Source organism: Pseudomonas sp. PHC1, from assembly GCF_046487845.1.
Taxonomy (GTDB): domain Bacteria; phylum Pseudomonadota; class Gammaproteobacteria; order Pseudomonadales; family Pseudomonadaceae; genus Aquipseudomonas; species Aquipseudomonas sputi.
This window is the reverse complement of sequence record NZ_JBJXHJ010000002.1, coordinates 228697-339153: the sequence shown is the minus strand read 5'-3', so window position 1 is coordinate 339153 and position 110457 is coordinate 228697. Positions and strand designations below refer to the sequence as shown.

Sequence of the window (110457 nt, the reverse complement as noted above, 5' to 3'; positions counted from 1 at the left end):
TCTTCACATTGCCGAACGTCGTCTGCGGACGGTGACGCAGGCCATCGGCGAACGCGCAGATGATGCATTCCTTGAAGCCCTCGCCCCGAGGATGCGCATGCCCCACCGCTTCGCGCTGCACCATGGTGAACGCCGCGTAGTCCATGCCCGGCACGTCCATCTCGACGCCTGCGGTCACCAGCGCCACGGTCGGACGCAGATGCTTCGGCACCCCCGGCGTGGTGTGCAGGGCGATCGACAGCCAGACCTGCTCGATATCGTCGTCACTCAATCCGTATGGCTTGAGAAACGCCGCGGCTGCGTTGGCGCCATCGACTTCGAAGCGCTCGTCGTCGCTGCGGTGCCCTTCGACCAGACCCAGGTTGTGGAACATTGCGCCGACGTACAACAGCTCCGGATCGTAGGCCAGTTGCCGGCGCTCACCGCTCAAGGCGCCGAACAGAAACACCCGGCGCGAGTGGTGGTAGAGCAGGTCGGATTCGATGTCGCGGATGTATTCGGTGGTGGCCCGGGCGAGATTGCTGGACGGGCGAACGGTCACCACTCACTGGAACGACGCTGAGGCACTGGCGCAATTGTGCCCGTCGAGCCGGGTCGAGGCTGATCGGTTGTACGTCGAGGATGGCCAGCTCTATACCTCGGCGGGGGTGACGGCGGGGATCGATCTGTCGCTGTACCTGCTGGCGCGTGATCATGGCGCCGAGGTTGCGCTGAGCGTGGCCAAGCGGCTGGTGGTGTTCACTCAGCGCTCCGGCGGGCAGTCGCAGTTCAGCCCGTTCCTCACGCCCCACATCGAGCCGACGTCGGCAGTGGCGATGGTGCAGCTGTATGTGCTGGCCAATCTCACCGGTGACCTGACCATTGCCGACCTGGCGAAGGCGGCGAACATGAGTGCGCGGAATTTCTCTCGGGTGTTTGCCCGGGAGGCGAAAGTCACCCCGGCGGAATTCGTCGAACGGGCGCGGGTGGATGCGGCGCGGGTGATGCTCGAAAGCACCGCGGCGCCGCTGAAGACCGTGGCGTATCAATGCGGGTTTCGCGATGCGCAACACATGCGCAGTGTGTTCAACCGGCGGATGGGGGTGACGCCGCAGCAGTTTCGGCTGAATTTTGCGGCGATGGTTTGAGTGGCGCTTATTGCGCCGCCCGCGCCGGCAGCAGCTTCAAGGTACTGCGCGTATTCGCCGTCACCTCTTCCTCGCTGAAGTGCGCCTGCACATACATCCCGTCCACATACGCCTCTGACTGATCGTCATAGTGGCTGTCGAACGGCACGCCGCTCTGGCCGACCGGGTTGATGGTCAGGCTGTGAGCGGGATCTGCGAAGTCCACCAGCCGCCGAGTCGACGGACCGTAAGTCACCGGCCATGGCGCCGGGCCGATCTTCGCCGAGAGGTTGTTCGGCACTTCATGGGAGCCCGGCGCGGCGAACGGACCGACGTTGAAAATACGATCCAGCGGTTTCTGCTGCCCCAGCGGATGGCCATGAGTCAGGGTGTGAGCCTTGCCCCATTGCCAGCCGGAAGCGTCGTCGCCGAGGGTCGATTTGAGGTGCGCCATGCTGGCCTGCCAGGCGATGCGCACAGTGTCAGTGCGAGTCTCCTTGTCCGGCGTGCTGCGGTTGTCCCACCACGGCGAATCGGCATTTGCCGCCAGCCGGGGCAGGGCCGCATCGATCACTCGGGTCGACAGCAAGGTGTCGAAGAAATCATTGCCCAGCTCATCGCGCATGGCCGCGTCGGCGAGGTTGAACAGGAACTGGTTGAACACCGTCGCACTGACTGAATCCAGCGGATAGTCGCCTTGCCACTGGGCCAGTTGTTCGATCAGCTTCAGCTCGGCGGGATTGCCCGCCACCTCGCGCAGCACCGGCAGCAACGGCGCCAGCAGACGCGGGCCGTAACCGGTGGTGGTGCCCAGTTGCAGCTTCTGGTTGGCCTCGTTGTCCCACTTCACGTTCTTGTCGGCGAGCTGGCGGTTGAGCTGCTGACCACGGTCGGCGAGGTTGTAGTAACCGGGAATCTCCATGCCGGTCGCTGACACCGGCTGGAAGTTGGCCGAGACGATATAGCCCCGCGCCGGGTTCTCTTGCTGCGGGTTGGCGCTGAACGGGAAGTAACCGTCCTTGTCCGCCTGGTTGCCGCTGCCGTCGAAAATGAAGCCAGGCTTCACCCCGGCCGGACGCTTGGGCAGCAGCGCCGAGGCCCACCAGGCGATATCGCCCTTGGCGTTGGCGTAGACGATGTTCAGTCCCGGCGCCTGCACCTTGGCCGCTGCGGCGCGAGCCTTGGCCAGGGTGTCGGCGCGGTTGAGCTGGTAGAAGCCTTCGAGGATCGGATTCGGTGTTTCGAGGAACGCCCACCACATCGCAATCGGGGTTTTCCCGGCGGCGCTGCCGAGGGCGTCGTTGACGATCGGGCCGTGGGGCGACTGGCGCAGGGTGATGGTCACCGGGGCCTGGCCTTTCACCGCGATCTGCTGCTCGGTCTTGACCAGGTCGGTCCAATGGCCGCGATACCAGACCTGATCCGGGTTGTCCGGATTGACCTTCTCGGCGATCAGATCGAGGTCATCGTTCTGGAACATGGTCAGGCTCCAGCCGAAATCCAGGTTGTGGCCGAGAAAGGCAAACGGCACCAGCGCCTGATGATGACCGTAGAGCTCGAAGCCCGGGGCCGACAGCTGCGCCTCGTACCACACCGACGGCACCGAAAAGCGAATATGCGGATCGCCTGCCAGTAAAGGCTTGGTGCTCTTGCTGCGGCTGCCGGCGATCACCCAGGCGTTGCTGCCTTCGAACTGCGGCAGCCCGTTGTCGATCAGCGCCTGTTCGCTGACGCGGGCGAGGGTGTTCAGGTCTTTCCAGTCTTCGGCGGCGAGGGCCGGTGCGGTGCCGGGGTGGCCCTTGGCGAGCACGCCCTTGGGCTGCCAGTCGAGATCGAAGACGTTGAGGTAGTCGGCGCCCAGTTGATCGCGCACGTAGGTCAGCAGCGGTTCGGTGCGAAACGCGGCGGCGAAGCTGTACGCCATGTAGCCGGCAACGCTGATGCTGTCTTCAGCGGTGAACGGCCGCTTGGGGATGCCCAGCACGTCGAACTCGACAGGGGCGGCGTGCGCGTCCTGATATTGATTGATGCCATCCAGATAGGCTTGCAGGGCCTTCCACGCCGGCGACTGCCTGTCGAGGCCGGCCACGTAACTGGCGGCACGCTCGCGGATGCGCAGGCTGCGGAACAACTTGTCGGTGTCGAGCAGTTTCGGCCCGAGCACCTCGGCCAGTTCGCCCCGGGCCAGACGGCGCATGGCTTCCATCTGAAAGAGGCGATCCTGGGCGTGCACATAACCGAGGGCGCGGTAGAGGTCGGTTTCGTTTTCAGCACGGATGTGCGGCACGCCGCGTTCGTCGTAACGCACGGTCACCGAGCCTTGCAGGTTGCGCAACTCCACCTGGCCCTGACGCGTCGGTTGCTTGCTGTAGACATACCAGCCGCCGGCGGCGAGCAGGGCAACGATGAGCAAGGCAAGAACGGTGAAAACGCGTTTCATGGTGACTCCTTGTGCATTCGGGATTGCCGCCCGTGCGGGTTGCAAACAATTAGCACACGCCTCATGTGCTGCGCATCGCCGTCCTTGAAATGTCCGGAATGCCTTACTTCGTCTGCACCGGCCACGGGCAGTAGCAACCGACTGCCAGCGTGTGCGTCGCATTGACCGGGCGATCATCGCTCAACGCCTGCAGGATCGGTTCGATAAAACTGTTGCTGGAGTTGCAGGTCAGGCCTTCGCTGTACGGGCCGAAGTACGCCAGTCTGCCGCTGCGATCCCAGATTGCCACGGCGGGGCTGGCGGGAATCTGTTCGGCGCCGGGCAGCACCGCGATGGTTTTCAGATTGCGGAGTGTGGTGGGCAACTGGCCGTGGCTGCCGGCCTTCTGCACGGCGAAGAACTCCACGCCCTGGGGGCCGAACTGTTCGACCATTTCGGTCAGGTGCTGTTGATTGCCGACATTGCACGGGCAGGCCGGGTCCCAGAAATGCACCAGACGGATATTGCCGGGGCCGGCGAGGTCGTCGGGCAGGCGCAACGGGTCGCCGGAAAACACCGCGGTGTGTTCGCTGAACGCCCGCAGGTAGCGGCCCTGAAACCAGTCGTACGCGGCCCACAGCACGCCGGCGCACACGATGGCGAGCAGGCTGGCAAACAGTGCGGTGCGGTAGGGCGAGCGCATGGATTTGAGTCCTCAAGAGCGCGCTAGCTTGCCATGCTTGCCGCGACAGATGAATATCGCAGGCCGATAAAGTCCGTTTACCGCGCTGGAATTGCCCATGTCTGTTGCCTTCGATCCCGATCATCTGCGTGCGAGCCTCAAGCCTCTGGCCGAGTGGCAGCCGTTGTCCGAGGAGGCGAAGGCGTATCAGCGGTTCTACCAGACCGACTTCCCGGAGCGTGATGTCTGGCGGGGCATGGGCCGGTTCGACATCGATGGTTATCAACTGGTCAGTCATTGCTGGTGGCCGGCGGAGACGGCCAAGGCCACGCTGTTTCTGGTGCACGGTTTTTATGACCACACCGGCCTCTACCGGCACGTGATCGAGTGGGCGCTGGATCAGGGGTTTGCGGTGATTGCCTGCGATCTGCCGGGGCATGGTCTGTCCAGTGGCGAGCGGGCGAGTATCCGTGATTTCTCCGAGTATCAGGATGCGTTGCAAGGCCTGTTCGCCGAGGCGCGCTCGATGGCGCTGCCGCAGCCGTGGCACTTGTGCGGGCAAAGCACCGGCGGGGCGATCATTGTCGATCACGTGCTCAATCATGGCGAAAACAGCCCGGCCCAGGGGCAGTTGATTCTGCTGGCGCCGTTGGTGCGTCCGCGTGCCTGGGGCTGGTCGCAGTTCAGCTATTACCTGCTCAGGCCGTTTGTCAGGGGTATCGCCCGGCGTTTCAGCGAGAACTCCAACGACCCGGATTTCCTGTCGTTCCTGCAGGCCGATCCGTTGCAGCCAAAGCGCTTGCCGACCGCGTGGGTCGGGGCGTTGTCGCGCTGGATCAACCGGGTGGAATACGCGAAGAAAAGTCCGCGCCGGCCACTGATCGTCCAGGGCCAGGCCGACATGACCGTGGACTGGCAGCACAACCTGCAAGTGATGAAGTGGAAATTCGACCGGCCGCAGATTCTGTTGCTGGCCGAGGCGCGGCATCACCTGGCCAACGAGACGGCGGAAATGCGCGAGGAGTATTTCGAGTTCTTGAGCAAGCGGATCAAGGGCCGCAACCCCTAGATCACTGGTTGAGGTTCGAGGTGCTCTGGCCGACGGCCAGCCCGGCGCGGATCGCTGCCAGCGCGGCCTGATAGTAGGCTTTGCCTTCGGTGGATTCAGCAAAGGTCGCGAACTCTTCCAGTTCCTCATCCGACAAGTCGCGATAGACATACAGCAGCGTGTTGTTCAGGTCGGCGCCGATCTGATCCATCAGGCGCTGGCGTTGACCGTTCAACATGCCTTGGGCCTGACCGCCGCCGAGCAGGCCGGGAATCATCGAACTCAGGCTGTCCGCCGCCACGCCGGCAATCGCCAGACTGACTTCGGCGCCGGCTTCACGGGCGGGCAGGGCCTGGGCGAGGTGGCCGATGATCAGCAGGCGAGTGTCGCTGGCCGGCATCTTTGGCAGGCCCTTGGCGTTTTTCGCCAGTTGATCGCGGCGGGTCGCCAGCAGTTCGGCGGCGACGATCTTCTTGCCCAATGGTGACTGAAAGAACGACAGGGCCGGTTTCGGATCGGCGAGGTTCTTGCGCAATTGGGCTTCGGCGCGTCGATCCACGGCCTGAGGGGCGAAGCGCTGGTTGCTGTTGTTCACCAGCGCCTGAAACACCGCCGGCGGCAGGCTGTTCTGGTAACGCTGCTGCGCGGCACTCAGGGCGTCATTGAAATGCGCGCGTTGTTCTGGCCAGCCGGCGGCCTTGTACAACTGGTCGTGGCCGTCCGCCCAGGCGGGCAAAACGCAGAACATCAACAATGAAAAAAGCAAACGGCGCATAAGGACTCCTGTCGGCAGCCGACTATTCTCCGTGCGGTGCCAGTACTTGTCGAGAATTCGTATCCAGCCGCCGCGTGGCTCTGTCGGATTTCTTGCCGCAGGCATACTATGCGCGCCATGCAAATATCCTCTGATCACCCGCTGCTGTTACGTATCGTCGACGACCTGGCCGAGCACGGCTGGTCGCAGCAGAACATTTTCCTGCCTGCGGATTTGACCCGCGCACTGGCGGCCGAGTGCCGCAAACGTGACGCCGAAGGTGAACTGGCGCCGGCGGCGGTTGGACGTGGTCCCTTTTCGGAGATCCGTGAGGGCATTCGTGGCGACCATATCCAATGGATCGACCCCGGTCAGGCGCAGGCCAGCGACCGCTACCTGAACCTGATGGACAGCCTGCGCGAAGCGCTCAACCGCGGATTGTTCCTGGGGCTGGAAGACTTTGAGTGCCATTTCGCCCTGTACCCGCCGGGTGCGTTCTACCGCAAGCATGTCGACCGTTTTCGCGACGATGACCGGCGTATGGTCTCGGCGGTGATCTACCTCAATGACGGCTGGCTGCCGGAAGATGGCGGGCAACTGCGCATGTACCTGGAGAACGATCGCGTTCATGACGTCCAGCCTACGGGCGGTTGTCTGGTGGTGTTCCTCTCCGGCGAAGTCCCCCATGAAGTGTTGCCGGCCAATCGCGAGCGGCTGTCGCTGACAGGCTGGTTCCGCCGCCGCGGCAACGAGCCGTTCTGAGATGCACAGGATTTTGGTCAGTCGCTACCTGTTGGGCCATCGCGTGCGTTACGACGGTGGAGCCAGCGGGCCGTTCGATCTGCTGGAGCAGTGGATCAGCGAAGGCCGGGTAGTGCCGCTGTGTCCGGAAGTCGCCGGTGGTTTGCCGACGCCACGCGCGGCAGCGGAGATTCCGGGCGGGCAGGGCAGCGAGGTGCTGGACGGGCGCGCCTCGGTGATCACCACCGAGGGCGAAGATGTCAGCGCGCAGTTTCTCGACGGAGCACGGCAGGCGCTGGCGCTGGTGAAAAAGCACGGGATTCGGGTGGCGGTGCTCAAGGCCAGCAGTCCTTCCTGCGGGAATCTGTTGACCTATGACGGCACGTTCAGTGGGGTGAAGGTGAGTGGCGAGGGCGTTACCGCCGCATTGCTCAAGCGCCATGGGGTGCAGGTCTTCAGCGAACTCGAACTGCCGCAGGCTGCACAGGCCCTCAACGTGCTCGACTAGTCACGCTCACTTCAGTTTTCCGTCGCCTGCACACTCAACCACTTCTTCGACAACGCCTCCAGCCGCCCGTCGGCTCTGATCCGCTGCAAGGCATTCTCCAGGCTCGCGCGAAACGCCGGGTTACCCTTCTGAAACGGTATCGCCAGATCAACCGGCGGGCCGACCTTCGGTTTTTCTTCTGTCAGCGTCTGCACCAGCACCATGGGCCGAGGTTGCTCGTCCTTTTTCGCCAGCAATTGCGTATTGACCTGCGTGTAAGGCTCGCTGAAATCGAAACGATCCTTGAGTTCCGGGGTCAGTGCTATGTGGTTGAGCGCGACGTCGTACTTGCCGCTTTCGACGCCCTGGAGCAGATCGGCTTCGTCGGTGACGATGAAGTCGGCCCGCACATCCAGTTCGTTGGCCAGCAGCTGCCCAAGCTCGACCTCGAACCCGGTGAGCGTGTCGCCGTCCTTGAAATTGAAGGGCGGTGTATTAGCCTCAAGGGCAATGCGCAGCTCGCCACGGTCGTAGACGTCATCAATCAGTTCGGCGTGAGCCAGAGGGCTCAGAAGGGGAAGCAGGCAGATCAGGCCAGGCAGAAAACGCATGGTCACTCCTTTGAAATCGATATCGGCCTGTTTTCCAGGCTCGCTTTGCTATGGTTGTCGAGTGCCTTCGACAACGAATGGTCATGAAGTTGTCATGACCGTGCGGATTTTACGGAAAAACTGGAGAAGAAAATGAAAAGCTTTATGTCACGTGCAGCGTTGGCCGGTGTGCTGATGGGGGTTTCGGTACTGGCCAGTGCGGCCACACCGGCACCGAAGGGCGCCGAAGTGTTCATCGTTTCTCCCGAGGACGGAGCCACGGTTGCGCAGACCTTCACGGTCAAGTTCGGTGTAAAGGACATCGCGCTGGCACCTGCCGGTGACGTCACCAAAAACACCGGTCATCACCATCTGCTGATCGATGCCAAGGAAATCGTGCCGGCCGGTTCCGTCGTGCCGACCGACGCCAACCACATGCACTTCGGCAAGGCGCAGACCCAGGCCGACATCAAGCTCGCACCGGGCAAGCACACCCTGCAACTGGAGCTGGGCGACAGCGGCCACATGGCGTTCGATCCGCCGATCGTGTCGAAGAAGATCACCGTCAACGTAGAATGACGTTTTCGCGTGCATAAAAAAGGGAGCCCCGAGGGGCTCCCTTTTTTGTCGCTCAACGCTTGATCAGAACAACACGCGGCTACGGATGGTACCGTTGACGTGTTGCAGCTTCTCTTGCGCCAGCTCCGAGTACTCGGCGTCGACGTCGATCACCACGTAGCCGACTTTCTCGTTGGTCTGCAGGAACTGACCGGAGATGTTGATGCCGTTTTCGGCGAAGACCTTGTTGATCTCGCTCATCACACCCGGAATGTTCTCGTGGATGTGCAGCAGGCGGTGCTTGCCAGGATGAGCCGGCAGGGCCACTTCCGGGAAGTTCACGGACGATACCGAAGTACCGTTGTCGCTGTACTTGACCAGTTTCTCAGCCACTTCCAGACCGATGTTGGCCTGCGCTTCGGCGGTAGAACCGCCGATGTGCGGGGTCAGGATCACGTTGTCCAGGCCACGCAGCGGGCTTTCGAACTCTTCGTCGTTGGAGCGCGGCTCGACCGGGAACACGTCGATGGCGGCGCCGATCAGGTGCTTGTCCTTGATCGCAGCGGCCAAGTGATCCAGCTCGACCACGGTACCGCGTGCCGCGTTGATCAGAATGCCGCCTTTCTTGATGGCGCGGATTTCCTTCTCGCCGATCATCCACTGGGTCGCAGCGGTTTCCGGTACGTGCAGGGTGACGATATCGGACATACCCAGCAACTCGTGTAGGTTGCCGACCTGGGTCGCGTTGCCCAGTGGCAGCTTGGTCACGGTGTCGTAGAAGAACACCTGCATGCCCAGACCTTCCGCCAGGACCGACAGCTGAGTACCGATCGAGCCGTAGCCGACGATGCCCAGTTTCTTGCCACGGATCTCAAAGGAGTTGGCTGCGGACTTGATCCAGCCGCCACGGTGGCAGGAAGCGTTTTTCTCAGGGATGCCGCGCAGCAGCAGGATCGCTTCGGCCAGCACCAGCTCGGCCACGGAGCGGGTGTTGGAGTACGGCGCGTTGAACACGGCGATGCCGCGCTCGCGGGCCGCGTCCAGGTCAACCTGGTTGGTGCCGATGCAGAAACAGCCGACGGCGACCAGTTTCTTCGCGTGATCGAAGATCTCTTCGGTCAGTTGGGTGCGCGAACGAATGCCGATGAAGTGAGCGTCAGCGATCTTTTCCTTGAGCTGGGCTTCCGGCAGGGAGCCTGTCAGGTATTCGATGCTGGTGTAGCCCGCCGCCTTGAGGACGTCGACAGCCGATTGGTGGACGCCTTCGAGAAGAAGGAACTTGATCTTGCTCTTATCGAGAGAAGTCTTGCTCATCTGCGTAAACCTGTATCCCGGAGAAAAATGGCAGGGAGGGGAGCAGCCTGGAGCTGACCCGCACGGCAAGAAAGCCGTCACCGCAGAACCGGCCTTGGGCGCTGGCCTGCGGGGTCGGTATGCTAGCATAGCCACCCCGCTAAACACTCATTCCTGCGACGTGAAGCGTTCTCAGGATGACCATGAATTGTTCGAGAGTTCCGTCGATGACCAATCCTGCCCTGATTGATGAACTGAAGACCCTGGTCGAGCCTGGCAAAGTTCTGACCGATGCCGACTCCCTGAACGCTTATGGCAAGGATTGGACCAAGCACTTCGCCCCGGCGCCCAGCGCCATTGTGTTTCCCAAGACCATCGAGCAGGTGCAGGCCGTCGTCCGCTGGGCCAACGAACACAACGTGGCGCTGGTGCCGTCGGGCGGGCGCACCGGTCTTTCCGCCGCGGCCGTGGCCGCCAATGGCGAAGTGGTCGTGTCGTTCGACTACATGAACCGGATTCTCGACATCAACCTCACCGACCGCACCGCCGTCTGTCAGCCGGGCGTGGTCACCGCGCAATTGCAGAACGCGGCCGAAGAACATGATCTGTACTACCCGGTGGATTTCGCCTCTGCAGGTTCCAGCCAGATTGGCGGCAATATCGGCACCAATGCCGGCGGGATCAAGGTCATTCGCTACGGCATGACCCGCAATTGGGTGGCGGGCATGAAAGTCGTGACCGGCAAGGGCGATGTGCTGGAACTGAACAAGGATCTGATCAAGAACGCCACCGGTTATGACCTGCGGCAGCTGTTCATCGGCGCCGAAGGTACCCTCGGTTTTGTGGTCGAGGCCACCATGCGCCTGGATCGCGCGCCGAAGAACCTGACCGCAATGGTCCTTGGCACCGCCGATTTCGATTCGATCATGCCGGTGCTGCATGCCTTCCAGGGTCGCCTCGACCTGACCGCGTTCGAATTTTTCTCCGACAAGGCGCTGGCCAAGGTCATGGGCCGTGGCGATGTCCCCGCGCCGTTCGAAACCGACTGCCCGTTCTATGCCTTGCTGGAATTCGAGGCGACCACCGAAGAAGTGGCCAACACCGCCCTGGAAACCTTCGAGCATTGCGTGGAGCAGGGTTGGGTGCTGGACGGTGTGATGAGCCAGAGCGAAACCCAATTGCAGAACCTGTGGAAGCTGCGTGAGTACATCTCCGAAACCATCTCCCACTGGACACCGTACAAGAACGACATCTCGGTGACCGTCTCCAAAGTCCCGGCGTTCCTGCAGGAAATCGACGCGATCGTCGGCGAACACTATCCTGACTTCGAAATCGTCTGGTTCGGCCACATCGGCGACGGCAACCTGCACCTGAACATTCTCAAGCCGGACAACCTGAGCAAGGACGAGTTTTTCGCCAAGTGCGCCACCGTCAACAAGTGGGTGTTCGAAACCGTCGAGAAGTACAACGGTTCGATTTCCGCCGAACACGGGGTGGGCATGACCAAGCGCGACTACTTGACCTACAGCCGCTCGCCGGTGGAAATCGAGTACATGAAAGCAGTCAAGGCGGTGTTCGACCCGAACGGCATCATGAACCCGGGCAAGATCTTCTCGGTTTGATTGGCAATCCCTGATGAATCAATGAAGGCAGGAGTCGGTAATGAGCTATCAGCACCAGTATGTCGACGGTACGCGGATTCATTTTCCGCTGGGGAAGGTGGTGTGCATCGGCCGTAACTACGCCGAACACGCCAAGGAACTGGACAACCCGGTGCCTACCGAGCCGTTGCTGTTCATCAAACCGGGCAGTTGCGTGGTGCCGCTGGAAGGCGGTTTCAGTATTCCGACCGAGCGTGGGTCCGTGCATTACGAAGCGGAAATCGCCGTGTTGATCGGCAAACCGCTGTCAACCAGACCAAGCCGTGAAGAAGTGCTGGACGCGATCTCCGGTTTCGCCCCGGCGCTGGACCTGACCCTGCGTGACAAGCAGGCCGAGCTCAAGTCCAAGGGCCTGCCGTGGGAAATCGCCAAGTCGTTCGACGGCGCGGCGGTGATCGCGCCGTTTGTGGTTGGCAGCACTTTCGCTGACCTGACCGACATCGGCATTCGCCTGACCATCAATGGTGAGGTGCGCCAGGACGGCAACAGCAGCGCGATGCTCAACCCGATCGTGCCGATGATCCAGCACATGGCCGGCTGCTTCTCGCTGCAGGCCGGTGACGTGATCCTGACCGGCACGCCGGTGGGCGTCGGCCCGCTGAACGTTGGCGATGAGATCGTGCTGGAACTGCCGGGCGCCAGTCGCTTCACCAGCAGCGTTCGCTGACTGCAACTCTGAAATACCTTTGTGGGAGCCAGCCTGCTGGCGATGACGGACCGTCAGTTGATGTTTCATTCGACTGATACACCGCCATCGCCAGCAGGCTGGCTCCCACATTTGTTTTTGTGTGGCAGCTCGCAAACACAAAGGCATTCCGGCCATTTACCGTTTTTTTCACATTTTGTCCGGATAATTCCGGTCATTCTGGCGTCTGAGCCGGCCTCTTTGTGCTATTACCCGTAGCCTGAATTTTCGGAATGCGTCCTTTGATGTCCTCTCAAACTCAGCTCAAACCCGCTCGTCGTTCACGCTTCGCCCTGCGCTGGTATTCCTGGCTTTTGTTGGCTGCCGCCGCTGCGTACGGGCTGGCGTTTGCCATGCATTGGGATGACCGGGGCGTGCTGTGGCTGCTCGAGCGTTTCGAAAGTCAGGCCGAGAAGCAGGAAAGCGTCTGGCTCCCGGACTACCGTGTGGTCATCGACGCCAAACCGCTGCCAGGCATGGAAAAGGACGAAGCTTCGGACCTGTCCTATAACCCGCAGACCAAAACCCTGTTTTCGGTGATGGGCAAGAATCCGTTTCTGGTCGAGCTGACCCTGCAGGGTGACGTGCTGCGCAAGATGCCGCTGGTGGGCTGGAGCAACCCGGAAGGCCTGACGGTGATGGAAAACGGCTTGATGGCGATTGTCGATGAACGCGAGCACCTGCTTTCCATCGTCAAGGTCGATGCCGAGACCCGCGAGCTGAAGCGCGACGATTTCCCGAAATACGACCTGGGCCCGTCGAAAGACCAGAACAAGGCCTTCGAAGCCATCACCTGGGACGCCCGTAACCAGCAACTGCTGTTGGGTGAAGAGCGTCCGCCTGCGCTGTTCACCTGGAAAAGCGACGGCAGCCAGGCACTAAAAGGGGACAAGCAGAAACTCGACAGCGATGAACTCGACATTCGCAACCTGTCGGCCCTGGCGATCGACCCGCGCACCGGCCACACCCTGGTGCTGTCTGCCGATTCGCACCTGTTGCTGGAGCTGGACAAGAAGGGCGAACAAGTCAGTTTCATGACCCTGCTCGGCGGTTTCAACGGTTTGAAGAAAACCATTCCCCGCGCCGAAGGCGTGACCATGGATGACTCGGGCACGCTGTACATGGTCAGCGAGCCGAACCTGTTCTACCGCTTTGAAAAGCAGAAGTAATCTCTCCTGCAGGGATTGCAGATCTGTGGAGTTGTGGCCTGAGGCAAGTGGCCATTAAGCTTCAGTTCAGACAGGCGTGATATTTCATCCGCCTGTTTTGACTCCGAGCCTGCCTGAATGCGTCGACTTGCCCGCCCCAAGCCTCTGTTCATCATCCTGTCGATGATTGCCCTGATCGCATTGATTGCGATCGGCCAATACATGCGTCTGTTCGAGCGAGCCTGGTTCAACCTGCATACGCTCTGGCAGCCGATGAGCAGCGAGGCCATCGGGCTTGATCGGTATCGGGTCGACATTGAAGCGAAGGTCATTGACGGGTTGAACGACGATGTCTCGGCGCTGACTTACGATCCGGTGCGCAAGAGCCTGTTCACGGTGACCAACAAGAATGCCGAACTGATCGAGCTGTCGCTGGATGGCACGATCCTGCGCCGTGTCGCCTTGATCGGTTTTGGCGATCCGGAAGCGGTGGAGTTCATCAGTGCCAACACCTACGTGATCACCGACGAGCGCCAGCAACGGCTGATCAAGATCCATCTGGAGCACGACACCACGTTCCTTGATGCAGCGGACGCCGAGCAAATGACCCTCGGGGTGCACATGAGCGGCAACAAGGGGTTTGAAGGCCTGGCTTACGACTCGGTGGGCAAGCGCCTGTTCGTGGCCAAGGAGCGGGATCCGATGCTGATCTATGAAGTGCACGGTTTCCCGCACTTCAATCCGGAAAAATCCTACGCGGTACACGTGATCAACAATCCCAAGCGCGATGCCGGGATGTTCGTGCGCGATCTGTCGAGCCTGCAATACGACGAGCGCAGCGGCCATTTGCTGGCGCTGTCCGACGAGTCACGGCTGATACTGGAATTGGATGTGGACGGGCGCCCGCTGAGTACCCTGTCGTTGAGCGGTGGTCGGCAGGGCCTGAAGAAAACCGTGCCGCAGGCCGAAGGTATCGCGATGGATGACGAAGGGACGTTGTATCTGGTGAGCGAGCCGAATCTGTTTTATGTCTTCAGCAAGCCTGCGCAGAACTGATTCGCACCACAAAAACATTGTGGGAGCTGGCAAGCCAGCTCCCACAAGTTTTTTATCGACCCACAAAATGTGGGCAGACTGGCTTACTCAGCCTTGAGGGTCTTCACGCCTTCGCTGGTACCCAGCAACAGCAGATCCGCCGGACGCGCCGCGAACAGGCCGTTGGTGACCACGCCGACGATCGCATTGATCTGCGCTTCCAGCTCCACCGGGTTGGTGATCTGCAGGTTGTGCACGTCGAGGATGATGTTGCCGTTGTCAGTCAGCACGCCTTCGCGGTAGACCGGGTCGCCGCCCAGTTTTACCAGCTGGCGAGCGACGTGGCTGCGGGCCATCGGGATCACTTCCACCGGCAGCGGGAAGGCGCCCAGCACCGGCACCAGTTTGCTGGCGTCGGCGATGCAGATGAAAGTCTGGGCCACGGCCGCGACGATCTTCTCGCGGGTCAGGGCTGCGCCGCCGCCCTTGATCAGGTTCAGGTGTTCGTCGCTTTCATCGGCGCCGTCGACGTAGAACTCCAGGTTGCTCACGGTGTTCAGCTCGTACACCGGAATCCCGTGGCCCTTGAGGCGCGCGGCGGTGGCTTCGGAGCTCGCGACCGCGCCATCGAACGCGCCCTTGTGCTGGGCCAGGGCGTCGATGAAGCAGTTGGCGGTGGAGCCGGTGCCGACGCCGACGATGCTCTTGTCGTCGAGTTTCGGAAGGATGAAGTCGACGGCGGCCTGGGCCACGGCCTGTTTGAGTTGATCCTGGGTCATGCGGGCTCCGGAAGCGGGCAAGGTGAGAACGGAAAGGCCGGCATTATAGCCGCAAGCGCGGCTAAAACCTCTGGATTCGTGTGGTCGTGCGGGCAAAAGCCGGGTTAGACTCCTCGGTCCCGCTCAACCGCTCAGTGATGCTTTCCGATGCTCGAACAGTACGTCAAAAAGATCCTCACCTCGCGCGTTTATGACGTTGCCGTAGAAACCCCGCTGCAGAACGCTCGCCAGCTCTCCGAGCGGCTGGGCAATGACATTTGGCTCAAGCGCGAAGACTTGCAGCCAGTGTTCTCGTTCAAGATTCGCGGCGCCTACAACAAGCTGACGCAACTGAGCGATGAAGAGCGCGCACGCGGCGTGGTCACCGCGTCGGCGGGCAACCACGCGCAGGGCCTGGCCCTGGCGGCCAAAGTGCTGGGCGTGAAAGCGACCATCGTGATGCCCAAGACCACCCCGGAGATCAAGGTCGAAGGCGTGCGCTCGCGTGGCGGCAAAGTGGTGCTGCACGGCGATTCCTTCCCGGAAGCCCTGGCCTACTCGCTGAAACTGGTCGATGAAAAAGGCTACGTCTACATCCACCCGTACGACGATCCGCACACCATTGCCGGGCAGGGCACCGTGGCGATGGAAATCCTGCGCCAGCACCCGCAGCCGCTGGACGCGATCTTCGTTCCGGTGGGCGGCGGCGGTCTGATCGCCGGCATCGCGGCATACGTGAAATACCTGCGCCCGGACATCAAGGTCATCGGCGTCGAGCCCGACGACTCCAACTGTTTGCAAGCGGCGATGGCGGCAGGCGAACGCGTAGTGCTGCCGACCGTGGGCATCTTCGCCGACGGCGTGGCGGTGGCACAGATCGGCCAGCACACCTTCGACATCTGCAAGGATTACGTCGATGAAGTGATCACCGTCAGCACCGACGAAATCTGCGCGGCGATCAAGGACATCTACGACGACACCCGTTCGATCACCGAACCGGCCGGCGCCCTCGGCGTGGCCGGGATCAAGAAGTACGTCGAGCAGCGCGGCGTCAGCGGCCAGACTTTCGTGGCCATCGACTCCGGGGCCAACGTCAACTTCGACCGCTTGCGCCACGTCGCCGAGCGCGCCGAACTGGGTGAAGGCCGCGAAGCGATCATCGCCGTGACCATCCCGGAGAAGGCCGGCAGCTTCAAGGCCTTCTGCGAGGCCATCGGCAAGCGCCAGATCACCGAATTCAACTACCGCTATAACAATGGCAGCGAAGCGCACATCTTCGTCGGCGTGCAGACCCACCCGGACAACGATCCGCGCAGTGCACTGCTGGCGAGCCTGACCGAGCAGGGTTTCCCAGTGCTCGATCTGACCGACAACGAACTGGCCAAACTGCACATCCGCCACATGGTGGGCGGTCGCGCCGCGCACGTGGTCGATGAAGTGGTGCTGCGCTTCGAGTTCCCGGAGCGTCCGGGCGCGCTGTTCAACTTTCTCAACAAGCTTGGCGGTCGCTGGAACATCTCGATGTTCCACTACCGCAACCACGGTGCAGCGGACGGCCGCGTGGTGGCGGGCCTGCAAGTGCCCCACGACGAACGTCATCTGGTGCCCGCAGCCCTTGAGGAAATCGGCTACCCGTACTGGGACGAAAGCGACAACCCGGCCTATCAGCTGTTTCTTGGCTGAACGGCTACGCTGATGGGTATGGCCCAAGGAACGAGAAATACATGGAAACCCTGACCACCCTGAAAGTCCTTCACGTCGCGGCGACCGTGGTGATACTGGCGAGCGGGCTGGGGCTCGCCGCTGTTTCCTGGCGTAATCGCAGCGAGGGGCCGGCCAGCACGATGCAGCGACCCTGGTTGTTCGTCTGGTGTCTGATGCTGATCGGCGTGCTCAGCATGCCTTTCACCGGCTGGTGGCTGGTGCACCTGATTGGCTGGCCGTTGGGGCAATTCTGGATTCTGGGGTCCAGCGTGATCTATGCCGTTGCCACATTCAGTGCGGTCTGGCTGCTTGTTCGGCTTAATCGACTATGGACCAGCGGGGTCGGCAACCGGACATTCAATCTGGCGCTGGCGATTGTCAGCGGGGTCGGATTTCTCGCCATTGCGGCGTTGATGGGGGCCAAGCCGGTTTAAGGTTTGAAGTCGTGTCAACCCAATCGCTGGCAAGCCAGCGCCCACATTTGATCTGAGGCGTTCACAAATCTCCTGTGGGAGCTGCGGTGCGACGATTCGACTTGCCTGCGATGGCGATATCAGCCGCGCAGGCTTATGACGGGCCAGCCGCGCTTCTCGGCTTCGGCCCGCAGGTTCGGGTCCGGGTCGACCGCTACCGGATTCGCCACCTGCTCCAGCAGCGGCAGGTCATTCATCGAGTCGCTGTAGAAGTAGCTGTCTTCCAGCGAATGCCCGGTTTCTTCCAGCCAGCGGTTCAGGCGCGTCACCTTGCCTTCACGGAAGCACGGCACGTCGGTGCTGCGCCCGGTGTAGCGACCGTCCCGCATCTCGCACTCGGTGGCGATCAGGGTTTCAACGCCCAGGCGCACGGCAATCGGCGCGGTGACGAAGCGGTTGGTGGCAGTGATGATCACCAGTTTGTCGCCGGCATCGCGGTGCTTTTTCAGCAGTTCAAGCGCCTTCGGCAGGACGATCGGCTCGATGCAGTCGCGCATGTAATCGCTGTGCCATTGCTCAAGCACGACCATCTCGGTGCGGCCGAGGATCTCCAGGCAGAAGTTCAGGTAAGCGGCGTTATCCAGTTTGCCGGCCAGGTAATCCTGATAGAACTCGTCGTTGCGCGCCTTGTAGGCGATCGGATCGAGGAAGCCGCGTTCGCACAGATAATCGCCCCAGGCGTGATCGCTGTCGCCGCCCAGAAGGGTGTTGTCCAAATCGAATAAAGCCAGGCGCATTGCAGTTACCCGCTGAAAAGTCAGTAAAAAGGCCACAAGAATACGGTCTTTTCACAAGAGTGCACATAAGCTCGGAACCTTCGTTGCCGCCTTCACAACCTTTGTGGAACAATGCGGCGACATGCGTTTGCGAGGTTGTTGCCGTGATCGACCCCGATGGTTTCCGCCCCAATGTCGGGATCATTCTGACGAATGACGCCGGCCAGGTGCTATGGGCTCGCCGTATCAATCAGGATGCCTGGCAGTTTCCACAAGGGGGAATCAACCCCGAGGAGACGCCTGAAGACGCCTTGTACCGCGAGCTGAACGAAGAAGTGGGCCTGGAACGCGAAGATGTTGAAATTCTCGCCTGTACCCGGGGCTGGTTGCGCTATCGTTTGCCGCAACGTCTGGTGCGAACCCACAGCCAACCGCTGTGCATCGGCCAGAAACAGAAATGGTTTCTCCTGCGCCTGATCTCCAGTGAGCAGCGGGTGCGGATGGATTTGACCGGTAAACCGGAGTTCGATGGCTGGCGCTGGGTCAGTTATTGGTATCCGTTGGGCCAGGTGGTGACATTCAAGCGCGAAGTGTATCGCCGCGCTCTCAAAGAGCTTGCACCGCGCCTTTTAGCGCGCGACTGACGACGGAGTTCGACCCCGAGCCATGCTCAATACGCTGCGCAAGATCGTCCAGGAAGTTAACTCCGCCAAGGATCTCAAGGCGGCGTTGGGGATTATTGTGTTGCGCGTCAAAGAGGCCATGGGCAGCCAGGTCTGCTCGGTCTACCTGCTTGATCCAGAGACCAACCGCTTCGTGCTGATGGCCACCGAGGGCTTGAACAAGCGCTCGATCGGCAAGGTCAGCATGGCACCCAATGAAGGTCTGGTTGGCCTGGTCGGCACGCGTGAAGAACCCCTGAACCTTGAAAACGCCGCGGATCACCCGCGCTACCGCTACTTCGCCGAGACCGGCGAGGAGCGCTACGCCTCGTTCCTCGGGGCGCCGATCATTCACCACCGCCGCGTCGTCGGCGTGTTGGTCATTCAGCAGAAAGAACGCCGCCAGTTCGATGAGGGTGAAGAAGCCTTCCTCGTGACCATGAGCGCGCAGCTCGCCGGGGTCATCGCCCACGCCGAGGCCACAGGGTCGATCCGTGGCCTGGGCCGTCAGGGCAAGGGCATCCAGGAGGCCAAGTTCGTCGGCGTGCCGGGTTCGCCGGGCGCAGCGGTCGGTACCGCGGTGGTCATGCTGCCGCCGGCGGATCTGGACGTGGTGCCGGACAAGACCATCACCGACATCGATGCGGAACTGGCGCTGTTCAAGACCGCCATCGAAGGCGTGCGCGCCGACATGCGTGCGTTGTCGGCCAAACTGGCGACCCAGTTGCGTCCGGAAGAGCGCGCGCTGTTCGACGTCTACCTGATGATGCTCGACGATGCCGCGCTGGGCAGCGAAATCACCAAAGTGATCAAGACCGGTCAATGGGCCCAGGGCGCGCTGCGCCAGGTCGTGACCGATCACGTCAATCGTTTCGACTTGATGGACGACGAGTACCTGCGTGAGCGGGCCTCTGACGTCAAGGACCTGGGCCGCCGCCTGCTCGCCTACCTGCAGGAAGAGCGTCAGCAGAACCTGGTCTACCCGGAAAAAACCATTCTGGTCAGCGAAGAACTGACGCCGGCGATGCTCGGCGAGGTGCCGGAAGGCACGCTGGTCGGTCTGGTCTCGGTGCTCGGTTCGGGCAACTCCCACGTCGCGATCCTGGCCCGGGCCATGGGCATCCCGACGGTGATGGGCCTGGTCGACCTGCCGTACGCCAAGGTCGACAACATCGAGATGATCGTCGATGGCACCAAGGGCGAGGTCTACACCAACCCCAGCGAAGTGCTGCGCAAACAGTTCACCGAGGTGGTGGAGGAAGAGAAACAACTGGCGTTGGGGCTCGATACCCTGCGCGACCTGCCGTGCGTGACCCTCGATGGCCACCGCATGCCGCTGTGGGTCAACACCGGCCTGCTGGCGGACGTTGCGCGGGCGCAGCAGCGTGGCGCCGAAGGCGTCGGTCTGTACCGCACCGAAGTGCCGTTCATGATCAACCAGCGCTTCCCGAGCGAGAAAGAACAACTGGCGATCTACCGCGAGCAGCTCGCCGCGTTCCACCCGCAACCGGTGACGATGCGCAGCCTCGACATCGGCGGTGACAAGTCGCTGTCTTACTTCCCGATCAAGGAAGACAACCCGTTCCTCGGCTGGCGCGGGATCCGCGTCACCCTCGACCACCCGGAAATCTTCCTGGTGCAGACCCGCGCGATGCTCAAGGCCAGCGAAGGCCTGAACAACCTGCGGATCCTGCTGCCGATGATCTCCGGCATCCACGAGCTCGAAGAGGCGCTGCACCTGATCCACCGGGCCTGGGGTGAAGTGCGCGACGAAGGCACCGACGTGCCGATGCCGCCGGTGGGCGTGATGATCGAAATTCCTGCGGCGGTTTACCAGACCAAAGAGCTGGCGCGGATGGTGGACTTCCTGTCGGTCGGCTCCAACGATCTGACCCAGTACCTGCTGGCGGTGGACCGCAACAACCCACGGGTGGCCGACCTCTACGACTACCTGCACCCGGCGGTGCTGCAAGCCTTGCAGACCGTGGTGCGTGACGCCCATGCCGAAGGCAAGCCGGTGAGCATCTGCGGCGAGATGGCCGGTGACCCGGCGGCCGCGGTGCTGTTGATGGCGATGGGTTTCGACAGCCTGTCGATGAACGCCACCAACCTGCCGAAGGTGAAATGGATGCTGCGCCAGATCAACCTGAGCAAGGCCAGGGATCTGCTGGCTGAACTGATGACCATCGACAACCCGCAGGTGATCCACAGCTCGCTGCAACTGGCGCTGAAGAGCCTCGGACTGGCGAAGATGGTCAATCCGGCGGCGGTCAAGCCCCTCTAGCTCGAATAGCGCCCATCGCGAGCAAGCTCGCTCCCACATTGGAATGCATTGCCTTGTGGGGGCAGCCTGCTCGCGATGGCGTCAGTTCAGGCGCCGCTAAATCAGAATCTCCACTTCCCCCAGATGCCCGCCATACGGCCCGAAACTACGCTCCACCATCCGCCGCGTCCCATCCGCTTGCACGATCAGCGCCGTGCTCGCCCGCGTCCCGTAGCTCTGGCTGGCAATGAACACACTCGACAGCAACGACTCGGTCGCCAGCCCCACGCCGGTATCCGGCAGTTCGGCAAACGGCGCCGTTTGCGCATCGCTCAATAAGGCCAACAATCGCTCGGGCTGCGGATCATCCAGCACCGCACTCAAGGCCGCCCTGGCCTTGAGCAGTTTCGGCCACGGCGTATCCAGCCCGGCGTTGGACAGGCCATAGACGCCGGGCTGCAACATCACAGGCTCCATAGACCGCGCATTGAAGTGCCACAGTTCGTTGGCATTGCCCAGCAGCAGGTTGAAGCCGGCATATTCCGGCGAACGGGCGACCACGTCGGACAAATAGTCATCGATCGACAGGTTTCCGGTGAGAAAACTTGCGACCAGCTCACCCCGAGAGCGTCGCGCCGGCGGCTGATGCGGATCGCGGATGTTGGTCAGCGCCGCAAAACGACCGTTGGCGCCCAGGCCGAGCCAGGTGCCCCCAGCCTCAAGATCGCGACCGGCGTGAACCTGCGGCGACTCGGGCCACTGCGCCAGCGGCAGGCTGGGCCGGGCGTAGAATTCGTCACGGTTGGCCGCGACGATCAGCGGCTGGGCATGCCCCGGCCGCCAGGCGAAAACGATCAGGCACATAAGGTGGTCCTTGTGTGTTTTTGCCCACTCTACGCAGACATCGTCCGTGCATCCATCGCCAGTTCCGCCTGAGGCCCTGCATCCGTTACCATGCCGCTCCGGTTTTGGGACGCGCCTTGGGAGGCAGCCATGGAATTTCTGCTCTATCTGGCGCTTGGCGCCTGTGCGGGCGTATTGGCCGGGCTGTTCGGGGTGGGCGGCGGGATCATCATCGTCCCGGTGCTGGTGTTCAGTTTCACCTTGCAGGGCTTCGATCCGTCGATCCTGACCCATCTGGCGGTCGGCACGTCCCTGGCGACGATCATCTTCACCTCGGTCAACGCCGTGCGTGAGCATCACCGGCGCGGTGCGGTGCGCTGGCCGATCTTCCGCTGGATGACCGTGGGCATCCTGCTCGGCGCCGGTTTCGGTGCGCTGACGGCCGAAGCGATCTCCGGCCCGAACCTGCAAAAGATCATCGGTGTCTTCGCCCTGGTGATTGCGGCGCAGCTGGCGCTGGACGTCAAACCCAAGGCCAGCCGAACGGTGCCGGGTAAACTCGGTCTGACCGTGGCCGGCAGTGTCATCGGCTGGGCATCGGCGATTTTCGGGATTGGCGGCGGCTCGCTGACCGTGCCGTTCCTGACCTGGCGCAGCGTGCCGATGCAGCAGGCGGTGGCGACCTCATCGGCCTGCGGCCTGCCGATTGCCGTGGCCAGTGCCATAAGTTTCATGATTCTGGGCTGGCATGATCCGTTGCTGCCGGCCCATAGTCTCGGTTTTGTGTATTTGCCGGCACTGCTCGGTATTGCCCTGACCAGCATGGTGTTCGCCCGTGTCGGCGCGCGGCTGGCACACAGGTTGTCGCCAAAGTTGCTGAAACGGCTGTTCGCGGCTTTGCTGTTTTGCGTGGGCCTGAGCTTTCTGTTCTGAGCCGTTTGTTTTGGCCGGTCGCAATCCTGGCTTAATCCTGAGGTGACAGCGTCGCCCGGGAATTTTTGAAGATTTGAATGCTAACGAGGAGTCGCAATGCTGCCTTACCCGCAGATCGATCCGGTGGCCCTGGCCATCGGTCCGCTGAAAATCCACTGGTACGGCCTGATGTACCTGGTCGGTATCGGCGGCGCGTGGCTGCTGGCATCGCGCCGGCTCAACCGTTTCGACCCGACCTGGACCAAGGAAAAACTCTCCGACCTGGTGTTCTGGCTGTCGATGGGGGTGATTGTCGGCGGGCGTCTGGGCTATGTGCTGTTCTATGACCTGAGCGCTTACCTGGCCAACCCGACGCTGATTTTCGAAGTGTGGAAGGGTGGCATGTCGTTCCACGGCGGGTTCATCGGCGTAATGCTGGCCGCGTTGTGGTTCGGCAAGCGTAACGGCAAGTCGTTCTTCCAGCTGATGGACTTCGTCGCGCCAATGGTGCCGATCGGTCTGGGCGCCGGGCGTATCGGCAACTTCATCAACGCCGAGCTGTGGGGCAAGGCCACCGACGTGCCGTGGGCCATGGTGTTCCCGCCGTTCAGCGACCCGGCGCAACTGCCGCGTCACCCGTCGCAGCTGTATCAGTTCGCGCTCGAAGGCGTCGCGCTGTTCCTGATCCTCTGGCTGTTCTCGCGCAAGCCGCGGCCGACCATGGCGGTCTCGGGCATGTTCGCGCTGTTCTACGGCATCTTCCGTTTCATCGTCGAATTCGTCCGCGTGCCGGACGCGCAACTGGGCTACCTGGCCTGGAACTGGCTGACCATGGGTCAGGTTCTCTGCGTACCGATGATCATCGGCGGGCTGTTCCTGATCTGGCTGGCCTACCACCGCGCCCCGGCGGCGCCGGTTGCCCCGACAGCTTAAATATTCGAACCCCGGCGACGTCTGCCGGGGCTCAAGGACACAGGTAACTCATGAAGCAATATCTCGATCTGGTGTCGCACGTCATCACCAACGGCACCAAACAGGCCAACCGTACCGGCGTGAACACCATCAGCTTTCCGGGCGCCATGCTGCGCTTCGATCTGCAGGAAGGTTTCCCGGCGATCACCACCCGCAAGATGGCCTTCAAGTCGGCCATCGGCGAGATGTGCGGCTTTCTGCGGGGCGTGAACAGCGCCGCCGAATTCCGTGCGCTGGGCTGCAAGGTCTGGGATCAGAACGCCAACGAAAACGCCCAGTGGCTGGCCAACCCGTTCCGCCAGGGCGAAGACGACCTCGGCGAGATCTACGGCGTGCAATGGCGCAAATGGCCGGCGTACAAGCAGATCCCGCTGAGCAACACCGCGGCCATCGAACAGACCTTGAGCAATGGCTACAAACAGATTGCCCAGGGCGAAGAAGGCGGTCAGGCCTACGTGGTGCTGTACAAAGCCATCGATCAGGTGCGCCAGTGCGTCGACACGATCATCAAGGACCCGGGCAGCCGCCGCATCCTGTTCCACGGCTGGAACTGCGCCCAGCTCGATGAAATGGCCTTGCCGCCGTGCCATCTGCTGTACCAGTTCCACCCGAACGTCGAAACCAAAGAGATTTCTCTGACCCTCTACATCCGCTCCAACGACCTGGGTCTGGGCACGCCGTTCAACCTCACCGAAGGCGCTGCGCTGCTGAGCCTGATCGGTCGCCTGACCGGCTACACGCCGCGCTGGTTCACCTATTTCATCGGTGACGCCCACGTCTATGAAAACCACCTGGACATGCTCAACGAACAGCTCAAGCGTGAGCCGTTCGCCATGCCGAAGCTGAAGATTTCGGATCGCGTGCCGGAGTTTGCCAAGACGGGTGTTTATCAGCCGGAATGGCTGGAGCTTGTAGAGCCAAGCGACTTCTCGCTGGAAGGCTACGAGCACCATGCGCCGATGACCGCGCCGATGGCGGTCTGAAGCACGAGTGACAAACAACTGAGGGAGCCAAATGGCTCCCTCAGTTGTTTCTGGCGTTCTTAATGACCGTGGCTGCGGCCCACATGCGAATGCTCAACCTCCGCCGCCACAACCCCGCCGCTCACCTCCAGCCGCTGCAGGATCCCGCACTGATCCGCTTCCGGCCCTTCGCCACAGCGCTGGCGCAGGTCGAGCAGTTGCGTCTGCAATGCCAGTAACCCATCGATTCGCGCCTTGACGTGCTGGATGTGCTCGTCGATCAGCGCATTCACGCTTTCGCACTGATCCTGCGGGCTGTCGCGCAAGGCGAGCAGGCTGCGGATTTCTTCGAGGGTCATGTCGAGGGTGCGGCAGTTGCGGATGAAGGTCAGGCGCTCGGCGTGGGCCTGGGTGTAGACGCGGTAGTTGCCGTCGCTGCGGGCCGGTTCCGGCAGCAGGTTTTCGCGCTCGTAGTAGCGGATGGTTTCCACGGCGCAATCGGTCTGTTTTGCCAGTTCTCCGATCTTCATGACGGCCATCTCCAAAAAGGGTGCTTGACCCTATAGTGGCTACAGGGTCTTTACTTGGCAACAGGCACCTTCATGGACGCGACCAATGAGCGATTCCCTGCACACCCACCCTCACACCCACAAGCCCGGCGACGGGCACGATCACAGTCACAAACTGCAGCCTGTGCATAAACATGCCCACGGCGGCGATTCCTGCTGCGGGTCGAAAGTCGCAGCACCGACACCCGTTCATGCGCACGAAGAGTCCTGCTGCGCGTCGAAAGTCGCCGCACCTTCGCTTGTTCAACTGAGCGAGGCAAAAAGCGCCGACGCCCGACTGAGCAGTTTCCGCATCGAGGCGATGGACTGCCCGACCGAACAGACGCTGATCCAGAACAAGCTCGGCAAACTGGCCGGGATCCAGCAGCTGGAATTCAACCTGATCAACCGCGTGCTCGGCGTGACCCACAATCTGCCGGACACCGCGCCGATCATCGACGCGATCAAATCCCTCGGCATGCAGGCCGAGCCACTGGAGGCGGGCGTTGAAACGCCAACGCCAGCGCCGGTGAAAAAACACTGGTGGCCGCTGGCACTGTCCGGCGTCGGTGCGCTGGCCGCTGAAGTGATCCACTTCACCAGCGCCGCCCCGACCTGGGTGGTGGCGATCATCGCGCTGATCTCAATCCTCAGCGGCGGCCTCAGCACCTACAAGAAGGGCTGGATCGCCCTGAAGAACCGCAACCTCAACATCAACGCGCTGATGAGCATCGCCGTGACCGGTGCGGTGTTGATCGGCCAGTGGCCGGAAGCGGCGATGGTGATGTTCCTGTTCACCGTGGCCGAGCTGATCGAGGCCCGTTCGCTGGATCGCGCGCGCAACGCCATCAGCGGTCTGATGCAGATGACGCCGGAGCAAGCCACAGTGTTGCAGGTGGACGGCAACTGGGTCGAACTGGATGTCAAAAGCATCGATCTCGGCGCCCGCGTGCGGGTAAAACCCGGCGAGCGTATTGCGCTGGACGGTGAAGTCGTGAGTGGCAGTTCGACCATCGATCAGGCGCCCATTACCGGCGAAAGCCTGCCGGTGGAAAAAACCGTCGGTGACAAAGTCTTCGCGGGCACCATCAACCAGGCCGGTTCGCTGGAATACGCCGTGACAGCCGCAGCCAACAACTCCACTCTGGCGCGGATCATCCACGCCGTGGAGCAGGCGCAAGGCGCGCGGGCGCCGACCCAGCGTTTCGTCGATCAATTCTCGAAAATCTACACGCCGGCGGTTTTCGTTCTGGCCTTGGCTGTGGCGATTATCCCGCCGCTGTTCATGGGCGCCGCGTGGTTCGACTGGATCTATCGCGCGCTGGTGCTGCTGGTCGTCGCGTGCCCGTGTGCATTGGTGATTTCCACGCCGGTGACCATCGTCAGCGGCCTCGCGGCTGCGGCGCGCAAAGGCATTCTGGTCAAGGGCGGCGTGTACCTGGAGGGCGGTTTCAAGCTCGACTATCTGGCCCTCGACAAGACCGGCACCCTCACCCACGGCAAACCGGTGCAGACCGATTTCCTGTCCCTCGACCCGACTGCCGACGCCACGGCTCCGGCGATTGCCGCTGCGCTGGCCGGTCGCTCCGATCACCCGGTGTCGCTGGCCATCGCCCATGCGGCTGTGGATAAAGGTTCTGCGGCTCTGCCTGTGGATAACTTCGAAGCGCTGGCCGGTCGTGGCGTAAAAGGCGAGGTCAACGGTCAGGTCTACCATTTGGGTAACCATCGTCTGGTGGAAGAGCTGGGCCTGTGCTCGCCGCAACTGGAAGAAAAACTGTTCGCGCTGGAGAAACAGGGCAAGTCCGTGGTGCTGCTGCTCGACCGTTCCGGCCCGCTGGCGCTGTTCGCCGTGGCGGATACAGTCAAGGAAACCAGCCGCGAGGCGATCCGCCAACTGCACGAACTGGGCGTGAAAACCCTGATGCTCACCGGCGACAACGTCCACACCGCGCAGGCGATTGCGGCGCAGGTCGGGATCGATCAGGCCAAGGGCGACCTGTTGCCGACTGACAAACTGCAAGCCATTGAGGACCTCTACGCCCAGGGGCATCGGGTCGGCATGGTCGGCGACGGCATCAACGACGCGCCCGCACTGGCGCGGGCGGAGATCGGTTTTGCGATGGCGGCGGCAGGCACCGATACGGCGATTGAAACCGCCGATGTCGCCCTGATGGACGATGATCTGCGCAAGATTCCGGCGTTCATCAGCCTGTCGCGCCATACCGCCGCTATCCTCAAACAGAACATCGCGCTGGCGCTGGTGATCAAAGCGATCTTTCTTGGGGTAACCTTCGCCGGGCTCGCCACCATGTGGATGGCCGTGTTTGCCGACATGGGTGTGAGCCTGCTGGTGGTGTTCAACGGTTTGCGCCTGCTGCGCAAATAGAGGAAGAGGGACGTTTGTGCTGAGTGCCGAGCTGAAAGCGTTTTACATGGTGGCCCGCCTGGGCAGCATCACGCTGGCGGCGAAAAAGCTCGGCCTCAGCCAACCGACCGTGACCACTCAGATCCGCAATCTGGAAAGCCAGTATTCGGTGGAGCTGTTCTACCGGGGCGGCCGACGCCTGAGTGTCAGCGACGAGGGCGCGCGGCTGTTGCCGATGGTCAAGGCGTTGCTGCAGCAGGAGGCCGATATCGAGTTCTTCCTGCGCAACAGTGGTCAGGTGCAGGGCACGTTGCGCATCGCCGCCACCGCGCCGTATTACATCCTCGATCTGGTGAAGACCTTCCGCGAGCGCCTTCCGCAGGTGGAAGTGTCGGTGGAAATCGGCAACTCCCAGCAAGTGCTCGAAGCGCTGGAGGATTACCGGGTGGATGTCGCGGCGTCGTCGCAGTTGCTCGACGATGCGCGGTTGATCCGCCGGGTACTCGGCAGTGATCCGCTGGTGCTGGCGGTGCATCGCAATCATCCGCTGGCGGCGCACGACCATGTGGCGCTGAGCGCGCTGGCCGGGCATACCCTGCTGATGCGCGAATCCGGCTCGACGACCCGGCGGCTCACCGAAGAATTGCTCGCCAGCGCCGGGGTCAGTTTCGGCCCGTTGCTGGAGATCGGCAGCCGCGAGTCGATCCGCGAAGCGGTGCTGCGCAACATCGGCATCAGCATCATCGCCCGCCAGGAAGTGCCGCACGACCCGCAGTTGCGGGTACTGACCCTGGAAAATGCACCGCAGATTCCCGAATACCTCTACTGCCTCAAGGAACGCAAGAACGCCCGCTTGCCGGCGGCGTTTCTCGGACTGGCGCAGGAAATGTCCCCGGCCTGATCAACCAAAATCCCTGAATACCACTATCGGTCGTTTTTGCCTCACTGCCATATGACCGACGCATTACAACTCTAGGATTCGTCTCATCTGCTTGATGAGGCCTTTCCATGAACCCTGCAATCGCAACTGCCCTGACCAACCCCGGCGCACCGATGAAAGTGCGCGGCGTGCAGAAGCGCTTCGGCGCTTTCACGGCGCTGGATAATGTCTCCCTCGATGTCGACGCCGGTGAGCTGGTGTGCCTGCTTGGCCCGTCGGGCTGTGGCAAGACCACGTTGTTGCGTTGCATCGCCGGCCTGGAGAAACAGGACAGCGGCGAGTTGTACCTCGGCGAGCGCGACGTTTCCCACTTGGCGCCGCAGGCCCGGGACTATGGCATCCTGTTTCAGTCCTACGCGCTGTTTCCCAATCTGACCGTCGAAGCGAACATTGCCTACGGCCTCGCCGGTAGCGGTCGCGATGAAGTGCGCCGTCGGGTCGGTCAGATGCTGGAACTGGTCGGCCTCACCGGCAGTGAGAAAAAGTACCCGGGCCAGTTGTCCGGCGGCCAGCAACAACGGGTGGCGCTTGCCAGGGCTCTGGCACCGGCGCCGTCGCTGCTGTTGCTCGACGAACCGATGTCCGCCCTCGACGCCCGGGTCCGCGAGCATCTGTGCACCGAGCTGCGTCAGTTGCAACGCAACCTCGGCATCACCACCCTGATGGTCACCCACAATCAGGACGAAGCGATGCTGATGGCCGACCGCATCGCCGTGATGAACAACGGCAAGGTCGAGCAGTACGCCACCCCGCAGGACATCTACAACCGCCCGGCCACGCCGTTCGTGGCCGAGTTTGTCGGCCAGGGCAACTGGCTGCCGTTCCAGCGCAGCAGCGACAGCCACGCCAAGGTTGGCGGGATGAACCTGCGCCTGGCCGACGGCAGCGTCCACAGCCCGTCGGGCCGGCTGTTCTGCCGCCCGGAAGCGATCAACGTCAATCCGCTGGTGCACGAGGAAAACCTGTTCCCGGCCAAGGTCCGCGAGATCACTTTCCTCGGCAACCGCTGCCGCATGAGTTTCGAACTCGATCAATTGCCCGGTCACGCCTTGCTCGCTGAACTGGCGCCGGAAGCCATGCCGCGCCTCGGCGCCCAGCAGATCATGGTCGCCTTGCCGCCGCGCAGCCTGCAGGTGTTTGCCTGATGAACAGCAACCTCGCACTGCCGCTACCGCACAAGCAGGCGCGGCAGGTGTCCGGGGCCGAGGTCGGCGACCGGATCTTCGTCCTCGGCGGCAAACTCCTGCTGCTGGTGCTGCTCGGTGTGGCGGTATTGTTGCCATTGCTGGCGATCTTCTGGCGTGGCTTCAGCAGCGAAGCCGGGCAGGGCGGTGGCTGGCTCGCCGCGAAGGAACTGGTGACCAGCGACAATTTCCACTGGCTGCTCGGCAACAGCCTGAAAGTTTCCCTCAGCGTCGCGGCCATTGTCGTACCGCTGGCCTACCTGTTTGCCTACGCCTTGCAGCGCACATTGATTCCGGCGAAAGGCATCTGGCGCGGGATTTCGCTGCTGCCGCTGATGGCGCCGTCGATGTTGCCGGGGATTGCGCTGGTTTATCTGTTCGGCAATCAGGGCCTGTTGCGCGGGCTGCTGTCGGACAACATCTACGGTTTCTGGGGGATTGTTCTGGGTGAGGTGATCTACACCTTCCCACACGCCTTGATGATTTTGCTGTCGGCCCTGTCGCTGGCGGACGCGCGATTGTTCGACGCTGCGTCGAGCATGGGCGCCAGTCCAGCAAAGGCCTTTCGCAGCATCACTTGGCCGGCGACCCGTCAGGCCGTGTTCGCCGCGTTCTGCCTGGTGTTCACCCTGACCATCACCGATTTCGGTGTGCCGGTGGTGGTCGGCGGCGACTATCAAGTGCTGGCGCTGGAAGCCTACAAAGCCGTGGTCGGCCAGCAGCAATTCGGTCGCGGCGCGTTGATCGGCATGGTTCTGCTGCTGCCGGCGCTGTTCAGCTTCGGGGTCGATGCCTGGTTGCGTCGGCGTCACGGCGACGCCATGAGCGGCCGCGCCCAGGTGTTCAAGCCGGCACCGTCGACGAAACGCGATGCCTTTTATCTCAGCGTTGTCCTGCTGATCAGCGCCGCATTGCTGCTGGTGTTCGGCATGGCGGTGTTCTCATCGCTGGTGAAGTTCTGGCCGTACAACCTGTCGCTGTCGCTCAATCACTACCAGTTCAACGAAACCGCCGGCGGTGGCTGGCTGGCCTACGGCAACAGTTTGAAGATGGCGCTGGGCACGGCGTTGATCGGCAGTGTGCTGATCTTCACCGGCGCTTATCTGATGGAAAAGACCCGCAGCCAGCGCGGACTGAATCTGATGCTGCGCATGCTCAGTTTCGTACCGATGGCAGTGCCGGGGCTGGTGCTCGGTCTGGGTTACGTCTTCTTCTTCAACCTGACCGGCAACCCGCTGCATGTGCTGTACGGGACCATGACCCTGCTGATCGTCTGCACCATTGCTCACTATTTGACCACTGCGCAGATGACCGCCACCACCGCGCTGCGCCAACTCGACGCCGAATTCGAAGCCGCCGCGCTGTCGCTCAAGGCGCCGCTATACCGGCATTACCTGCGGGTGACCGTACCGATCTGCCTGCCGGCGCTGCTGGACATCGTGCGCTACCTGTTCGTCTCGGCCATGACCACTGTGTCCGCCGCGATCTTCCTCTACAGCCCCGACACCATCCTCGCGGCGGTGGCAGTGCTGAACATGGATGACGCCGGCAACGTCGGCGGCGCGGCGGCGATGTCGACCCTGATTCTGTTCACCTCGGCGGGCGTGTCCTTGCTGCTGGCGTGGGCTTCGCGCGGCTTGCTGCGCCGTTCCCAGGCCTGGCGGCAAACGGCGCCCGGCCACTGATCCACGACTTGTCCCTATCGCCTCAACTCACCTACAGGAAAACGATCATGTTCAAGCCTATGGCCCTGGCCGCTGCTGTGCTCGCAACTTTCAGCCTGAATGCCTTCGCGGCAAAAACCGAGTTGACGGTGTACACCGCCCTCGAAGCCGAACAGTTGAAGTCCTACAAAGAGGCCTTCGAAAAGGCCAACCCGGATGTCGAGATCAAGTGGGTGCGCGATTCCACCGGGATCATCACCGCCAAACTGCTGGCCGAAAAGGAGCGCCCGCAGGCTGACGCGGTCTGGGGCCTGGCGGCGTCGAGCCTGGCGATCCTCGATCAGCAGGGCATGCTGCAAAGCTATGCGCCGAAAGACCTGGGCAAGATCGGCGCGAACTACCGCGACGCCGCCAACCCGCCAGCCTGGGTCGGCATGGACGTGTGGGCCGCGACCATTTGCTTCAACACCGTCGAAGCCGAGAAACAGGGCCTGACCAAACCGGTGAGCTGGCAGGACCTGACCAAGCCCGAGTACAAGGGCAAGATCGTGATGCCGAACCCGGCCTCGTCCGGCACCGGTTTCCTCGACGTCAGCGCCTGGCTGCAAACCTTCGGTGAGAAGCAGGGCTGGGCCTACATGGACGGCCTGCACCAGAACATCGGCCAGTACGTTCACTCTGGCTCCAAGCCTTGCAAACTGGCGGCGGCGGGCGAATTCCCGATCGGAATTTCCTTCGAATACCCGGCCGTTCAGCTCAAGCGTCAGGGCGCGCCGCTGGACATCATCCTGCCGAAGGAAGGCCTGGGCTGGGAGATCGAAGCCACCGCCGTGATCAAAGGCACGCCGCACGCAGAGGCCGCGAAAAAACTGGCCGACTTCTCCGCCAGCGCTCCGGCGATGGACCTGTACAAGGAAAACTTCGCCGTCCTCGCCCAGCCGGGCATCGCCAAACCGCAGACCGAGCTGCCGGCCGACTACGAGCAGCGCCTGATCAAGAACGACTTTGCCTGGGCCTCGAAGAACCGCGACGAGATCCTGAGCGAATGGCGCAAGCGCTATGACGGCAAGTCCGAGAAAGTCGCTGCCAAGTAAATTTTCTTACCCGATCGTTCCCACGCAGAGCGTGGGAACGATCATTGAGGTCGCTGCATGACACAACATAAAGACTTGCTGATCGTCGGCGCCGGCATCCTGGGCCTGTCCCACGCCTGGGCCGCCGCCCGGCGCGGTCTCAATGTCACGGTTTTCGAGCGCACCGCCACGCCTCTCGGCGCCTCGGTTCGCAACTTCGGCCAGGCACTGGTCACCGGCCAGCCACCGGGCCCGATGCTCGAGCTGGCCAAGGCCAGCCGCGAGATCTGGGGCCAGTGGGCGCAGCTCGCCGGCCTGCAACTCAGGCGCAACGGCTCGTACCTGTTCGCCCGCACCGAGGCCGAAGAACATTTGCTGGAAGCCTTCTGCGCCGGGCGCGCCGTGGAGCATGACTACCGCGTCGAGCTGCTGCGCGGTGCCGCGTTGCGTGATCTGTATGGCGGCCAGTTCGGCCATCACCGCGCCGCGCTGCACGGGATGGACGATCAACAGCTGTATTCCCGGGAAGCGATTCCGGCGCTGATCGAGTACCTGCGTCGCGAACTCAACATCGAATTTCACTTCTCGACGCTGGTGCGCGACGTCGAACCGGGACGCCTGCACAGCACCGTCGGCAGCTTCACCGCCGAGCAGATCATCGTCTGTTCCGGCCACGATTATCAGACCTTGCTGGCCGAGCCGATTGCCGCCCTCGACCCGCAAATCTGCCGCCTGCAAATGCTCCGCGCCCGGCCGCAGATCGACCTGAACTTGCAGCACGCCCTGCTCACCGGCCTCAGCTGCGTGCATTACGGCGCCTTCGCCGACCTGCCGGAGGCGGCCGCCGTGCAGGCGCAAATCCTGCGCGAGCAACCGCACCTGCAGGCAAATGGTATTCACCTGCTGATCAGCCCGACACCTTATGGCGAGTTGATCATCGGCGATTCGCACCATTACGGCAGCGATCCATCGCCGTTCAACGGCGAGCAGGTCGATAACTGGATGCTTGAACTGGCCGAACAGACCCTCGGTTGCAAGGTGCAAGTGGTCGAGCGCTGGCAGGGTGTCTATGGTTCCCGGGGGCCGGGGCCGTTTTCGTTCCTGCGTCCTGCACCGGGGTTGAGTGTGGCGCTGATGCACAGCGGCGTCGGCATGAGCGTCGGCCCGGCGATGGCCGAGCGCAATGTGGCACAGCTATTTGGAGAGCGTTGATGGGGCGTCACGAGCAAGTCATCGACCGGGTGTTCGGCCTTTATGAGCGCTTCGGCACCAGCGACTACATCGGCGAACCGGTGTCGCAGATCGAGCATATGTCCCAGGCGGCGCAACTGGCCATCGCCGAAGGCTTCGACGACGAAGTGGTGCTCGCCGCGTTCTTCCACGACATCGGCCACTTGTGTGCCGAAGGTGCGCAGAACATGGGCGGTTACGGCGTGGTCAGCCACGAGCGCCTCGGTGCGGACTATTTGCGTGAGGCCGGCTTCAGCGAACGTCTGGCGCGGCTGGTGGAATATCACGTCCAGGCCAAGCGCTATCTGACGCTCCGGGAGCCAGGCTATTACGCGCGCTTGAGCGAAGCCAGCCGCCGCACCCTGGGCTATCAGGGCGGGGTGATGACCGAGGCCGAAGCCGATGCGTTCGAGCAGGATCCGTTGTGCGCCGTCAGTCTCAGGATGCGTCAGTGGGATGAGTTGGCGAAGGCGATGGGGGTGCCGGTGATGGATTTGGCGGTGTTGAAGCACAAGGCTTTTGCCGTGCTGTCCCGCGAAGTGCGCTGACCTTTCTTACCCCAATCCGGGAAAGGGTGCATGGCGCGTGTTGCGCCTTCTGCCCAGACTGGTTTTTTGCCGAAGGAGCGCACGGATGCGTTTTTTGAAAGTGATTGCCCAGGATCGATCGGGCAGCGGCGCAGGGGACAGTGTCCGGCTGCGCTTTCATGACAGCGAACAGGATTGGCGCGAAGCCAATGCCCGCGAAGTGGCACAACTGCGCAGTTTCTCCAGCACCTATCTGAAATGTGCCTGGTTCAACACTGGCGATGAGGACGTCCGGTATCTGCGGATCTTTGCCCTCGACCCCGGCAGCGATGGAACGCCGGAATCAGTGAGGCTGCATTTTCACGAGGGCGATGCCATCGCTTACAAGGCCGCCGTCCACGACCTGGATAACGATGGCGGTTTCGAGGTCGTGCTGTGTTCGGACGTCGACAACGACGGGCACGCCAATCGCACCGATTGCAACCGGGTGACGGCGCTGGTCAAACAGTTCATCAGGCTTGGCTGGTTTTGATAGGGCTGTGAAAAGCAAGCCGGGGCCGCGCCTCGGCATTGCCGTATCAGCAACAGTACTGAAACGGCCTACAAAAAAAACTGATTGGTCGCGCAGAGAGATTGATCGCAACGGGCTAGCTTGACGTTCCTGAACACATGAGAAGGATCTGCATGCGATATTTAAAAGTGACGGCTCAAGACCGGAGTGCCGATGGAAGGCCTGACACCTTACTCCTGCATTTTTACAAGGAATCGGCTGGCGCCCGAGATGCCTTGATTTCCCGGGCCTATGCTCTGGATATAACCGCTGATGGCAAAGTCGACTTTCAGGCGGGTGACGCCAACCATGATGGAAAGGAAAACACCAGGGACGAGCGATTGCTCAAGTCCTTCGCAAACGCCTTTTTCCAGGTTGACTGGTTTAATCGTGGGCTGGGTCGGGAGAGGTCTCTGAAAATTTTCACTGAAGATTTCGAGAACGATGGCTCGCCTGACACCGTGCGTCTGCATTTTTATGAAGGCTTGGACAATTCGCCTGAGCAAAGCATCGTGCATACCGCGTCGAGCTATGACACCGATAATGATGGCAAGCTCGACTGGGTCGTCAGTTACGACATGAACAATAGTGGCGAGCGCGAGGCGCGCAATCAAAAGCTCGTTTCAATGCTGTGCGCTCTTTATTTGAAATTTGAATGGCACTGATCTTCAGCTGATTCAGAGTTGTCGGGCCAATCGCTCAATTTGCTCCAGGCGTTGGGCCTGATTCAGCTTCGGGTGCGGATTGAGTGACGACCACTGCGGGTGGGCCCGGGCAATGTTCAGCGCTTCGGGCAGCTTGCCTTCGCGCCAGGTCTTGTCCTGCGGCGTTGCTACCTGAATGCTGTCCAGCGCCGCATGGCCTCGGGCGTTCAGTGCTTGCAGCAGTTGCCGCTGACGCAGAGCCAGCAGGCGCAATACGTTGTCGTCGACCGTCAGTTCCCGCTGCCCTTTGATCTTGCCGAGCAGACGATTGCCATAACTGCGGGCGGTCTGCAGGGCGCCGCCGGCAATTGCACCAGCCAGCGCGGCAGCACCGAGGGTGATGCCGCCGACCAGCAGATCTACACCTGCACCGGCCGCTGCGCCCGCAGCAATCCCGCCGCCGACCCGCACGCCCAGTTGCTTGAGGGTTTCCGGGTTGAACAGGTCGTCGCCCCAACGCCCGTCGAGCAACGGCAGATCGCTGGCGGCAGCGTCCTGCGGGCGGAAGGCGTAGAGCTTGAGCAGCGCTTCGACGCAGCGTTGTTCGCGCTGACGCACGGCTTTGCGCAGTTCGCTGATGGCCTGTTGTTCCTGCTCGGCATTACTCACCACACTGCGCCGGCACGCAGCGCAGTCGATCAACAGCTCGGCGATCAGACGGGCGGCGCTTTGCTCGCGGGCCAGACGTTGGGCCTGTTGATCGGCGATCAGCCGTTCGAGCTGTGGGCGAGCGTTTTCCAGTAGCAACGCGAGGCTTTCGTACAGCCGACGCTCGCCATCTTCCGGCGGGGCGACGCTGTCGAAACGCACCAGCGCATGCAGTCCGAGACGTGCCAGTGCTTCGCGCCAGTCCGGCTCACGGTGGTTGGCGCTGCTGACGAAATTCAGCACCGGCAGCAACGGTTTGCCGCAACTGGCCAGCACCTCCAGCTCATCGCGGTACTTGGCCAGCACCGGTTCGCGGGCGTCGATCACGTACAGGCCGGCATCGGAGGCGAGCAGTTGTCGCAGCACTTTGGCTTCCTGTTCGAAACGCTGGCGCGCTTCGCTGCCGTCGAGAAACCGTGCCAGCCGCGCCGGGCCGTCGAGGCGTTCGCCGGGGCGCTCCAGGCGCTCGAGAAAATCCAGCAGGGCGATGGCGTCTTCCAGACCCGGCGTGTCGTACAGGTCGAGCAACGGTTCGCCATCCACCGACAACCGCGCGCCTTCGACGTGCCGGGTGGTGCTCGGGCGATGGGAGACTTCGCCGAAGCCGACGTCGCGGGTCAGGGTGCGCAACAGCGAAGTCTTGCCGACGTTGGTGTGGCCGACCACCGCCAGTTTCAGCGGTGCTTTCCAGGCATCAGTCATGTCCGTGCTCCAGCCAGTTCAACGGGGCGCAATCGGCGAACTCCAGCTCAAGCTGTTGCAATGCTGCATGCCAGTCGCCCAAGCGCTCGGCGTCCAGCGCTTGTCCTGGCGGCGCCTGCAACAGCCAGACTCGGGTCGCAGCGGCATTGCGCGCCAGCTCGGCGATCAGCGCCAGGCTGCCGCGATCCGGCGAGCGCCGCGGGTCGCAGGCAATCGCAAGGCGCGCCGGCGGAAAGCGGCTGAGCTGTTCGAGCAGTTTGTTGCGCGATTCGCGGCTGTCGAGGATGCCGGCGTTGCTGACGTTCTTCGGCAACGTCGGCGGCCATGGATGCTGATCGTCAAGTTCGATTGCCACCAGTAATGCGCCGTCACGGGCGTGCCCGCCGACGGTGCTTTCGATGCGGTGCAATTGCGCAGGCTCAGGATCGGTAATGCCCAGACGTTCGCTGGTCGGCATCAGCCGCTCGCGCAACTGGGCATAACCGGGCAGGTTCAGGTCCAGGCGCAACGCAGCCTTGCCGCTGTTCCAGCGCCAGAAGCAGAACAGCGTCAGCAGCAGGCGTGGCAGCACGCCGTACACCACCAGCACGCCGACCAGCCAGGTCGCCCAGGCCTGACGGGCACCTTCGATATTCAGCGCGGTGTCGCCGCTGGCGCGGATCATGTCCACGGTCGGCACGTTGAAGCCCAACAGCGCCGGCAATGCGCCGAGGGCCTGGGTCATATTGATGAACGTATCGGCGCTGAGAATCGTGGTTTCCCAGACGAAACCGTAGCGCCGGGTCGCCATCAGGGTCAGCAGCAAAACCAGCGCGCTGACCATCGCCAGCAACCACAGGCCGTTGACCAGCGTGCCGAGCGCCCAGCGATTGAGCTTCTTGCGTTGCAGCATCAACAGCAGGGCCGGCGCCAGTTGCGCGGCCTTGGCATCGCGGGCGAGTTTTTCACTGAGCCACAGCCACAAGCGGCCGAGAGTGGCGCCATGTTCGCCAGCGACGATCAGACCCAGCGCCCAGCTCAGCAGCAGGATCAGGTTCAGCCCGAGCAGACTGCCCAGCGCCCAGAACACATTGACCGGCGTCTGCCCCAGTGCAGCGAAGGCCAGACCGGCGCCGCTCAACACGGCGAGGATCGCCAGCAGCAGCAGCGCCAGACGCGCACCTTGCAGCCAGTGCTTGAGCGCAGCGGTCAGGCCATCTCGCTCGGCCAGCCACAGGGCGCGGCGTTGAATGCGTCCCGGCAGATCGCCGCCGGCCGCGCGGGCCAGGCGACTGGCTTCCAGATCGTCCAGCGGGCCTGCGTGTTCTTCGCGCAGGCGCACGGTTTCGGTGAGCCAGAGGTTTTGCAGTGAAGTCAGTTCAGTCACGCGGCATCCCGTTGCTTGATTGAGCCGTGAGCATAACCGCTGTGGCGCTTATCGGGGTAAGGGCGGCTCTGGTATCCTCGCCGGCATGACTAAATCACTCCCCCTCAGCCTGATCGCAGCCCTCGGTGAAAACCGTGTGATCGGCGTCGATAACAGCATGCCCTGGCACCTGCCGGGGGATTTCAAATACTTCAAGGCCACGACGCTCGGCAAGCCGATCATCATGGGCCGCAAGACCTGGGACTCGCTGGGTCGCCCGTTGCCGGGGCGTTTGAACATCGTGGTCAGCCGTCAGCAGGGTCTTGTGCTGGAAGGTGCGGAAGTCTATCCGTCGCTGGAAGCGGCCGTGGTTCGCGCCGAAGAATGGGCGAAAGAGCAGGGCGTCGACGAATTGATGCTGATTGGCGGGGCGCAGTTGTATGCGCAAGGGCTGGCGCAGGCGGATCGCTTGTATCTGACTCGCGTGGCTCTGAGCCCGGAAGGGGATGCGTGGTTTCCGGCGTTCGATCTGAACCAGTGGACACGGGTGTCGGATGTGCCGAATCCGGCTGAAGGCGACAAACCGGCTTACAACTTCGAAGTCTGGGAAAAAGCTTGAACCTGTGGCGAGGGAGCACGCTCCCTCGCCACAACGTCAATCAAGCCTGAGCAAGCTCCGCATGCTCATCGGCATCCAGCAGTGCCTTGTCGGTCTGCTGCATCGCCTGGCTGGTAATCGCGCCAGCGGTGATCGAACCACTCACGTTCAGCGCCGTACGACCCATGTCGATCAGCGGCTCTACCGAAATCAGCAACGCCACCAGCGAAACCGGCAAGCCCATGGCCGGCAGCACGATCAGCGCGGCGAAGGTCGCACCGCCACCCACGCCCGCCACACCGGCCGAACTTAAGGTAACAATCGCCACCAGCGTCGCGATCCACAGCGGATCCAGCGGGTTGATGCCGACGGTTGGCGCAACCATCACCGCCAGCATCGCCGGGTACAGACCGGCGCAACCGTTCTGACCGATGGTCGCACCGAACGAAGCGGCGAAACTTGCCACCGATTGTGGAATGCCCAGACGACGGGTCTGCGCTTCGATGCTCAGCGGAATGCTCGCGGCGCTGGAGCGGCTGGTGAACGCGAAGGTCAGCACCGGCCAGATCTTGCGGAAGAAACGCAGCGGGTTGATTCCGGCGGCCGACACCAGCAGGCCATGTACCACAAACATCAGGCCCAGGCCGAGGTACGACACCACCACGAAACTGCCGAGCTTGATGATGTCCTGCAGGTTGGAACCGGCCACCACTTTGGTCATCAGCGCCAGAACGCCGTACGGGGTCAGCTTCATCACCAGACGCACCAGACGCATCACCCAGGCTTGCAGGGTATCGATGGCGTTGATCACTTTCTGACCTTTCTCGACGTCATCCTTGAGCAGTTGCAGCGCGGCAACCCCCAGGAACGCGGCGAAAATCACCACGCTGATGATCGAAGTCGGCTTGGCCCGGGCCAAGTCGGCGAACGGGTTCTGCGGGATGAACGACAGCAACAGTTGCGGCACATTCAGGTCGGCGACCTTGCCGGCGTAGTCGGTCTGAATGGTTTGCAGGCGGGCCAGTTCCTGAGTGCCGGCCACCAGGCCTTCGGCGGTCAGGCCGAACAGGTTGGTCAGGCCGATGCCGATCAGCGCCGCAATCGCGGTGGTGAACAGCAGCGTGCCGATGGTCAGGAAGCTGATCTTGCCCAGCGATGAAGCGTTGTGCAGACGAGCCACGGCGCTGAGGATCGAGGCGAACACCAGCGGGATCACGATCATTTGCAGCAGTTGCACGTAACCGTTGCCGACCAGATCGAACCAGCCGATCGAGGCTTTCAGCACCGGGTTGCCGGCACCGTAAATCGTGTGCAGCGCGATACCGAAGGCCACGCCCAGCACCAGCGCGAGCAGGACTTTTTTCGCCAGGCTCCACGAGGTGTGGCGGGTTTGCGCCAGACCAAAGAGCAGGGCGAGGAACACCAGCAGGTTGAGAATCAGGGGCAGATTCATGAGAACTCCAGAAAAGACTGTGCCAACAGCCTTCCGGGGCTGTTGCGAACCGGCAAGCCTAACAGCTTGATTTCCAATGATTTAATACCGAAATCAAAGGTAATCCGTCGTTTTTGGAATAAGCGGGTGTCGCTCTCGGCGATGCAGCTGGCGCGAAACGGACGTGGACGGTCGCTGACAGACGAGGACTGTCACACATATTTGTTAGCGTCGATTTCTTTGACCCAGGGAGAAAGCGCCAATGAAGTTCACACCGAAATTTCTGGCTGTCGCACTGACTGTGGGAATGGGCCTGGCCACTCAGGCCTTTGCCACCGACCTGAAACACTGGCCGGCGGATCAGGCCAAGGCACTGGACGCGATGATCGCCGCCAACGCCAACAAGGGTAACTATGCGGTGTTCGACATGGACAACACGAGTTACCGCTACGACCTCGAAGAGTCGTTGCTGCCGTTCATGGAAAACAAGGGCCTGATCACCCGCGACAAGCTCGACCCCTCCCTGAAACTGATGCCGTTCAAGGACACCGCCGACCACAAGGAAAGCCTGTTCAGCTACTACTACCGCCTGTGCGAAGTCGACGACATGGTCTGCTATCCATGGGTGGCGCAAGTGTTCTCCGGCTTCACCCTCAAGGAGCTCAAGGGCTACGTCGATGAGCTGATGGCCTCGGGCAAGCCGGTGCCGACGACTTATTACGAAGGTGACGTGGTCAAGACTCTGGATGTGAATCCGCCGAAGATCTTCACTGGCCAGAAAGAGCTGTACAACAAACTCATGGAGAACGGCATCGAGGTCTACGTGATGACTGCCGCCTCCGAGGAACTGGTGCGCATGGTCGCGGCCGATCCGAAATACGGCTACAACGTCAAACCGCAGAACGTGATCGGCGTGACCACGTTGCTGAAGAACCGCGAAACCGGCGAGCTGACCACCGCGCGCAAGCAGATCACCGCCGGCAAATATGACGAGAAAGCCAACCTCGGCCTCGAACTGACCCCCTACCTGTGGACCCCGGCGACCTGGATGGCCGGCAAGCACGCGGCGATCCTGACCTATATCGACGAGTGGAAAAAACCGGTACTGGTGGGTGGTGATACGCCGGCCAGCGACGGCTACATGTTGTTCCACGATGTGGACGTGGCCAAGGGCGGCATTCACCTGTGGGTCAACCGCAAGGACAAGTACATGACCCAGATCCAGGGCATGATGGCCAAGCACGCTGCAGCCCAGGCGAAGGAAGGTTTGCCGGTGACGGCGGACAAGAACTGGGTGATCGTCAAACCTGAAGAAATCCAGTAATTGCGACGGTGATCGTTCCCACGTCGAGGCGTCGAACCGTCCGCGTGGGAACGCAGCCCGTGACGCTCTGCGTCACTGGACGCAGAGCGTCCCTTGAGGCATTCCCACGCGGGAGCGTGGGAACGATCAAAACCTGAAGGCAAAAAAATGCCCCGCACTTGGCGGGGCATTTTTATTTCTGCGATTTGACGCTTACAGCCCGTCGAGCATCGCCTTGTTGCGCACCGCACCCTTGTCGGCGCTGGTCGCCAGCAGGGCGTAGGCCTTGAGGGCGGTGGTCACTTTGCGTGGGCGCTGCTCGACCGGTTTCCAGCCTTTCTTGTCCTGCTCGACCCGGCGTGCCGCCAGTTCTTCATCGCTGATCAACAGGTTGATCGAGCGGTTCGGGATGTCGATCAGCACCTTGTCGCCGTCCTGCACCAGACCGATCGCGCCGCCGGCCGCAGCCTCTGGCGAAGCGTGGCCGATGGACAGACCGGAAGTGCCGCCGGAGAAACGGCCATCGGTCAGCAGGGCGCAGGCTTTGCCCAGGCCTTTGGATTTCAGATACGACGTCGGGTAGAGCATTTCCTGCATGCCCGGGCCGCCTTTCGGGCCTTCGTAGCGAATGATGACGATGTCGCCTTCCTTTACTTCGTCGGCGAGGATGCCGCGCACGGCGCTGTCCTGGCTTTCGAAGATCTTCGCGTTGCCTTCAAAGACGTGGATCGACTCGTCGACGCCGGCGGTTTTCACCACGCAGCCGTCCAGGGCGATGTTGCCGTACAGCACGGCCAGGCCACCTTCTTTCGAATAGGCATGTTCGAAGCTGCGGATGCAGCCGTTTTCACGGTCGTCGTCGAGGGTTTCCCAGCGGGTCGACTGGCTGAATGCGGTCTGCGTCGGAATGCCCGCCGGGCCTGCCTTGAAGAAGTGGTGCACGGCTTCATCGTCGGTCTGGGTGATGTCCCACTTGGCGATGGCTTCTTCCATGCTGCGGCTGTGCACGGTCGGCAGATCGGTGTGCAGCAGGCCGCCACGGGCCAGCGAACCGAGGATGCTGAAGATGCCGCCGGCGCGGTGCACGTCTTCCATGTGGTACTTCTGGATGTTCGGCGCGACCTTGCACAATTGCGGCACCTTGCGCGACAGACGATCGATGTCACGCAGGTCGAAGTCGATCTCGGCTTCCTGGGCCGCGGCCAGCAAGTGCAGGATGGTGTTGGTCGAACCGCCCATGGCGATGTCGAGCATCATCGCGTTCTCGAACGCCTTGAAGTTGGCGATGTTGCGCGGCAGTACCGACTCGTCGTTCTCGCCGTAGTAGCGTTTGCACAGTTCGACGATGGTACGGCCGGCCTGCAGGAACAGCTGTTCGCGATCGCTGTGGGTGGCCAGGGTCGAACCGTTGCCTGGCAATGCAAGGCCCAGGGCTTCGGTCAGGCAGTTCATCGAGTTGGCGGTGAACATGCCGGAGCACGAACCGCAGGTCGGGCAGGCGCTGCGCTCGTACTCGGCAACCTTCTCGTCAGAAGCGCTGGAGTCGGCGGCGATCACCATGGCGTCGACCAGGTCGAGACCGTGGCTGGCCAGTTTGGTCTTGCCGGCTTCCATCGGGCCGCCGGAGACGAAGATCACCGGAATGTTCAGGCGCAGGGCGGCCATCAGCATGCCCGGGGTGATCTTGTCGCAGTTCGAGATGCAGACGATGGCGTCGGCGCAGTGGGCGTTGACCATGTACTCGACGGAGTCGGCGATGATCTCGCGGCTCGGCAGCGAATAGAGCATGCCGTCGTGACCCATGGCGATGCCATCGTCCACGGCGATGGTGTTGAATTCTTTGGCAACGCCGCCGGCGCGTTCGATTTCACGGGCAACCAGCTGACCCAGGTCCTTCAGGTGGACGTGGCCCGGTACGAACTGGGTGAAGGAGTTGGCAATGGCGATGATCGGCTTCTTGAAGTCGTCATCTTTCATCCCGGTGGCGCGCCACAGTGCGCGGGCGCCGGCCATGTTGCGGCCGTGGGTGGATGTTTTCGAGCGGTAATCTGGCATGGAGCACTCCGGGCGGCTAATCAGGTATCAAAAGGGAGTGAGCTTCTGTTGACGTCTGGAACACTCAGAAATGGCCGTGTGTCCTGATGTTGCCGATGACGTTGCGGGATCGCCGCTGGTCTCAGCCTGAGCTCATAAACCCGCCGGGGGATGAATGGCGATGAATCTCGCGATTCTACACCGCTGGCGTCAGGAGGGAATGGCGCAAAGCGTTGTTCCAGTACTGACGAAGCGTGCGCAATGACGACCGGCAGGTTTAATCGCTGTCCGGTTGCCCCACAAGATCGTTGCGACGGCTGATCCGGGCGTTCAATGCCAGTGCCACCCCGCTGAGTATCACGAAGCTGTAGCCCAGCGTGGCATGCAGGTTGGCAGGGCTCAGGCTGATCAACGCACTGATCAACCCGCCGCAAATGAAGATCAGCGTACTGCCGGCCGATGCCGACGTGCCGGCGTTTTCGGGAAACAGACTCATTGCCCGCGAGGTGGCTGCGGGCCGGGCGATGGTGGTGCCGGCGGTGCAGATCAGCATCGGGATCAGCACGGTGGCCGGAGTCAGTGCGAAGTTAGATGCCAGATACAGCATGGTCAGGCCGGCGAACAGGATCAGGCTCAGCCCGACGACAATCTGCTGGCCACCGTTGATGCGTCTGCTCAGTACGCTGGCGAGGATGCCTCCGACTACATACGCCGCGCCGTAGATCAGCAGGATCAACGAGAAGTCATAGGCGGACAGTTGCAGGCGGTCCATGAAAATCAGCGGCGAAATCACGATGAACGAAAAGTGGCAGGCGAAGGCGAAGGCGGAAATCAGCCAGTATCGGACGAAGTCGAAATCTCCCAGAACGCGCCGGTAAGCCTTCAGAAAGTGGGTGGGTGTACCGCCGCTGGCTGCTGGCCGACTGCTATCGAGCAACCACCATGCCTTGAGCAGCACGATGGCGGACAGCGCGGTGAACACCCAGAAGCTGCCGCGCCAGCCCAGCGTTGCCTGAAGGAAGGTGCCGGCGAGCGGCGATACCGAGATGAAAATTCCGGTGGCGGTGACCATCAGGATCCGCAGGCGATCACGTTCTTCGCCTTCGAAAAGGTCCTGAACCAGCGCCTGTGACAGCACGAAGCAACCGCATCCCAGCGCCTGTACCACCCTGAATAGGAGAAACAGTGAATAGTCCGAGGTCATCACGCACCCGAGGGCGCCGAGCATTGAGACGCTCATGCCGGCGAGCAGCAGGCCCTTGCGACCGATCACATCCGACAGCGGCCCGATCAGTAACTGGGCGAAGGCAATCCCGACGGCAAACAGGCTGATCGACAGGGCGATGTCCGCCGGGGTGCTGCGAAAGTGCTCGGCCAGTGCCGGAAAAGAAGGCAGCAGGACATCCAGCGGGAAAACGCCTAGCAACACCATTGCCAGCAAGAGACTGACAGCACCGCGCCGCTGGCGTTGAGTCACCACAGATTGTCCGTCATCCATCGATCAGTCCTGCCCTGGCAAAAAGTGTCTGGTTTTGAGGTTCGGCGAAAAATCCGGCTTTTTTCAAAGCGTTCAGTGTGGCGAGGCTACCGGCGCGAGCCCGCTGCCGACGGGCCCGGGTCGTTGTCAGCGTGCCGAGAATGTCCATCACCGTCGTGTTTGCAAGGCCTGCGCCACAGAGGCTTTCCTGCAGCCAGTGCTCATCCACTTCGAAGAAGATTTCCAGAATGTCGAGCAAGGTCGTCGCGGTGAACGTCCGCTGTTGCGGATTCAAGTGCAACCAGAGGTAGTGGAACACCTCGGTGAAATAGCGGCTGTGGCGCGCTTCGTCGGTGAGGTGATCGCGCAACATGTCGTTGACGCCGGATACCAGGCTGTCGCGGCAGACATCCAGCAGTTCCCGGGCAATGATGGTTTCCGAGACGAACCCCAGAAGAAAGCAAGCCAACGGCCGCTGCTTCTTTCCTGTGCGTGCGATCAGCAGATTCATCCGCGTGATCCGTCTGGGCATTACCGGGCGCCCGGTGATGGCGTAGAGGCTGGCGATCTGTTCCGCCACCTGACTGGAAAACAGGGCGTGATAGCCCTCGTCGGTGTAGAGCTGGAGTGCGGCGGTTTTCATCGGCGCCGGCACGGCGACCGGCAGTTCGCCGTGGACGATGGTTTCGACGGCGCGATTGACGATCCGGTGTTCGAGCAGCGTGGTGTAGTCGAGAAAATGCACCAGATGCCGGGCCGTAAGCCGATGCAGCATCGAACGGTCCGCTGCTTCGATAGCCGGATGGGCCAGATAGGGCAGGAACGCCGGCGGAAACCAGTGCCGGGTCTCCAGTTGTTCCTGCACGTTGTCCGGCAAGCGGTAATCGTGAGGACTGATACGGACCGAGGCGCGGGTGTTCCAGTCACTCAGGGTGAACTGAAAGACCGGTACCGGGGCGAGGGCGCTCATGGTTGTGCCTCACGCAGCAGGTCGCGCATTTCCTGACACATCGCCTGACCGTCGCTTTCCCCGCAACCGACGAAGAACAAGGGTTGTTCCGCACTGTTCTCGAGCTTCAGCAACGTTTCCACCTGGTCGTCGGAAAACGCACCCGTCAGCCAGGTGTTCATGCCCAGCGCTGTAGCCACCAGTTGAAACGTCTGTGATAGGTGTCCGGCTTCGATGAGCGCCATCCGATAGGCGCGCGAGTGCGGGTATTTCCACCAGAGCCGGTCGAAGCGAGCGCTGATGAACAGGCCCAATGGCAGGTTGTTGATGAAATGCTGGCCTCCCAGCAGATGGCCGGGCGCGGTGTCGGGTAAGGGGTTGATGAAGCTCAGGGTGTGTTCGGCGGGGTGGTAGGCATACACACCCGGTGCCAGTCCCTCGACGCTCTGTACAAGCACATACCCGGTGCAGGCATTGAGGCCGCCGCCAGAAGGGCTGCTGCGCCGCGCGCCAAGCCCGTCGGCGATGCTGTCGTCGCGGTCGGCTTCGCGTTCCTGCAGGTAGCCGAGTGACAGGTAAAGCAAGGTGGCTACATCCTCCAGCGGTACGGCGGCGCCGGTGAAGGATCGGCAGGTTTTTCGCCGGATCAGTGAATTCAACAGGCTGTCGTCATTCGGTGCCAGCGGTTCGGGCAGCGCGACAAGTGCGTTCGGGCCGGTCTCCAAAGGGACGTCGGTCGGTGGTGGAGTGGCCAGCACCGTGTTGCAGTGTTCAAGGTACTGCCTGGACCATTCCTGAATATTTCGGGGAATATATTCGCAGGGAATATTCCGGGTGCCGATATGGTAGATCCTGGACAGTTCATCCCAGCCCCAGACAGGCGCCGAGATTTTTGAAGAGGTCAGTATTCCGGCATTTAAAAGTTGCGTGTCTATTGTGTTGTTGTCGTCGTATAAATCAGGGTTGTGGATAAGTTGTGCCAGTCGAGAGGAGTACTCGAAATCTAATTCATGTTGTGTATGGTCTTTGTAGTTCCAGACTATCTGGCCGGGCGTTCGTGGCAGTATGAATAAATAAGGGTTTATATACATGTCGGGGCACGCTGCTCTGGATAGATGCTTTGTCAGAGGCGCTGGGTAGCCGGCTATACCCAGCGCCAGCCTTACTTATCGGGCTTTAGGCGCGACCAGGAAAGCCAGGTTGGCGAGAGTGCGGGATTCCAGAGTAATTGCTTTCATGATTGAACTCCTTGTTCATTGATGCTTCGTGGTTAGTTGGTGTCACCTTCGTGGTGACGACTTAATAATAGTTTGTAATGGATTAATCGCAAGCAAATATTAAGTAGGAATTATCCAGTAATTTTGTCGGAGTGATCTTCGGCTGGAAGTGAGTGTGTAAGTTAAATTTCAGTAAATAAGATATTTGAGGAAATATCCTGCACGTCGGCAGGACGATAAATGTAGGAAAGCCAAGTACAAGACAAAAAAGGGGAGCCCGTGGGCTCCCCTTTCGACCGCGTCAGTGCCGTGCGTTTGTCAGCTGTTAGGCAGCAGGCGGCAGGTGATGCTCTTGATGTAGCGGGTTTCCGGAATGGCCGGGTGTACCGGATGATCCGGACCCTGACCACCACGCTCCAGCAGTTGGATGTTGCGATCCAGGTGACGGGCGCTGGTCAGCAAGATGTTCTGCAGATCGTCTTCCGGCAGGTGCATCGAGCACGAAGCGCTGAACAGGATGCCGTCCTTGTTGAGCAGGCGCATGGCTTGCTCGTTCAGGCGACGGTAGGCGCCTTCACCGTTTTTCAGGTCTTTCTTGCGCTTGATGAACGCAGGCGGGTCGGCAACGATCACGTCGAAGCGTTCTTCGCTGGCCTTGAGTTCCTTCAGGGCTTCGAAGACGTCGCCTTCGATGCAGGTCATCTTGTCGGCGAAACCATTCAGTGCGGCATTGCGCTCGACGCCATCGAGGGCGAAGCCCGAGGCGTCGACGCAGAACACTTCGCTGGCGCCGAATGCGGCGGCCTGCACACCCCAGCCACCGATGTAGCTGTACAGGTCCAGCACGCGTTTGCCCTTGGCGTAAGGGGCCAGGCGGGCGCGGTTCATACGGTGATCGTAGAACCAGCCGGTTTTCTGACCTTGAACGACCGGCGCTTCGAATTTCACGCCGTTCTCTTCCAGCGCCACCCACTCCGGCACCACGCCGAAGACGGTTTCGGTGTAGCGCTCGAGGCCTTCGGCATCGCGGGCGGCGGAGTCGTTCTTGAACAGGATGCCGCTTGGCTTGAGCACTTGGGTCAGCGCCGCGATCACGTCATCTTTATGGGCTTCCATGGTCGCGGAGGCGAGTTGTACCACGAGGATGTCGCCGAAACGGTCGACCACCAGACCCGGCAGCAGGTCGGAATCGCCGTAGACCAGGCGATAAAACGGCTTGTCGAACAGGCGCTCGCGCAGCGACAGGGCCACGTTCAGGCGATGCACCAGCAGCGACTTGTCCAGCGCCAGCTTGATGTCGCGCGACAGCAGGCGGGCGCAGATCAGGTTGTTCGGGCTCATGGCGACAATGCCCAGCGGCTTGCCGCCCGCGGCTTCGAGGATCGCCTGGTCGCCGGCCTTGAAGCCGTGCAACGGGGTCGCGGCCACGTCGATTTCGTTGCTGTAGATCCACAGGTGACCGGCGCGCAGGCGACGGTCGGCGTTGGCTTTGAGGCGCAAGCTAGGCAGGGACATGACGTCGCTCCGGAAAAAAGAGCGGGAGTATACCGTGTTGCGCCTCATGCCGGGTTTGGCGTGCGATGAAACGCGCCGGAGCCCTATGCCGACAGCGTCTCGATCAGCGCGTTACTGAACGCCGGAATATCATCCGGTTGACGGCTGCTGATCAGGTTGCCGTCCTTGACCACCTCCTGATCGACCCAGTTCACCCCCGCATTGACCAAGTCGTCCTTGACGGTCTTGTAGCTGGTCATGGTTTTGCCATTGACCAGCCCTGCCGAAATCAGCAGCCAGCTGCCATGGCAGATCACCGCGATCGGTTTGCCGGCGGAGGCACCGGTCTTGACCAGATGCTGGGCGTCCTGATCGATGCGAATGGTGTCAGAGTTCTGCACACCGCCGGGCAGCACCACGGCGTCGTATTGATCAATGCTTGCGCCCTGGAAGGTCTGGTCAACCTTGAAGTCGTCCGCAGGTTTATCGTGGTTCCAGCCTTTGACGCTGCCGGTTTCGGCGGAGAGGATGTCAACCTGCGCTCCAGCCTGCTCCAGTGCCTGTTTGGGACCGGTCAGCTCGACTTGCTCGAAACCATCGGTTACCAGAAAAGCGACGCGCTTGCCGCTGAGAGAAGTCGCCATCGTTAAGCTCCTGAGTCTGTTGGGATTACTGCCCGAGACAGACGTGTATCTGTTCCGGGCACTACAGATTCCGAAGGCGGACGGAAAGTGAAAGTTCCTGCGAATTGCCCGCTGGTGTGTCGTGCGTCGGTTTTTAGAGGTTAGAATCGCCGCCTGTCCCAGAGTGTGTACATATGTCCCAAGAGCTGACCACCGAACAGATTCAACAGTCCCTGCAGGGCATCAGTGTGCCCGCGCAGCCGCAGATCATGGTGGATCTGCAAATGGAGCAGTACATGCCCGACCCGGATCTGGAGACGATCGCCAAGCTGATCTCCCAGGATCCCGGTCTGTCCGGCTCGCTGCTGAAAATCGTCAATTCGCCGTATTACGGGCTGAGCAACAAGATCACCTCGATCAAGCGCGCGGTGAACCTGCTGGGCAGCCGTTCGATCATCAACCTGATCAACGCGATGTCGATCAAGGGCGAAATGAACGATGACACCATCGTCACCCTCAACCGTTTCTGGGACACCGCCCAGGACGTGGCCATGACCTGCCTGACCCTGGCCAAGCGCGTCGGCACCGAGGCGAGCGACGAGGCTTACGCCCTGGGTCTGTTCCATGACTGCGGCGTGCCGCTGATGCTTCAGCGTTTCCCGGACTACATGACGACGCTCGAAACGGCATATGCCAATGCGGGGGCCGAGCGCCGGGTTGTGGACACCGAGAACGATGTCTACAACACCAACCACTCGGTGGTCGGTTATTACACCGCCAAATCCTGGCGCCTGCCGGAGCATGTCAGCGCGGCCATCGCCAACCATCACAACGCGTTGGCAATCTTCAGCGACGAGACCTCGCGCAACAGTCAGATGAAAAACCTGCTGGCGATCCTGAAAATGGCCGAGCACATCTGCGCGTCGTACCGGGTGCTGGGGAACCAGACCGAAGACTTCGAATGGCGGGCCGTCGGGCCGTTGGTGCTGGAATACATCGGCCTCTCGGACTACGACTTTGAAACGTTGAAGCAGACGATCCGCGAACTTGGCGCACACTGATTCAAGAAGCTGATGATTCGAGGAATTCATGCCTGAACTGCCGGAAGTCGAAACCACCCGCCGCGGCATCGCCCCGCATCTGGAAGGCCAGCGTGTCAGCCGGGTCATCGTGCGTGACCGACGGCTACGCTGGCCGATTCCCGACGACCTCGACGTGCGCCTGTCCGGGCAGCGCATCGTGCTGGTCGAGCGGCGCGCCAAGTATTTGTTGATCAACGCCGAAGTCGGCACGTTGATCAGCCACTTGGGCATGTCGGGCAACCTGCGGCTGGTTGAGGTCGGGATGCCGGCGGCCAAGCATGAGCATGTCGACATCGAGCTGGAATCGGGCCTGGCCCTGCGCTACACCGATCCGCGGCGTTTCGGGGCGATGCTCTGGAGCACCGATCCGCTCAATCACGAATTGCTGATCCGTCTGGGCCCGGAGCCGTTGACCGATCTGTTCGATGGCGAGCGGTTGTATCAGCTGTCGCGCGGGCGGTCGATGGCGGTCAAGCCGTTCATCATGGACAACGCGGTGGTGGTGGGAGTCGGCAATATCTACGCGACCGAAGCGCTGTTCGCTGCCGGTATCGATCCGCGTCGTGAAGCCAAAGGCATTTCCCGGGGGCGCTACTTGAAGCTGGCCATCGAGATCAAACGCATCCTCGCTGCGGCCATCGAGCGAGGCGGCACCACTTTGCGCGATTTCATCGGCGGCGACGGGCAGCCGGGGTATTTCCAGCAGGAGCTGTTTGTCTACGGTCGCGGTGGTGAGCACTGCAAGGTCTGCGGTACGGGCCTGCGGGAAATGAAGCTCGGCCAGCGTGCCAGCGTCTGGTGCCCGCGCTGCCAGAGCTAAGCGCAAAAGCTGCAAAAGTCCTACGGTCTATAGTGAGTTGTCTCACTGTTCAGCCCGAAGGATCGTGCCATGAAGACCTTGCAAACCCTCATCGTCGCACTGCTGCTGTGCTTCAGCCTGACCGTCCAGGCCACGGAAGGCGGCAGCGGTGACCCGCGTTACGCGATCCAGAATCCACCGGCTTACGCCATGCTCGGCGATCTGCTGATTGCCCGACCATTGCTGGTGGTGGCGACGGTGATCGGTGCCGGGGCGTTTGTCGTGTCGTTGCCGTTCACCGCACTGGGGGGCGGGATTGGCGATGCGGGGGAGGCGCTGGTCGTGGCGCCGGCGAAAGCGGCGTTCGTGCGATGCCTGGGCTGCACAGGGGAGGGGTTCGAGCAGCGCGAATAAAGCGATCGCAGCCTGGAGCTGCGATCGGATTCAGTGGCTCAAGCCTTGCCGGTGATCTTGCGGTACTTCTCCATCAACTGTTCTTCAGTCTCCGGATGGGCTTCGTCCAGTGGAATGCAATCCACCGGGCAGACCTGCTGGCACTGCGGCTCGTCGTAGTGGCCGACGCACTGGGTGCACAGGTTCGGGTCGATCACGTAGATCTCTTCGCCTTGGGAAATGGCGGCGTTCGGGCACTCGGGTTCGCAGACGTCGCAGTTGATGCAATCGTCGGTGATGATCAGGGACATGCTAACTCCAGCCGGGGCGGGGAGCCCGGGCGCTATGAATCAATGCGCGCAATTGTGCCGCATTGGCGCCCGTAGTGCACGCGGGCGCCGTTTGAACGGTCGTTACTTCTTGAAGCGCAAGGTCAGGGCCTCGGCCACCGCCGGGTGGACGAACTTGCTGATATCGCCACCCAGGGCCGCGATTTCCCGCACCAGGGTCGAGGAAATGAACGAATAACGTTCGGACGGGGTGAGAAAAAGGCTCTCCACATCCGGTGCCAACTGGCGGTTCATGTTGGCCAGCTGGAATTCGTATTCGAAGTCCGACACCGCGCGCAGGCCACGCAGAAACACGTTGGCGTTCTGCTCTTTGGCGAAATGCGCGAGCAGCGTCGAGAAGCCGACCACTTCCACGTTCGGCAGGTGTTTGGTGACCTCGCGGGCCAGCTCGACCCGTTGTTCCAGCGGGAACAGCGGATTCTTCTTGGGGCTGGCGGCGACGGCGATGATCACATGGTCGAACAGGCGCGAGGCGCGTTCGACCAGATCGCCATGGCCCTTGGTAATAGGGTCGAAGGTACCTGGGTACAACACTCGGTTCATCGCGTCGTCCTGGCGGGAATCCGTTGGGGAGTCGGATGGTATCGCAGCCGTCCCGGTCGGGAAAGTCGCCTGTTGGGTAAGAAAGCACTATAGACGATCGGAATTTTCGTCTTTTTCACGGGTTTCTCAGCCGTTCGCCGAGGGATGTCGCCAGTTGCGCCGTCAGACCATACACCGACAACTGCGGGTTGGCGCCGATGCTGGTGGGGAACAGCGAGCCGTCATGAATCGACAGATTACGTAGCTGATGATGACGGCCGAGACTGTCGGTCACGGCGGTTTGCGGGTCTTCGCCCATCGCACAACCGCCCATCACGTGGGCGCTGCCCAGACGTGTGCGATACAGCTCCAGGCTCAGGCTGTCGATCAGCGAGCGGGCTTCGGCCAGGCTGTTCACGTAGCGCGCATCGGCGTGCATCGGCATTACCGCTTTGGCGCCGCCGGCGAACTGGATTTGCGCCATGCTGTGGAAGGATCGGCGCAGGCCGTCCCAGGTGTAAGGCGAAACCGGGTAGTCGAGTACCGGTGAGCCGTCACCCCGCAACTCGACGCTGCCGCCCGGACTGTCCGGGTGAAAACCGTCGCGCAGCAGGGCCAGCATCGCGTGGGTGTGGGGCAGGTCCGCCATGTGTTGCGCGCTTTCCTGACCGAAACCGCCAAGCAACGTGGCGGCCAGCGCCGGGTGCAGCGGCGGCACTTCGAGTTTGTAGGCCATCGGGCCGCGGGTGCCATCCTTCCACTGGAAATGATCCGAGTAGATCGATTGCGGCGCACCGTAGAACGGGTTGATCACCTCGTCGAAACGCCCGGCGGACATGTTCACCAGATGCAGGAAGGTGCGCTTGCCCAGCCGTTTGTGCGGATCCGGTGCGTCCGAGCGCATCAGCAGGGCAGGGCTGTTGATCCCGCCGCCGGCCAGCACGTAATGCCGCGCCTTGACGGTTATCGTGCGTCCGGTCGGCTCGACACAGCGTTCGTCCATCGCCACGCATTGCAGGCCAGTGACCTTGTCGCCGCTGATCAACAGTTTTTCGGCTCGGGCCAGATAAAGCAGTTCGCCGCCCTTTTCCAGGGTCGCCGGAATGGTCGTGACCATCATCGATTGCTTGGCGTTGGTCGGGCAGCCCATGCCGCAGTAGCCGAGGTTCCAGCAGCCGCGCACGTTGCGCGGGATCACGTGCCAGCTGTAGCCGAGCTGTTCGCAGCCTTTGCGGATCACGTCGTTGTTGGCGTTGGGCGGCACCCTCCACGGGGCGACGCCGAGACGCTGCTCCATTTTTTCGAACCACGGCGCCATGTCGGCGGGACTGTGGCCTTTGACGTTGTGCTCTTTGGCCCAGTGTTCGAGGGTTGGCTCGGGCGTGCGAAAACTCGATGTCCAGTTGATCAGCGTGGTGCCGCCGACTGCGCGGCCCTGAAGGATGGTGATCGCGCCGTCCTTGCTCATGCGGCCGATGCCTTCCTGATAGAGGCTGCTGTAGGCCTGGTCTTCCAGCAGTTTGAAATCGCTGCTGGTCTTGAGCGGGCCTTCTTCGATCAGCAGCACTTTGTAGCCGGCGGCACTGAGGATTTCCGCCGTGGTGCCGCCGCCGGCACCGCTGCCGATGATGGCGACGTCGGCCTCCAGGGTCAGGTCATCGTTGAGTTGCGCGCCGCTGTAGGTTTTCCAGCCACGGGCAAGGCCTTCGCGAAACGGGTCGGGTACGGGCATCGATCAGGTTCTCTTATTATTGTTTTGCGTGGGTCGCCAGGCTCAAACGGCGGGCGGGCCGGGGTAACCACAATGGGCCCAGGATTCGGCGCGGGTGTACCAGGCCATCATCACCATTTGCTGGAGGGAGCTGTGGCCCATGCGCAGCAGACTCAGCGAGCTGTTTTCCCAGCGCTCGAGGAAGCGACGGATCGCCTCGGGGCCGGCGTTTTCCCAACTGCCCCAGATTCCGGTCAATGGCCCGCGCGTCACCGCCATGCCGAGCACATCGAACAGTTGCCGGGTGAGCTTGAGCATTTCCGGCGACAGGTGATCGAGGCTGTAGTCCAGTGACTGCAGCGTTTCGTCGACAGCCGCGGGCATCTTTTCCACAGCCACGGCGCCATCGAGCATCACGGGAATCAACGCACGCAGAAACAGCAGATCAGCGCTGCGCAACGTGGTGAATCCATTGGCCGAGACACTTGATGAACAGCCGCTGAGGCTGGCGCCGAGCCCGGCAGTGGCGAGAAAAGCCGTGGCGCCCAGGCTGAATTTCAGCAGGCCACGGCGCGACAGGGCAGGTGTTTCGGTCAGGCTTGGGTGCATTGTTGTTATTACCCGGCGGTGACGTTAGCGAATGAACAGTTTCTGGATCAGCTTCTGAATGGATTTGCCGTAGGGCGGGTAGATCAGCTTCGCCGCGTTGAAGCGCTGTTTGACCAGCACGCCCTTGGCCTTGCTGAACGTCAGGAAGCCCTCGTGACCGTGGTAATGGCCCATGCCCGACGGGCCGATGCCGCCGAACGGCATGTCGTCCTGCGCCACATGCAGCAGCGTGTCGTTGAGGCAGACGCCACCGGAGTGGGTTTCGCTGAGGACGCGCTTCTGTTCGCGCTTGTCGTAGCCGAAGTAGTAAAGAGCCAGAGGACGTGGCCGCTGATTGATGTAAGCAAATGCCTGATCCAGATCCTGATACGGCACGATCGGCAGCAGCGGGCCGAAGATCTCGTCCTGCATCACCGTCATTTCCTCGCTGACATTCAGCAGCAGGCTGTGCGGCATGCGTCGGCCCTGGCCCTGCTCGAACAGCGGAATCAGCAGCGCGCCCTTGCTGGTGGCGTCGCTGAGGTAGCTGTTGAGCCGCGCCAGTTGGCGCTCGTTGATGATGGCGGTGTAGTCCGGGTTGTCGGCGAGTGTCGGATAAAACCCGCGCACGGCTAGGCGATAGGCTTCGACGAAGCCGCCGATGCGCTCTTCCGGCACCAGCACGTAGTCCGGGGCCACGCAGGTCTGGCCGGCATTGAGGGTCTTGCCGAAAGCGATGCGTTCGGCGGCGTCCTTGAGTGGCACGTCGCGGGAGACGATGGCCGGGGACTTGCCGCCCAGTTCCAGCGTCACCGGCGTCAGGTTCTCTGCCGCTGCGCGCATCACATGCTTGCCGACGCTGGTGGAACCGGTGAACAGCAGGTGGTCGAAGCGCATTTTTGAAAACGCCACGCCGACATCGGCCTCGCCGAGCACTACGCACACCAGATCCTCCGGGAAGATCCGCGCCAGCAGTTCCTTGAGCAACAAGCCGGTGGCCGGAGTTGATTCGCTGAGTTTCAACATCACCCGGTTGCCGGCCGCGAGGGCGCCGGTCAACGGGCCGATGGCCAGGAACAACGGGTAGTTCCACGGCACGATGACACCGACCACACCCAGCGGCTGGTACACGACTTTCGCCGATGCCGGCTGGAAAGCGACGCCCACTTTGCGTCGCGAAGGTTTCATCCACTGACTGATGTGCTGGCTGGCGTAGTGAATGCCGTGCAGGCTCGGCATCAGTTCGGCGAGCAAGGTTTCATCGGCGCTGCGATGGCTGAAGTCGGAGCTGATGGCGTCGATCAGGGCTTGCCGTTCGTTGCTCAGCAAATCGCGCAGCGCCTTGAGCCATTGCCGGCGCTGGGCTGCGGGCGGCATCGGGTTGGCGGCGTAGGCGGCGCGCTGTGCGTTGAACAGCCGGTTGAGCTCTTCCAGCGGCTGTTGCAGCGTTTGCAGGTAGGCAATATCGGCGGTCATCGGCGACTCCGGAGTTGTTGTTGTGAGGAACTTTTTAGAGTCTATGCTCTAGAAAGTCAATTGGCTTCCTTGCGCATCCTGGTTTTATCCCGCTCCGGATAGGTCGTAAGATGCCCCCCAACGCACTCTGAATTAAAGCTCAAGCCATGGCCCCACGGATCAAAACCAGCGAGCGCATCGTGCAGAACAGCCTCGAGCTGTTCAATCAGCAGGGCGAGCGCAGCATCAGCACCAATCACATCGCCGCCCACATGGAGATTTCTCCGGGCAATCTGTACTACCACTTCCCCAACAAGCAGGCGATCATCGCCGTGCTGTTCAGTGAGTACGAAAGCCTGGTGGACAGCTTTCTGCGTCCGCCCCAGGGCCGTCCCGCGACGGTCGAAGACAAGCGCTTCTATCTCAAGGAGCTGCTGTCGGCGATGTGGCGGTATCGGTTTCTACACCGCGATCTCGAGCATCTGCTCGACAGCGATCCGGATCTGGCCGGGCGTTACCGACGCTTCTCCCAGCGCTGCGTGATCCAGGGCGCGGCGATCTACGAAGGGTTCGTTGCCGCCGGAATCCTGAAAATGGACCGGGTGCAGATCGAATCCCTGACCCTCAACGCGTGGATCATCCTCACCTCCTGGGTGCGCTTCCTGTGCACGACCCGGGAGAACTCCAACTACCTCAGCGAGCAGGCCATCAAGCGTGGTGTGTATCAGGTGCTGGTGCTCGAAGCAGGGTTCGTCACCGAACAGGCCCGCGATGAGGTCAACGCCCTGTTCGAAGAGTTCTACGTGCCGTTGGCCCAGGCCCTCGAAGAAAGACCGTAAGTTCATTTCCTCACTGGAGTCGTTCGCTATGCCGATTGCGCAACTGATCAGCCCGACCGCACTGGATGCCCGCAAGGCGCAACCGGGGCTGGTGATTCTCGATTGCCGTTTTGCCCTCGAAGACCCGGATTACGGCCAGCGCAGCTATGCCGAGGGGCACATTGCCGGGGCGCATTTCGCCGATCTTGAACGCGACCTCAGCGGCCCGGTCATCAAGGGCGTGACCGGTCGCCACCCGCTGCCGGAGCCGGCGGTGCTGATTGAGCGCCTGCAAGCCTTCGGCATCGACAGCGACAGCGAGGTGGTTCTGTATGACGACGGCCCGGGTGCCTATGCGGCGCGGGCGTGGTGGCTGCTGGCGTGGCTGGGCAAGCGTGACGGCGTGTTCATTCTCGATGGCGGGCTCAAGGCCTGGCATGCGGCGGGGCTGCCGTTGAGTCTCGATCCTCCGTCAGCGGTGCGGGGCAACTTCAGCGGCCAGCCGGACATGAGCCTGCTGCTCAGCGCCGAGCAATTGCAGCAGCGTCTCGGCCAGCCGGCGTTGACCCTGCTCGATGCCCGCGCCTTGCCGCGTTTCAAGGGTGAAGTGGAACCGATCGACCCGATTGCCGGGCACATTCCCGGTGCGCAATGCGCGGCGTTTACCGACAACCTGGGCAGCGATGGGCGTTTCCTGCCGGCCGATCAGCTCAAGCAGCGTTTCGCCGCGAAACTCGGCGAGCGTTCGCCGAGCGATCTGGTGGCGTACTGCGGCTCCGGGGTGACGGCGTGTCACAACCTGTTCGCCCTGTGCCTGGCGGGTTATCCGTTGGGGTCGCTGTATGCCGGATCGTGGAGCGAGTGGATCAACGATCCTGCGCACGGTATCGCCACTGGCGAGTAAACGCTCAGCGATTCAGCCGCGCGCTGCGGTAGGCCGCCGGCCCCACGCCATAAACCTGTTTGAATTGCCGGCTCAGATGGCTCTGGTCGGCAAATCCCAGCTGCGTGGCGACTTCAACCGGCAGGCAGCCGTTCTGCAACAAACCCCGCGCGCAGGCAATCCGCTGCTGCATCAGCCAGCTGTGCGGCGGCATGCCGGTGGCGCGGCGGAACACCCGGGCGAAGTGGAAGGGCGACAGGTTCACCGCCGCCGCCAGTTCTTCCAGCGAGGGCGGCGCCGCCAGGTGCGCGTGCAGCAACTCCTTGGCCATCGCCACCGCGCGGTGTTCTTTGCCAGGGTTACCGTTGATTTGCACCGCCGCGTGACGTTGCAACAGCAGCATCATCATTTCCCGCCACACCGTTTGCTGTTGCAGCGCGGTGGCGGGGCTTTCCAGCAAGCGATGCAACTGACAGAAACCGTTGACCAGGTCCGGATCGCGATACAGCGTCGCGCCGAAGGCCGGCATCGGTGCGGTCGGCAGTTCCAGCTCATTCAGCAGCGCGACGATCTGCCCGGTGTCGGGATAAAACGCCCGGTACAGCCAGCCGTCCTCGGTGCCCTTGTGGCCGTTATGCACTTCATCCGGATTGATCAGCACCAGCGTGCCGCTGCCCGCCAGGTGTTCGGCGCCGCGATAACGGTAGCGTTGGGCGCCGGCCATGATCATGCCGATCACATAACCGTCGTGGACGTGCGGGGCGAAGCGATGCTCGATGTAGCGCGCGGTCAACAGCTCGACACCGGCCAGAGGCGCGGCCTGCCAGAAACGGATCGACTCGCCCTGATCGCTCATGACTTCACCCGCGCCCCGCGTCGGCCAGCCACTGCGGAATCCGTCGTTCCAGGTAATAACCCGGCTGTCGAAGCGTGCCGTCGACGAAACCGACATGCCCGCCCTTGTTCTGCAATTCGAACTGCGTCGTGGTCGACAGCTCACTGGCCTGCGGCAGGCTGTGAGGGAACACGAACGGGTCGTCCGCCGCCTGAATGATCAGGGTCGGCGTACGGATCTCGCCGAGAAAGTAACGGCTGGATGCGCGGCGATAGTAATCCTCGGCATCGGCGAAACCGTGCAGCGGCGCGGTCACCCGGCCATCGAAATCCCAGAAGGTGCGCATGTTTTCCAGCGAGCCGAGGGCAGCCAGTGCGGCGAGACCGTCCTCGCGGCCGTCGTGCTGGAACTGGCGCTGCTTGTTCTTGATGTAGGCCACCATCTCGCGCATGAAGTGCGCCTGATAGACCTTGGAGAAACCCTGGCCAATACGATCGGCGCATTGATCGAGGCGAAACGGCACCGACACCGCCACCGCACCGAGCACGCCGCTGGCGCTGCCGGTTTCCCCCAGGTGCTTGAGCAGCACGTTACCGCCAAGGGAGTAGCCGACCGCATACAGCGGCGCCAGTGGCCGCTTGGCTTTCAGGTGGCGGAGGGTTTCGGCGAGGTCTTCGCTGGCGCCGGAATGATAGCTGCGCGGCAACAGGTTCGGCTCGCCCGAACAACCGCGCCAGTTCAGCGCGACACTGGCCCAGCCTTGAGCGGCGAGCGCTGCCTGGATTCCGGCGACGTAAGGCGAATTGGAAGAACCGGTCAGCCCGTGCAGCACCAACACCAATGGCGCCTCGGCGCTGTGCGGGCCGTGCCAGTCGAGATCCAGGAAATCGCCGTCGTCCAGCCACAGCCGTTCGCGCTGGCGATCAAGGTGCACGGTTTTTCGCCACAGCGGCCCCCACAAGGTTTGCAGGTGCGGATTGCCGAGGCCGAAGGCGGGGATGAACGGTTTAGACGAAGGGGACACGATTGCTCTCGATGCAGCGCAGCGAGCCTCGGCTGAGACCCGCCGCTTTTTCAGGCCGGTCGGTTAACCGGCATTCACTGCCATACGTTGCCACAACGCGTAGTACACCCGCCCGGATTTCTGTTCGCGGTGCAGGCGCCAGTTGCCCGGCAGGCCGAGGGTCGATGGCGCGGTTTCGCTTTCAGTGTAGATCCACGCATCGTCGGCCAGCCATTGGCGCTCTTCCAGCAGCGTGCACACGGCGGGCAGCAGGTTCTGGTTGAACGGCGGGTCGAGGAACACCAGGTCGAACGCGGTCGCGGTCTGGGTTTCCAGGTAGCGCAGCGCATCGGCGGTCTGTACGTGGCCGTTGGTGCAGCGCAGCGTGCCGAGGTGTTCTTTCAGGCTGGAGACCGCGACATGGCTGGCATCCAGCGCCTGGCCCATGGCCGCGCCACGGGATAGCGCTTCGAGAAACAGCGCTCCGCTGCCGGCGAACGGATCGAGCACCTTGGCCCCGGCAACGTAAGGCGCGAGCCAGTTGAACAGGGTTTCGCGCACCCGGTCTGGCGTCGGGCGCAGGCCCGGCGCATCGGGAAAGCTCAGCTTTCGGCTGCGCCATTCGCCGCCGATGATGCGCAACTGGTTCACACCATTGTGCAGTTTTTGTACAGGTTTCTTTGGACTGGCCATTAATGCTCCGGAACCCCGAGCGGCTGCTCGGCAGGTTTATCAGATGGGGCCGGTAACGGCTTTTGCGGCACGGTCGGGCCAGCGCTGACGATGACCAGTTTATCCGTGCTCAAGTGTTTGTTCAGGGCGTCGCGAACCTGCTCGACCGTGAGGCTCTGGGACTGACGCATGAAGTCGTCCAGATAGCTCAGCGGCAGGTTGTAGAAACCCATGGCGCCAAGTTGACCGACGATATCGGCATTGCTCGCGGTGGACAGCGGGAAGCTGCCGGCCAGTTCGCGCTTGGCGTCGTCGAGTTCTTTCTGGGTCGGGCCGGTCTTGAGGTAGTCGGCGAGCACGTCCTGCACCAGTTTCAGGGTGCCTTCGCTCATCTCCGCGCGGGTCTGCAGGTTGATCATGAACGGGCCGCGAGCCTGCATCGGGCTGAATGCCGAATACACGCCGTAGGTCAGGCCACGCTTCTCGCGCACTTCGCTCATCAACCGGGTGCCGAAGCCGCCACCGCCGAGGATCTGGTTGCCCATCGAAAGCGCGGCGTAGTCCGGGTCGTCACGGTCGATGCCCAGTTGCGCGATCATCAGGTTGGTCTGCTTCGACGGAAACTCGATGTGGCCGATGCCGGCTTTCGGCTCGGTCGGTTGCGCGACCTTCGCCAGTGCCGGGCCTTTCGGCAGTGCAGCGGACACCTGATTGGCAATCGCCTCGGCTTCGCTGCGGGACAGATCGCCCACCAGCGCGATCACCACGTTGCCGGCCGCATAGGCCTTGGCGTGGAACTCACGCAGTTGCGCCAGCGTGATCTTCGGCACGCTTTGCGCATTGCCGTCGCTGGAGTGAGCGTACGGGTGATCGCCGTACAGGCGCTTCATCAGCTCCAGGCTGGCGAGTTTGCCGGGGTTCTGTTTCTGGTATTCGAAACCGGCGAGCATCTGGTTCTTGATGCGCGCGAAGGAATCGGCCGGGAAGGTCGGTTTGCCCACCACTTGCGAGAACAGTTTCAGCGCCGGTTCGCGTTTGTCGGCAGCACTCAGGCTGCGCAGCGACGCGATGGCCATGTCCTTATAGGCGCCGTTGCCGAAATCCGCGCCCAGGCCTTCGAAACCCTGGGCGATGGCGCCGACGTCCTTGCCCGCCACGCCTTCGTTGAGCATGGCGTTGGTCAGCAGGGCCAGGCCCGGCGCGTTGCCGTCCTGGCTGCTGCCGGCGGAAAAGATCAGGCGCATGTCGAACATCGGCAGTTCGCGGGCCTCGACGAACAGCACCTTGGCGCCTTCGGCGGTGTTCCAGGTCTGCACGTCGAGCTTGCGGCTGGCCGGGGCCTTGCCGTCGAGTTCGGCCAGCGATTGCAGCTTCTGGCTGGACTTGGCGTTATCCAGCGCTTCGCTGGCCTTGGTGTTGTCGCTCGGCGCCAGATAAAACGCGGCGGAGCCGATGATGGCCACGGCGATCAGGCCGAGCAACAGGCGTGGGGTTTTGCGCTCACTCATGAGTCGTCTCCAGTGGCAGGACGTGGGCGACGCTGAGACGTTCGCGGGTGAAATACAGCTTGGCGGCGTTCTGGATGTCTTGCGGGGTGACGCTTTCCAGATCGGCCAGTTCGGTGTCCATCAGTTTCCACGACAGACCGACGGTCTCCAGCTGGCCGATGGCGGTGGCCTGGCTGGTGATCGAGTCGCGCTCGAAGACCAGGCCGGCGATGACCTGGGCACGCACGCGCTCCAGTTCTTCGGCGGACGGTGCGGTGGTTTTCAGCTGTTCCAGCAATTTCCACAGGCCGGCTTCCGCCTGGGCCATGGTCTTTTTCTTCTGGGTGTTCGGTGTGGCCGACAGAGTGAACAGGCTGTCACCGCGAGTGTAGGCGTCGTAGCTCGACGAACCGCCGGACACCAGTTCTTCGCCGCGTTCCAGTTGAGTCGGAATACGGCCGCTGTAGCCGCCGTCCAGCAGCGCCGAAATCAGGCGCAAGGCGTTGACCGAGCGTTTGTCTTCGGCAGTGGCGATGCTCGGGACGTTGAAACCGAGCATCAGGCTCGGCAGTTGGGTCTGTACGTGCAGGGTAATCTGGCGCTCGCCGGGCTCGGTCAGCTCCAGTGGTTTTTTCGCCGGCGGCACGTCGCGCTTCGGGATCGGCCCGAAGTAGCGCTGGGCGAGGGTCTTCACCTCGTCCGGGGTCACGTCGCCGACCACCACCAGCGTGGCGTTGTTCGGTACGTACCAGGACTGATACCAGTGGCGCAGCTCTTCGACCTTCATCCGCTCCAGGTCAGCCATCCAGCCGATGGTCGGGGTGTGATAGCCGCTGGCCGGGTAGGCCATGGCCTTGTAGCGCTCGTAGGCTTTGGCCATCGGCTTGTCGTCGGTGCGCAGGCGGCGCTCTTCCTTGATGACTTCGATTTCCTTGGCGAACTCGTCGGCCGGCAGGCGCAGGCTGGCCATGCGGTCGGCTTCCAGTTCGAAGGCCACGCCCAGACGGTCGCGGGCCAGCACTTGGTAATAAGCAGTGAAGTCGTCGCTGGTGAAGGCGTTCTCTTCGGCGCCGAGGTCACGCAGGATCAGCGAGGCTTCGCCGGGGCCGACTTTTTCGCTGCCCTTGAACATCATGTGCTCGAGGGCGTGGGACAGACCGGTCTGGCCCGGGGTTTCGTAGCTGGAACCGACCTTGTACCAGACCTGCGACACCACCACCGGCGCACGATGGTCTTCGCGCACGACGACCTTCAGGCCGTTGTCGAGGGTGAATTCGTGGGTCGGTTGCGGGTCGGCCGCCAGGGCCGAAAGGGGCAGGCAGACTGTGCTGAGCAGCAGGCCTGCAGCGCGGCGGGCTAGAGCATTCATTCGTTTTTAAACCTGTTGGGCTGCCCGCTTGGTCTTAGCGTCGGCGGGCGAGAGGTAGGGCGTGTCATCGATCATTACCAGTACCGCGCCGTGCCTGATAGTGTGCAGGGCAAGGCGCGAGGAGTGCGGTTTGGTTGTTCCAAATAAGCTCCGAGCAACGCAGCCCTGCACACTATCAGGCCCGGCCCTCCGGGTGGTGCCTGAAAACGGGCCATACTGCGTTGCAGTCCTTGGGAAGGAAAGCACATTCCCTGCGGCCTGCGCCTTGTCTGGCCCGTTTTCAGGCGGCCACGCGGTACTGGTAATGATCGATGACACGCCCTAGGATACTGATCCGTTTTACCGGCGACCACGCCTATCCGGTTTTGAAACCTGATCAGGTTGTATGGGTTTGCGGCAGAAGGCTTTGGTTTGTCAGCTAAACTATGCTTTTTCGCCGATTTTGCCGGCCAGTCCTTCATTAAAACGATTCCTTTGAGGTGCCGTTGGTGCCTCGACAAAATGTTGCGCGTGAACAAGCTGGGTGAAACACAGTCTGTTCTGCATCGAATATTTATTTGCCGGGGCGCCCCTGTGGCGCGTCGCTACCGTGAGATAGCCGTCCTCCATGTTTGGTTCCAACGACGACAAGAAGACCCCAGCTGCGGCTGGCGAGAAGAAAGGCCTGTTCGGATGGCTGCGCAAGAAACCGCAGGAACCCGTCGTCGAACAGCCGACTGCCATTCCTGAGCCGGCCCCTGCGCCCGCTCCCGTCATAGAAGAAGCGTCGGCACCGGTCGTGCTGCCGATCGCCGAGCCGGTGCTGCAACCGGTGGCCGAGGCCGATCCTGAAGCGCCGGCTGCCGCCGAACTGCCGCTGACCCCGGCCAGCGAGCCGTGGCTGACCTTGCCGGTGGCGGAAGAGCCAGTGGCGCTGGTCGAAGAGGCCGCGCCGCACGTTACGCCGCCGATTCCTGCGCCGGTGGCGTTCACGCCAGAGCCTGTTCAGGCGCCGGTGGTCGAAGCTGCTCCTGTGATTCCAGAGCCCGTGGTCGCTGCCCCGGTCGCCCCGATTGCCCCGATTGCCCCGATTGTAGAGGCGCCCGAGCCTACACCTGCACCGGTTGCGGTCGCGCCAGTCGAAACCCCGGTCGAACCACCGCGCACCGAGGAAACCAAGGCTGGCTTCTTCGCCCGTCTCAAGCAGGGCCTGTCCAAGACCAGCGCCAGTATCGGCGAGGGAATGGCCAGCCTGTTCCTCGGCAAGAAAGCCATCGATGACGATCTGCTCGACGATCTCGAAACCCGCCTGCTGACTGCCGACGTCGGCGTCGAGGCGACTTCGGTGATCATCCAGCGCCTGACCCAGAAGGTTGCCCGCAAGGAACTGGCCGATTCCGACGCCCTGTATAAATCCCTGCAGGCCGAGCTGGCGGCAATGCTCAAACCGGTCGAGCAGCCGCTGAAGATTGCTTCGCAGAACAAGCCGTTCGTGATTCTGGTGGTCGGCGTCAACGGCGCCGGCAAGACCACCACCATCGGCAAACTGGCGAAGAAACTGCAGCTGGAAGGCAAGAAAGTCATGCTGGCGGCCGGTGACACCTTCCGTGCCGCGGCTGTCGAGCAATTACAGGTCTGGGGCGAGCGTAACAAGATTCCGGTGATTGCCCAGCACACGGGCGCGGACTCGGCTTCGGTGATCTTCGACGCCGTGCAGGCCGCCAAGGCCCGCGGCATCGACGTGTTGATCGCCGACACCGCCGGTCGTCTGCACACCAAAGACAACCTGATGGAAGAACTGAAAAAGGTTCGCCGAGTGATCGGCAAGCTCGACGCCGACGCGCCGCACGAAGTGTTGCTGGTGCTCGACGCCGGCACCGGTCAGAACGCTATCAACCAGGCCAAGCAATTCAACCAGACCGTCGAACTGACCGGCCTGGCGCTGACCAAGCTCGACGGCACCGCCAAGGGCGGGGTGATTTTCGCCCTGGCCAAGCAATTCGGCCTGCCGATCCGCTACATCGGCGTCGGTGAAGGCATCGACGATCTGCGTACCTTTGAAGCCGAACCCTTTGTCCAGGCACTGTTTGCCGAGCGGGAGCGTTCATGATTCGTTTCGAACAGGTCGGTAAGCGCTACCCGAACGGTCACGTCGGCTTGCATGAGCTGAGCTTTCGAGTCCGTCGCGGCGAGTTCCTGTTTGTCACCGGCCACTCCGGTGCCGGTAAATCCACATTGTTGCGCCTGTTGCTGGCGATGGAACGTCCGACCAGTGGCAAGCTGCTGCTCGCCGGGCAAGACCTGAGCACCATCAGCAATGCGCAGATTCCGTTCCTGCGTCGGCAGATCGGTGTGGTGTTCCAGAACCATCAACTGTTGTTCGATCGCACGGTGTTCAACAACGTCGCGCTGCCGTTGCAGATTCTCGGGCTGTCCAAGGTCGAAATTGCCAAACGCGTCGATTCGGCGCTGGAGCGCGTGGCGCTGTCGGACAAGGCCGAGCTGTATCCTGGCGATCTGTCTACCGGTCAGCAACAGCGCGTCGGCATTGCCCGCGCCATCGTTCACCGTCCGGCCTTGCTGCTGGCGGACGAACCGACCGGTAACCTCGACCCGCGTCTGGCCGCCGAGATCATGGGCGTGTTTGAAGACATCAACCGTCTGGGCACTAGCGTGTTGATCGCCAGTCACGACCTGGCGCTGATCGCGCGCATGCGTCATCGCATGCTGACCCTGCAACGCGGCCGATTGATCGGCGACGGGGAGGCCGGCGTATGAGTGCGACACGTAGTCCGAAGGTTTCCGAGCGTGTGGCCCCGAAGGCCGCCGATCCGCAACCGCCAAAGAAGAAAAAGCACGACGATGACGACGGCCCGGATTTCGCCACGTTGTTCCGTGCCTGGGTCGAAAGCCATCGCGCCAGCTGGATCGACAGCCTGCGCCGTCTCGGCAAGCAGCCGATCGGCAGCTTCTTCACCTGCATGGTGATGGCGGTTGCGCTGAGTCTGCCGATGGGCCTTTCGCTGTTGCTGAGCAACGTTGAGCGTCTGGGCGGTTCGTGGCAGCGCGCGGCGCAGATCTCGCTGTACCTGGAGCTCGAGGCCAGTCCGGCTCAGGGCGAAGCGTTGCGTGATCAGATCAAAGGCATGCCGGGCGTAGCTGATGCTGAATATGTCGGCCGCGATCAGGCGCTGGAAGAGTTCCAGCAGCAGTCGGGCCTGGGCGAAGCCCTGCGCGAGCTGCCGGAAAACCCGCTGCCGGGCGTAGTGCTGGTGACGCCGAACGAGGTCGACAAGTCGACCCTGGAAGCATTAAGACAAAAACTATCCGAGCTGCCGAAGGTACAACAGGCGCAACTTGATCTAGTCTGGGTCGAGCGTCTGGCCGCCATCCTCAAGCTCGGTGACCGTTTCGTGTTCGGTCTGACGGTGTTGCTGGTTTCCGCATTACTTTTGGTGATAGGCAATACCATTCGTCTTCATATTGAAAACCGCCGCACCGAGATAGAAGTGATTAAACTCGTCGGCGGCACCGACAGCTATGTGCGTCGTCCCTTCCTTTATATGGGCGCGCTGTATGGCTTCGGTGCGGGGCTGCTGTCCTGGGGTGTATTGGCGTTCGGCCTGAACTGGCTGAACGACGCGGTGGTCGGGCTGGCCGGCTTGTACGGCAGTGATTTCGCACTGGCCGGTGTGCCAGTTGCCGACGGTCTGTCGCTCTTGCTTGGCGCGGTGCTGTTGGGTTATATCGGTGCATGGATTGCAGTCGCACGTCATCTCAGGGAGCTGGCGCCGAAGTAGAATCTTTTTTGCGCGTGATTGACCTTTCAGTGGTTAAGGAAACTTTCATTTGAGTTTCCGGTCAATTTTTCGCAATGCTGAAAAGCATGAGTATGTAAGTCGGAGGTTTTTCCGTATGTCCAATTCTTTGCAACCTGCGTATGCATTGGTTCCAGGCGCAAACCTGGAAGCCTACGTGCACACCGTCAACAGCATTCCATTGCTGACGCCGGAGCAGGAGCGTGAACTGGCCGAGAGTCTCTACTATGAGCAGGATCTGGGGGCGGCTCGGCAGATGGTGCTCGCCCACCTGCGGTTTGTCGTACACATTGCCCGTAGCTATTCCGGCTACGGTCTGGCTCAGGCTGACCTGATCCAGGAAGGCAACGTCGGCCTGATGAAGGCCGTGAAGCGTTTCAACCCGGAAATGGGCGTGCGTCTGGTGTCGTTCGCGGTGCACTGGATCAAGGCCGAGATTCACGAATTCATCCTGCGCAACTGGCGGATCGTGAAAGTCGCGACCACCAAGGCGCAGCGCAAGCTGTTCTTCAACCTGCGCAGCCAGAAGAAACGTCTGGCCTGGCTGAACAACGAGGAAGTCCACCGTGTGGCGGAAAGCCTCGGTGTCGAGCCGCGTGAAGTGCGTGAGATGGAAAGTCGCCTGACCGGCCATGACATGGCCTTCGACCCGGCTGCCGAAGCCGACGACGACAGTGCTTTCCAGTCGCCGGCCAATTACCTGGAAGACCACCGGTACGACCCGGCGCGTCAACTGGAAGATGCCGACTGGAGCGACAACTCCAATCACAACCTGCACGAAGCGCTGGAAGTGCTGGATGAGCGCAGCCGTGACATCCTCTACCAGCGCTGGCTGGCAGAAGAGAAAGCCACGCTGCACGACCTGGCGCAGAAGTACAACGTGTCGGCCGAGCGGATCCGTCAGCTCGAGAAGAGCGCGATGAACAAGCTCAAGTTGTCGATTGCCGCGTAACCGGTAGTCCGGCAATAAAAAACGCCCCGATCAGTGATGATCGGGGCGTTTTTGTTTGCCTGTCAGAAAGTCATTGGGCCCAGGGCGCCCGGCGTGAATCATCGAGTGTCAGCAGGTAGCTGTCGCCACCCAGCTGGCTCATCTGCTGGCGAATCCAGCCGGCTCGACGTGACACGTAAGCGGTCGGATGACTGGCGCTCCAGACCCGCGGATTCGGCAGCACCGCCGCCAGATAACTCGCCTGCTGCCGCGACAGCGACCTGGCGCCTACGCCAAAGTGATGCCTCGCTGCCGCTTCGGCGCCAAACACGCCGTCATCCCACTCGACGCTGTTCAGGTACACCTCGAGAATCCGCTGTTTGGGCCAGAACACTTCGATCAGCGCAGTAAACCAGGCCTCCAGGCCCTTGCGCAGATAGCTGCGGCCCGACCACAAAAACAGATTCTTCGACACTTGCTGGCTCAGGGTGCTGGCGCCGCGAATCGAGCCGCCGAGTTCGTTGTGGGCCAGTGCGGCCTTGATCGCACTCAGGTCAAACCCCCAGTGCTCGGGGAATTTCTGGTCTTCGCCGGCAATCACCGCGACCTTCAGGTCATCGGAGATCTCGCTCCACGGCTTCCAGGTGCGTTGCAGGTCGATCGGCTCGCCGTCGACCCAGGATTCGATCTTGCGCTCGACCATCAGCGCCGTGAACGGTGGCGGCACAAAGCGAAACACCAACACCAGCAATACGCTGCCGCCTGCAAACCAGAGCAGAGCCTTCGTGAAACGACGGAGAAATAAACGCAGCATAGAGATGGCTTGGCCGAACCGGTTGAGCGGGCCATTATACAGACCCTGCCGATCGAGTCTGACTGGAGTTCTACATGCTGCGTAGCTTTCTGATGCTGGCTGCCTTCTTTGGTTTCACCGGCGTCGGCCTCGGCGCATTCGCCGCTCATGGCCTGAAAAACCGCCTGACCCCCGAGTACCTGGCGATCTTCCACACCGGCGTCACCTATCAGCTGGTGCACGCACTGGCGCTGTTCGGCGTGGCGCTGCTGGCCAAGCAGGTTCAGGGTCGGTTGATCGCCTGGGCCGGGATTTCGTTCAGCGTCGGCATCCTGCTGTTCTCCGGCAGCCTGTACTTGCTGACCACCCTCGGCATCGGCAAGCTCGGCATCATTACCCCGTTCGGCGGTCTGGCATTCCTGATTGGCTGGCTGTGCCTGGGGCTGGCCGCCTGGCGCCTGTATCCAACCGCTTGACGCATGGTGCTGACCTTTAGGTCATGATCGGGCTAGAATGCCACCCCCTAAAAAGTGATGGCGGCGTTGCGCATGCGCATTCAGTTGAACGGTGAATCCTTTGAACTGCCCGACGGTGAAACCGTTGCGGCCCTGCTGACCCGTCTGGATCTGACCGGACGCCGCGTCGCGGTCGAGCTCAATCTGGATATCGTCCCGCGCAGCCAGCATGCCGACACCACGCTCAATGACGGCGACAACGTCGAAGTGGTGCACGCCATCGGCGGCGGCTAACCGTCCGGCCTGCATGGGCCGAGAATTCTGCAAGACCCTCACCCCAACAGAGGATTCCCCATGAGCATCGTTCGTAGCGACAAGCCTTTCGTTCTGGCCGGTCGTACTTACCAGTCGCGTTTGCTGGTCGGTACCGGCAAGTACCGTGACATGGAAGAAACCCGTCTGGCCATCGAAGCCTCGGGTGCCGAGATCGTCACCTTCGCCGTGCGCCGCACCAACCTGGGCCAGATCGAAGGCGAGCCGAACCTGCTCGAAGTGCTGTCGCCGGATCGCTACACCTTCCTGCCGAACACCGCCGGTTGCTACGACGCGGTCGAAGCCGTGCGCACCTGCCGCCTGGCCCGTGAGCTGCTCGACGGCCACAACCTGGTGAAGCTGGAAGTGCTGGCCGACCAGAAAACCCTGTTCCCCAACGTGATCGAAACCCTCAAGGCCGCCGAAGTGCTGGTCAAGGAAGGTTTCGACGTGATGGTCTACACCAGTGATGACCCGATCATCGCCCGGCAACTGGCAGAAATCGGCTGCATCGCGGTGATGCCGCTGGCCGGCCTGATCGGTTCGGGCCTGGGGATCTGCAACCCTTACAACCTGCAGATCATCCTCGAAGAAGCGAAAATCCCGGTGCTGGTGGATGCCGGTGTCGGCACCGCTTCCGACGCCACCATCTCCATGGAGCTGGGCTGTGACGCCGTGCTGATGAACTCGGCCATCGCCCACGCCCAGCAGCCGGTCATGATGGCCGAAGCCATGAAACACGCGATCGTCGCGGGCCGCCTGGCCTACCTCGCCGGCCGCATGCCGAAAAAACTCTATGCCAGCGCCTCTTCGCCGCTGGATGGTCTGATCAAGTAAGAGCTATTGATGACTGAATCGAACGACACGCCAATCCAGACGGAAGAAGGCGACGAGCGCCAACACCGCCGCATCAAGAGTTTCGTGATGCGCGCCGGGCGCATGACCGAAGGCCAGCAGCGCGGCCTGGATCAGGGCGCGCCGAAGTTCGTCCTGCCGCTGGCCGATGCGCCGGTGGATTTCGACCAGGTGTTCGGCCGTTCCGCGCCGCGTTCGCTGGAGATCGGTTTCGGTATGGGCCACTCGCTGCTGGAAATGGCAGCCGCTGCGCCGGAGCAGGATTTCATCGGTGTCGAGGTTCACCGTCCGGGTGTCGGCGCGCTGCTCAACGGCGTGCTGACTCAGGGCCTGACCAACCTGCGGGTCTACGATTGCGACGCGATCGAAGTGCTCAACCGCTGCATCGCCGACAACAGCCTTGATCGCCTGATGCTGTTCTTCCCGGATCCGTGGCACAAGAGCCGTCACCACAAGCGCCGCATCGTTCAGGCGTCCTTCGCTGAACTGGTGCGCAGCAAGCTGAAGGTTGGCGGCATTCTGCACATGGCCACCGACTGGGAACCGTACGCCGAGTACATGCTGGAAGTGATGAGCGTCGCTCCGGGCTATCGCAACCTCGCCGAAGACGGCAAATGCGTGCCCCGTCCGGCCGAGCGCCCGATCACCAAGTTTGAACGCCGCGGCGAACGTCTTGGGCATGGCGTGTGGGATCTGAAGTTCGAAAAGCAGTCGTAAGTATTGCGCAGTGATCGTTCCCACGCTCTGCGTGGGAACGATCGCGTGAGAGTTAGCGGCGGTCGGCAACTACACCAATCAACACCAGCACCACCAACAACACTGGCGCCAGGCTGTAGTTGTTGAACTGGCTCAGTCCCTTCACCACCCAGGGCGTGGCGTAGATCAGCGCCGCGCCGCTGCCGATCATGCACAGCAGGGCCATCAGCGGAACGCGCAGGGCGCCGGCGATGCTGCCGAGGCGTTGCTCGACCCAGCCCTTGAAGTCGGCGCCGAACAGCACCAGCAGACAGCCCACCAGTGCCAGAGCAATTTCCGAGAGGTTGCTGCGGCTCCAGCGGGACACGGTGGCGAGCAGGTCGAGTATCAAATCCATGCGGTTTCCTTAAGAGCGGTCAGCTCAGAAATTTCTGCAGCAAGTCGTTGAGGAACAGTTGTCCGCGCTCGGTGGCCGCCAGACGTGACGGTTCGACCTGCAACAGACCGCTTTGTTCGGCCTCGCGCCGGTGTTCGTCGAGGCTCTCCAGCGGCAGGCCGGTGCGCTCCGGGTACAGGCGCGATTCGACGCCGGCGGTCAGGCGCAGGGCGTTCATCAGGAATTCGAACGGCATTTCGTCATTGGTCAGGGCTTTCTCGCCGGCCTGGAAACTTTTGGCCGGGTTGAGGTAGTCCTTCGGCAGGCGCGTCTTCCAGGTGCGCACGATGCGCCCGTCCGGATGGCTGAGTTTGCCGTGGGCGCCGGCGCCGATGCCGATGAAGTCGCCGAAACTCCAGTAATTGAGGTTATGCCTCGCCGGGCGACCCGGTTGGGCGTAGGCGGAGACTTCGTACTGCGCGTAACCGTGTTCGGCCAGCAGTGCCTGTCCGGCCTCCTGAATATCCCACAGGGTGTCGTCTTCCGGCAGCACCGGCGGCTGGTTCCAGAACACGGTGTTCGGCTCCAGCGTCAGCTGATACCAGGAAATGTGCGTCGGCTTCAGTTCGATCGCCTGGCGCAGATCGCTCAGCGCATCGTTCAGCGATTGGTCCGGCAGGCCGTGCATCAAATCGAGGTTGAAGTTATCGAACCCGGCCTGACGCGCCATGCCGGCTGCGCGCACGGCTTCGTCGCCGTTGTGGATGCGGCCGAGGGCCTCGAGTTTTTCCTGCTGGAAGCTCTGGATACCGATCGACAGGCGATTGATCCCCAGTTTGCGGTAGGCGACGAACTTCTCTTGTTCGAAGGTCCCGGGGTTGGCTTCCAGAGTGATTTCGATGTCATCGGCAAACGGGATGCGCCGTTTCACGCCTTCCAGCAAGCGGCCCAGCGCTTCGGCGCTGAACAGGCTCGGCGTGCCGCCGCCAAAGAAGATCGAACTCAACTCACGGCCATACACCGCGTGCAGATCCTGATCGAGGTCGGCCAGCATCGCGTCGACGTATTCCTGCTCCGGCAGCACCGGGCTGGCGGTGTGGGAGTTGAAGTCGCAATACGGGCATTTGCGCACACACCACGGGATGTGGATGTACAGCGCCAGGGGCGGCAGCGTCGGCAGCGGCGCCCGAGGCGAAGGGGCGGCGCCGCCGATGATCAGCGACGACGCGCAGGAGCTGTCGGTCATTTCAAGCCCAGACGCTGGCGCAGCAGATCCATTGCACGGGCGCGGTGGCTGATCTGGTTCTTGTCGCTCGGGCTCAGCTCGGCGCTGGACACGTTACGCTCCGGCACCCAGAACAATGGGTCGTAGCCGAAACCGTGTTCACCGCTGGCAGCGGTCAGGATGCGCCCGTGCCACAGGCCTTCGCACAGGATCGGCAGTGGATCGTCGGCGTGACGCACCAGCGCCAGCACGCAGACGAACTGCGCGCCGCGCTCGGCTTCCGGTACATCCTTCAAGGCGTCGAGCAATTTGGCATTGTTCGCCGCGTCGCCCTTGCCGTCGGCGTAGCGCGCCGAGTAGATGCCCGGCGCACCGCCGAGGCAGTCCACCGCCAGACCCGAGTCGTCGGCCAGCGCCGGCAGACCGGAAATGCGCGCGGCATTGCGCGCCTTGAGTATCGCGTTCTCGACGAACGACAGGCCGGTTTCTTCCGGCTCCACGCTGCTGAACTCGCCGATCGAGCGCAATTGCACCGACTCGCCGAGCATGGCCTGGAGTTCCTTGAGTTTGCCGGCGTTATGGCTGGCCAGTACGAGTTGCTTGAGATTGATCATTGGCCAGGGAAAAGCTCTTGGTTGAAATTGAGGGTGTTGATCTTGTCGCCGGTCTGCACCTTGATTTCAAAGGTGCGGGTTTCCTGCTGCTCCACCGGGTACTGGGCGATGTAGTAGATCGCGCCCTGTTCGGTGATCTGGCGGAAAGTCAGCGGCACGCTCTGGCTGGTCAGGTCCTTGACGGTGCCGGTGACCTGGGCGATCAGCGGCTTGCCGTCCTTGATCACCGAGACATTGATCACGCCCTGGTTCTTGCTGCGGATCAACTCGGCAGCCTTGGCGATGTCCGGCGTCAGGAAGGTGGAGTTGAAGGTGTTGTAATGCACGGTGACATCACCGAACACTTCCTTGCGTTCGCTCTTGATGGCATCGGCGGCCACGGCCGACAGGCTCAGGCAGGTGGCCAATAGCGCGGTAATCAAGCGTCCCATGTTCGTTCTCCTCGCAATGTCGTGGTTCAGACCGCGATTCTGTGATCCGCAAGCCCCGGGCTGCTGACGCGGTAGATACCGATCTCACCTAACAGATTAGGCCATAGCTTACTGGCCCACCCGTGGCGGTGCTGTTGATCCACGGCAAGCCGATCAATGACCTTCGCCTCACGTTCGCGACAAAGTTCTTCAAAGTCTTCGAAGGTGCAGAAGTGAATGTTCGGCGTGTTGTACCAGGTGTACGGCAGAAATTCCGACACCGGCATCCGGCCCTTGCTCGCCAGGTACCAGCGGCAGCGCCAGTGACCGAAGTTAGGGAAGGTGATGATGCACTGGCGCCCGACCCGCAGCATTTCGTCGAGGATCTTGTCCGGGTAATGCACGGCCTGCAGGGCCTGGGTCATCACCACGATGTCGAAGCTGTTGCTGGCGAAGTTGCCCAGGCCCTTGTCCAGGTCCTGCTCGATGACGTTGATGCCCTTGGCCACGCACTCGGCGATGTTGTCCGGGTCGTTTTCCAGGCCGTAGCCGGTGACCTGCTTGTGGTCGCGCAGCCAGGTCAGCAACTCGCCGTCACCGCAGCCGAGGTCGAGCACGCGGCTGCCGGCGGGGATCCATTCCTGGATGATTTCCAGATCAGCTCTCATGGCTTTCTCACAACGTAATGCGGTTCATGTAATTGCCGAACGCCTGCAAATAACGCGGGATCGGAATCAGGAAGGCGTCGTGGCCCTGTGGCGCGTCGATCTCCAGGTAGCTGACGTCCTTGCGCGCGGCCATCAGCGCGTCCACCAGTTCCCGCGAGCGGGCCGGGGAGAAGCGCCAGTCGGTGGTGAACGACATCACGCAGAATTTGGCTTTCGCACCTTCGAAGGTTTTCGCCAGGTCATCGTTGAAGTTCGCCGCCGGATCGAAGTAGTCCAGCGCCTTGGTCATCAACAGATAGGTGTTGGCATCGAACCGCCCGGAGAACTCTTCGCCCTGATAACGCAGGTAGCTTTCGACCTGGAACTCGACACTGTGGAAGTCGTAGTTGAGCTTTTCGCTCTTCAGGCCACGGCCGAATTTCTCGCCCATGGAGTCGTCGGACAGGTAGGTGATGTGCCCGACCATCCGCGCCAGCATCAGGCCGCGCTTGGGGATCACACCGTGTTCCTGGAACGAGCCGCCGTGGAATTCCGGGTCGGTGAGGATCGCCTGGCGCGCCACTTCGTTGAAGGCGATGTTCTGCGCCGACAGCTTGGGGGCCGAGGCGATGGCCAGGCAGTGGCGCACGCGATCCGGATACGTGATGGTCCATTGCAGCGCCTGCATGCCGCCGAGGCTGCCGCCGATCACCGCGGCCCACTGGCCGATGCCGAGCCGGTCGGCCAGGCGTGCCTGGCTGTGTACCCAGTCTTCCACGGTCAGTACCGGGAAGTCGGCGCCGAACGGCTTGCCGGTTTCCGGGTTGAGGCTGCTCGGGCCGGTGGAGCCGTTACAACCGCCGAGGTTGTTCAGGCTGACCACGAAGAACTTGTTGGTGTCGATCGGTTTGCCGGGACCGATGCAGCTGTCCCACCAACCGGGTTTGCGGTCGTCGACGCTGTGGTAGCCGGCGGCGTGGTGGTGGCCGGACAGGGCGTGGCAAATCAACACGGCGTTGCTCGCTTGCGCGTTCAGCGTGCCGTAGGTTTCGTAGATCAGGTCATAAGCGGCCAGCGAACGGCCGCAGGCCAGGGCCAGCGGATCGCTGAAGTGCGCCGTTTGCGGCGTCACCAGACCAACAGAATCGGGGGGAAAGGCAGCTGGCATCGACCCTGCTCTCGTTGAAATGAGGCGTAAGTCTAAAGACCGGTGGGGTTAGCGGCAAGCAACGATCAGGGGCGGCAGAGCCCCGGCAGATCCGGCAGCTTTTTCGGTGCGCTGATGCGCACTCGCTTCTGCCGGTTCAACTCGCCGCCGATCAGGCTGACCTGACTCTTGGAGACCCCAAAAGCCTTGGCCAGAAACCCCATCAGGTACGCATTGGCCTTGCCCTCGACCGGCGGCGCGGTCAGGCGGATTTTCAGGCGATCACCGTGCAGCCCGCAGAAATCGTCGCTGCGGGCGGCCGGTTGCAGGTGACACTCCAGAATCAGGTCGTCACCGTCCCAGCGAAACCAGCTCACATCAGCAGGCGCAGGATTTCCGGCATCATCGTCATCGCCGCAAGGTTATTGATCACCAGCATGTCGATCAGCTTCAGCACGAGGAAGGCGAAGATCGGCGACAGGTCGAGACCGCCGAGATTCGGCACGATGCGGCGGAACGGCGCCAGCGCCGGTTCACAGATCTGGTTTACCAGCTCGGCGCCCGGATTGTGGCTGCCCGGTGCGACCCAGGACAGGATGATGCTGATGATCATGGCCCAGAAGAAAATCTTCAGGAACAGCGCCGTCACGCCGATCAGCGACCAGATCAACAGTTGCAGCGGGTTGCCGGTGGTGCCGTAGGTCAGCAGCAGGGTCAGCGCCATCAGCGCCAGTTGCACGAGGATCGCCAGTACCAGCGACGACATGTCGAGGCCGAACAGGCTCGGGATGATCCGGCGCAGTGGCTTGAGCAGCGGCTGGGTGGCCTTGACCACAAACTGGCACAGCGGGTTGTAGAAGTTTGCCCGTACCAGTTGCAGGACGAAGCGCAGCAGCACGATCAGCAGGTACAGGCTGCCGAGGGTTTGCAGCACGTAGACCGCTGCGGTGTTCAATCCAATCATGTAAGGCTCCTTATTTGCCCAGTTGTTCGGCCATTTCGGCCGAGCGGTGCGCGGCGGCGCCGAGTGCTTTTTCCACCAGGGCTTCGAAGCCACCGGCCTGGAACGATGTGATCGCAGCTTCCGTGGTGCCGGCCGGCGAGGTCACGCGGCGGCGCAGTTCCGCGGCGTCGACGTCACTGGACACCGCCATGTGCGCGGCGCCCAGCGCGGTCTGCAAGGTCAGTTGCTCGGCGGTTTCCTTGGGCAGGCCGAGTTTGACGCCGGCGGCGGTCATGGCTTCGATCAGCAGGAAGAAGTACGCCGGGCCAGAGCCGGAGACAGCGGTGACCGCGTCCAGTTGCTGCTCTTCGTTCAGCCACAGGGCGATGCCCACGGCGGACAGCAGTTCTTCAGCCTGTTGGCGTTGTTCGGCGCTCACGGCGCCGGTGGCGTACAGGCCGCTCACGCCCTGACGCAGCAGTGCCGGGGTGTTCGGCATGCAGCGCACGATCGGCTGCTCACCCAGCCAGGCAGTCATGCTGGCGCAGGTGATGCCGGCGGCGATCGAGACCACCAGTTGATTCGGTTTCAGGCTCGGGCGAATCGCTTCGCACACAAGCTTCATGGCTTGTGGCTTGACCGCCAGTACCACCACGTCAGCGCCGTCGATGGCCTGAGCGTTGTCGGCGAAGGTTTCGATGCCGTGTTCGGCGCTGACTTTGGCGCGGGTTTCTTCACCCGGATCGCTGGCGCGGATGTGTGCAGCTTCCAGACCCTTGGCCCGCAGGCCGCCGATCAGGCTGGCGGCCATGTTGCCGGCACCGATAAAGGCAATACGTGTGTTGCTCATGTCAGGTCCTTATCTGGAAATGTTCAAGAATGGGAATAGTCGCGGGCGCCGAACAGGGCCGTACCGATACGGACCCAGGTCGCGCCCTGGGCAATGGCCGACTCGAGGTCATGGCTCATGCCCATGGAAAGTGTGTCGAGCGGCAGATCGAGGCTGGCTTGCAGCTTCTGAACGGCGGCGAATGCCGCGTCCTGCTCGGCGCGATCATCAGTCGGCTCGGGAATCGCCATCAACCCGCGCAGTTTCAGGCGCGGCAGGGCGCTGATGGCCTGGGCCAGGGCCGGCAGGTCCTGCGGGGTGCAGCCGGACTTGCTGGCTTCACCGCTGACGTTGACCTGAATGCAGATGTTCAGTGGCGGCAGATCCGCCGGGCGTTGTTCGGACAGGCGTTGGGCGATTTTCAGACGATCCACGGAGTGCACCCAGGCGAAATGCTCGGCAATCGAGCGGGTCTTGTTCGACTGAATGGGGCCGATGAAGTGCCAGATCAAGGGCAGATCGGCCAGTTCGAGCTGTTTGCCCAACGCTTCCTGCAGATAGTTCTCGCCGAAATCACGCAGGCCGGCGGCGTACGCTTCGCGCAGGGCTTCGGCCGGTTTGGTCTTGCTCACGGCCAGCAGCTGGACGCTGTTTTCATCGCGTCCGGCGGCTTTGGTCGCTGCCTGGATGCGCGAACTAACGTGGAGAATGTTGTCTGCTATCGTGGACATCAAGAGGCGCCAGCGGTCTGAAGGTTCGCGGCATTCTACTGGAATTGAGGGACGCTATGGATATCACTGAACTGCTGGCCTTCAGCGCCAAACAGGGGGCTTCCGACCTGCACCTGTCGGCCGGGCTGCCGCCGATGATCCGCGTGGATGGCGATGTGCGGCGGATCAATCTGCCGGCGCTCGATCACAAGCAAGTGCACGAGCTGATCTACGACATCATGAACGACACCCAGCGGGTGGACTTCGAGAAACATCTGGAAACCGACTTTTCCTTCGACGTCCCCGGCGTGGCGCGCTTTCGGGTCAACGCGTTCAACCAGAACCGTGGCGCCGGGGCGGTGTTCCGGACCATCCCGTCAAAAGTGCTGACCATGGAAGACCTGGCCATGGGCGACGTCTTTCGCAAGATCACCGATGCGCCGCGCGGACTGGTGCTGGTGACCGGGCCGACCGGCTCCGGCAAGTCGACGACACTGGCGGCGATGATCGACTACCTCAACACCCATCGTCATCACCACATCCTGACCATCGAAGACCCGATCGAATTCGTCCACGAATCGCGCAAATGCCTGATCAATCAGCGTGAAGTCCACCGCGATACCCGCAGTTTCGCCACCGCGTTGCGCTCGGCACTGCGCGAAGACCCGGATGTGATCCTGGTGGGCGAGATGCGCGATCTGGAAACCATCCGCCTGGCGCTGACCGCGGCCGAGACCGGACACCTGGTGTTCGGCACCTTGCACACGACTTCGGCCGCCAAGACCATCGACCGGGTGGTGGACGTGTTTCCCGGCGATGAGAAGTCCATGGTGCGTTCGATGCTCTCGGAGTCATTGCTGGCCGTGGTGTCGCAGACGCTGATCAAGAAGATCGGCGGCGGCCGAGTGGCGGCGCACGAGATCATGCTGGGCACGTCGGCGATCCGTAACCTGATCCGCGAGGACAAGGTGGCGCAGATGTATTCGGCGATACAGACCGGCGGCTCGCTGGGAATGCAGACACTCGACATGTGCCTGAAGGATCTGGTGACCAAAGGCTTGATCAGCCGCGAACATGCACGTGAGAAGGCGCGTACGCCGGATAACTTCTAGGCAAAAAAAATCGCAGCCCGTGGGCTGCGATTTTTTTTGCCTGAGCAATCAGCGCTGAACGACGCGCATCTGCCCCTGTTCTTTCGGCAATACGCGTTTGGCTACCACGTAGTGTTTTTGCCAGTACGGCTTGTTCAGTGTGTCGATGCTCACCGACTTGCCGCGCCGTGGCGCATGGATGAAGCGGTCGTTGCCCAGGTAGATGGCAACGTGATTGACCCGACGGCTCTTGATGTTGAAGAAAATCAGGTCGCCCGGTTTCAGGTCCTTGCGTTCGACTTTCTCGCCGTGACCGCTGGCCATGGCGTTCGAGGTGCGTGGCAGGTCGAACGTGGCGTCGTTGAACGCGTATTTCACCAGACCGCTGCAATCGAAGCCTTTACTTGGGCTGCTGCCGCCCCAACGGTATGGCGTACCGAGGACGTTTACCGCGCGACTCAGGACATTGCTGCTTTCCTTGGTCGCCATCGGTGGTACCAGCTTGCTGCGGCCGGTGCTGCTCAGCGTGGTGTGTTTGACCTGTTTGCCTTTGTTCGAAGGAGCAGAGGCATGGGATTTGGGGGTGAAACCGTTAACGTTGGGAAGACGTTGCTCACGATTGGTGGCGTGGGCGGCCAGTGGCATTAATAGGCAAATGGTTAGCCATGTCTTGAAAAATGGACGCATTAGGCAGGGCTCTTGGTGTGTTAGCGCGCAACTTTATAACAGCTTTTTTGTCACTTCCGAGGCCGTTGGTCGATTCATTCGGACGCCAACGGAACCCAATAAGCGGCAAAAAGACGCCATTGTCGGACAGACGTCCGGTGTTATAAGGCTTTGACGGGACACACGGTAGCATTTGCCATACGTCGGCTACCTGTAAAAAAGTCACAAAGAATTAAAGAATATTTATCTATCGCGAGTATCGAGGTCTTAATGAACAGCTATCAGCTGCCCCGTGTGAAGGAAAAAGACACCCACAGCAAGGTGATCGGTTACCTGTTGTGGATTTTCGGTTTCACAGGCTCTCACCGCTTCTATTACGGCAAGCCGGTGACCGGCACGATCTGGTTTTTCACCTTCGGGTTGCTGGGGATCGGCTGGCTGATCGACCTGTTCCTGATCCCGGCAATGGATCGCGAAGCCGACCTGCGTTTCGCGGCGGGCCCTATCGAATACAACGTGGCGTGGATTCTGCTGACCTTCCTCGGCGCGCTCGGCGTACACCGGATGTATCAGGGCAAATGGATCAGCGGGGTCGTGTACCTGCTGACCGGTGGGTTGTTCTTTCTGGGGGTGCTGTATGACTTCTGGACGCTGAACGATCAGGTGTCGGTGCGTAATGCCGAAGGGCGGGGCGCCTTTCAGTAAGTGATGGCGAGGGAGCAGGCTCCCTCGCCATTTTTTTACGCCTGATGGCTGATTCGGCCATCCACCAGCGTGTAACGCACCACACCCGGCAGGCTATGGCCGAGGAACGGGCAGTTCTCGCCCTTCGACAGCCAGGTTTCGCCGGCAACGGTCGAAGCCTTCGGATCGAACAGCACGATATCCGCCGCGCCACCCACCGCCAGTTTGCCCGCCGGCAGGCGCAGGGCCTCGGCCGGGCCGGCGCTCAGGCGGGCCAGCAGGGTCGGCAGGTCCAGCAGACCATCTTCGACCAGCGTCATCGCCAGCGGCAGCAGCAGTTCGACGCTGCTGATGCCGGGCTCGGTGGCGCCGAATGGTGCCAGTTTGGCATCGCGCTCATGGGGCTGGTGATGGCTGGAGATCGCCGAGACCACCCCGGACTTCACCGCTTCACGCAGACCATCGCGATCCGCGCGGGTACGCAGCGGCGGTTGCACGTGGTATAGGCTGCTGAAGTCGATCAGCGCTTCGTCCGTCAGGATCAGCTGATACAGGGCGACATCCGCCGTGACCTTCAAACCACGAGCCTGGGCCTGGGCAATCAGGGCCACGCCGCGAGCACTGGTCAGCTGGCTGAAGTGTGCGCGCACGCCGGTCTGCTCGACCAGCAGCAGATCCCGGGCCAGGGCCACGGTTTCAGCGGTTTCCGGGATGCCCGGCAGGCCGAGGAAACTGGCGGTGGCGCCTTCGTGGGCCAGGCCGCCGTCGGCCAGGTCGTGATCCTGCGAGTTGAAAATCACCGTCAGGTCGAAGGTCGCCGCGTAATCCAGCGCCCGGCACAGGGTGCGGGTGTTGCGGAAGCTTTCGAGGCCGTTGCCGAACGCTACGCAACCGGCGTCACGCAGGGCAACCAGTTCTGCAAGCTGTTCGCCATCCAGGCCTTTGCTCAGCGCGCCGATCGGGAACACCTTGGTGTTGCCGGCCTCGCGGGCGCGGTCGAGGATCAGCTCGGCCACGGCGGAGGTGTCGAGCACCGGTTTGGTCTTCGGCGGGCAGCACAGGCTGGTCACGCCACCGGCCGCTGCGGCGCGGGTTTCGCTGGCGATGGTGCCTTTGCGGCTGTAGCCCGGTTCGCGCAGGGCAACGTTCAGGTCTACGAGACCTGGAGCGGCGACCAGGCCTTGGGCGTCGATGGTTTCGACGGCGATGAAACCGGCCGGTGCAGCGCCGAGAGCGACGATCTTGCAGGCTTCAACGTGAATATCGGTGACTTGATCCAGGCCGCTGCTTGGATCGATGACGCGGGCGCCGAGAATGCTGAGCTTCACTGGGCGTTCTCCTGCTCGAATTGGCGCTGGGCAGTCTGACCGCTCATGGCCATGGACAGCACGGCCATACGGATCGCGATGCCGTAGGTGACTTGATTGAGGATCACCGAGTGCGGGCCGTCGGCCACCGCCGACTCGATCTCCACGCCACGGTTGATCGGCCCCGGGTGCATGACGATGCAATCGGGCTTGGCGCCGGCCAGGCGCGCGGTGGTCAGGCCGAACAGGCGGTAGAACTCGCCTTCGCTCGGCAGCAGGCCGCCGGTCATGCGCTCACGCTGCAGGCGCAGCATGATCACCACGTCGACGTCTTTCAGGCCTTCGGTCATGTCGGTGTAGACCTTCACGCCGTACTGCTCGATGCCGATCGGCAGCAGGGTTTTCGGCGCGATCACGCGGATGTCCGGGCAGCCGAGGGTCTTCAACGCCAGCATGTTCGAGCGCGCCACCCGCGAGTGCAGGATGTCGCCGACGATGGCCACCGAGAGGTTCTCGAAACCGCCCTTGTGACGGCGGATGGTCAGCATGTCGAGCATGCCCTGGGTCGGGTGGGCGTGCCGGCCGTCGCCGCCATTGATGATCGCCACCTGCGGGCAGACATGTTCGGCAATGAAGTGCGCCGCGCCCGAGTCACCGTGGCGCACGACGAACATGTCGGCGGCCATGGCTTCGAGGTTGCGCAGGGTGTCGAGCAGGGTTTCGCCCTTGCTGGCCGACGAGGTCGACACGTTCAGGGTGATCACGTCCGCCGACAGCCGCTGGGCCGCCAGTTCGAAGGTGGTGCGGGTGCGGGTCGAGTTTTCGAAGAACACGTTGCACACGGTCTTGCCGCGCAGCAACGGGACCTTTTTCACGGCCCGGGCACCGACTTCGAGGAACGAGTCGGCGGTGTCGAGGATTTCCGTCAGCAACTCGCGGCGCAGGCCGTCGAGCGAGAGGAAGTGGCGCAGCTGGCCCTGATCATTGAGCTGCAGCGGGCGCTTGGTATCTAGAGGCGTCATCGCGAGGGGGACTCTCAATAGGGCGGATTAAAGGGCAAGGTCTTGCAGTTCGAGGGCCAGCTCCGGGCCGGACAGCTTGACCCGCTCGTGGGCGGCCAGCGACAGGGTCGCGCCGACCACGTTCGGGCGGATCGGCAGTTCGCCGGCGTCCAGGTCCAGCAGGCAGACCAGCGTCACGCTGGCCGGGCGGCCGTAGTCGAACAGTTCGTTCATGGCGGCGCGGATGGTCCGGCCGCTCATCAGTACGTCGTCGATCAGCACCAGATGCTGGCCTTCGATTTCGAAGGGCAGGGCGGACGGGCGCACTTGCGGGTGCAGGCCGTTCTGGCTGAAGTCGTCGCGGTAGAAGGAAACATCCAGCGTGCCCAATGGCGCATCGCTGCCCAGCGCTTTGAGCAGGGCCTGGGCGACCCAGACGCCGCCGGTGCGGATGCCGATGTAACGCGGTTCGCTGATACCACGCTGGGCAAGGTGCGCCTTGAGGCGGGTCGCCATCTGGCTGATCAGATCGGCGGGATTGGGCAGGCTCATGGTTGCTCCTTCTCGGGGTCGAGCCGGTTCTCGCGAACCAGGGCTCGGGTTGTAACCAAAAGAAAAGCGCCGTAGCGCTTGTCAGGATTCAAATAGTGCGGTGTTTTCGTCGAGCCAGCCTTGCAGCAGCAGGGCGGCGGCGATTGCGTCCACCGGGTTGTCGCGGTAGCTGCCTTTCTGTCCGCCGCGCACCAGTCGCTCGCCCTTGGCTTCGAAGGTCGTCAGGCGTTCGTCGTGGGTATAGAAAGGCAGGTTGAAGCGGCCGTTGAGACGGCGGGCGAATTTCTCGGCGCGGGCGCACATCTCGCTTGGGGTGCCGTCCATGTTCAGCGGCAGGCCGACCACCACGGCGTCGGGTTTCCATTCCTTTATCAGGGCTTCGACCTGATTCCAGTCCGGCACACCGTTTTGCGCCTTCAAGGTGCACAGTTCGCGGGCCTGGCCGGTAATCACCTGGCCGACCGCCACGCCGATCTGTTTGGTGCCGTAGTCGAAGCCGAGGATCAGGCGCAGGGCCATCAGGCGTGTCCTGCCTGGCTGGTCAGCAGGCTGAGGTTGATCCCCAGGTGCCTGGCCGCCGCTTCCAGGCGCAGTTCGCTGCGGGTGTTGAACAGGATGTCGGCGTCGTACGGGCAGGTCAGCCAGGCATTGTCGGCCAGCTCGGCTTCCAGTTGTCCCGCTTCCCAGCCGGCATAACCGAGGGTGATGACGCTTTTGGCCGGGCCCACGCCGTCGGCGATGGCGAACAGCACGTCCTGCGAGGTCGACAGGGCCAGATCGCCCTCCAGCTCGACGGTGGCCTGGAACGTCTTGCCCGCCGGGTGCAGGACAAAACCGCGATCAGTCTGCACCGGGCCGCCGATGAAGATCGGCACATGCTGGCACAGCGCTGGCGGATCGATGTCCGGGCGCAATTGTTCGAGGATGTCGGCCAGATTCAGCTCTTGCGGTCGGTTGACCACCAGCCCCATGGCCCCATTGGCCGTGTGCTCGACGATGTAGGTCAAGGTGTGGGCAAAGTTCGGGTCGGCCATGTGTGGCATGGCGATCAGGAAGTGATGCTTGAGGTAGCTGGGGCTGACGTTTTTCATGTGCGCTAGTGTGGCGTTCGGGGGGCGAACTGACAAGCTGGAGCGGGCAAAAGATCGGCTCAGTTACTGGACAGCCGGTCGCCCCGGGCAAATTTCCAGGTGCGGATGATTTCCAGCCGGTCGATGTCCGACAGGTCCCCGGTAAACGGTGCAAACGGTGCCGCCAGCCGCACGATGCGCTGCGCCGCCTGATCCAGCAGCGGCTGGCCGGAGGACTCCAGCACCAGCACTTCGTACAGCGAACCGTCGCGGTTGATCGACACCATCAGGCGCAGATTGCCGTAGATCTGCTTGCGCCGGGCTTCGTCGGGGTAATTGAGGTTGCCGATGCGCTCGACTTTCTTGCGCCATTCGTCCTTGTACCAGGCGCCCTTGTCGCGCATGGTCGACGCGGCGCTGAGGCGGTGGATGCGCGGGCGCTTGGCGTACAGCTGTTGTTCGTTGGCCAGTTCGGCTTCGAGGCTGGCGATATCGCTGGAGAGCTGCGAGCTGTCGAAAGTCGGCGCATCGACCGTGGGTTTGATCTCGGTCTTGGCTTCTTCTTTCTTGGTCGGCGCCTTTTTCGGTTTCGGCGCGACGGTGGTCACGGCCGCCTTGGGCGCAGCGTCCTGCACTTGCGGCTTGGCGGCCGGTGGTGGGGTGACTTTCTTGACCTCGTTTGCCTGGAACGGCGCGACCTCGGTGGTCTTGGGGATCGCTTTCTTGTCGAGGGTGCCGCTGCCTTCCTGGTTTTCCTGGGCGAGGAAATCGGCCTTCGCCGGCTTCTTTTCGCTCTTGAAGGTGGCGAGGGTGATTTCCAGGGTTTTGCTGATCTGCTTGGGCTCGACCATGGTGAAACCCACGCCGAGCAGCAGCGCCAAATGGATCAGCGCCGCGAGAAACAGGGTAAATCCGAGGCGATCGACCGGGCGCACGCCGCGATGGGCGAGTTCAACGGGCAGATCGGACGGAAGTGTCATGACAAGAAAACCAACATCGCGTTTTTCAGAGGCTGCGCATGATAACGCAATGTTGGTTTTGCGCCTTGGGCTTCAAGCATCAAGCGACAGGCTGCATGTGATGCACATCAAGCTTGCAGCTTTTTCTCGATCGCATCCATCAGCATCCCGCCGATGTCGGTGCCGAAGGCATTGTCGATTTCGCGGATGCAGGTCGGGCTGGTGACGTTGATTTCGGTCAGGTGCTCACCGATCACGTCCAGGCCGACGAACAGCAGGCCCTTCGCGCGCAAGGTCGGGCCGACCTGGGCGGCGATCCAGCGATCCTTGTCGGTCAACGGACGGGCTTCGCCACGGCCGCCGGCGGCGAGGTTGCCACGGGTTTCGCCCTGGGCCGGAATCCGTGCCAGGCAGTAATCCACCGGCTCGCCGTCGATCATCAGGATGCGCTTGTCGCCGTCCTTGATCGCCGGCAGGTAGGCCTGGCCCATGATCTGCTGGGCGCCGAGGGCGGTCAGGGTTTCCAGGATCACCGACAGGTTCGGGTCGCCGGCGCGGTGGCGGAAGATCGAAGTACCGCCCATGCCGTCCAGCGGCTTGAGGATCACGTCGCCATGTTTGGCGGCGAATTCACGCAACACGTCGGCGCGACGGCTGACCACGGTCGGTGGCGTGCACTGCGGGAACAGCGTGGCGAACAGTTTTTCGTTGCAGTCGCGCAGGCTCTGCGGCTTGTTGACCACCAGTACGCCGGCGGACTCGGCCTGTTCGAGCAGGTAGGTGGAGTAGACGAACTCCATGTCGAACGGCGGATCCTTGCGCATCAGAATCACATTCAGGTCGCTGAGCAGCGAATCCTGTTCGGTGCCCAGTTCGAACCATTTTTCCGGATTGGCGAAGACTTTCAGCGGCTTCATCCGCGCTCGGGCCTGGCCTTCGCCCTGATAAAGGTCTTTCTGTTCCATATAGAACAGTTCCCAGCCGCGCTTCTGCGCCGCCAGCAGCATGGCCAGCGAGCTATCCTTTTTATAGGAAATGCTGGCGATAGGGTCCATGACAATCCCGACGCGAACGCTCATTGGGTTTTCCTCGAAAATTGGCTACCGGATCGGTATGAAAAAAGTGCCGCCAGAGTGGCGCCGGGCGGGTTTTCGGTCAAGGAAAAACCCGTCGATAGATTGCGTCTGGAGACTGTGCTAAAAAGGCTCCCATCGTGCCAGGGGGCGTTCTCAGTTGGTTTCCCCTCCGCGTTGTCGCCTAAAAACGGCCCAGGCAAGGCGCGGGCCGCAGGGAATGGTTATTCCCTTTCCAAGGCCTGCAACGCAGCCTGGGCCGTTTTTAGGCACAACCCGAAGGGCCGGGCCTGCTGTTGTGCAGGGCTGCGTTGCTCGAAGCTTATTTGGAACGACCAAACCACGCTTCTCGCGCCTTGCCCTGCACAACAGCAGACCCGGCGCGGAGGGGAAACCAGCTGAGAACGCCCCCTGCCCTTGAGCATCAAGGGTTTCCAGCCATCAGTCATCGCAAAACGGACAAATTGATTCGCAAAGGCGACGGTAGAGCCCCCTTATGGAACAGCAGTCCAGCGCCTTGAAGGTCATGGTGATCGACGACTCGAAAACGATTCGTCGCACCGCCGAGACCCTGTTGAAAAATGCAGGGTGCGAAGTCATCACCGCGGTCGACGGTTTTGACGCCCTGGCGAAGATCGCCGACCACCATCCCGGGATCATCTTCGTCGACATCATGATGCCGCGTCTGGATGGTTATCAGACCTGCGCTTTAATCAAGAACAACAACGCGTTCAAGGGCACGCCGGTGATCATGCTGTCGTCCCGGGACGGGCTGTTCGACAAGGCCAAGGGGCGGATTGTCGGTTCCGATCAATTTTTGACCAAACCTTTCAGCAAGGAAGAACTGCTCGACGCGATTTCGGCCCATGTTCCGGGCTTCGCTGCCGCTTTGCCGCAGTAAGACACGCACAGAGACGCTCGGCCAGCGGGCCCGGTGTCGACAAGAAAAATGGGGAAGACCATGGCACGTATCCTGATCGTCGATGATTCGCCGACCGAAATGTACAAACTCACCGGCATGCTGGAAAAGCACGGGCACGAAGTGCTGAAAGCCGAAAACGGCGCCGACGGCGTGGCCCTGGCCCGCCAGGAGAAACCCGATGCGGTGCTGATGGACATCGTCATGCCCGGCCTCAACGGCTTCCAGGCCACCCGTCAGTTGACCAAGGATGCGGAAACCAGCCACATCCCGGTGATCATCATCACTACCAAGGATCAGGAGACCGACAAGGTCTGGGGCACCCGCCAGGGCGCCAGGGACTACCTGACCAAGCCGGTTGACGAAGACACGCTGATCAAGACCCTGAACAACGTGCTGGCCGGTTGATCGCGCTGCCATGAGCGAGTCGCTGACCGCGTTCGAACTGTTGTGGCAGATCGACCAGCGCTGTCGCCTGCTGGCGGCGGACCTGCCGTCGCAACCGGCGCGCCAGGATCGCTGGAGCGGCATCGGCTTTCGTCTGGGCGAGCATTGGTATGTCACGCCGATGGGCGAAGTCAGTGAAGTGCTGCCCGAGCTGCGGGTCACCCAGTTGCCGGGCGTCAAGCCATGGGTCAAGGGCGTGGCCAATCTGCGCGGACGGCTGCTGCCGGTCATGGACCTGTGCGGTTTTTTCGGCCATGAGCTGTCACCGATGCGCAAGCAGCGGCGGGTATTGGTGGTAGAGCATCAGGACGTGTTCGCCGGGTTGCTGGTCGATGAAGTCTTCGGCTTGCAGCACTTCGAGCAGGACAGTTTCGAATCTGTCTCGATCAGTAAACGGCAAGGCTCCAAGGGCGAGTTCATCAAAGGCTATTTCCGGCGCGAGCAGAACTGGCGGGTGTTCAGCCTGTTTGCGTTGGCGCAGTCACCGAGTTTCATGCACGTCGCGGTTTAACAGGCGAGGACCGATGATCAAAGCAAAAACAGGCAAGCCCGCAGAAGGCTCGCGCAGCCGCTCGCAGATCATCGTGCTGTTCATCGCACTGATCGTGTTCATCATGCTGCTGTTCGCCAACTTCGCTTACCTCAACACCCAGGCCAACTACGACAAGCAGTACATCGGCCACGCCGGCGAGCTGCGGGTGCTGTCGCAGCGGATCGCCAAGAACGCCACCGAGGCCGCCGCCGGCAAGGCCGCCGCGTTCAAGCTGCTCAGCGATGCGCGCAACGATTTTGCCCAGCGCTGGGGATACCTCAAGAAGGGCGACCCGAGCACCGGCCTGCCGCCGGCGCCGTCCGTCGTGCGTCCGGAAATGCGCGCCGTGCAGCTGGACTGGGAACGCCTGCTGAAAAACACCGACGCGATTCTCTCCAGCGAGCAGACCGTGCTGTCTCTGCATCAGGTGGCCGCGACCCTGGCCGAAACCGTGCCGCAATTGCAGATCGAATACGAAAAAGTCGTGGAAATCCTCCTGCAACGCGGTGCCCCCGCCTCGCAAGTGGCGATGGCCCAGCGTCAGTCGCTGCTGGCCGAGCGGATTCTCGGCGCGGTGAACACCGTGCTCTCGGGCGATGAAAACTCACAGCAGGCCGCCGACGCGTTCGGTCGCGATGCCGCGCGCTTCGGCCAGGTGCTCAACGGCATGTTGCAGGGCAACCCGGCGCTGAAAGTCAGCCAGGTCGAAGACCGCGATGCCCGTGCACGTTTGAGCGACATTTCCGAGCTGTTCCAGTTCGTGTCCGGCTCGGTGGATGAAATCCTCGAAACCTCGCCGGAACTGTTCAAGGTCCGTGAGTCGGCCACCAATATCTTCAGCCTGTCGCAGACCCTGCTTGACGAAGCCTCGCACCTGGCCAGCCGTTTCGAGAACCTCGCCGGCGGGCGCAACACCGACACCATCGGCGGCTATGTGCTGGGCTTGCTGGCGCTGGCCTCGATCATCCTGATCGGCATGGTCATGGTCCGGGAAACCAACCGTCAGCTGCGCGAGACCGCCGAGAAAAACGAGCGCAACCAGAACGCGATCATGCGCCTGCTCGACGAGATCGAAGACCTCGCCGACGGCGACCTGACCGTGACGGCTTCGGTGACCGAAGACTTCACCGGGACCATCGCCGACTCGATCAACTATTCCGTCGACCAGTTGCGCGATCTGGTCGCCACCATCAACCTCACCGCCGGCCAGGTCGCCGCTGCGGTGCAGGAAACCCAGGCCACCGCCGTGCACCTGGCCCAGGCCTCGGAGCATCAGGCCCAGCAGATTTCCGAAGCCTCGACCGCGATCAGTGACATGGCCCAGTCCATCGATCAGGTCTCGGCCAACGCTGCCGAATCCTCGGCGGTGGCCGAGCGTTCGGTGGAAATTGCCAACAAGGGCAACGAGGTGGTGCACAACACCATCCATGGCATGGACAACATCCGCGAACAGATTCAGGACACCGCCAAGCGCATCAAGCGCCTGGGCGAGTCGTCCCAGGAAATCGGCGACATCGTCAGCCTGATCGACGACATTGCCGACCAGACCAATATCCTCGCCCTCAACGCGGCGATTCAGGCATCGATGGCCGGTGATGCCGGACGCGGTTTCGCCGTGGTCGCCGACGAAGTGCAGCGGCTGGCCGAGCGCTCGTCCGCTGCGACGCGGCAGATCGAGACGCTGGTGCGGGCGATCCAGAACGACACCAACGAAGCCGTGATTTCCATGGAGCAGACCACCACCGAAGTGGTGCGTGGCGCGCGGCTGGCGCAGGATGCCGGTGTGGCCCTGGAAGAAATCGAAGGCGTGTCCAAGACCCTGGCGGCGTTGATCCAGAGCATTTCCAACGCGGCGCAGCAGCAGACGTCTTCGGCCGGGCAGATTTCCCTGACGATGAACGTGATCCAGCAGATCACCTCGCAGACCTCGTCCGGTTCCACGGCCACCGCCGAGAGCATCGGCAACCTGGCGAAAATGGCCAGCCAGTTGCGTCGCTCGGTGTCCGGGTTCACCTTGCCGGCGGCGCCTGCGCCCGTCGCGAACAAGGCGTGAGGCCTGCGGGCGAGGCAATGTCGAGCGGAGTGGTTATGGGTGACCGGCACGACTACGTGGCCCTCGAATGGGTCAAGGGTGAAATAGCCGAGACGCTGAAACAGGCGCATCAGGCCATCGAAGCCGTGCTCGACGATCCGCAGTCCGTGCCCGGGCTGGACGAATGCCTGGCCTGCATCCATCAGGTCCACGGCAGCCTGCAGATGGTCGAGTTCTACGGCGCGGCGCTGCTGGCCGAAGAGATGGAGCACCTGGTCCAAGCGTTGCAGAACGACCGCGTCAGCCATCGCGACGAAGCGCTGCACTTGCTGTTGCAGGCGCTGGGCCAATTGCCGATCTACCTCGATCGCGTCCAGGGCGCCCGCCGTGACCTGCCGTTGGTGGTGCTGCCGCTGATCAACGACTTGCGCAGCGCCCGTGGCGAAAGCCTGTTGTCGGAAACCAGCCTGTTCAGCCCGCAGTTGCCCGAGCTGTCGCCCCTGAGCCCGGAAGCGCTGGCCCTGCTGGAGCCGGCAGAGCTGCCCAATGTACTGCGCAAATTGCGCCAGATGCTGCAAATGGCGCTGGTCGGATTGCTCCGCGAACAGGATGACCAGACGCATCTCGGCTATCTGGCCAAGGTGTTTACCCGGCTTGAAGCGCTCAGTGGTCATTCGCCGCTGAGCCCTTTGTGGCAAATCGCTTCGGCGCTGGTCGAGGGCATGCGCGAAGGGCGGATCGCCAACAGCCCGGCCCTGCGCAGCCTGTTCAAGGACGCCGACAAGGAACTCAAGCGCCTGCTTGAACAGGGCATGCCCGGCCTCAACCAGCCGCCACCGCCTGAATTGCTGAAAAGCCTGCTGTTTTATATCGCCAAAGCCGAACATCCCACCGGGCAGATGCTGACCATGAAAGATCGCTACTCCCTGGACGACGCGCTGCCCGACAGCGCGATGGTCGACGAAGAACGCACGCGCCTGGCCGGCCCCGACCGCGATGCCATGCGCTCGGTGCTCGCGGCGCTGTGCGAAGAGCTGGTGCGGGTCAAGGAACGCCTCGACCTGTTCGTACGCAGTGACCGCCAGCACGCTTCGGATCTGGACAGCCTGCTGGCGCCGTTGCGGCAGATCGCCGACACCCTGGCGGTGCTCGGTTTCGGCCAGCCGCGCAAGGTGATCATCGATCAACTGGCGGTGGTGCTCAGCCTCGCGCAGGGTCAGCGCGAACCGAATGACGCCACGCTGATGGACGTCGCCGGCGCCTTGCTCTACGTCGAAGCGACGCTGGCCGGGATGGTTGGCACGGTGGAGCCGGAAAGCCCGGATGATTCGCGGCTGCCGACCACCGACCTGACGCAGATCCATCAGATCGTGATCAAAGAAGCGCGTATCTGCCTGCAACAGGCCAAGGACATGATCGTCGATTACATCGACGCCGACTGGGATCGCCAGCAACTGCAAAGCCTGCCGGCGCTGCTGACCCAGGTGCGCGGCGCACTGGCGATGATTCCGCTGGCGCGGGCGGCAAGTCTGCTCGAAGCCTGCAACGGGTTCATCCGCGAGCATTTGTTGCTCGACCCTCACGAACCGGGCTGGCAGCAACTCGACAGCCTCGCCGACGCCATCACCAGTATCGAGTATTACCTCGAACGCCTGACGGATGACCCGCAGGCACCAAGCGAGCACTTGCTGGATATTGCGCAGAAAAGCCTCGCCAGTCTCGGTTTCTTTCCTGACGAACAGCCCGGTGAGCCGCATGTGCCGGTGCTCGAGGATGTGCTCAGCCCCAGCGAAGCGCTGGTGATGCAGGATTTGCAGGAACTGGACGACCCGGAGATTGTGCAGTCTCTGGCCGAAGTGCTCGCCAGCCCGGTGTCGGCGGTCAACCCGCCGGCGCTGACCACGCCGGGCAGTCTGCTGCCGCCACCGGCCGATGAAGAACCGGTGGACGACGAGCTGCGCGAAGTGTTCCTCGAAGAGACCGGGGAAGTGCTCGAGGTACTGGGCGAATACTTGCCGCGCTGGTCTGCCGATCCTGCTGACCGCTCCGCCCTCAGTGAGTTGCGCCGCGGTTTTCATACGCTCAAGGGCAGCGGCCGGATGGTGCGCGCGCTGGTTCTTGGTGAGCTGGCCTGGGCGGTGGAAAACCTGCTCAACCGCGTGCTGGAACACAGCGTCGAACCCGGCCCGGCAGTGCGCCAGTTGCTCGCCGACACGCTGCTGCTGTTGCCGGACCTGATCACCGAATTCGCCACCAACGGCCAGCGTCAGCGCCATGATGTCGATCAACTGGCGGCCCGCGCCCACGCGCTGGCTAAGGGCGACACGCCGCTGCCGGCTGAAGACGTGGAAGACGTTGCAGCCCTCGATCCGCTGTTGCTGGAGATCTTTCGCAACGAAGCCGAAAACCACCTCGCCAGCCTCAACCGTTTTCTCGATCAGGCCGCCGAGCATGTGCCGTTGCAGGCCAGCGACGAGTTGCAGCGCGCGCTGCACACCCTCAAGGGCAGCGCATCAATGGCGGGGGTTTCGCCGATTGCCGAACTGGCGGCGCCGCTCGATAAACTGGCCCGGGAATTCAAGGCCCACCAATTGGCGCTGGACCTGGACGAAGTGGAACTGCTGCTCGAAGCCGAGGGCCTGTTCCGCGTCGGTCTGCGCCAGCTCAAACACGATCCGCTGGCACCGATCGTCGGTGCGCAAGCGCTGATCAAACGCACCGAAACCCTGCTCGGCCAGCGTCTGGAGTCGATCCTCAGCGCCCCGAGCAGCGCCTTGCGGGTCAAGCGTGATCCGCAACTGATCAACAACTTCCTGGCCCAGGGCATGGACATCCTGCTCGACGCCGAAAGCCTCTTGCGGCGCTGGCAGCAGCACCCCGGCGAACGTCAGGAGCTCAGCGCGCTGCTGGATGAACTGACCACGCTGGGCGAGGGCGCGCACCTGGCGGACTTGCTGCCGATGGATGTGCTGTGTGAAGCCTTGCTCGATCTCTACGGTGCCGTCGAAGAAAGCAGCCTGGCGGTCAGCGAGCGGTTTTTCCATGAAGCGCAGCAGGCCCACGAAGCACTGATCAACATGCTCGACGAACTGGCCGCCGGCCAGGAAATCACCCCGCAACCGCAGCGCATCCGCGCCTTGCACGAACTGCTCGACGAGAGCCTCGATCCGTCGGCCATGGGCCTGATCCGCAGCGACGGCAGTCGCACCCCGAGCATCCGCGAACTGGGCAGCGCCACCGCCGAACTGCAACAACACAGCGTCGACAGCGGGCCGGACGACGAGATCGTCGAGATCTTCCTCGAAGAGGCAGTGGACATTCTCGACAGCGCCGGGCAAGCCTTGCAGCGCTGGCTGAAGGACCCGGAGAACGGCGCACCGCTGTCGTCGCTGCAACGGGATTTGCACACGCTCAAGGGCGGCGCACGGATGGCCGAGGTGGCGGCGGTCGGCGATCTGGCCCACGAGCTGGAAGGCCTTTACCAAGGGCTGGTGGATCGTCGTTACAGTCACAGCGAAGCCCTGGACCGATTGCTGCGCCAGAGCCACGAACGTCTGGCGCAGTTCCTCGAACAGTTGCACCGGCATCAGCCGCTGGATCCGGCGCAGGACCTGATCGAGGCGATCCGGCGCTTCCGTCACGGCCCGAGCGCCCAGCCCGAAACGTCGTCAGCCTCCGTCACGCAGGACGGCTCAGGACACGATCCGGAACTGCTGGAAATCTTCCTTGAAGAAGGTTTCGACATCATCGAAAACTCCGGCGCCGCGTTGCTGCGCTGGCAGGCCGAGCCCGGCAATCGCCACGAAGTGGAAACCCTGTTGCGCGACCTGCACACCCTCAAGGGCGGCGCGCGGATGGTGGAAATCGGCCCGATCGGCGATCTCGCCCATGAGCTGGAAAACCTTTACGAAAGCCTGTTCGCCGGCACCCTGCAGGGCAGCGCCGAACTGTCTGCGCTGTTGCAGCGCGGTCATGACCGGTTGGCGCAGATGCTCGACGCGGTACGCGCCGGCCAGCCGTGTCCACCGGCGGACCGACTGATCAGCGCGATCCAGAGTTTCAGTCACCCGGTGGTCGTGCAAAGCCCGGCGCCCGTACCGCCGGTTGCGGTCAAGACCGAGCCTGCGGCCCCGGTCCCCGAGGCCGGGGCGGACATGGTCAAGGTTTCCGCCGAACTGCTCGACGAGCTGGTCAACCTCGCCGGTGAAACCTCGATCTTCCGTGGACGGATCGAACAGCAAGTCAACGATGCGCAGACCGCCCTGCATGAGATGGAAACCACCATCGAGCGCATGCGCGACCAGTTGCGCCGGCTCGACACCGAAACCCAGGGGCGGATCCTCAGCCGCCAGCAAGTGGACGCTGAACGCCTCGGCTACGAAGATTTCGACCCACTGGAAATGGACCGCCATTCACAGCTGCAGCAACTGTCACGGGCGCTGTTCGAATCCGCTTCCGACTTGCTGGACCTGAAGGAAACCCTCGACCGGCGCACCCACGACGCCGAGAACCTGTTGCAGCAGCAGGGGCGGATCAACACCGAGTTGCAGGAAGGCCTGATGCGTACGCGCATGGTGCCGTTCGAGCGCATGTTGCCGCGTCTGAAGCGCATCGTCCGGCAGGTCGCCGAGGAACTGGGCAAGGACGTGGCGTTCACCGTCGGCAACGCCGAAGGCGAGATGGACCGCAACGTCCTCGAACGCATGGCGGCACCGCTGGAACACATGCTGCGCAATGCCGTCGACCATGGCCTGGAGTCCGCCGAAGTCCGGCTGGCGGCGGGCAAACCGGCGCAGGGGCAGATCAGCCTCGACCTGTCACGCGAGGGCGGCGACATCGTGTTCGACATCCGCGACGATGGCGCCGGCGTGCCACTGGATGCCGTGCGGCGCAAGGCGATCAAGCGTGGGCTGCTGGCGCCGGACGCCGACATCAGCGACCGCGAAGTGTTGCAGTTCATCCTCCAGCCGGGATTTTCCACCGCCGAGAAAATCACCCAGATTTCCGGGCGTGGCGTGGGCATGGACGTGGTGCACGAAGAAGTCCGGCAACTGGGCGGGACCATGAGCATCGATTCGGTGCCGGGGCAGGGCGTGCACTTTCGCATTCGCCTGCCGTTCACCGTGTCGGTCAACCGTGCGCTGATGGTGCAGTGTGGTGAGGATCAGTACGCGATTCCGTTGAACACCATCGACGGCATCGTCCGCGTGCTGCCGAATGAACTGGACGGGCATTTCCGTCTCGACCCGCCGAGTTATCAATACGGCGGTCAGCGTTATGAACTGTGCTACCTGGGCGAGCTGCTGAAAACCGCGCCACGGCCGAAACTGTCCGGCCAGAGCCTGCCGGTGCCGGTCTTGCTGGTGCAGTGCAACGACCGGCACATCGCGGTGCAGGTCGACACGATGGCCGGCACCCGCGAGATCGTGGTCAAGAGCCTCGGCCCGCAGTTCGCGTCGGTGCAGGGCGTGTCCGGGGCGACGATCCTCGGTGATGGCCGGGTGGTGCTGATTCTCGACCTGCTGGCGCCAATCCGCGCGATGCAGGCAAGGTTGCCGCAGAGTCCGGCCAGTCACGAAATCGAGAGCGAACCGCACAAGCCGTTGCTGGTGATGGTGGTCGACGACTCGGTCACGGTGCGCAAGGTCACCAGCCGCCTGCTCGAACGCCATGGCATGAACGTGCTGACGGCCAAGGATGGGGTCGATGCGATGCTGCTGCTGGAAGAACACATGCCGGACCTGATGCTGCTCGACATCGAAATGCCGCGCATGGACGGCTTCGAAGTGGCGACCCAGGTGCGCCACGACGAGCGCCTGCAACACCTGCCGATCATCATGATCACCTCGCGCACCGGGCAGAAACACCGCGACCGCGCGATGGCCATTGGCGTCAACGATTACCTCGGCAAGCCGTACCAGGAATCGGTGCTGCTCGAAAGCATCGCCCTGTGGAGCAAAAAACATGCATGAACGCCGGCACAACCAACGCACCAGCCAACTCACCGGGCTGCTGTTGCCGTTGGCGGATCGCAACCTGATTCTGCCCAACGTCGCCGTTGCCGAACTGATCGACTACCAGTCCAGCGCCTTCGACCTCGATACGCCGCCGTGGTATCTGGGGCGGGTGACCTGGCGCGAGCGGCAGATTCCGCTGCTGAGTTTCGAGTCGGCGTGCGGCAACAAGACCGTCATCGGCGAACGGGCGCGGATCGTCATCCTCAATGCCCTCGGCGGTTTGCCGGAATTGAAGTTCATTGCGCTGCTGGTGCAGGGGATTCCGCGCTCCTACAAGCTCGACAGTCAGTTGAGTTACGTCGACGTGCCGCTGTGTGCGCTGGAGCAGGCGGCGGTGCAGGTCGGGGAGCAGGTGGCGAAGGTGCCGGATTTGTTGGCATTGGAGAAATTGTTGGTGGATGCGGGGCTTGTCTACTGATCGTTACGCTCACCGTAACGGTTCGCCACTGCGCTTGATTGATGCCCCTCAAGCACACTCCTAAGGTAGCTCCACGACAGCGAACCTCGTGGAGTGAGCATGACAACAACAATATCCCCCGAATCGCGCTGGACGCGGCGGCGCGACGAGAAGCAGCGGCGCCTCGACAAGGTGCGCGGGCTGGCCGACGGTGCGGTGTTGCCCACCGACAGGATCGTCGCGGCGCTCGAAGCGCTGATTCATCCGGGCGACCGTGTGGTGCTGGAGGGCAACAACCAGAAGCAGGCGGATTTCCTTTCCCGCGCCCTGGCCAAGGCCGATCCGCAGAAGCTCCACGATCTGCACATGATCATGCCCAGCGTCGGTCGTTCCGAGCATCTGGACCTGTTCGAACGCGGCATCGCCCGCAAGCTCGATTTCTCCTTTGCCGGCACCCAGAGCCTGCGCATCAGCCAGTTGCTCGAAGACGGTCTGCTGGAAATCGGCGCGATCCACACCTACATCGAACTCTACGCCCGGCTGGTGGTGGACCTGATCCCCAACGTCGTGCTCTCGGCCGGGTTCATGGCTGATCGTGCCGGCAACATCTACACCGGCCCGAGCACCGAAGACACCCCGGCGCTGATCGAACCGGCAGCGTTCAGCGACGGCATCGTCATCGTTCAGGTCAATCAGTTGGTGGACGATGTCAGCGAATTGCCTCGCGTCGACATTCCGGCGTCGTGGGTGGATTTCGTGGTGGTGGCGGACAAGCCGTTCTACATCGAGCCGCTGTTCACTCGCGACCCGCGTCACATCAAGCCTGTGCATGTGTTGATGGCGATGATGGCGATTCGCGGGATCTACGAAAAACACAACGTGCAGTCGCTGAACCACGGCATCGGTTTCAACACCGCCGCCATCGAACTGATTCTGCCAACCTACGGCGAATCCCTTGGCCTCAAGGGCAAGATCTGCCGCAACTGGACACTCAACCCGCACCCGACGCTGATCCCGGCGATTGAAAGCGGCTGGGTCGAAAGCGTGCATTGCTTCGGCACCGAACTGGGCATGGAGAACTACATCGCTGCTCGCCCGGACGTGTTCTTCACCGGCCGCGACGGTTCGCTGCGTTCCAACCGGATGTTCTGCCAACTGGCCGGGCAATACGCGGTGGACCTGTTCATCGGCGCAACCTTGCAGGTCGATGGCGACGGCCATTCCTCCACGGTCACCCGTGGCCGCCTCGCCGGTTTCGGTGGCGCGCCGAACATGGGCCATGACCCGCGCGGTCGCCGTCACGGCACCCCGGCCTGGCTCGACATGCGCCACGACGATTCGCAGCAGCCGATGCTCGAACGCGGCAAGAAACTCGTGGTGCAGATGGTCGAGACGTTCCAGGAGGGCGGCAAACCGACCTTCGTCGAAACCCTCGACGCGGTAGAGGTGGCGAAAAAAAGCGGCATGCCGCTGGCGCCGATCATGATCTACGGCGACGACGTCACCCACCTGCTGACCGAAGAAGGCATCGCCTACCTGTACAAGGCGCGCTCGCTGCAAGAGCGTCAGGCGATGATCGCGGCGGTGGCCGGCGTCACCGCCATCGGCCTGCGCCACAACCCGAAAGACACCGAACGCATGCGCCGTGAAGGCCTGATCGCCTTGCCCGAAGACCTTGGCATCCGCCGCACCGACGCTACCCGCGAACTGCTGGCGGCGAAGAGCGTGGCCGATCTGGTCGAGTGGTCCGGCGGCCTCTACAACCCGCCCGCCAAATTCAGGAGCTGGTAATGCACGCACTCAACCTGCAACCCAAACCCATCACCCTCGCCGAACGGCTGGCGGACCTGGCCGTGGACGCGCTGATTGACGAAGCCGACCTGTCGCCGAAACCGGCGCTGGTCGACCGGCGCGGCAACGGTGCGCACACCGATCTGCATTTGGGATTGATGCACGCCTCGGCGCTGGCGTTGTGGCCGGCGTTCAAGGAAATGGCCGAGGCCGCGCTGGAGTTCGGCGAACTCGGCTTGCCGCTGCGCGAAGCCATTGGCCGCATCGGCCGGGAAGGCGAGCAAGCGATGCTTGCCACCACCCACGGCGTGAACACCCATCGCGGGGCGATCTGGGCGTTGGGCCTGCTGGTCACGGCGGCTGCGCTGGATACGAAGTCCACCGGCGCTGGCGCCGTCACTCTGCGCGCGGCGCGTCTGGCGTTGCTCGATGACCGTTATGCGCCGCGCCCGCTGAGCCATGGCGCCCAAGTCGCGCAACGCTACGGCGCTCGCGGTGCCCGGGAAGAAGCGCAACTCGGCTTCCCGTCGGTGGTGCAGCGTGGCCTGCCGCAGCTCAAACGCAGCCGCGCCGCCGGTCATGGCGAACAGAACGCCCGGCTCGATGCCTTGCTCGCAATCATGACCGACCTGGCCGACACCTGCGTCCTGTACCGCGCCGGCGAACAGGGCCTGCACGCCATGCAGCACGGCGCCCGGGCGGTGCTCGATGCGGGTGGCAGCGCCAGCCTCACCGGTCGCCGTCGCCTGCACGAACTCGATCAACAACTCATCGCATTGAATGCCTCGCCCGGTGGCGCCGCCGACTTGCTCGCCGCCAGCCTGCTGCTCGACCGGATCGAGCGCGACGGCATCCTTCAGGGAGCGTTTTGATGGAAACCTTATCCTTTGAATTCCCCGCCGGGCAGCCGCCGCGCGGCCGGGCGCTGGTCGGTTGTGTCGGCTCGGGCGATCTGGAAGTGCTGATCGAACCGGGCCTGGCCGGCAAACTGACGATCAACGTGCAGACTTCGGTCAACGGTGCACAGCTGCGCTGGCAGCATTTGTTCGCACGGATGTTCGACGGCACCACGCCACCGGCGATGGCCATCGATATCCACGACTTCGGCGCGACCCCGGGCGTGGTGCGCCTGCGGCTGGAACAAGGCTTCGAGGAGATCGGCCATGACTGACACCTCGGCACTTTTGCACAAACACAGCTTCGTCGAACTCGGCGCCCGGCAGCGGGCGAAAGCGTTGCTCGACACCGGCACCTTCCGCGAACTGCTCGACCCGTTTCAGCGCGTCATGTCGCCGTGGCTGGAACGCCAGGGCGTGGTGCCACAGGCCGATGACGGCGTGGTGATCGCCAAGGGCAGCCTCGACGGTTTGCCGGTGGTGATCGCGGCGATTGAAGGTGCGTTTCAGGGCGGCAGCCTCGGCGAAGTCGGTGGAGCAAAAATCGCCGGCGCGCTGGAACTGGCCGCCGAGGACAACCGCAACGGCATCGAGACCCGCGCCATCCTGCTGCTGGAAACCGGCGGCGTACGCTTGCAGGAAGCCAATCTCGGGCTGGCGGCGATTGCCGATATCCACGCGGCGATTGTCGATCTGCAGCAATACCAACCAGTGGTCGGTGTGGTGGCGGGCAGCGTCGGCTGTTTCGGCGGGATGTCGATTGCCGCCGCGCTGTGCAGCTACTTGCTCGTGACCCAGGAAGCACGCCTCGGCCTGAACGGCCCGCAGGTGATCGAGCAGGAGGCCGGGATCGAGGAATACGACTCCCGCGACCGCCCTTTCATCTGGAGCCTGACCGGTGGCGAGCAACGTTTCGCCAGTGGTCTGGTGGACCGTTATGTCGCCGATGACGTGGCGCAGATTCGCCGGCAGGTCGGCGAGTTGCTGCAACAGGGCCTGCCGGCGCAACCGCGCAGTCAACGGGCCGAGTGGTTCCTGCAACGCCTGACGAGCCTGGACACTGACAAGCAAATCGAGCCTTCGCTGGTTCGCGATCTGTATCAAGGAGAGCGCTCATGAGTGGTTATTCCGTGCGCGGTTTGAACTGGTTCAACGCCTTGAGCGCTGGCGCGAAGGTCGCTGAAGGCTTGCCGCCATCGCTGAAGGTCGCCGACGGGCCACTGGGGCGTTTTATCGCCGTGGTCGCCGATCCGCACAACCGGTTCCCTCGTGCTCGCAATGGCGAAGTCGGTTTGCTCGAAGGTTGGGGCCTGGCCAAGGCGGTGGATGACGCGATCAGCGCCGACCTTGACCAAACGCAAAAGCGCCCGTTGATCGCCATCGTCGATGTGCCGAGCCAGGCCTACGGTCGCCGCGAAGAAGCCCTCGGTATTCATCAGGCCCTGGCCGGTGCGGCGCACGCTTATGCCCGTGCGCGGCTGGCCGGGCATCCGGTGATTGCGCTGCTGGTGGGCAAGGCCATGTCCGGAGCGTTTCTGGCTCACGGTTATCAGGCCAACCGCTTGATCGCCCTGCGTGATCCGGGGGTGATGGTGCACGCGATGGGCAAGGCGTCGGCGGCGCGGGTGACCTTGCGCAGCGTCGAGGAACTGGAAGCTCTGGCGTCCAGCGTGCCGCCGATGGCCTATGACATCGACAGTTATGCCAGCCTCGGGTTGCTCTGGGAAACTTTGTCGGTGCAGCAGATCGAACAGCCGACGGCGGAGGATCTGGCACGAGTCAGCGAATGCCTGAAGCAAGCGATCGGCGATATTGGCGCGACGGATTTGAGCCATCGTCTCGGCGCGAAAAATCGCGAAGCCTCCAGCCGCGTACGTGAATTGCTGAGGGCGCAGTGGTGAACACGCCTCTGGCCCACGACCTGCTGTGGGGCATGACGCCGGCGCAGTTGCCGGCGGATGCGCCGCAGTGGGCGATTGATTCGCTGAGTGCCGGGCAACCGGTCGTGGTGCGCCGGGCGTTGAGTGAGGATGGGTTGATCGCGGTGGGCGTGCGCGGTCGGTTGCGCGAGCAGCGGCTGGCGGCGTTCATGGCGCTTGATTCGATTGCTTGCCGGGTCAGCCCGGAAGCCCTTTGTCAGGTCGAGAGCGAGCGTGATCTGCCGGTCATGCAGGCGCTCCGGCAACTGCGGCCGGTGCTCGATGATTGCGGTTGGATCTGGGGTGTCGGCGGCAGTGTCGGGTTTGAGCTGGCCAGTGGATTTACGGCGATGCACGAACGCAGCGATCTCGACTTGATCCTGCGAGCGCCGCAACGGATGACCCGCAATCAGGCGCGTAAATGGGTCGCGGTTTTCGATCAGGCGATCTGCCGGATCGACCTGCAATTGCAGACGCCGTTCGGTGCCGTCGCCCTGCGTGAATGGGCTGGAAATGCTTCGCGGGTGCTGCTGAAAAACGCCCATGAAGCCTGTCTGGTGTCTGATCCGTGGAACCCACAGGAGCAGGCAGCGTGAGCAGTCTGCTGGTGTTTCCCGGTCAGGGCGCGCAGCAGCCCGGCATGCTCCAGCGTTTGCCTCGGGAAACGCTGATCGAGGCCAGCGATAGCCTCGGTGAGGATGTCTTGCGGCTGGATTCCAGTGAAGTGTTGCGCAGCACCCGAGCGGTTCAGCTCTGTCTGCTGATCGCCGGAGTCGCAGCCTCGCGGCAGTTGTTGCAGGACGGACTGGCCGCAGATTACGTCGCCGGCCTGTCCATCGGTGCGTATCCGGCAGCAGTGGTCGCCGGCGCGTTGAGCTTCAGCGATGCGCTGCATCTGGTCAGCCTGCGTGGCGAGTTGATGCAGCAGGCTTATCCACAGGGCTTCGGCATGACCGCGATCATCGGCCTGCCATTATCCACCGTCGAAACGCTGCTGGCGCAGGTGCACAGTGCAGAAGCACCGGTGTACCTGGCCAACATCAACGCCGATAACCAGGTGGTGATTGCCGGCAGCGACAAGGCGATGCAGGCGGTCGCCGAGCGGGCACGCGCTCGTGGCGCCGGTCTGGCAAAACGGCTGGCGGTCAGCGTGCCGTCGCACTGCCCGTTGCTGGATGAACCCGCGCAAACCCTCGCCGAAGCTTTCGCCGAGGTAGAACTGAAAACACCGCAAATCGCTTACCTGAGCGGCAGTCGCGCCAGGCCTGTGATCCAGGTGGAAGCGCTGCGCGACGATCTCGCCTTCAACATGTGCCGTGTGGTGGACTGGCGCGGCACCGTGCAAAGCGCTTACGAGCGCGGCGTACGTTTACAGATCGAACTGCCGCCCGGTGCGGTGCTGACCGGGCTGGCGCGCCGGGTGTTCGAACAGGGGACTGTCGCTGCCTTCGACAGTGCCCGGCTCGACACCCTGCAGGCGCTGTTGCGTGAAGAGGAGGGCCGACGACCCTAAATCACCGACTCAGGCTTCGAACAACAAAAACAATTCGACGATGCACTTTGAGGACTACAACAATGATTATTTACGGTGTGGCGTTTCTCGCCTTTTGTACGCTGGTGGGTGTCTGGGTCGGTGAACTGCTTGGCAAGTTGATCGGCGTGCCGGCCAATGTCGGCGGTGTCGGTATTGCGATGCTGCTGTTGATCGGTTTGGGCAGTTACTTGAATAAAAGTGGCTGGCTCAAGGGTAAGACCGAGCAGGGTGTCGAGTTCTGGAGCGCCATCTACATTCCGATCGTGGTCGCCATGGCGGCGCAGCAAAACGTTTACGGCGCGCTGAAGGGCGGGCCGATGGCAATCCTCGCCGGAACGCTCGCCGTAGTCATCGCCTTTGCGTTGGTGCCGGTGCTGGTGCGCCTCGGTAACAAGAAACCGGCGCCGATCACGCCTGCCAAGACTGCGGGGTGAGCGCCATGTACGAATCAATGATGAAAGTCATCACCGGCTACGGCTTGATCAGCGGTTTCCTGATTGTCGGCCTGACCATGTGGGTGTCCTACTGGATGTCCACCACCTTCACCAAGGGCCGTTTGCATGGCTCGGCCATCGCCATTTTGCTCGGGTTGGTGCTGTCGTATGTCGGCGGTGCACTGACGGGGGGGCAGAAAGGTGTGGTGGACATTCCTTTGTTGTCGGGTATCGGTTTGCTCGGCGGCGCCATGCTGCGGGACTTCGCAATTGTTGCCACGGCGTTTGGCGTCAGCGTCGATGAGCTGAAGCGGGCCGGGTTTGTTGGTGTGCTGGCGTTGTTTGTCGGCGTGGGCACGTCGTTTGTGGCCGGGGTCGGTGTGGCGATGGCATTCGGTTATACCGATGCGGTGAGCCTGACCACCATTGGCGCAGGGGCGGTGACGTACATCGTCGGGCCCGTGACGGGGGCGGCGATTGGCGCGAGTTCCGAAGTCATGGCGCTGTCGATAGCGGCCGGATTGATCAAGGCGATTCTGGTGATGGTGATGACGCCGTTCGTGGCGCCGATGATCGGCCTGAACAACCCGCGCAGTGCGGTGATCTTTGGCGGATTGATGGGGACCTCCAGCGGCGTGGCCGGCGGGTTGGCGGCGACGGATCCCAAGCTGGTGCCTTATGGCTGCCTGACAGCGGCGTTCTATACCGCACTTGGGTGTTTGCTCGGGCCTTCGGTGTTGTTTCTGCTGATGCGTGGGTTGATGGGCTAGGACGATGGTGGGTTGTCATTCCCACGCTCTGCGTGGGAATGCCTCAATGGACGCTCGGCGCCCGCTTTTGGGACGAGGCGTCCCGGGCTGCATTCCCACGCGGGGAACGATCATTGGGTGGCCTGGCGATTGGCGTACATCCGACACTCCGCCAGCAACGCCAGCAGATTCGGATCCCGCTCCTTGGCCTTCAGGAACACCACGCCAATGTGCTGCTGCAACCGGTATTTCTCCTGCAACGGAATCAGCTTCACCCGGTTCTCGTACACCGCCGCAATCCTCCCCGGCAGCAACGCATAACCAACCCCGGAGCTGACCATGCTCAGCAGGGTGAAGATGTCGTTGACCTGCATCGCCACCTTCGGCTCGAACCCCGCCTGCCGGAACACCCGGATGCCGTCCTGGTGGGTGGCGAAGCCTTGGGTGAGGGTGATGAAGGTTTCGTCGCGCACCTCGGCCAGATCCACTTCGCTGCGTTGGGCGAAGCGCGAATCGGCCGGAGTGGCGAGGAAGATGTCGTCGGAAAACAGCGGAATCTGCTCGCAGTCCGGGTCGTTGACGCTGTCGTCCAGCGACACCAGGATCGCGTCGACTTCCATGTTTTTCAGCTTGTAGAGCAGGTCGATGTTCGAACCGAGGATCAGGTCGATGTTGAGTTCGCTGCGGCGGATCTTCAGGCCCATGATCAACTGCGGCACGGTTTTCACCGTCAATGAATACAGCGAGCCGAGCTTGAAGCGCTCGGCCGAGAACCCGGCCGCTTCGCGGGTCAGGCGCACGCTTTCGACCACGTCCTGAATCAGTTTCTGCGCCCGCTCTTCGAGCACGTAGGCGCTTTCCAGCGGCGTCAGGTTGCGGCCTTCGTGTTTGAACAGGGGGCAACGCAGGGCGCTTTCCAGCGAATGGATCGCGCGGTGCACGCTGACGTTGCTGGTCTGCAACTCGGCGGCGGCGCGGGCGAGGTTGCCGGTGCGCATGAAGGCGAGGAACACCTCGAGTTTCTTCAGGGTCAATTCTTCGTCGATCAGCATGGCGCGGACTCTTCTTGGTATCGCTCGATTGTGCCCAAATATCAGGACAGGTGCAGGCCCGCGTTGAACGCAAACATTGCGCTTTTACGCTCAAGGCCCGAGCCTTGCGCGCTGCGGTAAATGAAATCGAGGTGTGCGACACATGTATCACGGAGAAAAACTGAACGCCTGGACCCATCTGGTCGGGGCGGTAGCGGCGTTTGTCGGGGGCGTGTGGATGCTGGTGATTGCCAGCCTCGACGGCAGCCCGTGGAAGATCGTCAGCGTGGCGATTTACGCCTTCACCTTGCTGGTGCTCTACAGCGCGTCCACCGTGTACCACAGCGTGCGCGGGCGCAAGAAAGCGATCATGAAGAAGGTCGATCACTTTTCGATCTACCTGCTGATCGCCGGCAGCTACACGCCGTTCTGCCTGGTGACGTTGCGCGGGCCGTGGGGCTGGACGCTGTTCGGGATTGTCTGGGGGCTGGCGCTGATCGGCATCCTGCAGGAGATCAAGCCGCGCTCCGAGGCGCGGATCCTGTCGATCGTGATCTACGCCGTGATGGGCTGGATCGTGCTGGTGGCGGTCAAGCCGCTGATCGCGGCGCTGGGGACGGCGGGGTTTGTCTGGCTGGCGTCGGGCGGCGTGCTGTACACCGTGGGGATCATCTTCTTTGCCCTCGACCATCGGTTGCGCCATGCCCACGGGATCTGGCATCTGTTCGTGATCGCCGGGAGCCTGCTGCACTTTGTGGCGATTCTGTTTTATGTCTTGTGACCCGGCTGACTGATCGTTCCCACGCTCTGCGTGGTAACGCCTCTTGTGACGCTCTGCGTCAGGCCGTTTGGGACGCGGAACGTCCCGGGCTGCATTCCCACGCAGAACGTGGGAACGAGCAATCCGGCAAAACGGGTTAGAAATCACCCCACAGTTGCTGCGCCACCGCCAGCGCCACAACCGGCGCGGTCTCGGTGCGCAGCACGCGCGGGCCGAGGCGGGCGGCGTGGAAACCGTTGGACTTGGCCTGCTCGACTTCGGCGTCGGACAGGCCGCCTTCGGGGCCGATCAGGAACGCCAGCGTCGCAGGCTTGGCGTGGCTGATCAATGGCTCGGCCACCGGATGCAAAACCAGTTTCAGTTCGGCCAGGGTCTGTTTCAGCCAGTCGGCCAGCAACACCGGTGGATGAATCACCGGCACTCGCGAACGACCGCATTGTTCGCACGCGCTGATCGCCACCTGGCGCCAGTGCTGCAGGCGCTTGTCGGCGCGTTCGTCCTTGAGGCGGACTTCGCAGCGTTCGCTGAAGATCGGGGTGATTTCGGTCACCCCCAGTTCGGTGGCTTTCTGGATCGCCCAGTCCATCCGCTCGCCCCGGGACAGGCCCTGGCCGAGGTGGATCTGCAGCGGCGATTCGATTTGACCGGCGAACTGTTCGTCGATCTGCACCACCACGCGCTTCTTGCCGACCTCTACCAGCGATCCGCGAAACTCGTGGCCGGAACCGTCGAACAACTGCACCGCATCGCCCTCGGCCATGCGCAGCACGCGGCTGATGTAATGCGCCTGGGCTTCCGGCAGTTCGTGTTCGCCGGTGCCGAGCGGGGCGTCGATAAAAAAGCGGGACAGTCTCATTTCGGGTCTCTCTGGTTAGATCGTTCCCACGCACCGCGTGGGAATGCAGCCCGGGACGCTCTGCGTCCCAAGAGCGGACGCAGAGCGTCCGGTGAGGCGTTCCCACGCGGAGCGTGGGAACGAGCCGTCACCTTAAGTGAAAACAATCAGCCCGGATCACGAAACCCGGGATGGAAATCCTTCGGCACCGCCACGCTGACGCTGTCACGGGTGGCAATGTCGATGCCTTCGCTGGCGACTTCGGCGAGGAAGTCGATCTGCTCCGGGGTGATCACGTACGGCGGCAGGAAATACACCACGCTGCCCAGCGGACGCAGCAGCGCACCACGCTCCAGCGCATGCTGGAACACCTTCAGTCCGCGACGTTCCTGCCACGGGTAGGCTTCCTTCGATGCCTTGTCCTTGACCATCTCGATCGCCAGAACCATGCCGGTCTGACGGACTTCCGAAACATTCGGATGGTCCACCAGATGCGCCGTCGCCGAAGCCATGCGCTGAGCCAGTGCCCGGTTGTTTTCGATCACGTTGTCCTGTTCGAAGATATCCAGGGTCGCCAACGCCGCCGCGCACGCCAGCGGATTGCCGGTGTAGCTGTGCGAATGCAGGAACGCACGCAGGGTCGGGTAATCGTCGTAGAACGCGCTGTACACCTCGTCGGTGGTCAGGCACGCGGCCAGCGGCAGATAACCGCCGGTCAGGGCTTTCGACAGGCACAGGAAGTCCGGGCGGATGCCGGCCTGTTCACAGGCGAACATTGTCCCGGTGCGGCCGAAGCCGACGGCGATTTCGTCGTGGATCAGGTGCACGCCGTAGCGGTCGCAGGCTTCGCGCAACAGCTTGAGGTACACCGGGTGATACATGCGCATGCCGCCGGCGCCCTGGATCAGCGGCTCGACGATCACGGCGGCGACGCTGTCATGGTTTTCCGCCAGCGTCTGCTCCATGGCGGCGAACAGGTTGCGCGAATGCTCTTCCCAGCTCATGCCCTGCGGGCGCAGGTAGCAATCCGGGCTCGGCACCTTGATGGTGTCCATCAGCAAGGCTTTATAGGTTTCGGTGAACAACGGCACATCACCGACCGACATCGCCGCCATGGTCTCGCCGTGGTAGCTGTTGGTCAGGGTGACGAAGCGCTTCTTGTTCGGCTGGCCGCGGTTGAGCCAGTAGTGAAAGCTCATTTTCAGCGCGACTTCGATGCAGGATGAACCGTTATCGGCGTAGAACACCCGGTTCAGGCCTTCCGGTGTCATCTTCACCAGACGTTCCGACAGTTCGATCACCGGTTGATGGCTGAAACCGGCCAGAATCACGTGTTCCAGCTGATCGACCTGATCCTTGATGCGCTGGTTGATGCGCGGGTTGGCGTGGCCGAACACGTTGACCCACCAGGAGCTGACCGCATCCAGATAACGCTTGCCCTCGAAGTCTTCCAGCCAGACGCCTTCACCGCGCTTGATCGGGATCAGCGGCAGCTGTTCGTGGTCTTTCATCTGGGTGCAGGGATGCCACAGCACCGCGAGATCGCGTTGCATCCACTGGTGGTTCAGGCCCATGTTCAGTCTCCTCGAGGCGGCTCGCGTCAGGCGCGGGCAAACAATCGCGCAAGCCTATGCAATGCGTCGCGCCGGGACAACCCATTGTGTCGAATGAGCTACTTTGTATGGGCCGAGAGACGTCGCTGGCGGCGTTTTGATGGCTGACGTATTCTTCGCGGTTCTTTGGGTCGTCTGACCCGTAAAGCTGCTTTTTCCTACGTGTATTTCCGGAGTTCGCTGAATGTCTGTCGGTTGGCTGCGCGCCTGTGCGCTGGTGGTGTTGGGGCTGTTCAGCGTTACGGCGCTGGCCAAGGATAAAACCGCGATCGTGATCGGCGGCGGGCTGTCGGGCCTGACGGCAGCTTACGAGCTGCAGAACAAAGGCTGGCAGGTCACACTGCTGGAAGCCAAACCGAGCCTGGGCGGTCGCTCGGGCATGGCCACCAGCGAGTGGATCGGCAATGACAAGACTCAACCGGTGCTGAACAAGTACGTTTCGACGTTCAAGCTGAGCACCACGCCGGCACCTGAGTTCGTACGTATCCCGGGTTACCTGATCGACGGCGAGTATTTCTCCGCCGCCGACCTGGCCACCAAACAGCCCGCCACGGCCGAAGCGCTTAAGCGCTACGAGAAAACCCGTGACGATCTGGCGCGTTCGATCGACGATCCGCAAAACCCGGCCGCGACCAACACCCTGCACGCCCTGGACCAGATCAACGTCTCGAGCTGGCTCGACAAGCAGAACCTGCCGGCCACCGCGCGTCAGTTGATCAACCAGGATATCCGCACCCACTACGATGAGCCTTCGCGCCTGTCGCTGCTGTACTTCGCGCAGCAGAGCCGGGTGTATCGCGGCGTGTCCGACCGTGACCTGCGTGCCTCGCGTCTGGTCGGTGGCAGTCCGGTACTGGCCCAGGCCTTCGTCAAACAGCTGAAAACCATCAAGACCAACTCGCCAGTATCGGCCATCACCCAGGACAAGGACGGCGTGACCGTCAAGGTCGGCAGCGTCGGCTACCAGGCCGATTACGTTGTGCTGGCGGTGCCGTTGCGCGCCCTCAACAAGATCCAGTTGACCCCGGCGCTGGACGCTCAGCACTTGGCCGCGATCAAAGGCACCAACTACGGCTGGCGCGACCAGATCATGCTGAAGTTCAAGACGCCTGTGTGGGAAAGCAAGGCGCGGATGTCCGGCGAGATCTACAGCAACACCGGCCTTGGCATGTTGTGGATCGAGCCGGCCCTGAAGGGCGGCGCCAACGTGGTGATCAATTTGTCCGGCGACAACGCCCGGGTGATGCAGGCCTTCGGCGACAAGCAGATGGTCGATCAGGTGCTGATTCGTCTGCACGCGTTTTATCCACAGGCCCGTGGCTCGTTCACCGGTTATGAAATCCGTCGCTACAGCACCGATCCATCGACCGGTGGTTCGTACCTGGCCTTCGGCCCTGGCCAGATCAGCAAATTCTGGCGCCTGTGGGAGCGTCCTTTGCAACGCGTAGCGTTTGCCGGCGAGCACACCGACACCTTGTACCCGGGCACCCTGGAAGGCGCACTGCGCACCGGCCAGCGTGCGGCCAGCCAGGTTGAAGACCTGGCGGCGGGCAAATCGTTTGAACCGGCCAAGGTCGGCCCGGCAGCGGCCACCGCCGCAGCGGCGGGTGCGGGTGCGGCAGTCGCGGCGAAGAAAGGCAACTTCTTCACCAACCTGTTCGGCGGTTCGGACGACGACAAGAAACCAGAGCCAGTGAAAGCGCCAGAGCCGGCACCCGCTCCAGCGCCTGCACCGACCCCGGCCCCTGCGCCAGCTCCGGTGGAAGCACCGAAGCCGGCAGCTCCGGTAAAAGCCGAGCCGGCGAAAAAAGCGGCAGCCAAGCCAGCAGCGAAGAAACCTGCGGCGAAGGCCGAGGCGAAAAAAGCCCCGGCCAAACCTGCAGCGAAAAAGGCTGAGCCGGCGAAGAAGCCAGCGGCCAAACCGGCGGCGAGCACCGAGACCAAAGCGCAGTAAGGCTTTGCGGTGAATGAAAAAGCGCGGCTTTCAGGCCGCGCTTTTTTTGCCCGTGATATTCACAACATCCCGCCACACGTTTGTCTTTAATCTTTCCTTAACTCCCCTGTTCAAGACTCTTGATCGTATTTCTCGATATTTCAAAGCAAAATTTTCCGCTTTAATTCGATAGATAACTCGCTAGTCTTGGTTCGCAGTTCTCACAGGATTTGGGCAATGCAGCTACGTAACTCTTCTTCGCGCTACGGTTGGGTCAGCATCTTCATGCACTGGGGTGTGGCGCTGGCAGTCTTCGGGCTGTTCGCGCTGGGCTTGTGGATGGTGGGGCTGGATTACTACAGCACCTGGCGCAAAGACGCGCCGGATCTGCACAAGAGCATCGGT

At 62.3% G+C, this 110457-nt stretch carries 110 protein-coding genes and 1 pseudogene (2 of these 111 cut by a window edge); 60 read left to right on the top strand and 51 right to left on the bottom strand.

The genetic code is table 11. From position 1 onward, the window contains the following. Nucleotides 1-541, bottom strand: the 5' portion of a protein-coding gene (locus ACKJSM_RS04125; protein WP_410236688.1) for an HD domain-containing protein. Its footprint begins 83 nt before the window's first position; only the first 541 of its 624 coding nucleotides appear in the window; its start codon is at nt 539-541; the stop codon falls past the left edge of the window. On the opposite strand from ACKJSM_RS04125, the pseudogene ACKJSM_RS04120 reads away from it, so the two are divergent. Continuing rightward, nucleotides 501-1127 (top strand): annotated as a pseudogene (locus tag ACKJSM_RS04120) (GlxA family transcriptional regulator); the annotation flags it as partial. The gene ACKJSM_RS04125 and the pseudogene ACKJSM_RS04120 overlap by 41 nt on opposite strands. Before the next feature lie 7 nt (nt 1128-1134). On the opposite strand, the gene ACKJSM_RS04115 reads toward ACKJSM_RS04120, so the two are convergent. Beyond that, on the bottom strand, nt 1135-3546 hold the full coding sequence (locus ACKJSM_RS04115; protein WP_410236687.1) for a penicillin acylase family protein: 2412 nt from the start codon (nt 3544-3546) through the stop codon (nt 1135-1137). A gap of 103 nt (nt 3547-3649) precedes the next feature. Further along, nucleotides 3650-4228 (bottom strand): DUF6436 domain-containing protein, encoded by a 579-nt coding sequence (locus ACKJSM_RS04110; RefSeq protein WP_410236686.1) that lies wholly within the window; start codon nt 4226-4228, stop codon nt 3650-3652. Between the two features lie 97 nt (nt 4229-4325). Between ACKJSM_RS04110 and ACKJSM_RS04105 the strand changes: the two genes are divergently transcribed. Continuing rightward, nucleotides 4326-5276 (top strand): alpha/beta hydrolase, encoded by a 951-nt coding sequence (locus tag ACKJSM_RS04105; protein WP_410236685.1) that lies wholly within the window; start codon nt 4326-4328, stop codon nt 5274-5276. A 1-nt stretch (nt 5277) separates the two neighbouring features. On the opposite strand, the gene ACKJSM_RS04100 is transcribed toward ACKJSM_RS04105, so the two are convergent. Further along, nucleotides 5278-6030, bottom strand: a complete 753-nt coding sequence (locus ACKJSM_RS04100; RefSeq protein ID WP_236178767.1) for a DUF2059 domain-containing protein — start codon at nt 6028-6030, stop codon at nt 5278-5280. Nucleotides 6031-6138: 108 nt separating this feature from the next. Here ACKJSM_RS04100 and ACKJSM_RS04095 point away from each other — a divergent pair, with 108 nt between their 5' ends. Then, on the top strand, nt 6139-6771 hold the full coding sequence (locus tag ACKJSM_RS04095) for a 2OG-Fe(II) oxygenase (protein ID WP_236178768.1): 633 nt from the start codon (nt 6139-6141) through the stop codon (nt 6769-6771). A 1-nt stretch (nt 6772) separates the two neighbouring features. Next, nucleotides 6773-7258 carry a DUF523 domain-containing protein gene (locus tag ACKJSM_RS04090; protein ID WP_410236684.1) on the top strand — a complete coding sequence of 162 codons (486 nt, stop codon included), beginning with the start codon at nt 6773-6775 and terminating at the stop codon, nt 7256-7258. Between the two features lie 11 nt (nt 7259-7269). Here the strand turns inward: ACKJSM_RS04090 and ACKJSM_RS04085 are convergent, their stop codons facing one another. Next, nucleotides 7270-7848: a transporter substrate-binding domain-containing protein gene (locus ACKJSM_RS04085; protein WP_236178770.1), complete on the bottom strand. Its 579-nt coding sequence runs from the start codon at nt 7846-7848 to the stop codon at nt 7270-7272. Nucleotides 7849-7980: 132 nt separating this feature from the next. On the opposite strand from ACKJSM_RS04085, the gene ACKJSM_RS04080 reads away from it, so the two are divergent. Further along, the gene (locus tag ACKJSM_RS04080; RefSeq protein ID WP_236178771.1) at nt 7981-8406 is read left to right on the top strand and encodes a DUF4399 domain-containing protein; all 426 of its coding nucleotides are present in this window, start codon (nt 7981-7983) and stop codon (nt 8404-8406) included. Nucleotides 8407-8469: 63 nt separating this feature from the next. On the opposite strand, the gene serA is transcribed toward ACKJSM_RS04080, so the two are convergent. Then, nucleotides 8470-9699: a phosphoglycerate dehydrogenase gene (serA, locus tag ACKJSM_RS04075; protein WP_007932850.1), complete on the bottom strand. Its 1230-nt coding sequence runs from the start codon at nt 9697-9699 to the stop codon at nt 8470-8472. A gap of 206 nt (nt 9700-9905) precedes the next feature. Between serA and ACKJSM_RS04070 the strand changes: the two genes are divergently transcribed. From ACKJSM_RS04070 to ACKJSM_RS04055, 4 genes are all read left to right on the top strand, one after another. After that, the gene (locus ACKJSM_RS04070) at nt 9906-11300 is read left to right on the top strand and encodes an FAD-binding oxidoreductase (RefSeq protein ID WP_236178772.1); all 1395 of its coding nucleotides are present in this window, start codon (nt 9906-9908) and stop codon (nt 11298-11300) included. A 40-nt stretch (nt 11301-11340) separates the two neighbouring features. After that, complete coding sequence (locus ACKJSM_RS04065; RefSeq protein WP_236178773.1) at nt 11341-12006, top strand: fumarylacetoacetate hydrolase family protein; 666 nt, start codon at nt 11341-11343, stop codon at nt 12004-12006. Nucleotides 12007-12269: 263 nt separating this feature from the next. Then, nucleotides 12270-13193 (top strand): SdiA-regulated domain-containing protein, encoded by a 924-nt coding sequence (locus ACKJSM_RS04060; protein WP_236178774.1) that lies wholly within the window; start codon nt 12270-12272, stop codon nt 13191-13193. A 117-nt stretch (nt 13194-13310) separates the two neighbouring features. Continuing rightward, entirely contained in the window at nt 13311-14228 is a 918-nt protein-coding gene (locus tag ACKJSM_RS04055; protein WP_410236683.1) for an SdiA-regulated domain-containing protein, read from the top strand. 83 nt (nt 14229-14311) lie between these two features. On the opposite strand, the gene rpiA is transcribed toward ACKJSM_RS04055, so the two are convergent. Next, the gene (gene rpiA / locus ACKJSM_RS04050; RefSeq protein WP_007953476.1) at nt 14312-14986 is read right to left on the bottom strand and encodes a ribose-5-phosphate isomerase RpiA; all 675 of its coding nucleotides are present in this window, start codon (nt 14984-14986) and stop codon (nt 14312-14314) included. A gap of 147 nt (nt 14987-15133) precedes the next feature. Here rpiA and ilvA point away from each other — a divergent pair, with 147 nt between their 5' ends. Beyond that, entirely contained in the window at nt 15134-16648 is a 1515-nt protein-coding gene (gene ilvA, locus ACKJSM_RS04045) for a threonine ammonia-lyase, biosynthetic (RefSeq protein WP_011336426.1), read from the top strand. A gap of 41 nt (nt 16649-16689) precedes the next feature. Next, entirely contained in the window at nt 16690-17103 is a 414-nt protein-coding gene (locus ACKJSM_RS04040; RefSeq protein WP_410236682.1) for a DUF2269 family protein, read from the top strand. Between the two features lie 119 nt (nt 17104-17222). Here the strand turns inward: ACKJSM_RS04040 and ACKJSM_RS04035 are convergent, their stop codons facing one another. Continuing rightward, nucleotides 17223-17879: an HAD family hydrolase gene (locus tag ACKJSM_RS04035; protein WP_236178777.1), complete on the bottom strand. Its 657-nt coding sequence runs from the start codon at nt 17877-17879 to the stop codon at nt 17223-17225. A gap of 143 nt (nt 17880-18022) precedes the next feature. Here ACKJSM_RS04035 and ACKJSM_RS04030 point away from each other — a divergent pair, with 143 nt between their 5' ends. After that, the gene (locus ACKJSM_RS04030; RefSeq protein ID WP_236178778.1) at nt 18023-18502 is read left to right on the top strand and encodes an RNA pyrophosphohydrolase; all 480 of its coding nucleotides are present in this window, start codon (nt 18023-18025) and stop codon (nt 18500-18502) included. Between the two features lie 22 nt (nt 18503-18524). Then, nucleotides 18525-20804, top strand: coding sequence for a phosphoenolpyruvate--protein phosphotransferase (ptsP, locus tag ACKJSM_RS04025; RefSeq protein ID WP_339486539.1), 2280 nt, complete (start codon nt 18525-18527; stop codon nt 20802-20804). 96 nt (nt 20805-20900) lie between these two features. Here ptsP and ACKJSM_RS04020 read toward each other — a convergent pair whose 3' ends face one another. Beyond that, nucleotides 20901-21647 carry an NRDE family protein gene (locus ACKJSM_RS04020; RefSeq protein WP_236178780.1) on the bottom strand — a complete coding sequence of 249 codons (747 nt, stop codon included), beginning with the start codon at nt 21645-21647 and terminating at the stop codon, nt 20901-20903. A 129-nt stretch (nt 21648-21776) separates the two neighbouring features. Here ACKJSM_RS04020 and ACKJSM_RS04015 point away from each other — a divergent pair, with 129 nt between their 5' ends. From ACKJSM_RS04015 to ACKJSM_RS04005, 3 genes are all read left to right on the top strand, one after another. After that, a complete protein-coding gene (locus ACKJSM_RS04015) occupies nt 21777-22559 on the top strand; it encodes a sulfite exporter TauE/SafE family protein (RefSeq protein ID WP_236178781.1) in 783 nt (260 codons plus the stop codon). 96 nt (nt 22560-22655) lie between these two features. Beyond that, a complete protein-coding gene (gene lgt / locus ACKJSM_RS04010) occupies nt 22656-23471 on the top strand; it encodes a prolipoprotein diacylglyceryl transferase (RefSeq protein WP_039767887.1) in 816 nt (271 codons plus the stop codon). Between the two features lie 50 nt (nt 23472-23521). Next, nucleotides 23522-24493 carry a thymidylate synthase gene (locus ACKJSM_RS04005; protein ID WP_410236681.1) on the top strand — a complete coding sequence of 324 codons (972 nt, stop codon included), beginning with the start codon at nt 23522-23524 and terminating at the stop codon, nt 24491-24493. Between the two features lie 59 nt (nt 24494-24552). On the opposite strand, the gene cadR is transcribed toward ACKJSM_RS04005, so the two are convergent. Further along, nucleotides 24553-25002: a Cd(II)/Pb(II)-responsive transcriptional regulator gene (cadR, locus tag ACKJSM_RS04000; RefSeq protein WP_007953454.1), complete on the bottom strand. Its 450-nt coding sequence runs from the start codon at nt 25000-25002 to the stop codon at nt 24553-24555. An 85-nt stretch (nt 25003-25087) separates the two neighbouring features. Between cadR and ACKJSM_RS03995 the strand changes: the two genes are divergently transcribed. From ACKJSM_RS03995 to ACKJSM_RS03955, 9 genes are all read left to right on the top strand, one after another. Then, entirely contained in the window at nt 25088-27409 is a 2322-nt protein-coding gene (locus ACKJSM_RS03995; RefSeq protein WP_410236680.1) for a heavy metal translocating P-type ATPase, read from the top strand. Between the two features lie 16 nt (nt 27410-27425). Then, a complete protein-coding gene (locus ACKJSM_RS03990) occupies nt 27426-28289 on the top strand; it encodes a LysR family transcriptional regulator (RefSeq protein ID WP_039767890.1) in 864 nt (287 codons plus the stop codon). A 107-nt stretch (nt 28290-28396) separates the two neighbouring features. Beyond that, the gene (locus ACKJSM_RS03985) at nt 28397-29473 is read left to right on the top strand and encodes a putative 2-aminoethylphosphonate ABC transporter ATP-binding protein (RefSeq protein ID WP_236178785.1); all 1077 of its coding nucleotides are present in this window, start codon (nt 28397-28399) and stop codon (nt 29471-29473) included. After that, entirely contained in the window at nt 29473-31197 is a 1725-nt protein-coding gene (locus ACKJSM_RS03980; RefSeq protein WP_410236679.1) for a putative 2-aminoethylphosphonate ABC transporter permease subunit, read from the top strand. The genes ACKJSM_RS03985 and ACKJSM_RS03980 overlap by 1 nt, the downstream gene beginning before the upstream one ends. 47 nt (nt 31198-31244) lie before the next feature. Beyond that, nucleotides 31245-32270, top strand: a complete 1026-nt coding sequence (locus ACKJSM_RS03975; RefSeq protein ID WP_410236678.1) for a putative 2-aminoethylphosphonate ABC transporter substrate-binding protein — start codon at nt 31245-31247, stop codon at nt 32268-32270. 57 nt (nt 32271-32327) lie between these two features. Further along, on the top strand, nt 32328-33461 hold the full coding sequence (locus tag ACKJSM_RS03970) for a TIGR03364 family FAD-dependent oxidoreductase (protein ID WP_410236677.1): 1134 nt from the start codon (nt 32328-32330) through the stop codon (nt 33459-33461). After that, on the top strand, nt 33461-34027 hold the full coding sequence (locus ACKJSM_RS03965) for a phosphonate degradation HD-domain oxygenase (protein ID WP_410236676.1): 567 nt from the start codon (nt 33461-33463) through the stop codon (nt 34025-34027). The genes ACKJSM_RS03970 and ACKJSM_RS03965 overlap by 1 nt, the downstream gene beginning before the upstream one ends. A gap of 85 nt (nt 34028-34112) precedes the next feature. Next, nucleotides 34113-34538, top strand: a complete 426-nt coding sequence (locus tag ACKJSM_RS03960; RefSeq protein WP_410236675.1) for a hypothetical protein — start codon at nt 34113-34115, stop codon at nt 34536-34538. A 152-nt stretch (nt 34539-34690) separates the two neighbouring features. Next, a complete protein-coding gene (locus tag ACKJSM_RS03955) occupies nt 34691-35221 on the top strand; it encodes a hypothetical protein (protein ID WP_410236674.1) in 531 nt (176 codons plus the stop codon). Nucleotides 35222-35233: 12 nt separating this feature from the next. On the opposite strand, the gene ACKJSM_RS03950 is transcribed toward ACKJSM_RS03955, so the two are convergent. Continuing rightward, nucleotides 35234-36610 (bottom strand): GTPase/DUF3482 domain-containing protein, encoded by a 1377-nt coding sequence (locus tag ACKJSM_RS03950; protein WP_410236673.1) that lies wholly within the window; start codon nt 36608-36610, stop codon nt 35234-35236. Next, entirely contained in the window at nt 36603-37976 is a 1374-nt protein-coding gene (locus tag ACKJSM_RS03945) for a DUF2868 domain-containing protein (RefSeq protein WP_410236672.1), read from the bottom strand. The genes ACKJSM_RS03950 and ACKJSM_RS03945 overlap by 8 nt, the downstream gene beginning before the upstream one ends. An 85-nt stretch (nt 37977-38061) precedes the next feature. Here ACKJSM_RS03945 and ACKJSM_RS03940 point away from each other — a divergent pair, with 85 nt between their 5' ends. Next, nucleotides 38062-38574, top strand: coding sequence for a dihydrofolate reductase (locus ACKJSM_RS03940; protein ID WP_236178793.1), 513 nt, complete (start codon nt 38062-38064; stop codon nt 38572-38574). 40 nt (nt 38575-38614) lie between these two features. On the opposite strand, the gene ACKJSM_RS03935 is transcribed toward ACKJSM_RS03940, so the two are convergent. Beyond that, nucleotides 38615-40006: an L-cystine transporter gene (locus tag ACKJSM_RS03935; protein WP_410236671.1), complete on the bottom strand. Its 1392-nt coding sequence runs from the start codon at nt 40004-40006 to the stop codon at nt 38615-38617. A gap of 241 nt (nt 40007-40247) precedes the next feature. On the opposite strand from ACKJSM_RS03935, the gene ACKJSM_RS03930 reads away from it, so the two are divergent. Further along, the gene (locus tag ACKJSM_RS03930; RefSeq protein WP_410236670.1) at nt 40248-41309 is read left to right on the top strand and encodes a haloacid dehalogenase-like hydrolase; all 1062 of its coding nucleotides are present in this window, start codon (nt 40248-40250) and stop codon (nt 41307-41309) included. A gap of 192 nt (nt 41310-41501) precedes the next feature. Here ACKJSM_RS03930 and ilvD read toward each other — a convergent pair whose 3' ends face one another. The 6 genes from ilvD to ACKJSM_RS03900 all read right to left on the bottom strand — a co-directional run bounded on the left by ilvD (nt 41502) and on the right by ACKJSM_RS03900 (nt 49103). Continuing rightward, nucleotides 41502-43343: a dihydroxy-acid dehydratase gene (gene ilvD / locus ACKJSM_RS03925; protein ID WP_011336405.1), complete on the bottom strand. Its 1842-nt coding sequence runs from the start codon at nt 43341-43343 to the stop codon at nt 41502-41504. A 256-nt stretch (nt 43344-43599) separates the two neighbouring features. Continuing rightward, the gene (locus tag ACKJSM_RS03920) at nt 43600-44820 is read right to left on the bottom strand and encodes a multidrug effflux MFS transporter (RefSeq protein ID WP_236178796.1); all 1221 of its coding nucleotides are present in this window, start codon (nt 44818-44820) and stop codon (nt 43600-43602) included. Further along, on the bottom strand, nt 44813-45769 hold the full coding sequence (locus ACKJSM_RS03915) for a diiron oxygenase (protein ID WP_410236669.1): 957 nt from the start codon (nt 45767-45769) through the stop codon (nt 44813-44815). Before ACKJSM_RS03915 ends, ACKJSM_RS03920 begins: the two co-directional genes overlap by 8 nt. Then, the gene (locus ACKJSM_RS03910) at nt 45766-46839 is read right to left on the bottom strand and encodes a SagB family peptide dehydrogenase (protein WP_410236668.1); all 1074 of its coding nucleotides are present in this window, start codon (nt 46837-46839) and stop codon (nt 45766-45768) included. The genes ACKJSM_RS03915 and ACKJSM_RS03910 overlap by 4 nt, the downstream gene beginning before the upstream one ends. 444 nt (nt 46840-47283) lie before the next feature. After that, nucleotides 47284-48480, bottom strand: a complete 1197-nt coding sequence (locus tag ACKJSM_RS03905) for a class I SAM-dependent rRNA methyltransferase (protein ID WP_074690133.1) — start codon at nt 48478-48480, stop codon at nt 47284-47286. A gap of 83 nt (nt 48481-48563) precedes the next feature. Then, a complete protein-coding gene (locus ACKJSM_RS03900) occupies nt 48564-49103 on the bottom strand; it encodes a type 1 glutamine amidotransferase domain-containing protein (RefSeq protein WP_410236667.1) in 540 nt (179 codons plus the stop codon). Between the two features lie 227 nt (nt 49104-49330). On the opposite strand from ACKJSM_RS03900, the gene ACKJSM_RS03895 reads away from it, so the two are divergent. The 3 genes from ACKJSM_RS03895 to ACKJSM_RS03885 all read left to right on the top strand — a co-directional run bounded on the left by ACKJSM_RS03895 (nt 49331) and on the right by ACKJSM_RS03885 (nt 51377). Continuing rightward, a complete protein-coding gene (locus ACKJSM_RS03895) occupies nt 49331-50143 on the top strand; it encodes an HDOD domain-containing protein (protein ID WP_410236804.1) in 813 nt (270 codons plus the stop codon). 28 nt (nt 50144-50171) lie between these two features. Next, complete coding sequence (mutM, locus tag ACKJSM_RS03890; protein ID WP_236178800.1) at nt 50172-50984, top strand: bifunctional DNA-formamidopyrimidine glycosylase/DNA-(apurinic or apyrimidinic site) lyase; 813 nt, start codon at nt 50172-50174, stop codon at nt 50982-50984. A gap of 69 nt (nt 50985-51053) precedes the next feature. Further along, nucleotides 51054-51377: a multidrug transporter gene (locus ACKJSM_RS03885; protein WP_236178801.1), complete on the top strand. Its 324-nt coding sequence runs from the start codon at nt 51054-51056 to the stop codon at nt 51375-51377. Between the two features lie 38 nt (nt 51378-51415). Here the strand turns inward: ACKJSM_RS03885 and ACKJSM_RS03880 are convergent, their stop codons facing one another. The 5 genes from ACKJSM_RS03880 to ACKJSM_RS03860 form a co-directional block, all read right to left on the bottom strand. Beyond that, complete coding sequence (locus ACKJSM_RS03880; protein ID WP_003195146.1) at nt 51416-51667, bottom strand: YfhL family 4Fe-4S dicluster ferredoxin; 252 nt, start codon at nt 51665-51667, stop codon at nt 51416-51418. A 102-nt stretch (nt 51668-51769) separates the two neighbouring features. Continuing rightward, nucleotides 51770-52249 (bottom strand): pantetheine-phosphate adenylyltransferase, encoded by a 480-nt coding sequence (gene coaD / locus ACKJSM_RS03875; protein WP_007953414.1) that lies wholly within the window; start codon nt 52247-52249, stop codon nt 51770-51772. A gap of 115 nt (nt 52250-52364) precedes the next feature. Then, nucleotides 52365-53960 (bottom strand): GMC family oxidoreductase N-terminal domain-containing protein, encoded by a 1596-nt coding sequence (locus ACKJSM_RS03870; RefSeq protein ID WP_410236666.1) that lies wholly within the window; start codon nt 53958-53960, stop codon nt 52365-52367. A 42-nt stretch (nt 53961-54002) separates the two neighbouring features. Continuing rightward, nucleotides 54003-54548 carry a twin-arginine translocation pathway signal protein gene (locus ACKJSM_RS03865; RefSeq protein WP_410236665.1) on the bottom strand — a complete coding sequence of 182 codons (546 nt, stop codon included), beginning with the start codon at nt 54546-54548 and terminating at the stop codon, nt 54003-54005. Nucleotides 54549-54572: 24 nt separating this feature from the next. After that, nucleotides 54573-56003, bottom strand: coding sequence for a coniferyl aldehyde dehydrogenase (locus ACKJSM_RS03860; RefSeq protein WP_236178805.1), 1431 nt, complete (start codon nt 56001-56003; stop codon nt 54573-54575). 146 nt (nt 56004-56149) lie between these two features. Between ACKJSM_RS03860 and ACKJSM_RS03855 the strand changes: the two genes are divergently transcribed. Beyond that, nucleotides 56150-56821, top strand: a complete 672-nt coding sequence (locus tag ACKJSM_RS03855) for a TetR/AcrR family transcriptional regulator (RefSeq protein ID WP_236178806.1) — start codon at nt 56150-56152, stop codon at nt 56819-56821. A 28-nt stretch (nt 56822-56849) separates the two neighbouring features. Beyond that, nucleotides 56850-57704 (top strand): sulfurtransferase, encoded by an 855-nt coding sequence (locus tag ACKJSM_RS03850; RefSeq protein WP_339486568.1) that lies wholly within the window; start codon nt 56850-56852, stop codon nt 57702-57704. A gap of 4 nt (nt 57705-57708) precedes the next feature. On the opposite strand, the gene ACKJSM_RS03845 is transcribed toward ACKJSM_RS03850, so the two are convergent. The 5 genes from ACKJSM_RS03845 to ACKJSM_RS03825 all read right to left on the bottom strand — a co-directional run bounded on the left by ACKJSM_RS03845 (nt 57709) and on the right by ACKJSM_RS03825 (nt 63049). Further along, entirely contained in the window at nt 57709-58539 is an 831-nt protein-coding gene (locus tag ACKJSM_RS03845) for an AraC family ligand binding domain-containing protein (protein ID WP_410236664.1), read from the bottom strand. A gap of 4 nt (nt 58540-58543) precedes the next feature. Beyond that, a complete protein-coding gene (locus ACKJSM_RS03840) occupies nt 58544-59542 on the bottom strand; it encodes a hydrolase (protein WP_410236663.1) in 999 nt (332 codons plus the stop codon). A gap of 63 nt (nt 59543-59605) precedes the next feature. Further along, complete coding sequence (rsmD, locus tag ACKJSM_RS03835; RefSeq protein WP_410236662.1) at nt 59606-60214, bottom strand: 16S rRNA (guanine(966)-N(2))-methyltransferase RsmD; 609 nt, start codon at nt 60212-60214, stop codon at nt 59606-59608. Then, a complete protein-coding gene (locus ACKJSM_RS03830; protein WP_410236661.1) occupies nt 60214-61701 on the bottom strand; it encodes a M16 family metallopeptidase in 1488 nt (495 codons plus the stop codon). Before ACKJSM_RS03830 ends, rsmD begins: the two co-directional genes overlap by 1 nt. Beyond that, the gene (locus ACKJSM_RS03825) at nt 61694-63049 is read right to left on the bottom strand and encodes a M16 family metallopeptidase (RefSeq protein ID WP_410236660.1); all 1356 of its coding nucleotides are present in this window, start codon (nt 63047-63049) and stop codon (nt 61694-61696) included. The genes ACKJSM_RS03830 and ACKJSM_RS03825 overlap by 8 nt, the downstream gene beginning before the upstream one ends. Nucleotides 63050-63656: 607 nt before the next feature. Between ACKJSM_RS03825 and ftsY the strand changes: the two genes are divergently transcribed. The 4 genes from ftsY to rpoH all read left to right on the top strand — a co-directional run bounded on the left by ftsY (nt 63657) and on the right by rpoH (nt 67798). Next, entirely contained in the window at nt 63657-65138 is a 1482-nt protein-coding gene (gene ftsY, locus ACKJSM_RS03820; RefSeq protein WP_410236659.1) for a signal recognition particle-docking protein FtsY, read from the top strand. Further along, on the top strand, nt 65135-65806 hold the full coding sequence (gene ftsE, locus ACKJSM_RS03815; RefSeq protein WP_007953396.1) for a cell division ATP-binding protein FtsE: 672 nt from the start codon (nt 65135-65137) through the stop codon (nt 65804-65806). Before ftsY ends, ftsE begins: the two co-directional genes overlap by 4 nt. After that, nucleotides 65803-66828, top strand: a complete 1026-nt coding sequence (gene ftsX, locus ACKJSM_RS03810; RefSeq protein ID WP_236178814.1) for a permease-like cell division protein FtsX — start codon at nt 65803-65805, stop codon at nt 66826-66828. Before ftsE ends, ftsX begins: the two co-directional genes overlap by 4 nt. 115 nt (nt 66829-66943) lie before the next feature. Then, nucleotides 66944-67798 (top strand): RNA polymerase sigma factor RpoH, encoded by an 855-nt coding sequence (rpoH, locus tag ACKJSM_RS03805; protein ID WP_007953393.1) that lies wholly within the window; start codon nt 66944-66946, stop codon nt 67796-67798. A gap of 70 nt (nt 67799-67868) precedes the next feature. On the opposite strand, the gene mtgA is transcribed toward rpoH, so the two are convergent. Continuing rightward, entirely contained in the window at nt 67869-68591 is a 723-nt protein-coding gene (gene mtgA, locus ACKJSM_RS03800) for a monofunctional biosynthetic peptidoglycan transglycosylase (protein ID WP_410236658.1), read from the bottom strand. Between the two features lie 74 nt (nt 68592-68665). On the opposite strand from mtgA, the gene ACKJSM_RS03795 reads away from it, so the two are divergent. From ACKJSM_RS03795 to trmB, 4 genes are all read left to right on the top strand, one after another. Continuing rightward, on the top strand, nt 68666-69046 hold the full coding sequence (locus ACKJSM_RS03795; RefSeq protein ID WP_410236657.1) for a DUF423 domain-containing protein: 381 nt from the start codon (nt 68666-68668) through the stop codon (nt 69044-69046). A 72-nt stretch (nt 69047-69118) separates the two neighbouring features. Then, nucleotides 69119-69319 carry a sulfur carrier protein ThiS gene (gene thiS / locus ACKJSM_RS03790; RefSeq protein WP_007953386.1) on the top strand — a complete coding sequence of 67 codons (201 nt, stop codon included), beginning with the start codon at nt 69119-69121 and terminating at the stop codon, nt 69317-69319. A gap of 60 nt (nt 69320-69379) precedes the next feature. Beyond that, the gene (locus ACKJSM_RS03785; RefSeq protein ID WP_236178817.1) at nt 69380-70174 is read left to right on the top strand and encodes a thiazole synthase; all 795 of its coding nucleotides are present in this window, start codon (nt 69380-69382) and stop codon (nt 70172-70174) included. A gap of 9 nt (nt 70175-70183) precedes the next feature. Continuing rightward, nucleotides 70184-70909 carry a tRNA (guanosine(46)-N7)-methyltransferase TrmB gene (gene trmB, locus ACKJSM_RS03780; RefSeq protein ID WP_236178818.1) on the top strand — a complete coding sequence of 242 codons (726 nt, stop codon included), beginning with the start codon at nt 70184-70186 and terminating at the stop codon, nt 70907-70909. 52 nt (nt 70910-70961) lie between these two features. On the opposite strand, the gene ACKJSM_RS03775 is transcribed toward trmB, so the two are convergent. The 10 genes from ACKJSM_RS03775 to ACKJSM_RS03730 form a co-directional block, all read right to left on the bottom strand. Continuing rightward, nucleotides 70962-71285, bottom strand: coding sequence for a DUF3392 domain-containing protein (locus tag ACKJSM_RS03775; RefSeq protein ID WP_011336381.1), 324 nt, complete (start codon nt 71283-71285; stop codon nt 70962-70964). A gap of 19 nt (nt 71286-71304) precedes the next feature. Beyond that, the gene (hemW, locus tag ACKJSM_RS03770; RefSeq protein WP_410236656.1) at nt 71305-72510 is read right to left on the bottom strand and encodes a radical SAM family heme chaperone HemW; all 1206 of its coding nucleotides are present in this window, start codon (nt 72508-72510) and stop codon (nt 71305-71307) included. Beyond that, nucleotides 72507-73103 carry an RdgB/HAM1 family non-canonical purine NTP pyrophosphatase gene (gene rdgB / locus ACKJSM_RS03765; RefSeq protein ID WP_410236655.1) on the bottom strand — a complete coding sequence of 199 codons (597 nt, stop codon included), beginning with the start codon at nt 73101-73103 and terminating at the stop codon, nt 72507-72509. The genes hemW and rdgB overlap by 4 nt, the downstream gene beginning before the upstream one ends. Further along, entirely contained in the window at nt 73100-73534 is a 435-nt protein-coding gene (locus ACKJSM_RS03760; protein ID WP_236178821.1) for a DUF4426 domain-containing protein, read from the bottom strand. Before ACKJSM_RS03760 ends, rdgB begins: the two co-directional genes overlap by 4 nt. A gap of 26 nt (nt 73535-73560) precedes the next feature. Continuing rightward, nucleotides 73561-74181, bottom strand: coding sequence for a methionine biosynthesis protein MetW (gene metW, locus ACKJSM_RS03755; RefSeq protein ID WP_011336377.1), 621 nt, complete (start codon nt 74179-74181; stop codon nt 73561-73563). Between the two features lie 7 nt (nt 74182-74188). Next, complete coding sequence (locus ACKJSM_RS03750; protein WP_410236654.1) at nt 74189-75328, bottom strand: homoserine O-acetyltransferase; 1140 nt, start codon at nt 75326-75328, stop codon at nt 74189-74191. A 65-nt stretch (nt 75329-75393) separates the two neighbouring features. Continuing rightward, nucleotides 75394-75684, bottom strand: coding sequence for a DUF167 domain-containing protein (locus ACKJSM_RS03745; RefSeq protein ID WP_207984225.1), 291 nt, complete (start codon nt 75682-75684; stop codon nt 75394-75396). Then, nucleotides 75681-76271, bottom strand: coding sequence for a YggT family protein (locus ACKJSM_RS03740; protein ID WP_085646972.1), 591 nt, complete (start codon nt 76269-76271; stop codon nt 75681-75683). Before ACKJSM_RS03740 ends, ACKJSM_RS03745 begins: the two co-directional genes overlap by 4 nt. Nucleotides 76272-76281: 10 nt before the next feature. Further along, entirely contained in the window at nt 76282-77100 is an 819-nt protein-coding gene (gene proC, locus ACKJSM_RS03735; RefSeq protein WP_410236653.1) for a pyrroline-5-carboxylate reductase, read from the bottom strand. A gap of 23 nt (nt 77101-77123) precedes the next feature. After that, nucleotides 77124-77810, bottom strand: coding sequence for a YggS family pyridoxal phosphate-dependent enzyme (locus tag ACKJSM_RS03730; protein WP_410236652.1), 687 nt, complete (start codon nt 77808-77810; stop codon nt 77124-77126). A 56-nt stretch (nt 77811-77866) separates the two neighbouring features. Here ACKJSM_RS03730 and ACKJSM_RS03725 point away from each other — a divergent pair, with 56 nt between their 5' ends. Continuing rightward, entirely contained in the window at nt 77867-78901 is a 1035-nt protein-coding gene (locus tag ACKJSM_RS03725; RefSeq protein WP_236178825.1) for a type IV pilus twitching motility protein PilT, read from the top strand. Between the two features lie 48 nt (nt 78902-78949). On the opposite strand, the gene ACKJSM_RS03720 is transcribed toward ACKJSM_RS03725, so the two are convergent. Next, a complete protein-coding gene (locus tag ACKJSM_RS03720) occupies nt 78950-79567 on the bottom strand; it encodes a C40 family peptidase (RefSeq protein ID WP_410236651.1) in 618 nt (205 codons plus the stop codon). 249 nt (nt 79568-79816) lie between these two features. On the opposite strand from ACKJSM_RS03720, the gene ACKJSM_RS03715 reads away from it, so the two are divergent. Further along, on the top strand, nt 79817-80251 hold the full coding sequence (locus ACKJSM_RS03715; RefSeq protein ID WP_236178827.1) for an NINE protein: 435 nt from the start codon (nt 79817-79819) through the stop codon (nt 80249-80251). A 35-nt stretch (nt 80252-80286) separates the two neighbouring features. Here ACKJSM_RS03715 and ACKJSM_RS03710 read toward each other — a convergent pair whose 3' ends face one another. The 7 genes from ACKJSM_RS03710 to gshB form a co-directional block, all read right to left on the bottom strand. Beyond that, nucleotides 80287-81558 carry a dihydroorotase gene (locus ACKJSM_RS03710; RefSeq protein WP_410236650.1) on the bottom strand — a complete coding sequence of 424 codons (1272 nt, stop codon included), beginning with the start codon at nt 81556-81558 and terminating at the stop codon, nt 80287-80289. After that, nucleotides 81555-82559, bottom strand: a complete 1005-nt coding sequence (locus ACKJSM_RS03705; RefSeq protein WP_007913665.1) for an aspartate carbamoyltransferase catalytic subunit — start codon at nt 82557-82559, stop codon at nt 81555-81557. The genes ACKJSM_RS03710 and ACKJSM_RS03705 overlap by 4 nt, the downstream gene beginning before the upstream one ends. Nucleotides 82560-82586: 27 nt before the next feature. Beyond that, a complete protein-coding gene (gene pyrR / locus ACKJSM_RS03700; protein WP_410236649.1) occupies nt 82587-83090 on the bottom strand; it encodes a bifunctional pyr operon transcriptional regulator/uracil phosphoribosyltransferase PyrR in 504 nt (167 codons plus the stop codon). A gap of 81 nt (nt 83091-83171) precedes the next feature. Continuing rightward, the gene (ruvX, locus tag ACKJSM_RS03695; protein WP_007953334.1) at nt 83172-83609 is read right to left on the bottom strand and encodes a Holliday junction resolvase RuvX; all 438 of its coding nucleotides are present in this window, start codon (nt 83607-83609) and stop codon (nt 83172-83174) included. Continuing rightward, entirely contained in the window at nt 83609-84181 is a 573-nt protein-coding gene (locus ACKJSM_RS03690) for a YqgE/AlgH family protein (protein ID WP_410236648.1), read from the bottom strand. Before ACKJSM_RS03690 ends, ruvX begins: the two co-directional genes overlap by 1 nt. 59 nt (nt 84182-84240) lie before the next feature. Further along, complete coding sequence (locus tag ACKJSM_RS03685) at nt 84241-85140, bottom strand: energy transducer TonB (RefSeq protein ID WP_236178831.1); 900 nt, start codon at nt 85138-85140, stop codon at nt 84241-84243. Nucleotides 85141-85247: 107 nt separating this feature from the next. After that, nucleotides 85248-86198: a glutathione synthase gene (gene gshB, locus ACKJSM_RS03680; protein ID WP_410236647.1), complete on the bottom strand. Its 951-nt coding sequence runs from the start codon at nt 86196-86198 to the stop codon at nt 85248-85250. A gap of 490 nt (nt 86199-86688) precedes the next feature. Here gshB and pilG point away from each other — a divergent pair, with 490 nt between their 5' ends. From pilG to madM, 15 genes are all read left to right on the top strand, one after another. Beyond that, a complete protein-coding gene (gene pilG, locus ACKJSM_RS03675) occupies nt 86689-87093 on the top strand; it encodes a twitching motility response regulator PilG (protein WP_410236646.1) in 405 nt (134 codons plus the stop codon). Nucleotides 87094-87153: 60 nt separating this feature from the next. After that, entirely contained in the window at nt 87154-87519 is a 366-nt protein-coding gene (pilH, locus tag ACKJSM_RS03670) for a twitching motility response regulator PilH (RefSeq protein WP_011336365.1), read from the top strand. 10 nt (nt 87520-87529) lie between these two features. Continuing rightward, entirely contained in the window at nt 87530-88069 is a 540-nt protein-coding gene (locus ACKJSM_RS03665) for a chemotaxis protein CheW (RefSeq protein ID WP_007953327.1), read from the top strand. A gap of 13 nt (nt 88070-88082) precedes the next feature. Continuing rightward, the gene (locus ACKJSM_RS03660; RefSeq protein WP_410236645.1) at nt 88083-90143 is read left to right on the top strand and encodes a methyl-accepting chemotaxis protein; all 2061 of its coding nucleotides are present in this window, start codon (nt 88083-88085) and stop codon (nt 90141-90143) included. A 35-nt stretch (nt 90144-90178) separates the two neighbouring features. Next, nucleotides 90179-96094, top strand: a complete 5916-nt coding sequence (locus ACKJSM_RS03655) for an Hpt domain-containing protein (RefSeq protein WP_410236644.1) — start codon at nt 90179-90181, stop codon at nt 96092-96094. After that, nucleotides 96087-96557, top strand: a complete 471-nt coding sequence (locus tag ACKJSM_RS03650; protein WP_410236643.1) for a chemotaxis protein CheW — start codon at nt 96087-96089, stop codon at nt 96555-96557. The genes ACKJSM_RS03655 and ACKJSM_RS03650 overlap by 8 nt, the downstream gene beginning before the upstream one ends. A 99-nt stretch (nt 96558-96656) precedes the next feature. Further along, entirely contained in the window at nt 96657-98327 is a 1671-nt protein-coding gene (gene mdcA, locus ACKJSM_RS03645) for a malonate decarboxylase subunit alpha (protein WP_236178836.1), read from the top strand. After that, nucleotides 98327-99199, top strand: coding sequence for a triphosphoribosyl-dephospho-CoA synthase (locus tag ACKJSM_RS03640; RefSeq protein WP_236178837.1), 873 nt, complete (start codon nt 98327-98329; stop codon nt 99197-99199). The genes mdcA and ACKJSM_RS03640 overlap by 1 nt, the downstream gene beginning before the upstream one ends. Further along, nucleotides 99199-99498 carry a malonate decarboxylase subunit delta gene (locus ACKJSM_RS03635; RefSeq protein ID WP_007913697.1) on the top strand — a complete coding sequence of 100 codons (300 nt, stop codon included), beginning with the start codon at nt 99199-99201 and terminating at the stop codon, nt 99496-99498. Before ACKJSM_RS03640 ends, ACKJSM_RS03635 begins: the two co-directional genes overlap by 1 nt. Continuing rightward, nucleotides 99491-100342: a biotin-independent malonate decarboxylase subunit beta gene (locus ACKJSM_RS03630; RefSeq protein WP_236178838.1), complete on the top strand. Its 852-nt coding sequence runs from the start codon at nt 99491-99493 to the stop codon at nt 100340-100342. The genes ACKJSM_RS03635 and ACKJSM_RS03630 overlap by 8 nt, the downstream gene beginning before the upstream one ends. Beyond that, nucleotides 100339-101124 carry a biotin-independent malonate decarboxylase subunit gamma gene (gene mdcE / locus ACKJSM_RS03625; protein ID WP_236178839.1) on the top strand — a complete coding sequence of 262 codons (786 nt, stop codon included), beginning with the start codon at nt 100339-100341 and terminating at the stop codon, nt 101122-101124. Before ACKJSM_RS03630 ends, mdcE begins: the two co-directional genes overlap by 4 nt. After that, nucleotides 101118-101738 carry a malonate decarboxylase holo-ACP synthase gene (locus tag ACKJSM_RS03620; protein ID WP_410236642.1) on the top strand — a complete coding sequence of 207 codons (621 nt, stop codon included), beginning with the start codon at nt 101118-101120 and terminating at the stop codon, nt 101736-101738. The genes mdcE and ACKJSM_RS03620 overlap by 7 nt, the downstream gene beginning before the upstream one ends. Next, nucleotides 101735-102655 (top strand): malonate decarboxylase subunit epsilon, encoded by a 921-nt coding sequence (gene mdcH / locus ACKJSM_RS03615; protein WP_410236641.1) that lies wholly within the window; start codon nt 101735-101737, stop codon nt 102653-102655. The genes ACKJSM_RS03620 and mdcH overlap by 4 nt, the downstream gene beginning before the upstream one ends. A 62-nt stretch (nt 102656-102717) precedes the next feature. Beyond that, a complete protein-coding gene (gene madL, locus ACKJSM_RS03610) occupies nt 102718-103110 on the top strand; it encodes a malonate transporter subunit MadL (protein ID WP_236178842.1) in 393 nt (130 codons plus the stop codon). A 5-nt stretch (nt 103111-103115) separates the two neighbouring features. Beyond that, entirely contained in the window at nt 103116-103880 is a 765-nt protein-coding gene (madM, locus tag ACKJSM_RS03605; RefSeq protein ID WP_236178843.1) for a malonate transporter subunit MadM, read from the top strand. 110 nt (nt 103881-103990) lie between these two features. Here madM and ACKJSM_RS03600 read toward each other — a convergent pair whose 3' ends face one another. Next, entirely contained in the window at nt 103991-104911 is a 921-nt protein-coding gene (locus ACKJSM_RS03600; protein WP_236178844.1) for a LysR substrate-binding domain-containing protein, read from the bottom strand. A 142-nt stretch (nt 104912-105053) separates the two neighbouring features. Between ACKJSM_RS03600 and trhA the strand changes: the two genes are divergently transcribed. After that, nucleotides 105054-105671, top strand: coding sequence for a PAQR family membrane homeostasis protein TrhA (gene trhA, locus ACKJSM_RS03595; RefSeq protein ID WP_410236640.1), 618 nt, complete (start codon nt 105054-105056; stop codon nt 105669-105671). 136 nt (nt 105672-105807) lie between these two features. Here the strand turns inward: trhA and ACKJSM_RS03590 are convergent, their stop codons facing one another. Both ACKJSM_RS03590 and ACKJSM_RS03585 read right to left on the bottom strand, forming a co-directional pair. Beyond that, complete coding sequence (locus ACKJSM_RS03590) at nt 105808-106527, bottom strand: 16S rRNA (uracil(1498)-N(3))-methyltransferase (protein WP_410236639.1); 720 nt, start codon at nt 106525-106527, stop codon at nt 105808-105810. A gap of 146 nt (nt 106528-106673) precedes the next feature. Beyond that, the gene (locus ACKJSM_RS03585; RefSeq protein WP_410236638.1) at nt 106674-108080 is read right to left on the bottom strand and encodes an adenosylmethionine--8-amino-7-oxononanoate transaminase; all 1407 of its coding nucleotides are present in this window, start codon (nt 108078-108080) and stop codon (nt 106674-106676) included. 223 nt (nt 108081-108303) lie between these two features. Here ACKJSM_RS03585 and ACKJSM_RS03580 point away from each other — a divergent pair, with 223 nt between their 5' ends. Both ACKJSM_RS03580 and ACKJSM_RS03575 read left to right on the top strand, forming a co-directional pair. Beyond that, nucleotides 108304-110073 (top strand): flavin monoamine oxidase family protein, encoded by a 1770-nt coding sequence (locus ACKJSM_RS03580; protein ID WP_410236637.1) that lies wholly within the window; start codon nt 108304-108306, stop codon nt 110071-110073. 216 nt (nt 110074-110289) lie between these two features. Further along, on the top strand, nt 110290-110457 hold the 5' end (the start) of the coding sequence (locus tag ACKJSM_RS03575; RefSeq protein ID WP_236178851.1) for a cytochrome b. Its footprint extends 384 nt past the window's final position; only the first 168 of its 552 coding nucleotides appear in the window; it begins with the start codon at nt 110290-110292; its stop codon lies beyond the right edge, outside the window.

Coding starts and splice junctions, on each gene's coding strand:
- ACKJSM_RS04055 (WP_410236683.1), top strand. CDS start 13,311: ATGCGTCGACTTGCCCGCCCCAAGCCTCTGTTCATCATCCTGTCGATG.
- ACKJSM_RS03905 (WP_074690133.1), bottom strand. CDS start 48,480: ATGTCCCTGCCTAGCTTGCGCCTCAAAGCCAACGCCGACCGTCGCCTG.
- cadR (WP_007953454.1), bottom strand. CDS start 25,002: ATGAAGATCGGAGAACTGGCAAAACAGACCGATTGCGCCGTGGAAACC.
- gshB (WP_410236647.1), bottom strand. CDS start 86,198: ATGAGCGTTCGCGTCGGGATTGTCATGGACCCTATCGCCAGCATTTCC.
- ACKJSM_RS03705 (WP_007913665.1), bottom strand. CDS start 82,559: ATGACGCCTCTAGATACCAAGCGCCCGCTGCAGCTCAATGATCAGGGC.
- mdcA (WP_236178836.1), top strand. CDS start 96,657: ATGACAACAACAATATCCCCCGAATCGCGCTGGACGCGGCGGCGCGAC.
- ACKJSM_RS03690 (WP_410236648.1), bottom strand. CDS start 84,181: ATGAAAAACGTCAGCCCCAGCTACCTCAAGCATCACTTCCTGATCGCC.
- ACKJSM_RS04090 (WP_410236684.1), top strand. CDS start 6,773: ATGCACAGGATTTTGGTCAGTCGCTACCTGTTGGGCCATCGCGTGCGT.
- ACKJSM_RS03740 (WP_085646972.1), bottom strand. CDS start 76,271: ATGATTGGATTGAACACCGCAGCGGTCTACGTGCTGCAAACCCTCGGC.
- ACKJSM_RS04115 (WP_410236687.1), bottom strand. CDS start 3,546: ATGAAACGCGTTTTCACCGTTCTTGCCTTGCTCATCGTTGCCCTGCTC.
- ACKJSM_RS03725 (WP_236178825.1), top strand. CDS start 77,867: ATGGATATCACTGAACTGCTGGCCTTCAGCGCCAAACAGGGGGCTTCC.
- ACKJSM_RS03795 (WP_410236657.1), top strand. CDS start 68,666: ATGCTGCGTAGCTTTCTGATGCTGGCTGCCTTCTTTGGTTTCACCGGC.
- ACKJSM_RS03915 (WP_410236669.1), bottom strand. CDS start 45,769: ATGAGCGCCCTCGCCCCGGTACCGGTCTTTCAGTTCACCCTGAGTGAC.
- ACKJSM_RS03860 (WP_236178805.1), bottom strand. CDS start 56,003: ATGACCGCCGATATTGCCTACCTGCAAACGCTGCAACAGCCGCTGGAA.
- ACKJSM_RS03760 (WP_236178821.1), bottom strand. CDS start 73,534: ATGGGACGCTTGATTACCGCGCTATTGGCCACCTGCCTGAGCCTGTCG.
- metW (WP_011336377.1), bottom strand. CDS start 74,181: ATGAGAGCTGATCTGGAAATCATCCAGGAATGGATCCCCGCCGGCAGC.
- ruvX (WP_007953334.1), bottom strand. CDS start 83,609: ATGGCCCTGCGCCTGATCCTCGGCTTCGACTACGGCACCAAACAGATC.
- ACKJSM_RS04110 (WP_410236686.1), bottom strand. CDS start 4,228: ATGCGCTCGCCCTACCGCACCGCACTGTTTGCCAGCCTGCTCGCCATC.
- rpiA (WP_007953476.1), bottom strand. CDS start 14,986: ATGACCCAGGATCAACTCAAACAGGCCGTGGCCCAGGCCGCCGTCGAC.
- ACKJSM_RS04035 (WP_236178777.1), bottom strand. CDS start 17,879: ATGCGCCTGGCTTTATTCGATTTGGACAACACCCTTCTGGGCGGCGAC.
- pyrR (WP_410236649.1), bottom strand. CDS start 83,090: ATGAGCCTGCCCAATCCCGCCGATCTGATCAGCCAGATGGCGACCCGC.
- ACKJSM_RS03970 (WP_410236677.1), top strand. CDS start 32,328: ATGACACAACATAAAGACTTGCTGATCGTCGGCGCCGGCATCCTGGGC.
- ACKJSM_RS03660 (WP_410236645.1), top strand. CDS start 88,083: ATGATCAAAGCAAAAACAGGCAAGCCCGCAGAAGGCTCGCGCAGCCGC.
- ftsY (WP_410236659.1), top strand. CDS start 63,657: ATGTTTGGTTCCAACGACGACAAGAAGACCCCAGCTGCGGCTGGCGAG.
- ACKJSM_RS03870 (WP_410236666.1), bottom strand. CDS start 53,960: ATGCCCGTACCCGACCCGTTTCGCGAAGGCCTTGCCCGTGGCTGGAAA.
- ACKJSM_RS03665 (WP_007953327.1), top strand. CDS start 87,530: ATGAGCGAGTCGCTGACCGCGTTCGAACTGTTGTGGCAGATCGACCAG.
- ACKJSM_RS04085 (WP_236178770.1), bottom strand. CDS start 7,848: ATGCGTTTTCTGCCTGGCCTGATCTGCCTGCTTCCCCTTCTGAGCCCT.
- trhA (WP_410236640.1), top strand. CDS start 105,054: ATGTATCACGGAGAAAAACTGAACGCCTGGACCCATCTGGTCGGGGCG.
- serA (WP_007932850.1), bottom strand. CDS start 9,699: ATGAGCAAGACTTCTCTCGATAAGAGCAAGATCAAGTTCCTTCTTCTC.
- ACKJSM_RS03955 (WP_410236674.1), top strand. CDS start 34,691: ATGCGATATTTAAAAGTGACGGCTCAAGACCGGAGTGCCGATGGAAGG.
- ptsP (WP_339486539.1), top strand. CDS start 18,525: ATGCTCAATACGCTGCGCAAGATCGTCCAGGAAGTTAACTCCGCCAAG.
- ACKJSM_RS03940 (WP_236178793.1), top strand. CDS start 38,062: ATGACTAAATCACTCCCCCTCAGCCTGATCGCAGCCCTCGGTGAAAAC.
- ACKJSM_RS04070 (WP_236178772.1), top strand. CDS start 9,906: ATGACCAATCCTGCCCTGATTGATGAACTGAAGACCCTGGTCGAGCCT.
- lgt (WP_039767887.1), top strand. CDS start 22,656: ATGCTGCCTTACCCGCAGATCGATCCGGTGGCCCTGGCCATCGGTCCG.
- ACKJSM_RS04015 (WP_236178781.1), top strand. CDS start 21,777: ATGGAATTTCTGCTCTATCTGGCGCTTGGCGCCTGTGCGGGCGTATTG.
- ACKJSM_RS03585 (WP_410236638.1), bottom strand. CDS start 108,080: ATGGGCCTGAACCACCAGTGGATGCAACGCGATCTCGCGGTGCTGTGG.
- ACKJSM_RS04005 (WP_410236681.1), top strand. CDS start 23,522: ATGAAGCAATATCTCGATCTGGTGTCGCACGTCATCACCAACGGCACC.
- coaD (WP_007953414.1), bottom strand. CDS start 52,249: ATGAACCGAGTGTTGTACCCAGGTACCTTCGACCCTATTACCAAGGGC.
- ACKJSM_RS03720 (WP_410236651.1), bottom strand. CDS start 79,567: ATGCGTCCATTTTTCAAGACATGGCTAACCATTTGCCTATTAATGCCA.
- ACKJSM_RS04100 (WP_236178767.1), bottom strand. CDS start 6,030: ATGCGCCGTTTGCTTTTTTCATTGTTGATGTTCTGCGTTTTGCCCGCC.
- ACKJSM_RS03635 (WP_007913697.1), top strand. CDS start 99,199: ATGGAAACCTTATCCTTTGAATTCCCCGCCGGGCAGCCGCCGCGCGGC.
- ACKJSM_RS04040 (WP_410236682.1), top strand. CDS start 16,690: ATGGAAACCCTGACCACCCTGAAAGTCCTTCACGTCGCGGCGACCGTG.
- ACKJSM_RS03995 (WP_410236680.1), top strand. CDS start 25,088: ATGAGCGATTCCCTGCACACCCACCCTCACACCCACAAGCCCGGCGAC.
- madL (WP_236178842.1), top strand. CDS start 102,718: ATGATTATTTACGGTGTGGCGTTTCTCGCCTTTTGTACGCTGGTGGGT.
- ACKJSM_RS03825 (WP_410236660.1), bottom strand. CDS start 63,049: ATGAATGCTCTAGCCCGCCGCGCTGCAGGCCTGCTGCTCAGCACAGTC.
- ACKJSM_RS03655 (WP_410236644.1), top strand. CDS start 90,179: ATGGGTGACCGGCACGACTACGTGGCCCTCGAATGGGTCAAGGGTGAA.
- ACKJSM_RS03630 (WP_236178838.1), top strand. CDS start 99,491: ATGACTGACACCTCGGCACTTTTGCACAAACACAGCTTCGTCGAACTC.
- ACKJSM_RS03880 (WP_003195146.1), bottom strand. CDS start 51,667: ATGTCCCTGATCATCACCGACGATTGCATCAACTGCGACGTCTGCGAA.
- ACKJSM_RS04080 (WP_236178771.1), top strand. CDS start 7,981: ATGAAAAGCTTTATGTCACGTGCAGCGTTGGCCGGTGTGCTGATGGGG.
- ACKJSM_RS03750 (WP_410236654.1), bottom strand. CDS start 75,328: ATGCCAGCTGCCTTTCCCCCCGATTCTGTTGGTCTGGTGACGCCGCAA.
- ilvD (WP_011336405.1), bottom strand. CDS start 43,343: ATGCCAGATTACCGCTCGAAAACATCCACCCACGGCCGCAACATGGCC.
- ACKJSM_RS03980 (WP_410236679.1), top strand. CDS start 29,473: ATGAACAGCAACCTCGCACTGCCGCTACCGCACAAGCAGGCGCGGCAG.
- ACKJSM_RS03930 (WP_410236670.1), top strand. CDS start 40,248: ATGAAGTTCACACCGAAATTTCTGGCTGTCGCACTGACTGTGGGAATG.
- ftsE (WP_007953396.1), top strand. CDS start 65,135: ATGATTCGTTTCGAACAGGTCGGTAAGCGCTACCCGAACGGTCACGTC.
- ACKJSM_RS03865 (WP_410236665.1), bottom strand. CDS start 54,548: ATGCACCCAAGCCTGACCGAAACACCTGCCCTGTCGCGCCGTGGCCTG.
- ACKJSM_RS03685 (WP_236178831.1), bottom strand. CDS start 85,140: ATGACACTTCCGTCCGATCTGCCCGTTGAACTCGCCCATCGCGGCGTG.
- ACKJSM_RS03580 (WP_410236637.1), top strand. CDS start 108,304: ATGTCTGTCGGTTGGCTGCGCGCCTGTGCGCTGGTGGTGTTGGGGCTG.
- ACKJSM_RS04095 (WP_236178768.1), top strand. CDS start 6,139: ATGCGCGCCATGCAAATATCCTCTGATCACCCGCTGCTGTTACGTATC.
- hemW (WP_410236656.1), bottom strand. CDS start 72,510: ATGACCGACAGCTCCTGCGCGTCGTCGCTGATCATCGGCGGCGCCGCC.
- rdgB (WP_410236655.1), bottom strand. CDS start 73,103: ATGATCAATCTCAAGCAACTCGTACTGGCCAGCCATAACGCCGGCAAA.
- madM (WP_236178843.1), top strand. CDS start 103,116: ATGTACGAATCAATGATGAAAGTCATCACCGGCTACGGCTTGATCAGC.
- ACKJSM_RS03950 (WP_410236673.1), bottom strand. CDS start 36,610: ATGACTGATGCCTGGAAAGCACCGCTGAAACTGGCGGTGGTCGGCCAC.
- ACKJSM_RS03910 (WP_410236668.1), bottom strand. CDS start 46,839: ATGTATATAAACCCTTATTTATTCATACTGCCACGAACGCCCGGCCAG.
- ACKJSM_RS04060 (WP_236178774.1), top strand. CDS start 12,270: ATGTCCTCTCAAACTCAGCTCAAACCCGCTCGTCGTTCACGCTTCGCC.
- mtgA (WP_410236658.1), bottom strand. CDS start 68,591: ATGCTGCGTTTATTTCTCCGTCGTTTCACGAAGGCTCTGCTCTGGTTT.
- rpoH (WP_007953393.1), top strand. CDS start 66,944: ATGTCCAATTCTTTGCAACCTGCGTATGCATTGGTTCCAGGCGCAAAC.
- ACKJSM_RS03845 (WP_410236664.1), bottom strand. CDS start 58,539: ATGAGCGATCAGGGCGAGTCGATCCGTTTCTGGCAGGCCGCGCCTCTG.
- ilvA (WP_011336426.1), top strand. CDS start 15,134: ATGCTCGAACAGTACGTCAAAAAGATCCTCACCTCGCGCGTTTATGAC.
- ACKJSM_RS03650 (WP_410236643.1), top strand. CDS start 96,087: ATGCATGAACGCCGGCACAACCAACGCACCAGCCAACTCACCGGGCTG.
- mdcE (WP_236178839.1), top strand. CDS start 100,339: ATGAGTGGTTATTCCGTGCGCGGTTTGAACTGGTTCAACGCCTTGAGC.
- ACKJSM_RS04065 (WP_236178773.1), top strand. CDS start 11,341: ATGAGCTATCAGCACCAGTATGTCGACGGTACGCGGATTCATTTTCCG.
- ACKJSM_RS03885 (WP_236178801.1), top strand. CDS start 51,054: ATGAAGACCTTGCAAACCCTCATCGTCGCACTGCTGCTGTGCTTCAGC.
- ACKJSM_RS03715 (WP_236178827.1), top strand. CDS start 79,817: ATGAACAGCTATCAGCTGCCCCGTGTGAAGGAAAAAGACACCCACAGC.
- ACKJSM_RS03935 (WP_410236671.1), bottom strand. CDS start 40,006: ATGAATCTGCCCCTGATTCTCAACCTGCTGGTGTTCCTCGCCCTGCTC.
- ACKJSM_RS03785 (WP_236178817.1), top strand. CDS start 69,380: ATGAGCATCGTTCGTAGCGACAAGCCTTTCGTTCTGGCCGGTCGTACT.
- ACKJSM_RS03775 (WP_011336381.1), bottom strand. CDS start 71,285: ATGGATTTGATACTCGACCTGCTCGCCACCGTGTCCCGCTGGAGCCGC.
- pilH (WP_011336365.1), top strand. CDS start 87,154: ATGGCACGTATCCTGATCGTCGATGATTCGCCGACCGAAATGTACAAA.
- ACKJSM_RS03985 (WP_236178785.1), top strand. CDS start 28,397: ATGAACCCTGCAATCGCAACTGCCCTGACCAACCCCGGCGCACCGATG.
- mutM (WP_236178800.1), top strand. CDS start 50,172: ATGCCTGAACTGCCGGAAGTCGAAACCACCCGCCGCGGCATCGCCCCG.
- ACKJSM_RS03900 (WP_410236667.1), bottom strand. CDS start 49,103: ATGGCGACTTCTCTCAGCGGCAAGCGCGTCGCTTTTCTGGTAACCGAT.
- ftsX (WP_236178814.1), top strand. CDS start 65,803: ATGAGTGCGACACGTAGTCCGAAGGTTTCCGAGCGTGTGGCCCCGAAG.
- ACKJSM_RS03830 (WP_410236661.1), bottom strand. CDS start 61,701: ATGAGTGAGCGCAAAACCCCACGCCTGTTGCTCGGCCTGATCGCCGTG.
- ACKJSM_RS04020 (WP_236178780.1), bottom strand. CDS start 21,647: ATGTGCCTGATCGTTTTCGCCTGGCGGCCGGGGCATGCCCAGCCGCTG.
- ACKJSM_RS04105 (WP_410236685.1), top strand. CDS start 4,326: ATGTCTGTTGCCTTCGATCCCGATCATCTGCGTGCGAGCCTCAAGCCT.
- ACKJSM_RS03590 (WP_410236639.1), bottom strand. CDS start 106,527: ATGAGACTGTCCCGCTTTTTTATCGACGCCCCGCTCGGCACCGGCGAA.
- proC (WP_410236653.1), bottom strand. CDS start 77,100: ATGAGCAACACACGTATTGCCTTTATCGGTGCCGGCAACATGGCCGCC.
- ACKJSM_RS03640 (WP_236178837.1), top strand. CDS start 98,327: ATGCACGCACTCAACCTGCAACCCAAACCCATCACCCTCGCCGAACGG.
- ACKJSM_RS03730 (WP_410236652.1), bottom strand. CDS start 77,810: ATGTCCACGATAGCAGACAACATTCTCCACGTTAGTTCGCGCATCCAG.
- trmB (WP_236178818.1), top strand. CDS start 70,184: ATGACTGAATCGAACGACACGCCAATCCAGACGGAAGAAGGCGACGAG.
- ACKJSM_RS03920 (WP_236178796.1), bottom strand. CDS start 44,820: ATGGATGACGGACAATCTGTGGTGACTCAACGCCAGCGGCGCGGTGCT.
- ACKJSM_RS03975 (WP_410236678.1), top strand. CDS start 31,245: ATGTTCAAGCCTATGGCCCTGGCCGCTGCTGTGCTCGCAACTTTCAGC.
- thiS (WP_007953386.1), top strand. CDS start 69,119: ATGCGCATTCAGTTGAACGGTGAATCCTTTGAACTGCCCGACGGTGAA.
- ACKJSM_RS03960 (WP_410236675.1), top strand. CDS start 34,113: ATGCGTTTTTTGAAAGTGATTGCCCAGGATCGATCGGGCAGCGGCGCA.
- ACKJSM_RS03965 (WP_410236676.1), top strand. CDS start 33,461: ATGGGGCGTCACGAGCAAGTCATCGACCGGGTGTTCGGCCTTTATGAG.
- ACKJSM_RS03850 (WP_339486568.1), top strand. CDS start 56,850: ATGCCGATTGCGCAACTGATCAGCCCGACCGCACTGGATGCCCGCAAG.
- ACKJSM_RS03855 (WP_236178806.1), top strand. CDS start 56,150: ATGGCCCCACGGATCAAAACCAGCGAGCGCATCGTGCAGAACAGCCTC.
- ACKJSM_RS03600 (WP_236178844.1), bottom strand. CDS start 104,911: ATGCTGATCGACGAAGAATTGACCCTGAAGAAACTCGAGGTGTTCCTC.
- pilG (WP_410236646.1), top strand. CDS start 86,689: ATGGAACAGCAGTCCAGCGCCTTGAAGGTCATGGTGATCGACGACTCG.
- rsmD (WP_410236662.1), bottom strand. CDS start 60,214: ATGGCCAGTCCAAAGAAACCTGTACAAAAACTGCACAATGGTGTGAAC.